112 protein-coding genes and 1 tRNA gene (2 of these 113 only partly in view) are annotated in these 115,343 nt (G+C 36.2%); 92 read left to right on the top strand and 21 right to left on the bottom strand.

Annotation, left to right across the window (positions count from 1 at the left end):
- From K8P03_RS05945 to K8P03_RS05970, 6 genes are all read left to right on the top strand, one after another.
- Positions 1-591 carry the end of a UDP-N-acetylmuramoyl-L-alanyl-D-glutamate--2,6-diaminopimelate ligase gene (locus K8P03_RS05945; RefSeq protein ID WP_449657921.1) on the top strand. It extends 840 nt beyond the left edge of the window, so the window shows 591 of its 1,431 coding nt (coding positions 841-1,431); the start codon falls outside the window, past its left edge; it ends in the stop codon at positions 589-591.
- The gene (locus tag K8P03_RS05950; RefSeq protein ID WP_223419285.1) at positions 588-1,811 is read left to right on the top strand and encodes an aminoacetone oxidase family FAD-binding enzyme; all 1,224 of its coding nucleotides are present in this window, start codon (positions 588-590) and stop codon (positions 1,809-1,811) included. Before K8P03_RS05945 ends, K8P03_RS05950 begins: the two co-directional genes overlap by 4 nt.
- Positions 1,795-3,087, top strand: a complete 1,293-nt coding sequence (locus K8P03_RS05955; protein WP_223419287.1) for an NAD(P)H-dependent oxidoreductase — start codon at positions 1,795-1,797, stop codon at positions 3,085-3,087. The genes K8P03_RS05950 and K8P03_RS05955 overlap by 17 nt, the downstream gene beginning before the upstream one ends.
- Positions 3,088-3,216: 129 nt before the next feature.
- On the top strand, positions 3,217-4,155 hold the full coding sequence (locus tag K8P03_RS05960; protein WP_223419289.1) for an ABC transporter ATP-binding protein: 939 nt from the start codon (positions 3,217-3,219) through the stop codon (positions 4,153-4,155).
- A 1-nt stretch (position 4,156) separates the two neighbouring features.
- Entirely contained in the window at positions 4,157-5,254 is a 1,098-nt protein-coding gene (locus K8P03_RS05965; protein ID WP_223419291.1) for an ABC transporter permease, read from the top strand.
- Positions 5,241-6,350 carry an ABC transporter permease gene (locus K8P03_RS05970; protein ID WP_223419293.1) on the top strand — a complete coding sequence of 370 codons (1,110 nt, stop codon included), beginning with the start codon at positions 5,241-5,243 and terminating at the stop codon, positions 6,348-6,350. The genes K8P03_RS05965 and K8P03_RS05970 overlap by 14 nt, the downstream gene beginning before the upstream one ends.
- Positions 6,351-6,385: 35 nt before the next feature.
- Here K8P03_RS05970 and lepB read toward each other — a convergent pair whose 3' ends face one another.
- Both lepB and K8P03_RS05980 read right to left on the bottom strand, forming a co-directional pair.
- Positions 6,386-6,925: a signal peptidase I gene (lepB, locus tag K8P03_RS05975; protein WP_223419295.1), complete on the bottom strand. Its 540-nt coding sequence runs from the start codon at positions 6,923-6,925 to the stop codon at positions 6,386-6,388.
- 197 nt (positions 6,926-7,122) lie between these two features.
- Positions 7,123-8,304: an NAD(P)/FAD-dependent oxidoreductase gene (locus tag K8P03_RS05980; protein ID WP_223419297.1), complete on the bottom strand. Its 1,182-nt coding sequence runs from the start codon at positions 8,302-8,304 to the stop codon at positions 7,123-7,125.
- 97 nt (positions 8,305-8,401) lie between these two features.
- Between K8P03_RS05980 and K8P03_RS05985 the strand changes: the two genes are divergently transcribed.
- The 9 genes from K8P03_RS05985 (at position 8,402) to K8P03_RS06025 (ending at position 17,903) form a co-directional block, all read left to right on the top strand.
- A complete protein-coding gene (locus K8P03_RS05985) occupies positions 8,402-8,902 on the top strand; it encodes a GNAT family N-acetyltransferase (RefSeq protein ID WP_223419300.1) in 501 nt (166 codons plus the stop codon).
- Positions 8,899-11,460, top strand: coding sequence for an ATP-dependent DNA helicase (locus K8P03_RS05990; RefSeq protein ID WP_223419302.1), 2,562 nt, complete (start codon positions 8,899-8,901; stop codon positions 11,458-11,460). The genes K8P03_RS05985 and K8P03_RS05990 overlap by 4 nt, the downstream gene beginning before the upstream one ends.
- Before the next feature lie 40 nt (positions 11,461-11,500).
- On the top strand, positions 11,501-11,827 hold the full coding sequence (locus K8P03_RS05995) for a PadR family transcriptional regulator (protein ID WP_223419304.1): 327 nt from the start codon (positions 11,501-11,503) through the stop codon (positions 11,825-11,827).
- Entirely contained in the window at positions 11,824-12,519 is a 696-nt protein-coding gene (locus tag K8P03_RS06000; RefSeq protein ID WP_223419306.1) for a 16S rRNA pseudouridine(516) synthase, read from the top strand. The genes K8P03_RS05995 and K8P03_RS06000 overlap by 4 nt, the downstream gene beginning before the upstream one ends.
- A gap of 125 nt (positions 12,520-12,644) precedes the next feature.
- On the top strand, positions 12,645-13,217 hold the full coding sequence (locus K8P03_RS06005; protein ID WP_223419309.1) for a glycerol-3-phosphate responsive antiterminator: 573 nt from the start codon (positions 12,645-12,647) through the stop codon (positions 13,215-13,217).
- Positions 13,218-13,227: 10 nt separating this feature from the next.
- Positions 13,228-14,733 carry a glycerol kinase GlpK gene (gene glpK / locus K8P03_RS06010; protein ID WP_223419311.1) on the top strand — a complete coding sequence of 502 codons (1,506 nt, stop codon included), beginning with the start codon at positions 13,228-13,230 and terminating at the stop codon, positions 14,731-14,733.
- 126 nt (positions 14,734-14,859) lie between these two features.
- Entirely contained in the window at positions 14,860-16,281 is a 1,422-nt protein-coding gene (locus K8P03_RS06015; RefSeq protein WP_223419313.1) for an NAD(P)/FAD-dependent oxidoreductase, read from the top strand.
- A gap of 9 nt (positions 16,282-16,290) precedes the next feature.
- The gene (locus tag K8P03_RS06020; protein WP_223419316.1) at positions 16,291-17,550 is read left to right on the top strand and encodes an NAD(P)/FAD-dependent oxidoreductase; all 1,260 of its coding nucleotides are present in this window, start codon (positions 16,291-16,293) and stop codon (positions 17,548-17,550) included.
- Positions 17,547-17,903, top strand: a complete 357-nt coding sequence (locus tag K8P03_RS06025) for a DUF1667 domain-containing protein (protein WP_223419318.1) — start codon at positions 17,547-17,549, stop codon at positions 17,901-17,903. Before K8P03_RS06020 ends, K8P03_RS06025 begins: the two co-directional genes overlap by 4 nt.
- Before the next feature lie 448 nt (positions 17,904-18,351).
- Here the strand turns inward: K8P03_RS06025 and K8P03_RS06030 are convergent, their stop codons facing one another.
- Entirely contained in the window at positions 18,352-19,068 is a 717-nt protein-coding gene (locus tag K8P03_RS06030; protein ID WP_223419320.1) for an MIP/aquaporin family protein, read from the bottom strand.
- Positions 19,069-19,201: 133 nt separating this feature from the next.
- A complete protein-coding gene (locus tag K8P03_RS06035; protein ID WP_223419323.1) occupies positions 19,202-20,686 on the bottom strand; it encodes an NAD(P)/FAD-dependent oxidoreductase in 1,485 nt (494 codons plus the stop codon).
- 314 nt (positions 20,687-21,000) lie between these two features.
- Between K8P03_RS06035 and K8P03_RS06040 the strand changes: the two genes are divergently transcribed.
- On the top strand, positions 21,001-23,334 hold the full coding sequence (locus tag K8P03_RS06040) for a zinc ribbon domain-containing protein (protein WP_223419325.1): 2,334 nt from the start codon (positions 21,001-21,003) through the stop codon (positions 23,332-23,334).
- Positions 23,335-23,435: 101 nt separating this feature from the next.
- Complete coding sequence (locus K8P03_RS06045; RefSeq protein ID WP_223419327.1) at positions 23,436-24,761, top strand: alpha-amylase family glycosyl hydrolase; 1,326 nt, start codon at positions 23,436-23,438, stop codon at positions 24,759-24,761.
- Positions 24,762-24,834: 73 nt separating this feature from the next.
- On the opposite strand, the gene K8P03_RS06050 is transcribed toward K8P03_RS06045, so the two are convergent.
- Both K8P03_RS06050 and K8P03_RS06055 read right to left on the bottom strand, forming a co-directional pair.
- Entirely contained in the window at positions 24,835-25,473 is a 639-nt protein-coding gene (locus K8P03_RS06050) for a hypothetical protein (RefSeq protein WP_223419330.1), read from the bottom strand.
- Between the two features lie 1,377 nt (positions 25,474-26,850).
- A tRNA-Pro gene (locus K8P03_RS06055) sits at positions 26,851-26,927 on the bottom strand.
- Positions 26,928-27,137: 210 nt separating this feature from the next.
- On the opposite strand from K8P03_RS06055, the gene K8P03_RS06060 reads away from it, so the two are divergent.
- The 5 genes from K8P03_RS06060 to K8P03_RS06080 all read left to right on the top strand — a co-directional run bounded on the left by K8P03_RS06060 (position 27,138) and on the right by K8P03_RS06080 (position 31,525).
- A complete protein-coding gene (locus tag K8P03_RS06060) occupies positions 27,138-27,869 on the top strand; it encodes an NAD-dependent protein deacylase (RefSeq protein ID WP_223419332.1) in 732 nt (243 codons plus the stop codon).
- Positions 27,870-28,250 (top strand): zinc-ribbon domain-containing protein, encoded by a 381-nt coding sequence (locus tag K8P03_RS06065; RefSeq protein WP_223419334.1) that lies wholly within the window; start codon positions 27,870-27,872, stop codon positions 28,248-28,250. It begins immediately after the preceding gene.
- A 114-nt stretch (positions 28,251-28,364) separates the two neighbouring features.
- Entirely contained in the window at positions 28,365-29,540 is a 1,176-nt protein-coding gene (locus K8P03_RS06070) for a coenzyme F420-0:L-glutamate ligase (protein WP_223419337.1), read from the top strand.
- A 119-nt stretch (positions 29,541-29,659) separates the two neighbouring features.
- Entirely contained in the window at positions 29,660-30,598 is a 939-nt protein-coding gene (locus K8P03_RS06075) for a YitT family protein (protein ID WP_223419339.1), read from the top strand.
- Between the two features lie 51 nt (positions 30,599-30,649).
- A complete protein-coding gene (locus K8P03_RS06080; protein ID WP_223419342.1) occupies positions 30,650-31,525 on the top strand; it encodes a hypothetical protein in 876 nt (291 codons plus the stop codon).
- A gap of 44 nt (positions 31,526-31,569) precedes the next feature.
- On the opposite strand, the gene rd is transcribed toward K8P03_RS06080, so the two are convergent.
- Entirely contained in the window at positions 31,570-31,725 is a 156-nt protein-coding gene (gene rd / locus K8P03_RS06085; protein WP_004828001.1) for a rubredoxin, read from the bottom strand.
- Between the two features lie 151 nt (positions 31,726-31,876).
- On the opposite strand from rd, the gene K8P03_RS06090 reads away from it, so the two are divergent.
- The 9 genes from K8P03_RS06090 to K8P03_RS06130 all read left to right on the top strand — a co-directional run bounded on the left by K8P03_RS06090 (position 31,877) and on the right by K8P03_RS06130 (position 39,969).
- Complete coding sequence (locus K8P03_RS06090; protein ID WP_223419345.1) at positions 31,877-32,254, top strand: ATP-binding protein; 378 nt, start codon at positions 31,877-31,879, stop codon at positions 32,252-32,254.
- 101 nt (positions 32,255-32,355) lie between these two features.
- Positions 32,356-34,173, top strand: coding sequence for a translational GTPase TypA (typA, locus tag K8P03_RS06095; protein WP_223419348.1), 1,818 nt, complete (start codon positions 32,356-32,358; stop codon positions 34,171-34,173).
- An 8-nt stretch (positions 34,174-34,181) separates the two neighbouring features.
- Positions 34,182-34,799, top strand: coding sequence for a hypothetical protein (locus K8P03_RS06100; protein WP_223419351.1), 618 nt, complete (start codon positions 34,182-34,184; stop codon positions 34,797-34,799).
- A 1-nt stretch (position 34,800) separates the two neighbouring features.
- Positions 34,801-35,436 carry a redox-sensing transcriptional repressor Rex gene (locus tag K8P03_RS06105; protein WP_223419353.1) on the top strand — a complete coding sequence of 212 codons (636 nt, stop codon included), beginning with the start codon at positions 34,801-34,803 and terminating at the stop codon, positions 35,434-35,436.
- Positions 35,437-37,359 carry a ribosomal protection-like ABC-F family protein gene (gene abc-f / locus K8P03_RS06110; RefSeq protein ID WP_223419356.1) on the top strand — a complete coding sequence of 641 codons (1,923 nt, stop codon included), beginning with the start codon at positions 35,437-35,439 and terminating at the stop codon, positions 37,357-37,359. It begins immediately after the preceding gene.
- A 44-nt stretch (positions 37,360-37,403) separates the two neighbouring features.
- Positions 37,404-37,967 carry an alkaline shock response membrane anchor protein AmaP gene (amaP, locus tag K8P03_RS06115; RefSeq protein ID WP_223419359.1) on the top strand — a complete coding sequence of 188 codons (564 nt, stop codon included), beginning with the start codon at positions 37,404-37,406 and terminating at the stop codon, positions 37,965-37,967.
- Entirely contained in the window at positions 37,954-38,238 is a 285-nt protein-coding gene (locus K8P03_RS06120) for a DUF2273 domain-containing protein (protein ID WP_223419361.1), read from the top strand. Before amaP ends, K8P03_RS06120 begins: the two co-directional genes overlap by 14 nt.
- Positions 38,239-38,248: 10 nt before the next feature.
- On the top strand, positions 38,249-38,707 hold the full coding sequence (locus K8P03_RS06125; protein ID WP_223419364.1) for an Asp23/Gls24 family envelope stress response protein: 459 nt from the start codon (positions 38,249-38,251) through the stop codon (positions 38,705-38,707).
- 35 nt (positions 38,708-38,742) lie between these two features.
- Positions 38,743-39,969, top strand: coding sequence for an AI-2E family transporter (locus K8P03_RS06130; protein WP_223419366.1), 1,227 nt, complete (start codon positions 38,743-38,745; stop codon positions 39,967-39,969).
- A gap of 76 nt (positions 39,970-40,045) precedes the next feature.
- On the opposite strand, the gene K8P03_RS06135 is transcribed toward K8P03_RS06130, so the two are convergent.
- Entirely contained in the window at positions 40,046-40,660 is a 615-nt protein-coding gene (locus K8P03_RS06135) for a thiamine diphosphokinase (protein ID WP_223419369.1), read from the bottom strand.
- 98 nt (positions 40,661-40,758) lie between these two features.
- On the opposite strand from K8P03_RS06135, the gene K8P03_RS06140 reads away from it, so the two are divergent.
- From K8P03_RS06140 to K8P03_RS06210, 15 genes are all read left to right on the top strand, one after another.
- Positions 40,759-41,976: an AI-2E family transporter gene (locus K8P03_RS06140; protein ID WP_223419371.1), complete on the top strand. Its 1,218-nt coding sequence runs from the start codon at positions 40,759-40,761 to the stop codon at positions 41,974-41,976.
- Positions 41,957-42,553, top strand: coding sequence for a hypothetical protein (locus tag K8P03_RS06145; RefSeq protein ID WP_223419373.1), 597 nt, complete (start codon positions 41,957-41,959; stop codon positions 42,551-42,553). The genes K8P03_RS06140 and K8P03_RS06145 overlap by 20 nt, the downstream gene beginning before the upstream one ends.
- Positions 42,554-42,875: 322 nt before the next feature.
- Complete coding sequence (locus K8P03_RS06150) at positions 42,876-45,251, top strand: glycogen/starch/alpha-glucan phosphorylase (RefSeq protein WP_223419375.1); 2,376 nt, start codon at positions 42,876-42,878, stop codon at positions 45,249-45,251.
- Positions 45,252-45,259: 8 nt separating this feature from the next.
- The gene (locus K8P03_RS06155) at positions 45,260-46,054 is read left to right on the top strand and encodes a ZIP family metal transporter (protein ID WP_223419377.1); all 795 of its coding nucleotides are present in this window, start codon (positions 45,260-45,262) and stop codon (positions 46,052-46,054) included.
- Positions 46,055-46,188: 134 nt separating this feature from the next.
- Positions 46,189-46,659, top strand: a complete 471-nt coding sequence (locus K8P03_RS06160; RefSeq protein ID WP_223419380.1) for a GNAT family N-acetyltransferase — start codon at positions 46,189-46,191, stop codon at positions 46,657-46,659.
- 174 nt (positions 46,660-46,833) lie between these two features.
- On the top strand, positions 46,834-47,625 hold the full coding sequence (gene cdaA / locus K8P03_RS06165) for a diadenylate cyclase CdaA (protein ID WP_223419382.1): 792 nt from the start codon (positions 46,834-46,836) through the stop codon (positions 47,623-47,625).
- Complete coding sequence (locus tag K8P03_RS06170) at positions 47,618-48,610, top strand: CdaR family protein (RefSeq protein ID WP_223419384.1); 993 nt, start codon at positions 47,618-47,620, stop codon at positions 48,608-48,610. Before cdaA ends, K8P03_RS06170 begins: the two co-directional genes overlap by 8 nt.
- Entirely contained in the window at positions 48,597-49,925 is a 1,329-nt protein-coding gene (locus tag K8P03_RS06175; RefSeq protein WP_223419386.1) for a CCA tRNA nucleotidyltransferase, read from the top strand. The genes K8P03_RS06170 and K8P03_RS06175 overlap by 14 nt, the downstream gene beginning before the upstream one ends.
- Before the next feature lie 52 nt (positions 49,926-49,977).
- Positions 49,978-51,318, top strand: coding sequence for a trigger factor (tig, locus tag K8P03_RS06180; protein ID WP_223419388.1), 1,341 nt, complete (start codon positions 49,978-49,980; stop codon positions 51,316-51,318).
- A 49-nt stretch (positions 51,319-51,367) separates the two neighbouring features.
- Positions 51,368-51,964, top strand: a complete 597-nt coding sequence (gene clpP, locus K8P03_RS06185; RefSeq protein WP_223419390.1) for an ATP-dependent Clp endopeptidase proteolytic subunit ClpP — start codon at positions 51,368-51,370, stop codon at positions 51,962-51,964.
- Position 51,965: 1 nt separating this feature from the next.
- Positions 51,966-53,180: an ATP-dependent Clp protease ATP-binding subunit ClpX gene (gene clpX, locus K8P03_RS06190; RefSeq protein WP_263285022.1), complete on the top strand. Its 1,215-nt coding sequence runs from the start codon at positions 51,966-51,968 to the stop codon at positions 53,178-53,180.
- Between the two features lie 55 nt (positions 53,181-53,235).
- The gene (gene lon, locus K8P03_RS06195; protein ID WP_223419393.1) at positions 53,236-55,566 is read left to right on the top strand and encodes an endopeptidase La; all 2,331 of its coding nucleotides are present in this window, start codon (positions 53,236-53,238) and stop codon (positions 55,564-55,566) included.
- Complete coding sequence (yihA, locus tag K8P03_RS06200) at positions 55,563-56,150, top strand: ribosome biogenesis GTP-binding protein YihA/YsxC (RefSeq protein WP_223419395.1); 588 nt, start codon at positions 55,563-55,565, stop codon at positions 56,148-56,150. Before lon ends, yihA begins: the two co-directional genes overlap by 4 nt.
- An 11-nt stretch (positions 56,151-56,161) precedes the next feature.
- The gene (locus tag K8P03_RS06205) at positions 56,162-56,476 is read left to right on the top strand and encodes a hypothetical protein (RefSeq protein WP_223419398.1); all 315 of its coding nucleotides are present in this window, start codon (positions 56,162-56,164) and stop codon (positions 56,474-56,476) included.
- A 232-nt stretch (positions 56,477-56,708) separates the two neighbouring features.
- A complete protein-coding gene (locus K8P03_RS06210) occupies positions 56,709-57,011 on the top strand; it encodes a hypothetical protein (protein WP_223419401.1) in 303 nt (100 codons plus the stop codon).
- 40 nt (positions 57,012-57,051) lie between these two features.
- Here the strand turns inward: K8P03_RS06210 and K8P03_RS06215 are convergent, their stop codons facing one another.
- On the bottom strand, positions 57,052-58,041 hold the full coding sequence (locus K8P03_RS06215) for a hypothetical protein (protein ID WP_223419404.1): 990 nt from the start codon (positions 58,039-58,041) through the stop codon (positions 57,052-57,054).
- Complete coding sequence (locus tag K8P03_RS06220; RefSeq protein WP_223419406.1) at positions 58,025-58,549, bottom strand: sigma-70 family RNA polymerase sigma factor; 525 nt, start codon at positions 58,547-58,549, stop codon at positions 58,025-58,027. The genes K8P03_RS06215 and K8P03_RS06220 overlap by 17 nt, the downstream gene beginning before the upstream one ends.
- A gap of 234 nt (positions 58,550-58,783) precedes the next feature.
- On the opposite strand from K8P03_RS06220, the gene K8P03_RS06225 reads away from it, so the two are divergent.
- The 3 genes from K8P03_RS06225 (at position 58,784) to K8P03_RS06235 (ending at position 62,531) form a co-directional block, all read left to right on the top strand.
- Positions 58,784-60,562, top strand: a complete 1,779-nt coding sequence (locus K8P03_RS06225; RefSeq protein ID WP_223419408.1) for a flavocytochrome c — start codon at positions 58,784-58,786, stop codon at positions 60,560-60,562.
- 159 nt (positions 60,563-60,721) lie between these two features.
- Entirely contained in the window at positions 60,722-61,756 is a 1,035-nt protein-coding gene (locus tag K8P03_RS06230) for an enoyl-CoA hydratase/isomerase family protein (RefSeq protein WP_223419411.1), read from the top strand.
- A 103-nt stretch (positions 61,757-61,859) separates the two neighbouring features.
- Positions 61,860-62,531 (top strand): 5'-methylthioadenosine/S-adenosylhomocysteine nucleosidase family protein, encoded by a 672-nt coding sequence (locus K8P03_RS06235; RefSeq protein WP_223419414.1) that lies wholly within the window; start codon positions 61,860-61,862, stop codon positions 62,529-62,531.
- A gap of 157 nt (positions 62,532-62,688) precedes the next feature.
- Here the strand turns inward: K8P03_RS06235 and K8P03_RS06240 are convergent, their stop codons facing one another.
- The gene (locus tag K8P03_RS06240; RefSeq protein WP_223419417.1) at positions 62,689-63,042 is read right to left on the bottom strand and encodes a class II SORL domain-containing protein; all 354 of its coding nucleotides are present in this window, start codon (positions 63,040-63,042) and stop codon (positions 62,689-62,691) included.
- A 149-nt stretch (positions 63,043-63,191) separates the two neighbouring features.
- Between K8P03_RS06240 and K8P03_RS06245 the strand changes: the two genes are divergently transcribed.
- The 4 genes from K8P03_RS06245 (at position 63,192) to K8P03_RS06260 (ending at position 66,069) form a co-directional block, all read left to right on the top strand.
- Positions 63,192-63,620, top strand: a complete 429-nt coding sequence (locus K8P03_RS06245; protein ID WP_223419419.1) for a hypothetical protein — start codon at positions 63,192-63,194, stop codon at positions 63,618-63,620.
- A gap of 43 nt (positions 63,621-63,663) precedes the next feature.
- Entirely contained in the window at positions 63,664-64,194 is a 531-nt protein-coding gene (locus K8P03_RS06250) for a cysteine hydrolase family protein (RefSeq protein WP_223419422.1), read from the top strand.
- A 105-nt stretch (positions 64,195-64,299) separates the two neighbouring features.
- Positions 64,300-65,031 carry a copper homeostasis protein CutC gene (locus K8P03_RS06255; RefSeq protein WP_223419424.1) on the top strand — a complete coding sequence of 244 codons (732 nt, stop codon included), beginning with the start codon at positions 64,300-64,302 and terminating at the stop codon, positions 65,029-65,031.
- A 90-nt stretch (positions 65,032-65,121) separates the two neighbouring features.
- Positions 65,122-66,069: an L-lactate dehydrogenase gene (locus tag K8P03_RS06260; RefSeq protein WP_223420692.1), complete on the top strand. Its 948-nt coding sequence runs from the start codon at positions 65,122-65,124 to the stop codon at positions 66,067-66,069.
- A 129-nt stretch (positions 66,070-66,198) separates the two neighbouring features.
- On the opposite strand, the gene K8P03_RS06265 is transcribed toward K8P03_RS06260, so the two are convergent.
- Positions 66,199-66,744, bottom strand: coding sequence for a DUF3793 family protein (locus tag K8P03_RS06265; protein ID WP_223419426.1), 546 nt, complete (start codon positions 66,742-66,744; stop codon positions 66,199-66,201).
- Between the two features lies 1 nt (position 66,745).
- Complete coding sequence (locus tag K8P03_RS06270; protein ID WP_223419429.1) at positions 66,746-67,180, bottom strand: flavodoxin; 435 nt, start codon at positions 67,178-67,180, stop codon at positions 66,746-66,748.
- A 586-nt stretch (positions 67,181-67,766) separates the two neighbouring features.
- Between K8P03_RS06270 and K8P03_RS06275 the strand changes: the two genes are divergently transcribed.
- The 3 genes from K8P03_RS06275 to tnpA all read left to right on the top strand — a co-directional run bounded on the left by K8P03_RS06275 (position 67,767) and on the right by tnpA (position 73,134).
- On the top strand, positions 67,767-69,839 hold the full coding sequence (locus K8P03_RS06275) for an efflux RND transporter permease subunit (RefSeq protein ID WP_223419431.1): 2,073 nt from the start codon (positions 67,767-67,769) through the stop codon (positions 69,837-69,839).
- On the top strand, positions 69,832-72,129 hold the full coding sequence (locus tag K8P03_RS06280) for a coiled-coil domain-containing protein (RefSeq protein WP_223419434.1): 2,298 nt from the start codon (positions 69,832-69,834) through the stop codon (positions 72,127-72,129). Before K8P03_RS06275 ends, K8P03_RS06280 begins: the two co-directional genes overlap by 8 nt.
- 534 nt (positions 72,130-72,663) lie before the next feature.
- A complete protein-coding gene (tnpA, locus tag K8P03_RS06285; RefSeq protein WP_223418082.1) occupies positions 72,664-73,134 on the top strand; it encodes an IS200/IS605 family transposase in 471 nt (156 codons plus the stop codon).
- A 109-nt stretch (positions 73,135-73,243) separates the two neighbouring features.
- On the opposite strand, the gene K8P03_RS06290 is transcribed toward tnpA, so the two are convergent.
- A complete protein-coding gene (locus K8P03_RS06290; protein ID WP_223419436.1) occupies positions 73,244-73,834 on the bottom strand; it encodes a xanthine phosphoribosyltransferase in 591 nt (196 codons plus the stop codon).
- A gap of 164 nt (positions 73,835-73,998) precedes the next feature.
- On the opposite strand from K8P03_RS06290, the gene K8P03_RS06295 reads away from it, so the two are divergent.
- The 8 genes from K8P03_RS06295 to K8P03_RS06330 all read left to right on the top strand — a co-directional run bounded on the left by K8P03_RS06295 (position 73,999) and on the right by K8P03_RS06330 (position 85,071).
- A complete protein-coding gene (locus tag K8P03_RS06295) occupies positions 73,999-74,676 on the top strand; it encodes a DeoR/GlpR family DNA-binding transcription regulator (protein WP_263285024.1) in 678 nt (225 codons plus the stop codon).
- On the top strand, positions 74,673-75,578 hold the full coding sequence (pfkB, locus tag K8P03_RS06300) for a 1-phosphofructokinase (protein WP_223419441.1): 906 nt from the start codon (positions 74,673-74,675) through the stop codon (positions 75,576-75,578). The genes K8P03_RS06295 and pfkB overlap by 4 nt, the downstream gene beginning before the upstream one ends.
- Positions 75,568-77,445 (top strand): PTS fructose transporter subunit IIABC, encoded by a 1,878-nt coding sequence (locus tag K8P03_RS06305; RefSeq protein ID WP_223419443.1) that lies wholly within the window; start codon positions 75,568-75,570, stop codon positions 77,443-77,445. The genes pfkB and K8P03_RS06305 overlap by 11 nt, the downstream gene beginning before the upstream one ends.
- A 435-nt stretch (positions 77,446-77,880) precedes the next feature.
- Positions 77,881-79,272, top strand: a complete 1,392-nt coding sequence (gene ltrA / locus K8P03_RS06310; protein WP_223417700.1) for a group II intron reverse transcriptase/maturase — start codon at positions 77,881-77,883, stop codon at positions 79,270-79,272.
- A 140-nt stretch (positions 79,273-79,412) separates the two neighbouring features.
- Positions 79,413-81,113 (top strand): glycoside hydrolase family 13 protein, encoded by a 1,701-nt coding sequence (locus K8P03_RS06315; protein WP_223419445.1) that lies wholly within the window; start codon positions 79,413-79,415, stop codon positions 81,111-81,113.
- Positions 81,114-81,568: 455 nt separating this feature from the next.
- Positions 81,569-82,855, top strand: a complete 1,287-nt coding sequence (locus tag K8P03_RS06320) for a dicarboxylate/amino acid:cation symporter (protein ID WP_223419448.1) — start codon at positions 81,569-81,571, stop codon at positions 82,853-82,855.
- Between the two features lie 106 nt (positions 82,856-82,961).
- Positions 82,962-83,798, top strand: a complete 837-nt coding sequence (locus K8P03_RS06325; protein ID WP_223419450.1) for a formate/nitrite transporter family protein — start codon at positions 82,962-82,964, stop codon at positions 83,796-83,798.
- A gap of 1 nt (position 83,799) precedes the next feature.
- Positions 83,800-85,071 (top strand): amidohydrolase, encoded by a 1,272-nt coding sequence (locus K8P03_RS06330; RefSeq protein ID WP_223419453.1) that lies wholly within the window; start codon positions 83,800-83,802, stop codon positions 85,069-85,071.
- Positions 85,072-85,091: 20 nt separating this feature from the next.
- Here K8P03_RS06330 and K8P03_RS06335 read toward each other — a convergent pair whose 3' ends face one another.
- Positions 85,092-86,276, bottom strand: coding sequence for an MFS transporter (locus K8P03_RS06335; protein WP_223419455.1), 1,185 nt, complete (start codon positions 86,274-86,276; stop codon positions 85,092-85,094).
- A 158-nt stretch (positions 86,277-86,434) separates the two neighbouring features.
- Here K8P03_RS06335 and K8P03_RS06340 point away from each other — a divergent pair, with 158 nt between their 5' ends.
- From K8P03_RS06340 to K8P03_RS06380, 9 genes are all read left to right on the top strand, one after another.
- Complete coding sequence (locus tag K8P03_RS06340; RefSeq protein WP_223419456.1) at positions 86,435-87,370, top strand: alpha/beta hydrolase; 936 nt, start codon at positions 86,435-86,437, stop codon at positions 87,368-87,370.
- Positions 87,371-87,466: 96 nt separating this feature from the next.
- Entirely contained in the window at positions 87,467-88,738 is a 1,272-nt protein-coding gene (locus K8P03_RS06345) for a M18 family aminopeptidase (protein WP_223419458.1), read from the top strand.
- On the top strand, positions 88,739-89,035 hold the full coding sequence (locus K8P03_RS06350) for an MTH1187 family thiamine-binding protein (protein ID WP_223419460.1): 297 nt from the start codon (positions 88,739-88,741) through the stop codon (positions 89,033-89,035).
- A 167-nt stretch (positions 89,036-89,202) separates the two neighbouring features.
- Positions 89,203-90,717 carry an ABC transporter substrate-binding protein gene (locus K8P03_RS06355; RefSeq protein ID WP_223419462.1) on the top strand — a complete coding sequence of 505 codons (1,515 nt, stop codon included), beginning with the start codon at positions 89,203-89,205 and terminating at the stop codon, positions 90,715-90,717.
- The gene (locus tag K8P03_RS06360) at positions 90,717-91,664 is read left to right on the top strand and encodes an ABC transporter permease (RefSeq protein ID WP_223419464.1); all 948 of its coding nucleotides are present in this window, start codon (positions 90,717-90,719) and stop codon (positions 91,662-91,664) included. Before K8P03_RS06355 ends, K8P03_RS06360 begins: the two co-directional genes overlap by 1 nt.
- On the top strand, positions 91,661-92,479 hold the full coding sequence (locus K8P03_RS06365; RefSeq protein ID WP_223419467.1) for an ABC transporter permease: 819 nt from the start codon (positions 91,661-91,663) through the stop codon (positions 92,477-92,479). Before K8P03_RS06360 ends, K8P03_RS06365 begins: the two co-directional genes overlap by 4 nt.
- Positions 92,476-93,450: an ABC transporter ATP-binding protein gene (locus K8P03_RS06370; protein ID WP_223419470.1), complete on the top strand. Its 975-nt coding sequence runs from the start codon at positions 92,476-92,478 to the stop codon at positions 93,448-93,450. Before K8P03_RS06365 ends, K8P03_RS06370 begins: the two co-directional genes overlap by 4 nt.
- Positions 93,443-94,219, top strand: coding sequence for an ABC transporter ATP-binding protein (locus K8P03_RS06375; RefSeq protein WP_223419473.1), 777 nt, complete (start codon positions 93,443-93,445; stop codon positions 94,217-94,219). The genes K8P03_RS06370 and K8P03_RS06375 overlap by 8 nt, the downstream gene beginning before the upstream one ends.
- Before the next feature lie 169 nt (positions 94,220-94,388).
- Positions 94,389-96,455, top strand: coding sequence for a glutamine synthetase III (locus K8P03_RS06380; RefSeq protein WP_223420693.1), 2,067 nt, complete (start codon positions 94,389-94,391; stop codon positions 96,453-96,455).
- 144 nt (positions 96,456-96,599) lie between these two features.
- Here K8P03_RS06380 and K8P03_RS06385 read toward each other — a convergent pair whose 3' ends face one another.
- Both K8P03_RS06385 and K8P03_RS06390 read right to left on the bottom strand, forming a co-directional pair.
- Positions 96,600-97,109, bottom strand: coding sequence for a tryptophan transporter (locus K8P03_RS06385; protein ID WP_223419475.1), 510 nt, complete (start codon positions 97,107-97,109; stop codon positions 96,600-96,602).
- A 326-nt stretch (positions 97,110-97,435) separates the two neighbouring features.
- Positions 97,436-98,740, bottom strand: coding sequence for an NCS2 family permease (locus K8P03_RS06390; protein WP_223419477.1), 1,305 nt, complete (start codon positions 98,738-98,740; stop codon positions 97,436-97,438).
- Positions 98,741-98,870: 130 nt separating this feature from the next.
- Between K8P03_RS06390 and K8P03_RS06395 the strand changes: the two genes are divergently transcribed.
- From K8P03_RS06395 to K8P03_RS06405, 3 genes are read left to right on the top strand one after another with little or no spacing between them, the layout of a single operon-like run.
- The gene (locus K8P03_RS06395; protein WP_223419479.1) at positions 98,871-100,118 is read left to right on the top strand and encodes a hemolysin family protein; all 1,248 of its coding nucleotides are present in this window, start codon (positions 98,871-98,873) and stop codon (positions 100,116-100,118) included.
- Positions 100,119-100,129: 11 nt separating this feature from the next.
- The gene (locus K8P03_RS06400; RefSeq protein ID WP_223419481.1) at positions 100,130-101,773 is read left to right on the top strand and encodes a putative manganese-dependent inorganic diphosphatase; all 1,644 of its coding nucleotides are present in this window, start codon (positions 100,130-100,132) and stop codon (positions 101,771-101,773) included.
- 44 nt (positions 101,774-101,817) lie between these two features.
- The gene (locus tag K8P03_RS06405; protein WP_223419483.1) at positions 101,818-102,333 is read left to right on the top strand and encodes an NUDIX hydrolase; all 516 of its coding nucleotides are present in this window, start codon (positions 101,818-101,820) and stop codon (positions 102,331-102,333) included.
- Between the two features lie 53 nt (positions 102,334-102,386).
- Here K8P03_RS06405 and K8P03_RS06410 read toward each other — a convergent pair whose 3' ends face one another.
- A complete protein-coding gene (locus K8P03_RS06410; protein ID WP_223419485.1) occupies positions 102,387-102,596 on the bottom strand; it encodes a DUF1858 domain-containing protein in 210 nt (69 codons plus the stop codon).
- A gap of 82 nt (positions 102,597-102,678) precedes the next feature.
- On the opposite strand from K8P03_RS06410, the gene K8P03_RS06415 reads away from it, so the two are divergent.
- The 13 genes from K8P03_RS06415 to K8P03_RS06470 all read left to right on the top strand — a co-directional run bounded on the left by K8P03_RS06415 (position 102,679) and on the right by K8P03_RS06470 (position 112,247).
- On the top strand, positions 102,679-103,011 hold the full coding sequence (locus K8P03_RS06415) for a hypothetical protein (RefSeq protein ID WP_223419488.1): 333 nt from the start codon (positions 102,679-102,681) through the stop codon (positions 103,009-103,011).
- Positions 102,998-103,648, top strand: coding sequence for a PAQR family membrane homeostasis protein TrhA (trhA, locus tag K8P03_RS06420; RefSeq protein WP_223419490.1), 651 nt, complete (start codon positions 102,998-103,000; stop codon positions 103,646-103,648). The genes K8P03_RS06415 and trhA overlap by 14 nt, the downstream gene beginning before the upstream one ends.
- A 92-nt stretch (positions 103,649-103,740) precedes the next feature.
- The gene (gene htpG, locus K8P03_RS06425; protein WP_223419493.1) at positions 103,741-105,588 is read left to right on the top strand and encodes a molecular chaperone HtpG; all 1,848 of its coding nucleotides are present in this window, start codon (positions 103,741-103,743) and stop codon (positions 105,586-105,588) included.
- A 132-nt stretch (positions 105,589-105,720) separates the two neighbouring features.
- On the top strand, positions 105,721-106,374 hold the full coding sequence (locus tag K8P03_RS06430; RefSeq protein WP_223419495.1) for a hypothetical protein: 654 nt from the start codon (positions 105,721-105,723) through the stop codon (positions 106,372-106,374).
- Between the two features lie 79 nt (positions 106,375-106,453).
- On the top strand, positions 106,454-106,588 hold the full coding sequence (locus K8P03_RS11225) for a hypothetical protein (RefSeq protein ID WP_263285026.1): 135 nt from the start codon (positions 106,454-106,456) through the stop codon (positions 106,586-106,588).
- Between the two features lie 45 nt (positions 106,589-106,633).
- A complete protein-coding gene (locus K8P03_RS06435) occupies positions 106,634-106,831 on the top strand; it encodes a hypothetical protein (protein ID WP_223419497.1) in 198 nt (65 codons plus the stop codon).
- A 183-nt stretch (positions 106,832-107,014) separates the two neighbouring features.
- Positions 107,015-107,197, top strand: coding sequence for a DUF4829 domain-containing protein (locus K8P03_RS06440; RefSeq protein ID WP_263285027.1), 183 nt, complete (start codon positions 107,015-107,017; stop codon positions 107,195-107,197).
- Positions 107,198-107,574: 377 nt separating this feature from the next.
- Positions 107,575-108,150, top strand: coding sequence for a hypothetical protein (locus K8P03_RS06445; protein WP_223419500.1), 576 nt, complete (start codon positions 107,575-107,577; stop codon positions 108,148-108,150).
- A 464-nt stretch (positions 108,151-108,614) separates the two neighbouring features.
- On the top strand, positions 108,615-109,154 hold the full coding sequence (locus tag K8P03_RS06450) for a hypothetical protein (RefSeq protein ID WP_223419502.1): 540 nt from the start codon (positions 108,615-108,617) through the stop codon (positions 109,152-109,154).
- Between the two features lie 55 nt (positions 109,155-109,209).
- Positions 109,210-109,407, top strand: coding sequence for a hypothetical protein (locus K8P03_RS06455; protein ID WP_223419504.1), 198 nt, complete (start codon positions 109,210-109,212; stop codon positions 109,405-109,407).
- A gap of 161 nt (positions 109,408-109,568) precedes the next feature.
- Positions 109,569-110,957, top strand: coding sequence for an aminopeptidase (locus K8P03_RS06460; protein WP_223419506.1), 1,389 nt, complete (start codon positions 109,569-109,571; stop codon positions 110,955-110,957).
- Between the two features lie 148 nt (positions 110,958-111,105).
- A complete protein-coding gene (locus K8P03_RS06465; protein ID WP_209771007.1) occupies positions 111,106-111,345 on the top strand; it encodes a Veg family protein in 240 nt (79 codons plus the stop codon).
- A gap of 71 nt (positions 111,346-111,416) precedes the next feature.
- Entirely contained in the window at positions 111,417-112,247 is an 831-nt protein-coding gene (locus K8P03_RS06470; RefSeq protein ID WP_223419508.1) for a PHP domain-containing protein, read from the top strand.
- A 73-nt stretch (positions 112,248-112,320) separates the two neighbouring features.
- On the opposite strand, the gene gloA is transcribed toward K8P03_RS06470, so the two are convergent.
- On the bottom strand, positions 112,321-112,704 hold the full coding sequence (gloA, locus tag K8P03_RS06475) for a lactoylglutathione lyase (RefSeq protein ID WP_223419510.1): 384 nt from the start codon (positions 112,702-112,704) through the stop codon (positions 112,321-112,323).
- A 150-nt stretch (positions 112,705-112,854) separates the two neighbouring features.
- Between gloA and K8P03_RS06480 the strand changes: the two genes are divergently transcribed.
- The 3 genes from K8P03_RS06480 (at position 112,855) to K8P03_RS06490 (ending at position 114,696) form a co-directional block, all read left to right on the top strand.
- Positions 112,855-113,148 carry a DUF2089 family protein gene (locus K8P03_RS06480; protein WP_223419512.1) on the top strand — a complete coding sequence of 98 codons (294 nt, stop codon included), beginning with the start codon at positions 112,855-112,857 and terminating at the stop codon, positions 113,146-113,148.
- Positions 113,145-113,450: a hypothetical protein gene (locus K8P03_RS06485; RefSeq protein WP_223419514.1), complete on the top strand. Its 306-nt coding sequence runs from the start codon at positions 113,145-113,147 to the stop codon at positions 113,448-113,450. Before K8P03_RS06480 ends, K8P03_RS06485 begins: the two co-directional genes overlap by 4 nt.
- A gap of 133 nt (positions 113,451-113,583) precedes the next feature.
- The gene (locus tag K8P03_RS06490) at positions 113,584-114,696 is read left to right on the top strand and encodes a hypothetical protein (protein WP_223419516.1); all 1,113 of its coding nucleotides are present in this window, start codon (positions 113,584-113,586) and stop codon (positions 114,694-114,696) included.
- 86 nt (positions 114,697-114,782) lie between these two features.
- Here K8P03_RS06490 and K8P03_RS06495 read toward each other — a convergent pair whose 3' ends face one another.
- Positions 114,783-115,289 (bottom strand): GNAT family N-acetyltransferase, encoded by a 507-nt coding sequence (locus K8P03_RS06495; RefSeq protein WP_223419518.1) that lies wholly within the window; start codon positions 115,287-115,289, stop codon positions 114,783-114,785.
- A protein-coding gene (locus tag K8P03_RS06500; RefSeq protein WP_223419520.1) for a class I SAM-dependent methyltransferase crosses the window boundary here: on the bottom strand, positions 115,286-115,343 show its final stretch. The gene runs 746 nt beyond the window's last position; the window shows 58 of its 804 coding nt (coding positions 747-804); its start codon lies beyond the right edge, outside the window — the gene reads right to left on this strand; its stop codon occupies positions 115,286-115,288. The genes K8P03_RS06495 and K8P03_RS06500 overlap by 4 nt, the downstream gene beginning before the upstream one ends.

Consider the following 115,343-nt stretch of genomic DNA (forward strand, 5'->3'; position numbering starts at 1 on the left):
TTTTTTATAAGGACAATCGCAGACTTTGAACTTAATAATTATCTGGCAGCCATTTCCACACTTAAGATTTTGGGAGCAAGTTTGACAGAACTAAGCGAGGTAATAACAGACTTTCCAGGTGTTGGTTCAAGATTTGAATATATAGAAAATGACAAGGACCTAAATATAATTGTAGACTTTGCTCACACTCCAAGGGCCTTTGAGGAAATTTTTAAAACCCTACCAGAAGACAAGAAAAAAATTGCAGTTTTTGGTATCCAAGGCGATAGGAATGCTGAATTTAGAAACCTAATCGGAAAGACTGTTTCTGATTACGGGATTTACGCCATTGTCACTACAGATGACCCAAAATTTGATACTTACGAAAATATATCAAAGGATATAGTAGCTGGCATGGCAGAAAATTACGGTGCCTATACACTTATAAAGGACAGGAAAGATGCCATAGAAGCAGCCCTAAGAATGGCAAAACCAGGCGATTACGTCCTCTTTATGGGCAAGGGTGAGGAGAATTTCATAAAACTACATGGCAATGAAAAAACTCCTTGGAATGAAAAAGCGACCATCAGAGAGATTTTAGGAAAAATATGAAAACTCTACTAATAGGCGGAGGTGTGGCAGGCTTGTTTTTTGCCAATCTCTACGATGGAGACCTAACAATTGTCGAAAAAAATGATGTAGCTGGAAGGAAACTTCTTGCTACGGGCAACGGCAGGTGCAATTTCACAAACCTCAACCTTTCTTTAGATAATTTTCATTCCTCTGGGGGAGATTTTTATAAATATGCCCTAGAGAAATTCGACAACCAGGATTTGATAAATTTCCTAAATGATTTGGGAATTTTGACAACCTCACTTCCATCAGGTAGGTGCTATCCTCAGACCTTGAGTGCAAAGACAATTAGGGACATTTTGTATTTAAATGCGAGTGGAAAATTTCTTTTTGAAAGTCAAGTAAAAGACATTGACTTTAAAAAACATTTAGTAATTACAGATAAGGCCAAGATTTACTTTGATAAGCTAGTCATTGGCACAGGTGGGATTACCTTGCCAGGATCAGGATCAGATGGAAAAATTTTTGACATTCTAAGGCCCTACCATAAGGTCACAAGGCTAACCTACGGAATTACAAATTATAAAACAGAAAATCCCCTTTCAAAAAAAGCCAAGGGGGTGAGGGTATCTGCCAAGGCCAGTCTTTTTGTCGATGGTAAATTTATAAAAGAATCCAAAGACGACGTGATTTTTCAATCCTACGGTCTAACAGGCACTGCTATCCTAGACCTTTCAAATGAGATTTCCTATGGACTTGCGGATGGCAAAGATATTTGGGTTTGTCTTGATCTTTTGGTTGATTATAGCGAAAAGAAGCTAGCCGAAATCATAAAAAATCTAGGAGAAAAAAATAAAAACAAGACCATCGAAGAAGCTTTAATGGGTTTTTTGAACACAAAACTTATCATTGATGTCCTAAATAGGGTAAAATTAAAGGGTAAGATGAAGGTTAGCGGTATGACTTATGAGGAAATCAAAAAACTTATTAGGACTATCAAGGATTTAAGGTTTAAAATTACTGATATAAATGATGAGGAGAATGCCCAGGTTACCATAGGCGGTATTGATACTGACTTTGTAGATAAAGAAACTTTTGAATCCAAAATCATACCAAATCTTTACTTTATAGGCGAAGTCCTAGATGTGGACGGCGCTTGTGGAGGCTATAATATCCAGTGGGCCTACTCGTCTGCCAAGGCGTGTGCAATGGGCCTTTTAGGAAAGCACAGAGAGGAAATTAATGTTAAAGATAAATAGAAAGTTAAGAGAAATGAGAGATAATGGCGAAAGCATCAAGCTTGCAATCATTGGTTGCGGCAAGATGGGCGGATCTTTAATCAGCCAATTATCCAAACTTGACGCCATGGAAGTCAAATTAGTTGTAGATAGGAATCCAAGAAAGGCTATCAAAGCTTTGACCCAGGCAGGTATTTCCGAAGATAAGATTATCTATACAGATGATTATAACGAAGGCTACGAAGTCCTTGAAAAGGGCTATGTGGCTGTATCTACAAACTACAGACTTTCATACAAATTATTACAAATAAATGCAGTTGTGGATTGTACAGGCAATCCTCCTTTTGGGGCGGTAATCGCTCGTAAAACCATCCAATATCACAAACACATGATTAGTTTCAACGTTGAATGTGAGGCAACAGTTGGTCCTATTCTTCATGATATGGCCAAAAAAGCAGGTGTGGTTTATACAGGAATCTTAGGAGATGAACCAGGTGCAATTATGGAACTTGTGGACAATGCCTATGGCATGGGTCTTGAAGTCCTAGTAGCTGCCAAGGGTAAAAATAATCCACTCAACAACTACGCCACAGCAGAGCTTTTGGAAGAAGAAGCAAAATCTAAAAAACTTTCTCCAAGGATGCTAACAAGCTTTGTTGACGGCACAAATACCATGATAGAGTTAAACTCAGTATGTAACGCTCTTGGATTTTTGCCAGATACTTTTGGTTGCCATGGCATAAAAACAAGTCCTGACAAGGCTGTAGAAGACTTTAAGCTAAAAAAAGATGGGGGAGTTTTAAACTCATATGGAGTTGTGGATTTTTCCCCAGGAATGGCACCAGGCGTCTTTATAATCGTAACTAGCGACCAAGAAGATGTAAGAGATTTGATGAAGTTTTTAGGATTTGGAGATGGTCCAAATTATTTACTCTATAGGCCATACCACCTAACAAGTCTTGAAGCTCCAATTACTATCTACAATGCTGTTGTTGAAAATGAGCCAACTATAGCTCCAATTCACGGTCAAGTAGCAGATACAGTAGCAATAGCAAAAAGAGATATTAAAAAGGGTGAAAAACTAGAAGGAATCGGCTCTGACAAAGTCTTTGGTAAACTAACAAGCCATGACAGGTCCATAGAAGAAGACCTCCTTCCAATCGGTCTAATCACTCCAAAAACTGAAGCAATCGTTGATATTCCAAAAGATACCGTAATTGATATGTCTATGGTAAAAATCGACGAAAAGGCGACAATTACAAGACTAAGAAGAAGACAAAATTCTATGAAGCTATAAAATATTTTAATCCACAGGTGAAAAGCTTGTGGATTTTTTTAACATAAATTTTACAATAGATTTACTTATAATGAAAGAAAATTTATTATGATTAAGATAGACAAGTAGGTAATAAAATTTGGAGGTCTTATGGAGAATTTGATTGAAGTTAGGGGTCTTGTCAAAAAATATAAGGACCTAACAGCCCTTGATGGTCTTGATTTAGACGTCAAAAAAGGTCGTATTTTAGGGCTTTTGGGTCCAAATGGATCGGGAAAATCGACAACAATTAATTGCATGCTTAGTCTTTTAAAGAAAGACTCTGGCAGTGTGAAAATATATGGTAAGGAAATGAGTCCAGACGCCTACGATATAAAGAAAAAAATCGGGGTGGTTTTCCAAGACGTGGGCGTTTATGACGAGCTAAATGTCTATGAAAATATAGACTATTTTTGTGGTCTTTACATAAGGGATAAGAAGGAAAGAGAAGAACTAATTCAAAGGACTTTGGACCTAGTTGGCCTAAATGACTTTGTAAAATTTAAGCCCAAAAAACTTTCAGGAGGTCTTTTAAGAAGGCTAAATATTGCCTGTGGCATTGCCCACAGACCTGATATAATCATCCTCGATGAGCCGACTGTGGCTGTTGATCCCCAATCTAGGAATAACATTTTGGAGGGAATCAAAAAGCTAAACGAGGAAGGCTCTACTATTATTTACACCTCCCACTACATGGATGAGGTTGATTTTCTTTGCGATGACATAGTTATAATTGATAAGGGGAAAGTTATTGCAAATGGCACTTCAAATGAGTTAAAGGATATGATTGATGTTAGCGAAAAAATTTCCTTTGTGGCGGATGCCTTGACCGAAGCTGTTAAAGAAAAGCTTAGCAATATGGAACATATTATAGATTTTGCCTATAAGGATGGGACTTGCAAGATGACTTTTTCTAAAAGTGAAGAAAATCTTTTGAGCCTTGTTAGAATCTTAAGCGATAATAAAGTTTCTTATAGGTCTATTAATGTTGAAAAACCAAGTCTAAATGATGTTTTCTTAGACCTTACTGGCAAGGATTTGAGGGACTAGTATGTTTTGGCATTCTTTTAAAAATACTTTTAAATTTCTTTTAAGGGAAAAGGCCATGGTCTTTTGGGCCTTGGTTTTTCCGATGATTCTGGGAATGTTTTTCAAACTTGCTTTTGGAGGCATAAGTGATAATAACAAATTTGACCCTATTGATATTGGGGTGAGCGAAACTGCCTTTGAGGATCAAAATTTTAAAAATTTCCTAGAAGTTATGGAAGATGAGGATTATTTTAGGATTACAAAGGCAAAAGATGAAGGGATTTTAGATACAAATCCTGATGTCAGGGCCTATATAAAATCAAAGGATAAAATTATTACCAAAAAATCTGGCATCCAGGAAACTATTGTAGAGACAATTATAAATACCTACGTCCAAGAATCTGAGATGATAAAAAGGGCAATGGAAAAAAATCCTCAGACTGATATTTCCAAACTTTTAAATGTTGAAGACCACATCAAAGATGAGTCTAGGAAAAATATGGACCCTATAAATGCCTTTTTTTACACTTTGATAGGTATGACTACCATTTACGGCTACATGTGGGGCCTTTACGTAATCTACCAATACGAGGCAAATTTGTCTGTAAATGCCAAGAGAAATGCAGTAGCACCTATAAAAAAATCGGTAAGCTTATCAGCATCTGTCCTCGTTTCTTGGCTTATAAATTTCATAATCACCCTAGTTTTTATTTTCTACCTTGATAGAGCTCTTGGAGTTGATTTCGGGGATAGAAAGCCGCTTTTGATACTTCTAAGTCTGATTTCATCTCTAACAGGAGTTGCCTTTGGGATTTTTATAGGAGTTTCAAACAAGAAAAATATTGAATTTAAGATAAATCTTGGAATTGCAATTACCATGCTAATGAGTTTTCTATCGGGAATGATGATTTCAAGTATGAAAGTCATTATTCAAGAGAATTTCCCAATCCTAGGCAAAATCAATCCTGTGGCTGTGGTGACAGATGCGATTTATTCTTTGTATTATTACGATTCTACATCTAGGTTTTATGAAAATCTTGGTCTTTTAGTGCTTATAAGTGCTGTATTCTTGGCTGGATCTATGTTTTTTATGAGGGGTAAGGAATATGAGAGTCTTTAAAAATTATTTTAAAATAGCCATGGCCCATAAGGTCTCTATTATTCTATACACTTTAATTTTTCTTGCCATTCTTAGCTTTTCAACTAAGTCTGATAAGAATGATTTTTACACAGATGTAAGGCCTAATATTTATTTGAAAGATGAGGCAAAGACTGATTTATCAGAGGGACTTTATGATTATCTGGATAATAAAGCTGTGATTAAGAAAATGGATGAGTCACTTGTTGAAGATAAGCTTTTTTATCAGATAATAAGCGCAAGTCTTGTTATTCCAAAAGATTTTGACCAAACAAGGAAGGTGAATTTTAAACAGGCGCCTGATGATATGTACGGTATGGCTGTTAAAGAGCATGTAAACCAATACCTAAGCCAGGTTGATGCATATGAGAAAGTTGGTTTTGATACGAATGAAGCCATCAAATATACAAATAAAGATTTGGCAAAACAGGTAGATGTTAAAATAAAAAGCAAAGTCGATATTGCTGGGGAAGATGATTCGGTCTTTTATTTTAATTTCATCAATTACCTAATCCTAGCCCAGGTTCTTTTGATTGTATCAACAATAGTTAGCGTTTATAAAAAGAAAAGCTTAGCCATGAGAAATGGAGTAAGTCCAATGCCAAAGGCAAGGATGAATATGGAATTGATTTTAGGCCACATAAGCACAGGCCTTATAGTGTGGGCCCTTTATATTTTGCTATTTGTTATTCTCTACAAATACGATTTTTCTGCCGCCCACATAAATTTAATGGTGGTAAATTCTCTGGTTTTCACAATCAGTGTTGTGACCATGGCAGTTTTCATTTCGAGCCTAATATCAAATGAAAACACCATTTCAGGTGTCATGCAAGTTGTATCCTTGGGATCATCATTTTTGTGCGGTGCCTTTGTACCTCAAGCCCTACTTTCAAAAACCGCTTTGACACTAGGAAAAATTTTCCCATCCTATTACTATATTAAAAATAACGAACTCCTTTTAGAAAACCCTAGCTTTGGGACAATCTTGCCAAACATAGGGATAATGATAGCCTTTTCTCTAGCCTTTATCCTTATAAGCATGGGTATGAAAACAAAAGTAAACGACAAAATTTCATAAAAATAGCCCTCGCTTAAGCGAGGGTTTTTGAATTTTTAATTTAATTTTTTGATTTTATCAAAAGGCCAGATTCTAATAAGAGCCCTGCCTAGGAAATTTGTTTGGTGAACTGGGCCGAATTTTCTTGAGTCGTTTGATTTTGGCCTGTTATCGCCCACCATGAAGTACTCATCGTAGCCTAGGAACCACTGATTTTCACCCTTACTTTCAGTAAAATCTCCTGTTGTGTAATATGGTTCGTCAAGTTCATCACCATTTATATAAAACTTTCCATCCTTAAGGTCGACTTGGTCTCCTGGCATACCAATTATTCTTTTTACATAAAGTTTATTTTCTGTTGGGCTATGGAAGATTATCACATCCCCACGTTTATATTTGTGGGTAATATTTCTTGAGATTTTTTCAACCACAACTAAATCGTCGGTAAAGAGGGTATTTTCCATAGAATGTCCCGAAATGCGGGTCAGGTCTATTATGAAAAACTTGATGAAAAATGTAATCAGAAGGGCAATGGCAATGGTCTTCACCCAGTCTAAGATTTCTTTAAATATTTTTTTGATTTTTGATTCTGTCATATTTTTTAATTAACACTTACATAAGCAAGTAAGATTGTTATATTTCCTCCAATTTATTTATAATAAAATAACTAATTAAAGTAATTATAGCATATAAATAAGCTTTTTACAAAAATATATATTTATAAATTTGCTTCGCAAGATCTTAGTTAATTTCAGATAAAAAAGCCAGCACCATTTGGTACTGGCTTTTGTTTTTATAGGTCAAAAATTTCGCTGCCTAGTTTGGTTTCTTTTGGATCTACTCCTTCAAATACTATTTTTTTGACATCCATTTGGAATTTGATGTCGCCCCAGAGGATTCCGCCTACAAATTTATCACCGTTTTTAAAGAGTTTGTAGATTTTTTCTCCGTCTTCTTTTTTGACTTCTTCTATACCATCACCAGCATTTTGGCCTGCTGAAAATAGTTTGATATCGCCTAGCATGAGGGTGGAGAATGGTTTTGGTTGTTCATATAATTTATTATCGCCAGTCATGTTTGCACCTGCGATTTTACCCATTTCCATAGATGCTGTCCAAAGACCTATAGAGAAGTTTCCTATTTGGGCAACGTCGCCTGCAGCGTAGATGTCCTCATTTTCTACTTGTAGGTTTTCTCCAACAAGGATTCCCCTGTCTGTAGGGATATTTGAATTAGTAGCTATCTCTATATTTGCCCTAACACCTGCTTGGATCATGATAGCGTCAGCTACGAGTTCTGTGCCGTCGGTTAGTTTTAGACCACAAACCTTGCCGTCTTTTACTAGGATTTCTTCGCTGAATTTGCCTGTTAGGGTCTTCATTCCCATTTCATTTAGGGCCTTTTCTAATTTTTGTGAAAGGTCTTTGTCAAGTTGTCTTGCAAGAAGGTAGTCAAAGGCTTCAACTATTGTGATTTCAATGCCTAGGTGGGAAATAGAGTTGGCTGCTTCAAGGCCTAGGATACCGCCACCTATGATTATTAGCTTTTTCTTGTCGTTAAGGTATTCTTTGAAATGTTTTAAATCGTCTGAGCTTCTAATGGCAAAAACACCTTCTGCATCAGCATTTTTGATAGGTGGTACAAAAGCATGAGATCCTGTAGCTATCAAAAGCTTGCCGTATTCGTATTCTTGGCCGTCTTTTGCGATGGCTTTTTTATTTTCTTTGTCGATTTTTTCTATGTGGGTGTCAAGTTTGACTTCTATATTTTTTTCCTGATACCAGTTTTCTTTCTTTACAAGAATTTCCTCGTCTGTATAATCTTTTTCAATCAATTCTGAAAGTCTGGTTCTCCAATAAGTAAGGCCGTGTTCGTCTGAAACTATTAAAATTGAACCTTTTGGGTCATTTTTCCTTATTTCTTCAGCCGCTGAAAGACCGCTAATTCCGTTACCAATAATTAAATAATCGTACATATATTATCCTTTCTGTCTATTACTTAACAATATTATATCACTTTGAATAGACCTTAACAATCCTTAAGACCTTTCTTTAATAGAGTATAATGGATATATGAGGAAAGCAGAAATTAAAGATTTAAATAAAATTGTAAATATTATAGAAAATGCGAAAAAATCTTTAAAGGACGAGGGGATTGACCAATGGCAGATTGATTCTATGGATGAAGATTTTTTAGCAAGGCAAATTGCAACTGGCAAAGCCTTTGTTTATGAAGAGTTTGGTGTGGTTTGTGCCTATGCCTTTTTATCCGATGAGAAGGAGGAAGCCTATAAGCCTTGGGAGGATAACTTTGAAGGCAAAAAACCTCTTACTATCCACACCTTTGCGGTTGACCTAGATATGACCAAGAGAGGAATTGCTACAAAATTTTTTATAGATATTATAATCCATGCTGAGAAAAATTCTTTCGATGCCTTAAGGATTGATACCCATGAGGATAATTTCAAGATGCGTGGCCTAATTAATAAGCTCGGTTTTAGAAAGATTGGGCAAATTTATATTGACGAAGAAGGGACAAAAAAACCTAGAATTTGTTATGAGAGATTCTTATGATTAATGAAAGCCAAAGGATAATTATTGAAAAGGCCCAGACGCCTGCCGCTGTTATTGCAGGACCTGGGACAGGAAAGACCTACACGATTGTAAAAAAAGTCATTTCTTTAATCAAGAACCAGGGACTTAGTCCAAACAGGATTTTGATTACGACCTTTACAAAAAAAGCCGCAAGTGAGCTTCAAACAAGGATTATTTCTGAATTTAATAGGGAAGGGATCAAGACTGAACTTAAGGACATGATGATTGGCAATTTCCACTCTCTGGCCCTTGATTTTCTTGAAAAATATCCATCTCTTGATAGGCCTTTTTTGGATGCCAAGGTTATAGACCAGGTTGTCGAAGGCTATTTGATTGAAAAAAACCTAGACCTTTATAAAAATATAGAAGATTACGAAAAATACATAACCTATAACCATGCCTGGGAAATCAAGGGAATTTACGAAGAAATTACCAACAAACTCATGGATGTGGAAGAGCTTTTGAAGTCAGAAAATCCTAGGGAAGTTTTTGCTGGTAAAATTTTTCTAACCCACGAAAAGCTCCTCAGAGAAAAAAATCTGATTAATTTCCAGATGATATTGAGGGATTTTTACCTGCTTTTAAAAGATCCTGTTAGGGGAGAGGAAATTAGAAATGGAATTGATTTTGTAATTGTTGATGAATACCAAGATACAAACTATATCCAGCAAGAAATCGCCTTTTCTTTGGTAAAAGATAAGGAAATTATGGTTTTTGGTGACGACGACCAGTCCCTTTATTCTTTTAGGGGAGCAGATCCTAGAAATCTAACAGATTTTTCAGAAAAGTTTTTTAAGGCCAAGGGCCACAAGGCCTTTACCTACAAACTCGATATAAATTATAGGTCCAACCAAGCTATAATTGATAAGTCTTTAAAATGGCTTGATAATAAAGATTATGGTCAAAATAATAAAAAAACTTTGAGGTCTAATGACAAGGAAGCAAATCCAAATACAATTGTAAGGGCTAGGGCAAATGAGCTTAAAAACCTTGCAACAATAATTAGGATTTTAAAGCAGGACATAAATCTTGGCCAGATTGCATTTTTATTTCCTTCCTTAAACCACGCCTATGTTTCAAAACTCCAGTCTTATTTCGAAAAAGCTGGGATTAGGGTTTTGAATAAAAAATCTTCTCAGTTTTTTAAGAGGGATGAAATCAGGGGTTTTATCTACTTAATCTTGAAAATTGGTGGGATTAAAACCACCTATGAAGATCCTTCCACAATTTATGGTGGCTTTGCAAAAAATAAGGCCAAGTATAAAAACTACCTGCATTATCTAGGAAAAGATGAGACCCTAAAGGCAGATGGGGAAATTCAAAATTTCATAGAGGCCGAAAAAGAAAGTGATCTTTCAATTACCGATCTTTTTTATAAGGCAATGGGTCTTGAATATTTTAGAAAATTTTTAATAATGGACGAAGAGGACCTAGACGGAGCAAGAATTTTGGGAAATATTTCCACAATGATTAATCTTGCCAAGGACTTTGATGAAATTTTCAAGGCGCCAAATCCCAAGGCCCACTACCAAGAATTTATATCTTCATATTTGGAATATCTTTTTGTGTCAAGGTCCATAGAGGAATATGCAAATATAGATAGCCACAAGGAAGCAGTGAATTTCATGACTATCCACCAGGCTAAGGGACTTGAGTTTGAAGTTGTCTTTATATCGGGTCTTTACGATTCGCCAAAGCCTTCTAAACTTGGATTTTTAGCGGACTTTGACCCTGGTGACTATTCTTATGTTAAAGATTTTTACAGAAAATATTACACTGGCTTTACCAGGGCCAAAAATCTTTTGGTTCTTTTGGATAATAGCGAAGACTATAAGCTAAGCAAGTTTTCTGAATCCTTTCCAAGGTCATCAGCCATCAAGAGCCTTGATTTTGAAAGGACTGAGGAGAAAAAGGAAAAACCGATTTTAGCCTATACTACAGATATAGAAGTCTTTAGGACTTGCTCTTTGAAGTATAGATTTATAAGGAAATTAGATTTCAAAGCCCCATCCACAAGGGCCTTATCTTTTGGTACCAACACCCACAAGCTTGCAGAATATTACAGCCTGATGCCAAATGACAGGAAAAATCTTATGAAATTCCTTGAAAAAAATCCTCAATACAAAAACCCTCTTGAAAATTTCATCAAAAGAGACTTTGAAATAACTGGTGTTGAGACAAATTACAAACTCGACAGGAATTTTTATATCCTCCAAGGTAAGGTCGATTTAAGTCTTTCTGACGGGTCGATTGTGGATATAAAAACTGGATCATACAATGAGGACTTAATCCAAGCCTACAAGGGCCAGCTTATGACCTACAGGTGGCTGATTTTAGGCAACCATCATCATCTAAACAAGATGTATTTATATTTTATCGAGGAAGACAGGCTTATAGAAATTGAACCTACAGATTTTGACATAAATGAAATTGACAAGGTCGCTAGGATGATTGATAGGAATATCGGTTACAGGAGAACAGACGACATCGAATCTTGTAAATATTGCCAGATGAAGTATTTTTGCAAGAGAAATTGAAAGATAGCTACTATGTAATACAATATAGATAGGAGGCCTTATGATAGATACACAGATGTTAAAGGGGCTTATCGACGGAATAATCCTCCACATAATCAAAAACAAGGAAACCTATGGCTATGAAATCATTGAAGAACTCAAGCTAAATGGTTTTTACAATATGACAGAAGGCACAGTTTATCCAATACTCACAAGGCTCATCAAAAAAGGCCTAATAATAGGTACTTTCAAGGAATCAAAAAAGGGGCCAAGGAGAAAATATTACTATATAACAGAATCGGGTAGACGATATTTGGATGATTTTTACAAGTCCTATGACAGTTTGAAGGCTGCAATGGATAGGGTTTTAGAAAAGGGAAATAAATGAGAGTAGATAAGATGATTGGAAATACTGGTCTAGATACCAGGAAGAATATAAAAAGAAATGCCAAAAAAGGGGCACTTGTGATAAATGGAGAAATTGTCAAGGATTCTTCAGTTCAGGTAGATCCTATGGTTGACGAAGTTTTTTATATGGGCCATTTTGTGGAATATATAGAAAATCTTTACTTGATTTTAAACAAACCAGCTGGAGTCTTATCTGCAACTACAGACGTAGAAGAAACTGTAATAGATCTTTTGGATGACTTTTATCTTAACTATGATCTATCAATTGCAGGAAGGCTTGATAAGGACACAAGGGGCTTAATTATCCTTTCAACAGACGGGAAATTTATCCACAAGATAACAAGTCCAAATTCAAATATCACCAAAACTTATGAGGTCCAAACCCGAGACCCAATCGAAAAAAACTTGGTAGAAGAATTTAAAAAGGGAGTCTATATAAAGGAAGACGATTACACAGCAAGACCAGCTGAACTAATCATTACCGGAGAAAAGGAAGCAATAGTTAAGGTCATTGAAGGAAAATATCACCTAGTTAAAAGACTTTTTGCTAATCTTGGAAACCAGGTCATCGGCTTAAAGAGAACGGCTATCGGAGATTTAGTCTTAGATCCATATTTAAATGAAGGTGACTATAGGGAATTGACCCAAGCTGAGTTAGATTTATTCAAATAAATAAAATATTTTTATGAAAACACTTGCAAAAAAAGTAAAAGTGTGATATTATAATGATACATGATAATAATGAGAGAAACGAGCTTGATTAATTTTGGGCTCGTTTTATGTGTTTAGGGAGAGATATGCTAGATATTAGAGAAGTCTTATATGAAAATCCAGTAATTATGGCCATCAAAGATGGCAAAGACTTAAGGGAATGTTTGAAGGAAGAATATTCAGACAACAAGGTAGTCTTTGTTCTTTATGGTAATATCGAAACGATTCCAACAATTGTCAAAAAATTAAAAGACAAGGATAAGATAGTTTTTGTTCATGAAAACCTAGTTGAAGGATTGTCATCATCTCACTTTTCGCCTAGTTTTATCAAAAAATACACAGACGCTGACGGAATCATTACACTTAGGGCACAAAATGCCTACGAAGCCAGAAAAATAGGACTTTGCACAGTCTTTAGGTTCTTCCTTCTAGATAGCCTATCCTATGAGAGTGTTAAGGATACAATAAAAACAACATCCTCTGACATTTTAGAGGTTTTGCCTGGTATTATGCCTAAGATGATTGGTGAAATCAGCAAGAGATATCCTACACCCCTTGTAGCTGGGGGACTTATAAGGGATAAGTCTGATGTAGTTGACGCCTTAAATGCAGGTGCCATTGCGGTCTCAAGTTCTAATTATGCAGTATGGAAAATGTAAAGGAGTAGATATGAGTAAGTACATTATGGCGTTAGATGCCGGAACAACAAGCAACAGAGCGATAATTTTCAATAAAAAAGGCGAAATTATGTCAGTTGCTCAGAAAGAATTTACACAATTTTTCCCACATCCAGGTTGGGTAGAACATGACGCAACAGAAATCTGGTCAACTCAAATAGGTGTATGTACAGAAGCTATGGCAAAACTTGGTGTAACAGCTGAAGACATCGAGGCTATTGGTATTACAAACCAAAGGGAAACTACTATAGTTTGGGAAAAGGATACCGGTAAACCTGTTTACAATGCAATCGTTTGGCAATGTAGAAGAACTGCTGATATGGCTGACAAACTCGTTGCAGACGGTTATAGGGGCATGGTTCAAGAAAAAACTGGTCTTGTTTTAGACCCATACTTCTCTGCTACAAAGATTAGATGGATCCTTGACCACATAGAAAACGGCCAAGAAAGAGCTGAAAATGGCGAACTTCTCTTTGGTACAGTTGATACATGGTTAGTTTATAACCTAACTCGTGGTAAAGTTCACGTTACAGACTATTCAAACGCATCAAGAACAATGATTTTTAACATCCATACCCTTGAATGGGATGATGAACTTCTTAAAATGTTAAATATTCCAAAATGCATGCTTCCAGAAGTTAAACCTTCTTCTTATGTATATGGAACAACCTTCCCAGGCTACTTTGATGGCGAAATCAAAATAGCTGGTATAGCAGGTGACCAACAAGCTGCTTTATTTGGTCAAACATGTTTTGAAAAGGGAGATGCTAAAAATACTTATGGTACAGGTGCCTTCCTACTTATGAACACAGGCGAAGAAGCTGTTAAATCTGAAAACGGCCTTGTTACAACAATAGCTTGGGGTCTTGAAGAAGGAAAAGTAGACTATGCTCTTGAAGGTTCTATCTTTGTTGCAGGTTCTGCTATCCAATGGTTAAGAGACCAATTAAGAATTGTTGACGCTGCTGATGATACAGAATACATGGCAACAAAAGTTAACGATACAAATGGTTGCTACGTAGTTCCAGCCTTCACAGGTCTTGGTGCTCCATATTGGGATCCATATGCAAGAGGAGCTATCGTTGGCTTAACACGTGGTACAAATAAATATCACATCGTTAGAGCAACCCTTGAATCACTTGCATATCTAACAAACGACGTATTAGCTTCAATGGAAAGAGACGCTGGTCACCCACTTCACGAACTAAAGGTAGACGGTGGTGCAAGTGCAAACAACTTCCTAATGCAATTCCAAGCTGATATGATTCAAACCAAGGTAGAAAGACCAAAGACACTAGAAACAACAGCTCTAGGTGCATCATACCTTGCAGGTCTTGCAACAGGATATTACAAAGATAAAGACGAAATCAGAGAATACAGATTAGTAGACCAAGCCTTTGAACCAACTATCTCTAAAGAAGAAAGAGATAAGAAAGATAGAAACTGGCAAAGGGCTATAGCTAGATCTTTCGACTGGGCAAAACATTACGAAGAATGATAATTGTTTGAAATTAAAATCTGTGATATAATAGATATAACTTAATAAGAATGGAGAGAGATGAGCGTAAGTATTCTATACTTGTGCTCGTTTTTCTTTATAGTTTTTTACATAAAAGGAGTAAAGATGTTTGATGTAATAATAATTGGTGGGGGAGTTGTTGGAGCTTCAGTAGCTTGCCACCTATCAAAGAAAAAAGGAAAATTTTTATTACTTGAAAAAAACGAAGATGTTTGTACTGAAACAAGTAAGGCAAACTCTGGTATTTGCCACGGCGGTTATGACGCTGAACCAGGTAGCCTAAAGGCAAAATTTAACGTAGAAGGTAACCAGATGATGGATGAGGAAAGCAAACTATATGCATTTCCTTATAAGAAAATAGGAACCCTTGTTTTATGCCACGATGAAAAAGATATGCCAAATCTTCAAAAATTATATGACTATGGTATAGCAAATGGCGTTAAAGGCATGAAAATCCTAAACAGGGAAGAAACCCTAGCCCTAGAAGATAATATCACAGAAGATGTTGTAGCTTCCCTATATTGCTCAGAAGCTGGAATCTTAGATCCTTTCCTAATGACTATAGCCTATGCAGAAGTTTCAAACATCAATGGTGTTGAATATAAATTTAATACCAAGGTTGAGAAAATCGAACAAAAAGACGACCATTGGGTTCTACACACAAACGACGGTGACTTTGAAACAAAGGCAGTTATAAACTGTGCTGGAATCTATTCAGATGAACTTCACAACCAAATTTCAGATGAAAAATTTGAAATAAAGGCTCGTCGTGGTGAATACTTGCTTCTAGATAAGGAAACAGCAGGTTTTGTAAAGCACGTAATGTTTAACCTTCCATCTGATAAGGGTAAGGGAATCCTAGTAAGTCCAACTATCGATAATAACACCCTTGTAGGACCTACATCAGACTTTATAGATGATAAGGCTGACAGGAGATCAACAAGAGAAAGACTTGAAGAAGTTATAGAAAAATCTAACCACACTGTAAAAAATGTCCCAGTTAGGATGGTAATCACATCATTCTCAGGAAATAGGGCCCACGAAGTTGGTGGCGACTTCATCTTGCAAGAAAGCAAGGAAGGTTTCTTTGACTGTGTTGGTATAGAATCTCCAGGACTCACCTCATCTCCAGCAATTGGTAAATACATGGCAAATCTAGTAGCAGACAAGTACGGCTTTGCCGAAAATGAAAATTTCAACCCTGATAGAAAACCAATTCCAAAAACAAGCGAGATGACTCTTGAAGAACATTCAGAACTAATTAAGAAAAACAAACTCTACGGCAAAATCATCTGCAGGTGCGAATCTGTAACTGAAGGTGAAATAGTAGATGCAATAAATAGACCACTTGGAGCAAGGACTGTAGACGGCATTAAAAGACGTGTTAGGGCCAGCGCTGGTAGGTGCCAGGGCGGATTCTGTTTACCACATTTAATGGAAATTTTAGCTCGCGAACTTAATGAAGATATGTCAGATGTAGTTAAAAACTCAAAAGAATCTTACTATGTTGATGGAAGAGTAAAGTAGGAGTAGAGAATGAAAAATTATGATTTAGTAGTAGTAGGCGGCGGTCCTGCAGGTCTTGCAGCAGCAGCCAGAGCCTATGACTGTGGTGTAAAAAACGTCTTAATCGTAGAAAGAGATAATAAACTTGGGGGCATCCTTAACCAATGTATCCACAATGGTTTTGGCCTTCATAGGTTCAAAGAAGAATTAACAGGTCCAGAATACGCAGGCAGGTATGAAGATATAGTAGCAGAGCGTGATATTGATGTTTTGCTAAATACTATTGTAATGGACTTTAGCCCAGATAAGACCTTGACCCTAATGAATGAAGAAAATGGAATGTTTCAAATAAAACCAAAGGCAGTAATCCTTGCCATGGGTTGTAGGGAAAGACCAAGAGGAGCCCTAAACATTCCAGGATCTCGTCCAGCTGGTGTATATTCAGCAGGTACAGCTCAAAAATTAGTAAACCTTGATGGTTTTATGCCAGGTAAAAAGATTGTAATCCTAGGTTCTGGTGATATCGGTCTAATCATGGCAAGACGTATGACCCTAGAGGGAGCCAAAGTTCAATGTGTGGCAGAAATTATGCCATATTCTGGAGGACTAAAGAGAAATATAGTCCAATGTCTAAACGACTTTGACATTCCACTATACTTTTCAACAACAATTTCTGATATAGAAGGAACTGACAGGGTAGAGGGTGTTTACCTATCAAAGGTTGACGAAAATATGAAAGTCATCCCAGGCACAGAAGAATATGTAGAATGTGATGCCATCCTCCTATCAGTAGGTCTTATCCCTGAAAACGAACTAAGCAGGGATGCCCAAATCAAGATGGATCCAAGAACTAAGGGTGCAGAAGTATCCGACAGAATGATGACTTCAATAGACGGCGTATTTGCAGCAGGAAACGTCCTTCACGTTCACGACCTAGTAGATTATGTAACAGAAGAAAGTGAACTTGCTGGCGAAAACGCAGCAGCCTACATTAAAGATGAATTTAAAGCAGATAATGAAAAGAAAATCCATCTCACACCAGGTAATGGCGTAACCTACACAGTTCCTCAATATATAGCCCCAGGCTCAATGAGAGATGAAGTTGTTATTAGGTTTAGGGTAAACAATATCTATCAAAAATCAAGATTAGTTCTAGAAGTAGACGGCAAAGAAGTTGCCCAAAAGAGAAAGATAGTATTTGCCCCAGGTGAAATGGAAGACTTGGTTCTTAAGAAAAGTGATTTAGACGAAAATAGCGAAAAAATCGAAGTAAGATTGGAGAGCTTATGATCAAAGAATTAACCTGTATAAATTGCCCACTTGGCTGCACAGTCAGCGTTACAGTAGAAGATGGACAAATCACAAATATCACTGGCAATACTTGCAAGAGAGGTGAAGTTTATGCTAGAAATGAACTAACAAACCCAGTAAGGGTTGTCACTTCCACAGCTAGGGTAGACGGAGCAGACCAATATTCTGTTTCGGTCAAAACAGAAGAACCTATTCCAAAGGGAAAAATAATGGAAGTAATGAAAGAAATAAACAAGGCCCATATAGATGCACCAGTAAAAATTGGTGACTGCGTAATAGAAGACGTAGCAGGCACAGGAATCAGAGTAATAGCTACATCAAAGGCTTCATAAAAACAAATCCTCCAGGCACAGGCTTGGAGGATTTTTTTGTCCTCAAATAGGAGATATGTAAGAAAAATCATTGTCAAAGATCTATTTTAAAGCACTTTGCTTAAAATAATTGTAAGAATAAGAGAATTTAAATAAGCTAGCTTATTTTGTTATTGAATTTATTGGCAAATTTTTGTGTATAGCCCAGCATTTGATCTTATGTAAATAAAAAAACGACCTCCTTTTCCTTTAATTATGATAATCACATGCACAATTAAACAAGGAGGTCAGAATCTTGTATAAGATTAGTTTAACACATATAAAAATAAGATGCAAATCTAAATTGAATTTAGGACTGATCTAAAAATCTTACTTTGATTTTTTAATAGGCTTAGGATAATAAAAGTGATTAAGCTTTTTAAGAAAATTTGCCAATAGAAAAACCCCTCAATCGAGGGGTTTTCCTATACTAGAATATAAAATTAAATAAGACAACTGCGATAAGTCCACCGATTATTGGGCCTACTACTGGAATCCAACCATATCCCCAGTTAGCGTCTGTTTTGTTCTTAACTGGAAGGACGGCGTAAGCAATTCTTGGACCAAGGTCTCTGGCTGGGTTGATAGCATAACCTGTTAAACCGCCTAGTGACATACCTATAGAAACAATGAGGCCGTAAACGAATAATTTGTCAACTCCTGCTCCACCAGCGCCTGCTACATTGCCAAAACCAAGGATAGCAAATACAAGTACGAAGGTACCAACTATTTCAGATAGGAGGTTCCTGCCGGTATTAGGAATTGTTGGTGCTGTACAGAATGTTCCCCTTACTCCTACTGGGTTATCTGCTGTTGCATCGTAATGGTCTTTGAATAGGGCATATACTAAACATTGACCAAGGAAAGCTCCAAGCAATTGACCAGCTATGTATACTGGAACAGCATCTGCTGCCACATCACCCTTGAATGCTAAAGCTATTGTTAGTGCTGGGTTGAAGTGAGCACCTGTTAGGGCACCAAATATGGTTGCTGGAATAAGAACTGCTAGACCCCAAGCAATGGTGATTTGGATAGGACCAGCGCCTTGCATACCACTTTTGTTCAAAGAAACGTTTGCTACAACTCCGTTACCTAGTAAAATAAGTATGAGTGTACCGACCATTTCGCCTAAAAATATATCTCTCATTTTCTCTCCTTTCTGTGAATAAAAAAACAGAGAACTACCTTGGTTATTAGCTCTCTGTCTCTGATTTATTCAACTGTGAAAATGTTTACATCATTATTATATCACGTGCCTTATTATTTTGCAAATATTTTTGTTAAATTTTTGATTCTTTTTCTAGAGTCTTGATAAATTTATTAATGTCAGCCTTGTTTACTCTTGTAATTCCTGAATGTTCTGAGTCAAAACGATCGGATTTGACTTTGTGGCCGAGTTCATCTTCCATAACTTCAATCACTCTGGACCTACAGAAAGACCCTTGGCAAAAGCCCATGCCCGCTCTAGTTCTTCTCTTGATAGAGTCAAAGCTATTGCAAGGAAGGCCACGATTCATGGCATCTCTGATTGTTTTTTCGCTTACTTGTTCACACCTGCAGACTAGCCTTTCTGGGTTTCCTAGATGAAGGTCAACTTTTTTGATGACCTTGTTGAAATCTTCGAGTTCTTTGTATTTGATGATTGGGTCCCTGTGTGGGTTGTAGGATGGATCATCTTCTAATTTTAGGCCTATATCTTTTAAGATTCCCTCAACTATTTTTGCAATGGCTGGAGAAGAGGTGATGCCTGGAGATTGGATGCCAACTACATTTATAAAGCCATTTGTCTTGGTGTTTTCAATGATAAAGTCACCTGTAGATGAAGCTGGGCGAAGACCTGTGAAAGATCTGATAAATTCTTTGAGGTTAATTACGCCATCTTTGACTGATTTTTGAGCCAAATCGTAGATTTCAGCCAATCTTTCTATATGGGTGCCCCTGTCGATTTCTTCCTCGTCAATGGCATCAGGACCTAGAAGGAGGTTGTTATGATAGGTCCTTGTAACTAAGATGCCTTTTGACTTTGGACTTGGGGTTTGGAAGAGAACTTGCTTGGTTCTTGAACCAGTGCCTTTTTGCATTAGGAGGTATTCTCCGCTTCTTGGATGTATTGTAAAATCTGTTTGGGTAATCATTTGAGAAACCCTTGCGCCTTCAAGGCCTGAAGCGTTGATAACATACTTACCTTCATACTTATCTCCGTTTTCGGTTATGACTGTGAATACATCGTCATTTTTTTCTATATTTGTAACCCTACTTTCAAGCTTAAGGTCAGTGCCATTTGCTATGGCGTTTTCCATTAGGGCTATGACATATTCATATGGTGAGCAAACCCCAGCACCATTGCAATATAGGGCAGAGGTGGCCTCATCTGATACATTCGGTTCAATTTCTCTTAGTTTCTTTTGGTCGATTATTTCTAGGTCATCAAGACCATTTTCAAGGCCCATGGCCATGAGTTTTTCAAGTTCTTTTTCGTCTTCTTCACTAAAAGCTAAAACCAAAGACCCATTTTCCAAGAAGCCAAAATTTAATTCTTCATCGAGTTTTTTAAATTCCTTTCTGCCTTCGTAGCAGATACGGCCCCTAAGTTCGTGGTGGGGCTCAGCATAGCCACCGTGGACTATGGCTGAATTGGCCTTTGAAGCGCCCATAGATACGTCATTTTCTTTTTCTAGTACAAGTATATCAAGTTTGTAGCGGGAAAGTCTCCTTGCTATACTAGCCCCTGTGACACCAGCGCCGATAATTATAAGATCATACATAAAAAATCCTTTCTATTTCGGGAGTGGACTTATATTCCAAACCTTATTTAATATTAAGAAACTCCCTCTAAAGACAAAAATAGAGTGGCAAAAATAATTGCGCTCTTTCACTATCTTATTAGGTAAACCTTTTCTACATTATAGCACAAAAAATTGCTAATTTCAATTCATCTTCTTTTATTAATTTTGCATAAAAATTTTAAGAAGATTTTTAAAAAAGAATTTTTTATCAATTTTCAAGAGATTAGGATTTATTAGTTTATATTTTGACTTTTAAAAGTATATTATATATAGCATATAAAGGGAGAAATTTTATGAAATGTGAGCATTGCGGTGCGAATATTAATAAGGCTAGCAATTTTTGTCCTGTTTGCGGGAGCAAACTTAGCAAAAATGAGCCTGATAAAAAAATAAATCAAGAGGATTTAACTCAAAAAAAGAGTTTTTCAAATCTTCTTAATTTTAAATTTAATAAAACAGCTAATGATTCTGAGGAAAAAACTGAGACCAACCAGTCAAAGTCTGAAGAAAAGGATTATGCTATAAAAAATGACAATAGCAGTGAATCAGAAAAGCCTATTATAGATGATAATGTTGGGTCTGAGCCTTTTTTCCAGAAAACTGGCAAGGATTTTTTGGATGGACCAGTAGTTAATAGAAATAAATTAGAAGCTAAGGGCAAAGATAATTCCGATGAACAAAATCCTGAACCACCTGATAGGATGGATAAGGAAAGCAGGATGTATGAAAACCTAGGAGGAAAATCTTCGCCTATTAATCAAAGGTCCGTCATAGAAGAAGTTCAAGACAAGGTTTCTAGGAGCAAGTCCAGAAAAAAAGATGATTCTGCCTATTATATAGATGACAACAGATCTTCTATGTTAAATAAAAATATAGAAGACAGGGTTGAAAAGATTATAAATGGCGAAGACAAAGAATTGTCAAATCTCACCTTGTCTGAAGGTATTAGGAAAATTCCTAAAAAGAGCAAGGTAACAATAGCTCAAAATAGCGGGCAAGATTTCATAGACCCTAAAGAGAGTCAAGAAATAATTAGCCCAAGTAAAGCAGACCAAGCAGCTAAGAAAAGCCAGGAAGAAAAATCTCAAACTGGCCCTAAGCTAGATAAGCAAGCGCTTGAATCTTTCAAAGAAAAGTACATCACAAAAAGGAATTTACTAATAGCCCTAATTGGTGTTTTGATTGCTATAATCCTCGGAACTCTTTATGTTAAGATGAATAAGGCCGAAGACATAACAATTCCATTAAGTGATTACATCACCTTAACTTATGAGGGAGAAGACGGGCAAGCTGTGCCAAAGGCTAGTATAGATACAGAGAAATTAATCGCGGCCTATGGCAATGATATTAAGTATATTTCTAGGGATAATAACAAGGGATCATACGATTCTCCAGCCCAAGAATTTGCGGCAGACTTACAAAACAATGTGGTCTTCCAATATTCAAAAGACAGCGGCCTATCAAACGGCGATGAGATTACAGTCATGGCTAACCTTGATAATATCAAGATTTCAGATAAGTACAATGTCCTAATGTCAAATGCATCAAAGGCAGTAATTATTGATGGCATCAAAACCGATAACTTTACCGATCCTTTCACCTACATCAATGTGAAATTTGAAGGCCAAAGTCCAAATATGACCCTAACAGCAGGTCTGACTGACGATGCACCAGAGTTTATGCACACAATTGATATAATTCCATCCAAGACAAATGGTATAACAGAGGGCGAAGAAGTAGCGGTAAGCTTAAACTTTAATGCAGATGTCCTAAAGGAAACATACAATGTGAGCCTATCTCCAACTAGCAAAAACTTCACAGCCAAGGCTGGTGATGGAGAAAGCAGTGGTGAGGGTGATGCTGATTCTGATTATATAAGCACTACAGCTCATTTGAATGATGAAATGCTTGGGGAACTCAAATACAAGGCAGGAGAGCTAATCAAACAAACTATTTTGTATAAGAACATAATAAACGTTGATAATGTCGACTACCTAGGATCATTTACAGGTATAAAGGATGATGGAAGCGGAGATATTAAAAACAAAGTCTACCTAATTTATGAAGTTTCAACTTCAGAAAAACTTCCTGAATCAAACTTCCAGTCAAGTTTTAAATATTACACCTTTGTGGAATATCAAAATGTGAAAAAGGCCAAGGATCCTGATGGTAAATTCTACAGTGCGGGCCCAATCACAACCGATAATCAAATCTTCCACAAGTTCTTTGTAGAAAGTGACTACAAGTATTACCAAATCGAATACCAAGGATTTGGCTTTATAGATAAGGCCCTAGCTAATGTTGGTGCAGGCCTTGAAGGTCTAAGTGTGACAGAAGATAACAAGACCAATATCACTGATCATTTCGCCACATCTGACGGAGTCGTTGGGGAATATGAAGCAAACGGTAGGAGGATATCACTTAAGGCCGACGGTAGCCTGGTTTATCAAACAGATAAGGCAGTTCATTTAGGATCCTATAGTGACAATGGTGGAGAAATTTCTGCCACAATCAAGGGAGTCAATGTTGATACTCCAATAATCCTCAAATATGAAAACGGAAAACTAAACGCAGAAAGTCAAGGAGAATTTGACGCAATTAGCTTTAGCAAAATAGAAAACTTTTAATAAAAGGGCCCGGTGGCCAGTGAATTGACCCAAAATTTTCAATAATGATGAGATTTTCACACCACTAGGCCTTTTTTCTAAGGGAAATAAAAGGAGTCATTATGTTAGAAAATAAAGATATAAAAACAACATATTACGAAGCCTATCCAAAATCATTTGTAGATTCAAATGCTGATGGAATAGGCGATTTGGAAGGACTTAGGTCCAAACTTACCATACTTTCTCAACTTGGTACCAATTACATTTTATTAAACCAAATTTTTGCGAAAAAAGATGGGAAAATAGATTTTTACCAGGTAGATGACAAGATTGGAAGTCTTGAAGATGTGGGAAGAATTTGCGAAAAGGGCAAATATATCAGGGTCAAAACCCTCCTAGACCTTGACGCAAAAGACCTAATGGCGACCTATGGAAATAATTTAAAAGAAGAAATAAAAAGCATATTGGAACATTGGAAGGAAATTGGAATCAAGGGGATTAGGATAAAAAACCTCGATGATTTTACGAATGATTCTCCAAAGGCAGGTGAGGAAATAATCACAGAAATAAGGGATCTAACATATAACCTCGGCCTAATTTATATTGGAGGCCTTGATAAAGTAGACCAAAAGTTTAAAGACCAAGTCGACATGGTTTATTTTTCAAAGTCCAATAGCCTAGTAAAAGAAAAAAATTCCTATAAAGAATTTTACGAATTTCTTGATATGGCACAGACCTTAAGTGGGGAAGTGCCTGTTGGTTTAGACTTTGAAAACTACAAAAGTCCAAGACTTATAGAAAAAATCCTAAACCATGATGAAGAAGCAAGACCTCTAACAGAAGCTCTTGCGACCTTGCTTTTTAGCTTGAAAACAGCGCCTTTTATCTATCAAGGAACAGAAATAGAAGCCAAAAGCGAATATGATATAGATATGGATAAAATTTCCGATTTGGAAATTAAGAAAATTTACGAAAAATATATCGAAGAAGGTCTTAAGCCAGAAGAGGCTATTGATAAAGTAAAAAAAGAATCTAATTTTTCAGCTAAAATCCCATTGAGGTGGGATGAATCAAGCCTTGGAAAGTTTTCGGAAGTGGAAAATTACTACGGAACCATGGTCCAATACGACAACAACTATAAGGAATATCTAAAACACGCCGATTCATTTTTCTTCTATATGTATGACATCATCATGCTTAGAAAAAGAGACTCAGTCTTTGGCCTTGGCGACTACGAGGCCTTAGCAATAGACGAAACAACCTACATTTACAAAAGGACCTATAAGGATAAGGCTTATGTGGTTTTAGTAAATTTATCAGACGACTTCTATGAAATAGAAGAAAAAATCACAGATTTAATTAAAGATGGCAAGGTCATAAAAAATAACAACCAAGACTACGACCCAGAAATCCTAGACGCTTACCAGGCGGTTATAATCGAATTGTAGAAGATTAAGTAAATTAAAAACTACAAGCTTAAGCACTTCGCTAGAACTTGTAGTTTTTAAATTTCAAAATATTTTAGTTAACAATTTGCTGCTTTCTATCTTCTTCCGTCTTAAAAATTATCAGCTTATTATCATTAATGTACAGATTTATGGTTTTTCCATCCTCTAGGAATTTGTATTTAAAACCTGTACCGAAATTTGATTGGTTGTTTTTAGTAGGTTTTGTTGTACTTTCAACTTCTGAATCAATTTCTCCATCAAAATCTGTAATCTTATCGTAGTATTTTTCTTCTCCTGAATACAAATAGAGCTTGTCATCAACAATGATCATAGGAATCAAATCCCACTCTACATTTTCATTAAGATCCTTCTTAAAAATCATCAGCTTATTATCATCATGGTAAAGATTGATGGTTTTTCCTTCATCTAGGATTTTGTATTTGAAACCTGTGCCAAAATTTGATTGGTTATTTTTATAAGGCTTTGAAGGGCCTTCAACTTTAGAATCAATTTCTCCATCAAAATTTTTCTCGTCATCATAGTTTTTCTTTTCACTCGAAAATAAATAGAGATTGTCATCAATAAAAATCATAGGAATCAAATCCCCTTTTACATTTTCATTAGGATCCTCTACTCCTTCATTATCAATTTTTTCATTAGAACAAGCACTAAAGGCAAAAATTGTTATCAATATAAATAGAATTTTTTTCATATCTTCCTCCTAAGAGATTGTAATTTTAGTATTAGGCTTTAGAAATTATATTTACAAGCACAAAAACACGTTTGCTTAGCAAACTCCTCAACGATCGAGAAAATCGCCTACTAGGTAAGCTTAAGTTGTTGACATAGCAATCTAAAAGCCTAAACAACTTTCTATAAATGACCTCTTCTTCTAAATCATAATGACCTGAGGTAGCCTCATCTTTATCAAAAGATAATTTAATTACACCCTTACAATCCATAAAAGCATTCACCTCTTATATCCTATAAGACGTAAATTAGTGAGAAATATTACATAGATTTCTATTTTATAAGATTTTTTAATAAATCTACTTTAATACTCATCTCTTGCATTTATCAATAACAAGCTTTCACAAGGTGGTCAGTTGATTTTAATTTTTACATTCATTGGTATTCTTTAAGAACAAAGGTCATCAAAGACCGATCAAAATTTTTGGTCTAATGAATAGTAGTTTTTATTTTTCACTTTTTTATTAGGATAATTATAACAAAAGGTCTATTTCTATGCAATAAAAAAACAACCCTGATTGGTTTTTTATCAATGGTCGGAGATAAAGGATTCGAACCTTCGAGCCTCACCTTCTCAAAGCCAAAGTAGGACCAACAAAAAAAGTAACCATCTTAAGGTCGCTTGTTCTGTATAAAAAGTTTCTTAATTTTTTAGGACAATAAAAAAATAACCAAGATGGTTGTAATTTAATGGTCTGGGTGAAAGGATTCGAACCTTCGAGCCTCACCTTCTCAAAGCCGAAGCGGGACCAACAAAAAAAGCAACCATCTTAAGGCGCTTGTTCTGTATAAAAAGTTTCTTAATTTTTAGGGCAATAAAAAAACAACCTATAATCGGTTGTTTGAATGGTCGGGGGAAAAGATTCAAATCTTCGAGCCTCACCTTCTCAAAGCCGAAGTGGGACCAACAAAAAAAGCAACCACTTAAGGTCGCTTGTTCTGTATAAAAAGTTTCTTAATTTTTAGGAAAATAAAAAAAGCAACTGATGTTGCTAATTTATATGGTCGGGGGGAAAGATTCAAATCTTCGAGCCTCACCTTTCCAAAGCCGAAGTGGGTCCAATATAATAAGGTTTATTCTTAATACAAAAATAGCAGTCATTATTGACTGCATATCTTGTTTAAAAAGTTACTAAATATTTTTAGGGCAATAAAAAATAGCAACTGATGTTGCTAAATTTAATGGTCGGGGTGAAAGGATTAGAACCTTCGAGCCTCACCTTCTCAAAGCCGAAGTGGGACCAACAAAAAAAGCAACCACTTAAGGTCGCTTGTTCTGTATAAAAAGTTTCTTAATTTTTAGGAAAATAAAAAAAGCAACTGATGTTGCTAATTTATATGGTCGGGGTGAAAGGATTCGAACCTTCGACCTCATGTTCCCAAAACACGCGCGCTACCAAGCTGCGCCACACCCCGTCGCCACTGACTATTATAATATACTATATAAAAAATCCTTTGTCAAATTTATTCGTAATTTTATTTGGATTTCTTTTTGTTTTTGCTTTTATTTTCAAAAAAGTCTATTGTTATGATACCATAATTCTTTTCCCTTGTAAAATCTATTTGAAACTTCCTTGTAAGTCAGCCCACAAAGACTATAATAATAGTAGATAGGAAGGGAGTTTTATGGATACTCTTAATGAAGTTAAAAAAATTATTAACGATTCTAATAATATAGTATTTTTTGGGGGAGCGGGAGTTTCTACTGCTTCTGGTGTGCCTGATTTCAGGTCAGCTACCGGGCTTTATAATAGGAAGAATGATTCCAAATATTCTCCAGAATACATGCTTAGTCATGAGTTTTTTGTAAACCATCCTGATGAGTTTATGACTTATTGCAAGGAAAATCTTATGCTTGACGGTATTAAGCCTAACAAGGCCCACTATGCTTTGGCGAGGCTTGAGAAGATGGGTAAGCTTAAGGCTGTTATTACCCAAAATGTCGATAGTCTCCATCAAGAGGCGGGAAGCAAGAATGTAATAGAGCTCCATGGCAATTTGAGGGATTATTATTGTACAAAATGCCATAAGAATTTTGACCTTGCCTATGTGAAGAAATTTCCTGCTGAGGCTCATTGTGATGAGTGCGGTGGGATTGTTAGACCTGATATTGTTCTTTATGGTGAGGGTCTTGATCAAAATAATATTTCCTATGCAGTTAATTTAATTGCCCAGGCTGATGTTTTGATTGTTGGTGGGACTAGCCTTGTGGTTTATCCCGCAGCTGGCCTGATTGATTTTTATAGGGGCAATAAATTAGTTTTGATCAATAAGGATACTACTCCTAGAGATAGTATTGCAGATTACATTATAAATGGCGATATTGCTGAAGTTATGGATAGTTTGGTAGGTGATTAGGTGCAGAAAAAATACGGTATTGATGAGTACGGGATATTTTTAGTTTGGATTGCGATTGTAGCAGTTCTTGTGGCTTATTTTATTAAGTCTACAGTATTAAATGGCATATCTTCTTTTATTGTAATTTATGCCATTTTTAGGACCATGTCTACAAATGTTGCAAAGAGGAGTCAGGAAAACCAGGTTTTTGTTGAAAATGTTATTAATCCAATCAAGGGTATTTTTGGCAAAGATAAGGCTAATAAGACTGGGTCTAAGGAAGCTGGCTTTAAGTATATTTCTTGTCCTTCTTGTGGACAAAAGTTAAGAATTCCTAAAAATAAGGGCAAAATCAAGGTAAGATGCCCAAAATGCAAGGAGAAATTCGATGCTAAAAGCTAAGCTTTTAGCATTTTTTATGTTTTTTAGAAATATAAATTAATTTAAAAAATTTTTCGCTTTAGTATTTATTTTTTTAAATAAGGTTGTATAATTTGGTTGAAAGGGGAGTAATAAATGCCAAGATTAATAGGAACAGTTGCAATGGGCCTTAGGGCACCAATTGTTAAAAAAGGTGACAATCTAGTTGATATTGTCGGTGATATTGTTGAGGAAGTAGCTAGAAATGAAGTTAAACTTCGCGATAAGGATGTAGTTGCTGTAACTGAGTCACTTCTTGCTAGAAGCCAAGGTAATTATGCTACAATTGAGCAAATTGCTAAGGATTTTGCAAATAAGTTTGATGGTGATGAGGTTGCTATACTATTTCCAATTCTTTCAAGGAATAGATTTTCAATAATGTTAAAGGCTTTTGCCCTATCAGGCAAAAAGCTACACATTTGCCTATCTTACCCATCTGATGAGGTTGGAAACTTTGTTATGGACGAGATGGATCTTTTCAATTCTGATGTTAATGCTTATACAGATGTTTTAAGCCTTGAAGAATTTAGAAAGGTTGCAGGTGATTATAAGCATCTTTTCACAGATATGGCTTATCCAGAATTTTATAAAGAACTTGCACCAAATTCTGAAATTCATTTCTTAAATAATCCTGTGGATGCCTTAAGATTTACAGATAATGTCTTAGTTGCGTCAATCCACACAAGAAACCTTGTTAAAAGACAACTTGTGGAAGCAGGAGCAAAGAAAGTTTTAAAACTTGATGAAATTCTTACAGAATCTGTAGATGGTTCAGGATTTAACCCAGACTACGGTCTTCTAGGTTCAAACCTTTCTACAGGTAATAAAGTAAAACTATTTCCAAGAGATGCCCAAGATTTTGTTGATAAGCTTCAAAAAAGACTTATAAATGAAACTGGTAAACATATTGAAGTTATGGTTTATGGTGACGGAGCCTTCAAAGATCCTGTTGGACACATTTGGGAGCTTGCTGACCCAGTTGTATCACCAGGTTTCACAGATGGACTTGTAGGTACACCATATGAATTAAAACTAAAATACGTTGCTGATAATGATTTGGCAGAACTTTCCGGCGAAGAGGCTGCTGAAGAATTTAAGAAACTAGTTAGAAATAAGGATAAAAATACAGATGAAAATAAGAGACTAGGTACTACACCTAGACAAATTACAGACCTCTTAGGTTCTCTATCAGACCTAATTTCAGGTTCTGGAGATAAGGGTACACCTGTTGTTTTAATCCAAGGATATTTTGATAATTATTCAAACGATTAGGTAAAAATAAATAATGAGTAAATGAACCAACTTTGGCTACTGAACTAGCATAAAAGTTGGTTCATTGTATAATTGATACATACAGAAAAATGTAAATTTTATTAAGATGGAGAGTAGAATTGAAAACCGATGAATCTATTGATTTAGGCCAAAAAGACAAGCAATCGATTAGAAATATCGACGAACGTAATGTTAAAACTAAGGAATACAAACTATTTTGGATGAGTTTTGCTGCCATTCTCATGGCGTGTGGAACCCACTTTTTTAAATATCCCAATTCTTTTGTAATAGGTGGGGTAGAGGGTATGAGTATTATCACATCGATGTTTGTGCCCTTTAACCGTCCCCAACTAACACTTTTTTATAACGTGGTTTTATTAGTTATAGGATTTTTTATTTTTGGCAAGAAATTTACAATAAGGACCGGCTATGTTGCTATCCTTAACTCACTCACAGCCCTTGCCCTCGAGAGATTTTTCCCGATTAATGGCTCTCTTACAGGCAATAAGATGCTTGAACTTGTTTTCACTCTCTTGATGAGCTCAGTGGGTTCTGCGATTTTATTTAACTTAGCTGCTTCATCAGGTGGTACAGATATTATCGCTATGATTATGAAAAAATACTCATCACTTGAGGTTGGTAAGTCCCTTCTTGTTGTAGATTCGATTTTTACAATAGCGTCTATTAAGATATTTGGTATAGAAATAGGCTTATTTTCTATCTTGGGTCTTATGATGAAAGGTATTTTTGTGGATGCCATAATTGGTTCAATGAACACAGCCAAACTCTTTATAATTATAACATCAAAGACTGAAGAAATAGGAAACTTTATCAAAAAAGACCTAAATAGGTCAGCTACAATTGTAGATGCTAGAGGCCTTTACAAGGGTACAAATATTTCGGTCTTTCTATGTGTGACAAGTAATTTCGAGTCTGCTAAATTTAGGTCTTTTATCAAGAAAATCGACCCATATTCATTTATTACCATCTTAAACACTTCTTCAATCATAGGTAAGGGTTGGTATTCGTCAGACACTGACCTTGATAATAACGACTGATTGTTTAAAGGGGCTGATGCGGGTAAAATACTAGTAGGAAGGTGATTGAAGATGCGAAAAATTATAAAAATTATATTAATAAGTGTACTAACTTTAAACCTAAGCTTTACTAGTTTTGCATCAGATGCCCAACAAGTTGTTCCCCAGAAACCTGGCAAGAAAATAATCCCAGCTGAGAGTGTACCTGTTAATAACCCTGAAGATTCGCAAAAAGATTCTGATAAAAAAGGGGAAAATAGAGCGGCAGACCCTCAAGTAGAACCAGGAAAAAAAGAAGAAATAAATGGAAATGAGCCTAAAAACGAGGATTCTGTTTATAAGGAAAAGAGAGATAATAAAGAAAATCCAGCTGAAGTAAGAGAGGGACAAGCTGAAAAAGATTCAAATCCAGATATGGAGAGGCTTGAAAAAGTTGTTGATGACTTGGTTACTAAACTAGATAAAAATTCGAATCTTTCTAAGGCCCTAGCTGAGATGCAAGCACAAAAAGCTAGCACCACTAGCAAGAATCTTAGCCAGAAAACAGAGGAAGTTCTTAAGGATTACAACAGAAAGATTCAAACTGCAAGCTCCGCCAAGGAGAGAAAAGAATTGGAAAATGAGGCGGCAAAAAAAATCCAGTCAATAAGTGAAAGCAAACCGACTGGTAATGGAATTGATTCTAAAGAATTAAACTCTTCTGAAAATATTCCTGAAAAAAAGAAAAAAATCCTTCTTGAAGTTAAACCAGATAAGGTTGAGGATGAAGAAGATAGAAATCAAATCCTAGCCTTAAACCCTACAAGTGAAGTCGAAGAAGAAGAGATATTTTTCCTAGAAAATCCAATTGTTATTATTACTTCAATTTTTATAATTGCCCTAGTAGTGGCAATTGGAATCGTGATTAGAAATAACGAGAAAAAAGAAAAACGTAAATCAAATAAATAAAGTTTTGCAAAACAAAAGAGGCCCAAGGGCCTCTTAATTTTTTATTATTCAGCTTCGAACATATCTTTGCCAACACCACAAACTGGGCATACCCAATCTTCTGGAAGATCAGCAAATTCTGTACCGGCTTCTATACCGTTATCAACATCACCTTCAGCTGGATCGTAAATGTATCCACATGCTGTACATACGTATTTCATAAAATGTCTCCTTTCATAATCTACTATGTTCTTATTATACCACAGATTTGAAATTTTAAACAGAAAATTTTAGAACAAGTCTAAAGAAGTCTTAAATTATTAAAATGATAGGAAAATTAAAAAAGGGGTAAGAATATTTTAGGAGATAGGAATGGATATAATTAGAGAGGTCATAAATTCTGACCTGAAAGATATAAAAAAATTTAGGGATAAGTTTATTGATGTCCTTCATGCAAAGAATTATGAAGAAAGTCAAATATATAAGCTTAGATTGATTTTAGACGAACTTGTGGCAAATTCTTATAAGCACGGCAACAAAAAAGACAAGACAAGGCTTATAGACATTTCCATAGTTTTTGATGAAGCCTATCTTTTAATCAAGGTCAGCGACGAAGGTTCGGGGATTAAATTTGTAAATGAAAGCCAAAAATTTTCTGAATCTGGCAGGGGAATTGACCTTGTAAAGAAGTTATCTGATGAGGTTATTATAAATAAAACTACCATTGCCTGTCTAATACGAAATTCTTAACAACATCCTTTAGGGGATGTTTTTATTTGCCAATAATTGATAATTAATTCACATTAGGTATAATATATTGATAGAATTTGTTAGCATGAAAGAAGGATTTAATGATTAGAGAAGATGTTAGAAATGTAGCAATAATTGCCCACGTAGATCACGGAAAAACAACACTTGTAGACGGCCTACTTAAAACATCAGGTTTATTTAGAGAAAATGAAGCAGTAAAAGAAAGGGTTATGGATTCTGATACCATAGAGAAAGAAAGAGGTATCACTATCCTTGCCAAAAATACTGCTGTATCTTATAAAGGCATGAAAATTAATATTATAGACACCCCAGGCCACGCCGATTTCGGTGGGGAAGTTGAAAGGGTGCTCAATATGGCGGAATCAGTTGTACTTGTTGTAGACAGCCACGAAGGACCAATGCCACAAACTAAGTTTGTTCTTAAAAAGGCGATAGAAATGGGACTTCCTGCCATAATTTGTATCAACAAGGTCGATAGACCAGATCAAAGGATAGATGAGGTTGAGGATGAAATCTTAGACTTATTTATTTCCTTAAATGCAGATGAGTCTTATCTTGAAAGTCCATTCGTATTTGCATCAGCCAAACAAGGTTGGGCAAGTCTTGAAAAAGACGTAGTTAAGGAAGATATGACAGACCTCCTTGATACTATAATCGAATACACACCAGCCTTTGAGGCTCCAGATACAGATAACTTCAAGGTTTTGGTTTCAACTACAGACTATAATGACTACCTAGGCACAATTGCTATTGGTAAGGTTGAGTCCGGCATAATTAGGAAAAACGACCCAGCTATTATAACCAACTACAACGAAAGAGATAGACTTGTTAAGTCAAAAATCGTGACAATTTATGAATTTGACGGCTTAAACAGAGTTGAGGTTGAAGAATCTAAGTTTGGTTCAATTGTAGCTATTTCAGGTATGGAAGATATTGGAATTGGCGATACAATTGGTACAGAAAGTGATCACGAACCAATCGAATTTACAAAAATTTCTGAGCCAACCCTTTCCATGACTTTTTCTGTAAATGATTCACCATTTGCAGGTCGTGATGGTAAGTATGTAACAAGTAGGCATATAAGAGATAGGCTCTATAAAGAGGCAGAAACAGACGTTTCCCTTAGAGTTGAACCAACTGATACAACCGAGGCCTTCAAGGTTTCAGGTAGGGGCGAACTCCACTTATCAGTTTTAATAGAAAACCTTAGAAGAGAAGGTTATGAATTTCAAGTTTCCAAACCAGAAGTAATGTTTAAGACTGACGAAAATGGTAAAAAACTCGAACCAATCGAAATTGCAACTATTGACGTCGACCAAGAATATACTGGATCAATCATAGAAAAACTTGGACGCAGAAAGGGTGAAATGATTGATATGCACCCATCAGCATCAGGTTACACCAGATTAATCTTTAGGATACCAGCAAGAGGCCTTATTGGTTACAGAACAGAATTTATGACCGATACCAAAGGAACAGGAATTTTAAACACAGAATTTGAAGGTTATGACAGATATAAGGGTGATCTTGAAAGAAGACCTTTAGGAAGCCTTATTGCCACAGAAAAAGGACTTGCAACAGCCTACGGCCTTAACGCAGCCCAATCTAGGGGCCAACTATTTATCGAACCGGGAGAGGAAATCTACGAAGGCTTAATCGTAGGATCAAATGCCAAGGGTCTTGATATTGACGTAAATATTTGCAAAAAGAAAAAGATGACCAACACTAGAGCAAGTGGTAGCGATGACGCAATCATCCTCACACCTGCCAAGAAGATGAGTGTTGAAGAAATGATGGAATTTGTTGAAGAGGACGAATTAATCGAGATTACTCCTCACTATCTAAGGATTAGGAAAAAAATCCTAGATGCCCAAAAGAGGTATAAGTCCAAAAAATAGGAGTTGTTATGGAAAATAAGTTTGAAAGAAGAATGAGTAAAACACTAGTTTTTCTTATCATGGTCTTATTTCTCTTAACTATTTCACAAAGATTTGCGAGTGGATGGATTTTAAGTCTAGCCTGGTATGTTTTATTTATAATTTCCTGGCTAGGCATGTTGGCTTTTAGCTTTGATGTACTTTTAAATAAAAATGCCAGAGGCTTTTCCATCTTCCTTGCCATAATGACAAGCATTGCCTTTGCATTTTTATCAATCCACGGCCTTTCAGCCTTGGCGATTTTTGTAAGGGCTTTGCCTCGTAAGATCGTTATTAATAACGATTTCTTCCTGGCTAATAACCAGCTGATTTTTTATTCAAGCTTGGTTATTGTGTATTTTCTCCACCTTGTAAACGCAATCTCTCTTAGGGATAAGGAACAAATAGTAGAGGAGAAAGAGCTTAGTGAAGAAGAGTTAAGAAGAATTAGGGATGAAAAGTTAGACAGTATAATTGCTGAGATTGATAGTCAAGCTGATAGTTTAAGCGATGTGGATAGTCAAGCTGACGGTCTAAGCGATGAGGATAGGCAGATACTAAATTCTCACATCTTAGATGATGGAGATGAACAAGGATCGGAGATTTAATATGGCTAAACAAAATATTTCTTTGTCTGTAATCAAGAGACTACCTAAGTACTATAGGTACCTTGAAAGCATTAATGAAAAGGGAATAATTAGGGTATCATCAAAAGAGCTATCAGATATAACAGGCCTTACAGCCAGCCAAATTAGGCAAGATTTGAACCACTTTGGTTGCTTTGGCCAACAAGGCTATGGCTATAATGTAAAAGAGCTTATTGATGAATTGTCAAAGATTATCGGAGTGGATAAGGATTATAAACTGATTCTTATAGGCTATGGTAACATAGGCCACGCCCTTTACCAATACCAGTCTTTTAGGGAACTTGGTTATGAGTTTGAGGCAGTTTTTGATAAGGAAGCCAAGGCCCTTTCAGATTCTAATCTTAAGGTAAGAGATGTCAATGAATTGGCTGATTTCTTAGAGAAAAACACCATAGATATTGGAATTATTGCCACACCAAAAGAAGCGGCACAAGATGTGGCAGATGTTTTATGCAAGGGCGGAGTCAGAGGTATTTGGAACTTCTCACCAGTTGATTTGAAGGTATCAAATGGCGCAGTAATCGAATCTGTTCACCTTGATGAATCGCTATTCACTTTGACATACTTTATGAATTCCCCAGAGGATTTTATATTTTAGATGAATGTACTTAATGTATCGAACTTGGCCAAATCATATCCCAATAAAGAGATATTTTCTGGCCTAAGTTTCAATTTAGAAAAGGGAGATAAGGCAGGACTGGTTGGACTAAACGGTGCTGGCAAGTCTACCCTTTTTAATATTTTAACAGGAAGGCTAATGCCAGACGATGGGAAGATTTTCATTCCCCAAGACGTTAAAGTTGGGTATTTGGAACAAATCCTAAGCCTTGATTCTGATATGACCATCTATGATTATTGCTTGTCGGTTTTTGAAGGTTTAATTAAGCTTGAATCTGAGATTAGAGACCTTGAAAAAAAGATGAGCACAGAAACAGATCCCGACAAGCTTGCCGCAATCATGGATGAATACACAAGAAAATCTGAAACTTATCATAATAAAAACGGCTATGCCATAGAAAGCGAACTAGAAGGCACACTTTCTGCCATGGGTTTTGCCAAGGATGATTTTAAGAAAAAAATTTCAGACTTATCCGGTGGCCAAAAAGCAAGAGTGGAACTTGCTGGACTATTACTTGAAAAACCGGACCTCCTCTTACTAGATGAGCCAACCAACCACCTTGACATCAAGGCAATAAATTTCCTAGAAACCTTCATCAAAAACTACAAGGGAACTGCAATTATTATCTCCCACGACAGGTATTTTTTGGATGCAACTGTAAATAGGATGATGGTATTAGAAAATGGCAGGCTTTCCTCATATAATGGCAACTATACAACTTTTATGACTCAGAGAAAAAAAGATATGGAAGTTAGAATCCACCAATATAAGAGCCAGCAAAAGGAAATTGAAAGACAAGAAGAAATCATCGACAGGCTCAAAAACCTAGGCGGTTCCAAAAGAAAAAGAGGTATTTCTCAATCAAGATCAAGGCAAAAACTCCTTGATAAGATGGAAAGAATTGATAAACCAATAGAACTTTCCGACACAATGAACCTTAAATTTACACCTAGGATCCAATCGGGAATGGATGTCCTAAAGGTTGAAGATTTAAGGATGTCCTTTGATGGAGAAGAGATTTTCAAAAATATTTCTTTTGATATTTATAGAAACGAAAGAGCAGCCATCATCGGCGACAACGGAGTTGGAAAGACCACGCTTTTTAAAATAGTCTTAGGAGAACTCTTCCAAGACGGCGGAAAAGCCAAGATGGGCGAATCTGTAAATGTGGGATATTTTGATCAGGAACAAAAGTCATTAAATATTGAAAATACAATCTTTGATGAAATTAGAGAGACCTTCCCAATGCTTACAAACTTTGAGATTAGGTCATATCTGGCAAAATTTATGTTCTATGATACAGACGTCTTTAGGGAAATTTCTGAATTGTCTGGTGGGGAAAGGGCGAGAATATCCCTTCTTAAGCTTATGATTTCAGATTGCAACTTTATCCTTATGGATGAGCCAACTAACCACTTAGACATCGACAGCAAGGAAATCCTAGAAGGTGCCATCCTTGACTTTGAGGGAACCCTTTTGATAATTTCCCACGACAGGTATTTCCTAAATAAAATTGCCTCAAAAATCTTAGATATGAAATCCGACAGGATGGACCTTTATCTTGGCAATTACGATTATTATCAGGAAAAACTCAGGGAAATGAGTCTGACTGAGGAAGAAAAATCGACTGTAACCAAGACCCAGGTCAAAAAGGAAAGAAAAAAAGAAAAACTCAAAAGAGATGAAGTTAAGGCCGTTAGGAAAAAAATCAGGGACATAGAAAAAGATATGGAAGATATTGATAAAAAGCTTAAAGATTTGACCAAAGAAAGTCTGTCGGAAGGCTTTTATGACGACCAGGCTAGGGTGGCTGAGCTTTTTAGGGAAATGAAAGATCTCGAAGACATGAGAGATGACCTTGATGAAAATTGGCTTGCCCTTAATTTGGAACTTGAAGAATGATTGAAGAGCTCGAATAAGGGTATTAATTAGCTAAGGAGACTCGTATGGGAAAATTTATGAAATTTCTATATTCTTTTATGTTAATAGTCTTAGTCCTCTTGGGATCCTTGTTTTTGGCTTTGGGAATAGATATAAATAGCGTTGGTAATTTTTTTATTGATGCTGAATTCCTAAATATTTTGATATCCAATGAGGTCTTTATAAAGGGATTTTTTATTAGCATTGGCGTCATTTTGATTGTATTTTCATTCATAATCCTTATGGTCCTTAAGAAAAATTCTAACAGGGGCTATGATGTTCTCTTGGAAGATGAGAAGGGAAGCGTACTTTTAACTAGAAAATCTCTAGAGGCTGTGATGGAAAAATCGGTCAACAAATTTTTTGAAGCCAAATGCGTATCCGCTAAGGCAGTGATTGTCGAAAATCAAAGGATAGAGGCAAAATGCCTGGCAGATTATTTTGGCAATGAAGATATAAAGGCTCTTTCGGAAAGAATAAGGGCGGAAATAATAAAAAATTTGACGGATTTTACAGAAATTACTGACATAAGATTAGATTTAAAGCTTGATAAGAAAGAAATAGAAGAGAGACGAGATGGAAGACATTAAGAAAAACAAAGATCCTAGTATGGTAGATGTTGAGATGAGAAAACTTGATATGAAAGAAAAATCCAGGGCATCTTTTCTCGCCTTCTATCGAATTAATAAGGGCAAGGTAAATTCTCTTGTACTTAGCTTTTTGACCATCATTTGCCTATTTAACTTTGGTTTTTTCAAAACTTTGGGTATTTGGGTAGTGATGTTAATTGGCTATTTTATAGGGGCTTATTTTGATAGAGATGTTAGAGTGCTTCAAATTATAAGGAAGATTTTAAATTAAGGAGAGAATCATGACAGAAAATTTAAACAAAGAAGAAGTTAAAAAAGACCTTAACGAAGGTAGGGAATTAGAATACGAAGAATCAAAATTAATCATAGAAGATAAGGTAGTTGCAAAAATAGCAAGAATTGCCATCAACAATGTAGACGGTATCCTTGATATGAAGGGCAATATCGCTGATTCTATTGGATCATTCTTTGGTTCAAATGACAGGTCAACAGCTGGTGTTAATGTAGAAGTTGGCGAAAAAGAAGCAAAAATCAACCTAGATGTAATAATCGAATACGGCAAAAACGCTCGTCAAATCTTCAATGACATCCAAAGAACAGTTGGCCAAAATGTTAAGGAAATGACTGGCCTAGATGTTGTGACAGTAAATGTTGATGTGGTTGATGTCCTAACTAAGAAAGAATACCAAGAAAAACAACAATCAGCCAAAGAAAGCGACAAAACCACAAATAATTATTAAGTTTTAGGGCCGCGAGGCCCTTTTTTGAGGTAGGTATGAGAGAAATATTTGAAGAAAAAACCAAACAATATTTCATCATCGGAATCTTATTGATAGGGATCTTTTTTGGATTTTTTTACCTAGATAAGATAGGAGAAATCCTTGGCACAGCCTACAAGGTATTTAGACCAATTGTATACGGCCTTGTAATTGCCTTTATCATCAACCTTCCGATGAACTTTTTTTATGATGAAATTTTTACAAAATTTATAAAAGACGACAAGCACGAAAGATTAAGAAGATCTTTATCCCTAATCCTATCCTGGATCATATTTTTTGCTACGGTAACTTTAGTCCTTACAGTTCTAATCCCAGAATTAACAAGGGCTGTAGGAGTTATTTCAGCAAATATTCCAGTATTTATGGATTCCTTGATAGATTTTTTAAATGGATCAAAGATTTTTACTAAGGTTGCAGATTTAATTGCCACAAGGCTTGAAACAATCAATATTGAAAGGATGACCCAAAGTTTAACAAAAATTCTCCAGGACTTTTTTAGGTCTGATTCAGGATTTTTAAACAAAACAGGATCTATAATCAATTCTGTATCTCAGGGAATTTTGTCCTTATCAATTGGCTTTGTCTTCTCACTTTATGTCTCAATGAATAAGACAAAACTTAAAAATGGAGCGGCAAGACTTGTCTTTGCCAACCTAAGTGAGAAAACAGCCAAGCAATTGGTTTATGTATCAAAACTTTCCTACGATTCCTTTGCGAGATTTCTTGAAACAAGGATTCTATCCTGCATAGCTCTTGGTATTGGATGTTTTATAGGAATGACTATTTTAAGGATGCCATCAGCTGGCATGATTTCAATCCTGATGGGAGCCTTTGATATGATTCCTTATATCGGCGCTTTTTTGGCAACATCGATTGGAATAATCTTGATCTTTACCTTTTCACCAGGCAAGGCCCTAGTTTTCCTAATTTTTGTCCTTATTTTGCAAAATGTCCAACAACAGGTATTTTATCCCCTTGTTATCGGAAAACACCAGGGACTTCCACCAATATGGATATTTGTATCAGTAATAATCGGTGGTGGACTATTTGGAATATTTGGCATGATTGCCTTCATCCCACTTGCTACAGTCCTCTATACCTTAATCGAGGATAACACAAAGAGGAAACTTAGAAACAGGGACATCACAGATGGTGAAATAGAAAAATTAACAAACAAAACCTTCCTTGAACTAAGGGAAGAAAGAGAAAAAACTTACCAATAAAAAAATCCTTCTTACTTTCATTTGATAATGAAAATAAGAAGGTTTTTTAATTTGGAAATATTTGGAAAAGAGTTTTTTAATTGTCAAAATCTTCGAAAATTACAAGGAGACTTCCTTGCCTGACTTTTATTTCAAAATCACAGCCCTTAGTTTCATTGGAAACCCCAAGGGCATCGTCATTTGCCATCTCGTAATTTTCTAGTTCATAAAATAGTCCTTTTATATCGAGAATTGATTTTTCTGTTAGGGAAAAAATTGACACATAGAAATCTCTGCCTGCATGCTTATAGGAAAAATCTTTGTCGATAATAAATATTTCCTTGCCAGCTGCCTTAAGCCTAATATCTATGCCTTTCTTTTTGTAAAAAAACATAGATTTGATATTTGAAATGGTGTGGCTTTCCCTGCCACCAAGACCTGCGTAGATTATTACTTCCTTATAGCCTTTTTCTATAGCAAAATCAATGGCTGCGACTGTGTCTGTAAAGTCCTTGATAGGGTTTAGGGCGATTAGGTTTTTAAAATCTGGTTTACTTGCTGAGTCAAAATCGCCAATTATATAGTCTGGCAAAATCCCAGCTTCCTTGGCGTATTTATAGCCCTTATCGGCTGCAATAACTAGATCGGCATCGGTTACTTGGTCAAAAAATCCATCAAAGCTTCCGCCGCCAATTATAAAACATCTTTTCATAAATTCTCCTTTTTTATATTATAACACAGAAAACCCATCCTAACTATTTTTTGAAAAAAAGGTAAAATACAATTAAATAAAAAATAAGAAGGAATAATATGAGAAAACTCGATGAAAAATCACAAAACCTACTCAAAGTAGTAGTTCTCGGTATTTTATTATATTTTGGATTTTACTATATAGAAAGTGTTTCAAAAGCATTTTCTAAGTTATATTTAGTACTCCAACCCTTTATATTGGGTGGAGCCCTTGCCTTTATAATAAGTATTCCGATGAACTTTTTTGAAAGACAATTTTCAAAATTAGATAAAAATGACAAACACAAAAAGCTAATAACAGTGTTAGCTCTCTTGATATCTTGGATTATAGTGTTTTTGGCATTTACCATCCTAATTACAATCCTAGTTCCATCCATTGCCAAGGTTGTAAATACCTTTATCAATAAATGGCCGGAATTTGTGGACGATATTTATAAGATGCTTCAAAAATACCCAATTACAGAACCTTATGCAGATAAATTTATGGATACTTTATCAGGTATAAGCTGGGATAATATCAAGGATGCTAGCCTAGATTTCCTTAAGGGCAATGAAGGAGATGTCTTATCCAAGGCTACAAGCCTGGTAAGCTCTGTATCAAGCGGAGTAATCGGCGTCTTTACCATGTTTGTATTTTCAATCTTTATTCTCCTTTCAAAAAGGATGCTAAAGATCAATTCCACAAGGATTTTATATGCAGTAATGAGCGAAGAAAGGGCAGATTATATCAATAAGGTCTTTTCTCTATCTTACAACACATTCAAGGATTACATCTTCTCTAGGCTAATTTCTGTAATTTGCCTATCCGTTTTAACCTTTATAGGTATGTTTGTAATGAGAATACCAAATGCGGTTATGATTTCTCTAATAGTAGGATTTTCTGACCTAATCCCAATCTTCGGTCCAATTGTGGGAACAGCATTTTCTATGATTCTAATCTTTATAGAATCGCCATTTAAGGCCCTTGTATTTTTGATTTACAATTTGGTCATCCAACAAATCCAAGAAAACGCCATCTATCCAGCCATAGCCGGTAACAAGATTGGTCTTCCTGCAGTTTGGGTTATGGCATCAGTTACAATCGGTGGGTCACTCTTCGGTGTTTGGGGCATGCTGGTTTCTATTCCAGTTGTGTCTGTAATCTACAGCCTAAGCCACGAGAAAATCCACCACATGCTAGAAGAAAAGGGATTTGACGAAGAAAAACTCCTTGCCAAGGGCGATAAGATTTACAAGATAGAGGACATAGAGACTAACGATGAAGCTTACGAAGAGTAGGGACTTTGTCTCAGTTATAAGGGATAATGAAAAATTTTACGGCGGCCACCAAGAATGGCTAAAATACCTTGGCCTTTCCAAATTTTTTAGGGATAGGTCTTGCGTTGTGACAGCCTTTACCAACTGCTTTTTCTATTTGTACAAAAATGGGCCGGTTGATTTTGAAACATACAACAAAACCCAGTACGAATTTTACAAAAGGATAAGGCCAAAAGCCAACGGTGTGCCAACAGCAAAATCCCTTTTAAGAAGGATTGACATCATAAATCACGCCTTGGGACTCAATTTATCCTACAGAATCCTTGAGGGAAATCTCATAAAAAGACTAAGTCTTGGTCAGATGATTTCTTTTATAAAGGAGGGCCTTGCTAAGGATACGCCAGTCATCCTCATAAATTGGCTATCAAGGGACGTTGACATCATGAGCCACCACGGACTTTGCATCACAGAGATGAATGAAAAAGACGGCAGGCATGAGGTCGTGGTTTCTTCTTGGGGCAGACGTCACACTTTTTACCTAGAAGATTTTTACAAACAGGCTAGGACCTATACAGGCTTAATTTATTTTACAAAATAATCTAAGGGCGAGAGAAATCTCGCTCTTTTTTACTTATTTTTTTATTGGCCCTTAAGATTGAAATTACAAGAGCTTTGATCTTGATAAAAAGAGAACAAAGTAATCAAACTTGATAAAATTAACAAACAAACTATAGTAGGTATAGAGCAAGATTCTTGATAAAACAAGGTCTGGCAAAGATTTTTACTAATTTAGTGTGGTCACAAAAATTTATTTTATTTATTAGCAATATTTAGCCACTGTAAAACTTGCCAAGCTCTTAGGAAAGAAAAACCTAGTACAGAAATATAAAAATAAAAAATATATATTTATAGGAGGAAAGATGGATAAGTTAGCAAAAGACAAGTTTGCCGAGCAGTATATGGAAAACTTGCAAAGGATTACCCTAAAGAGATTTGAAGATACTTCAAACAAGGACAGATATGATGCACTTTGTGCTACAATCATGGGTCTTATCAACAAAGACTGGAGAGGAACAAAGGCTAAGGCAAGAAAAGAAAGAAAGGCCTACTACCTATCAGCAGAATTCTTAATCGGTAGATCACTTGGTAATAACCTAATCAACCTAGGAATTTATGAAGAGGTGAAAGACTTATTATCTGAAATCGGAATCGATTTCGAATCTATCGAAGACTACGAAGACGACGCTGCACTTGGTAATGGTGGTCTAGGTAGACTTGCCGCTTGTTTTATGGACTCAGCTGCCAGCCAAAATCTTAGCTTAGTAGGCTATGGTGTTAGGTATCGTGAAGGAATTTTCAAGCAAGAAATTGAAAAAGGCTTCCAAGTTGAACACGGCGATAGCTGGATTAAAGACGGTGACGGCTGGTCAATCAGAGTTGACTCTGACGCAAAAATTGTTAAGTTTAGAGACCAACAAGTAAAGGCTGTTCCATATGATATGCCAGTAGTTGGTTTTGAAAATGGAGTTGTAAACACCCTTAGACTATGGCAATCAGAACCATTTGAAGAATTTGATTTTGCAAAATTCAACAACTTCGAATACGACGATGCTGTTGCTGAGAAAAATAGGGCAGAAGATATAACCAGAGTTTTATATCCAAACGACATGCAAAAGGCTGGTAAACTATTAAGACTTAAACAACAATACTTCTTCTGTTCAGCTTCAATCCAAGATATGGTAGAAACATATAAGAGAGACTTCCCAACAGATCTTAAGTTTGAAGAATTTGCACGATACCACGTTATCCAACTTAACGATACCCACCCAATCATAGCTATTCCTGAGTTAATCAGAGTACTAGTAGATGAAAATGGAATCTTCTTTGAAGACGCCTTCAAGATTGCATCAAAGGTATTTGCTTTCACAAACCACACAGTTTTACAAGAAGCCCTTGAAAGATGGTCAGAAGACCTCATGCAAGAAGTAAGCCCAAGATGTCTAGAAATCATCGAACAAATAGATAAAAAACTAGTTGAAGAACTAAAAGAAAGAGGCTTTAGCGAAGCTCAAATAGCTCCATACAGAATTATGGCAAATAACACTGTACACATGGCAAACCTCGCTATCTATATAGGTTTCTCAGTAAACGGTGTAGCTGAAATCCACTCACAAATCCTAAAAGACGATACCTTCAAAGAATGGTACAGGATTAGCTCAGAGAAATTCAACAACAAAACAAATGGTATTACCCCAAGAAGATGGCTTGTTTACTCAAATAGAGAATTAACAAACTTCATCACAGAAAAACTTGGAACAGATACATGGAAAAATAATCTAGATCAATTAAAGGGACTTGAAAAATACCTAGATGACGAAAAAGTCCTAGAAGAACTATGGGATATCAAACAAACAAAGAAAAAACAACTTGCAAAGTATATCCTAGAAAACGAAGGAATTAAGGTAGATTCAAAATCAATCTTCGATATTCAAATCAAGAGGATTCACGAATACAAGAGACAACACTTAAACATCCTTCACATCATCTACCTATATCATCAATTAAAGAAAAATCCAGATATGGACTTCACACCAACAACCTTTATCTTTGGTGGTAAGGCAGCACCAGGATACTTCAGAGCAAAGGGTATGATTAAACTTGCCAACGAAGTAGCAAGAGTAGTAAATAACGATCCTGATGTAAACAAAAAGATGAAAGTGATCTTCGTAGAAAACTACAGAGTAACCTACGCTGAAAAACTCTTCCCTGCAGCTGATGTTTCAGAACAAATCTCAACAGCAGGTAAGGAAGCAAGCGGTACAGGAAATATGAAATTCATGCTAAACGGTGCCCTAACACTTGGTACCCTTGATGGAGCCAACGTTGAAATCTTTGCAGAAGCAGGAGAAGAAAACAACTACAGATTTGGTGCAACAGTTGAAGAACTAGCAGAAATAGCTGATTCATACAACCCATTCGAATATTATAGTAAGGATGAAAATATCAAAGACGTAGTAGATTCCCTAGTAAGCGGAGAATTCAAAGACAACGACACCTACTACTTCCTAGACATCTATAACGAACTAATCAAGCCACAAAACGGTGAAAGAGGAGACCAATACTACCTCCTAAAAGATTTTGAATCTTATAGACAAACCCAAGCTAAACTAAACAAGGAATATAGAAACAAACTAGAATGGTCTAGAAAATGTCTAAAGAATATCGCAAATGCAGGATTCTTCTCATCAGACAGAACAATTGTAAACTACGCTGATGACATCTGGAAAATAGACTAGGAAGAAAAATGAACTCAGAAATATTATTCGGGGTGATGATTCCCTTTATAGGAACAACACTCGGCGCAGCCTGCGTCTATATAATGAGAAATGAACTAAAAGACAGGGTCCAAAAGGGCCTGTCTGGCTTTGCAGCAGGGGTCATGGTGGCGGCATCCATCTGGTCCCTCCTCATGCCAGCCATGGACATGGTCGAAGACAAATTAGGTCGCATGGCCTGGATGCCTGCAGCAGTGGGATTTCTAGTAGGAATTGCCTTTTTGCTCTTCCTAGACTCAGTTATACCCCACCAGCATATTGATTCTGACCATCCAGAAGGAATAAAGGCAGAAAGCTTCAGAAAAACAACCATGATGGTCCTTGCAGTAATTATACATAACATCCCAGAAGGCATGGCTGTAGGCGTGTCCTTCGCAGGAGTCATCTACGGCAAGGGCGATCTTACAATGGCAGCAGCCATGGTCTTATCAATCGGAATTGCAATCCAAAACTTCCCAGAAGGCGCAATAATCTCCATGCCACTAAAAGCAGTCGGAGTTAGCAAGCACAAGGCCTTTGGCATGGGAGTATTCTCAGGCATAGTAGAGCCAATAGCAGCCATAATTACAATCTTATTATCATCAATAATGGTCCCAATCCTCCCATACCTCCTATCCTTTGCGGCAGGAGCCATGATGTATGTGGTAGTAGAGGAACTAGTCCCAGAAGCTACAGGAGAAGGCGAAAGCCACACAAATATAGGAACCATAGGCTTTTCTGTAGGCTTTGTAGTAATGATGATTTTAGACGTGATGTTAGGATAAAATATTTAAGAGAATCCCTTTTGGGGGTTCTTTTTTTGTCTATATTTTTGATCGAAAATGGTATAATAAAAATATTAAAAGATCATCAGAAAATATTGAAAATAACACAAAGAAATCTATAAGGAAATGGAAATATGGACTTTATTATAAAAGAAATAGAAGATAAAAAAGAAAAAGAAAAAATTTCAAGAGAAATCCTAGAAGACCTGCCAGAATGGTTTGGTCTGCCAGAAAGCACTGAAGAATACATCACAGAATCCCAGGACAAGCCATTTATAGCGTGTTTTTTTGGAGAAAATCCAATCGGCTTTGTAGTTTTAAACGAAACTAGTCCAGATTGTGGAGAGATATTTGTAATGGGAATCAAAAAAATCTACCACCGCCAAGGGGCAGGCAAAAAATTAAACAAAGCCTTTGAAAACTTGGCCAAAAAACTAGGCTACACCTATTCCCAAGTAAAAACAGTAGAAACAGGTCATTATACTGAATACGACATGACAAATAACTTCTACCAAGCCATGGGCTACAAAAAACTAGAAGTCTTTCCAACACTATGGGACGAATGGAACCCCTGCCAGATTTATATAAAATATTTGGGCGACTAGTAAAATATCAGGAAATATAAATTGGTTTTATAAAAGAAATAGAAAATGAATTTTATTTAGAGTTTATGTTTTTCATAGACTCTTTTTGTTTAGAATAAAGTTCATTCAACCTGTAAAACTCTTTCGAAAACAGTATTATATTATAAAGAAATAAATCTATTGAAGGGACTTATCATGAATTTTTTGGATAATTTTATTACTAGCCTTATGCTTATTAGGGTTACGGATATTGTTGATATTGCTATGATTGCCTATGTTGTTTATAAGCTTTTTTCTATTCTTAAAAACACTAGGGCGGAGCAGGTTTTGAAGGGGCTTATTTCTGTCCTTATCTTTGCTTCCATTGCAGATATTATGAATTTGAATACTGTTTCTTGGGTTATGAACCAGTTTTTGACTGTTTCCCTTGTTTTTATTATCGTTGTCTTTCAGCCAGAGCTTAGGACAGGGCTTGAGAGGCTTGGTAGGGGTAGGTCAATTTTTTCTGGTGATAAGAACAAAAAGGATGAGGATTCTATAAATGAGCTTGTTTCTGCGATGAGTTCTCTTTCTAGGCAAAAAATCGGGGCTCTTGTTGTTCTTGAAAGGCAGGTTGGTCTTTCTGACATAATCGAGTCTGGAACTATGCTTAATGCTGATATTTCAAGCGAACTTTTGATCAATATTTTTATACCAAATACCCCTCTCCATGACGGGGCTGTTATTATCAGGGAAAATACTATTACTGCAGCAGCTTGTTATTTGCCACTTTCCACATCAAATACTATTGCTAAAGAACTAGGTACAAGACATAGGGCTGCTATTGGTATTTCTGAAAAGTCAGATGCAGTTGTTATTATTGTTTCAGAGGAAACTGGAAATATTTCTATAGCAGAAAATGGTGTTATAAACAGATATTTTGATGAAGATTCCTTAAGAATTCGTCTAAAGAAGGAACTTGCTGAAAGGAGGGAAGAAGATGAATAAATTTTTTGAAAGATTTAAGAAAGTCAATGCAAATAGTGATAAACAGCTTTTAATCCTTTCTATAATTGTGGCCATTTTCATGTGGGCCTATGTTACAACTTCGACCAATCCTTCAACCAACAGGACATTTAGGAATGTCCCAATTATTATTCAAAACCAGGATAAGCTTGAGGAAAAGGGCTATACAATTGTAAGTAAGGACGATATTTCTTCTGTAAATGTAAAACTAACTGGTTCTAGGGATAATATTGTAAGTCTTAAAGCTGATGACATCCAAGCATCTATAAATGTTATGGACGCAAGTGAGGGGATAAAGTCAGTTGATGTGAAGGTTGACACTCCAACAGGTATTTATCTTGATTCGGTTGATCCATCAAAGATTAATCTTAATATCCAAAGGATAATAGAGAAAAAAATTCCGGTAAATGTTGTTATCGCCGATAAACTAAAGGATGGCAAGATTGTTGAAGTCAACGAGCAAAACCCTCAAGTAATTAAAATCAAGGGGCCAGAGTCAGTAATCAACCAGGTTGATAGGATAGAGGCCCATATTGACGATCCAGAATACCTTGACGGCAAAATCCACAATGTACCTATTAAGGTCCTCGATAAGGAGGGTAAGATTGTGGAAGGAGCTGATCTTGATAGTAAGGACGTGAATCTTTCTTTCTATGTCTATGAAACTAAGAAAGTTAAGGTTAATTTCCTTGTGAGGGGAGATATAGCAAATGGCTATGTTGAAACATTGAGGGCAGTTTCTCCTGATACAATCGTTATCAAGGGACCTGGCCAAGTAATTAGAGATATAGATGAGATTCCGACTCAAACTTTGATTGCGGGCTATATCAGGTCTTCAAAGTCTGGTGAGATTAAACTTGATTTGCCAGAAGGTGTTGAGGTTTATGATGGTGACGATACTGTGACCTATAAAATAGAAGTTCAAAGAGTCCCAACATCCACAAAGGATAGAAATGACACTGAATAAGGAAGAAGTTCTAGCAAGGCTAGAAAAGGCGGGATATGAGTCCTACCTAGTGGGAGGCTTTGTCCGTGATAGAATCATGGGCAGGGCCTCTTCTGATGTTGATATAGCAACAAAAGCCAGACCCAATCAAATAGAAGAAGTTTTTAAGGACTTTAAGATTATTGATGTTGGCAAAGATTTTGGAACCATAAGGGTCATTGGTCATGGCCAAGAGTATGAAATCACAACTTTTAGGAAGGATTTTTCCTACAAGGATAAGAGAAGGCCTGGCCAGGTGGTTTTTGCTGATAAAATTGAAAGTGATTTAGAAAGGCGAGATTTTACCATAAACGCCATGGCCCTTAGAAATAATGAATTAATTGACCCCTTTGGAGGTCAAAATGACATTAAAGAGAAAATTATAAGGGCAGTTGGCAATCCTCATGAGAGGATAAGTGAAGATTATCTAAGGGCCCTAAGGGCTGTGAGATTTGCCGCAAATTTAGGTTTTGATATTGAAAGAAATTTAGAAGAGGCGATTAAGAAAAATTCTAAAAACCTAGCCTATATTTCTGTTGAAAGACAGGCGACAGAGATTGATAAAATCCTAGTCGGACCTGATCCTGCAAGGGGAATTAGGCTTTTGGAAAAGCTTGGTCTTCTAGAAGAAATTTTCCCAGAAGTGAAGGAAATCGTGGGCTTTGACCAACATTCGCCCCACCATTACCTGGATTGTTTTGACCATAGCCTAAAGGTCTTGGAGGGAACGCCTCCTGACTTAGTAACAAGGCTAGGAGCTCTTTTTCATGATACAGGAAAGCCTGCCACATTTTTCTTAGATGAGGAAGGCAATGGGAGGTTTTTTGGCCACCAAAAAATTTCGCAAGAAATCGCTGAAAAGAGATTGAAGTATTTAAAATATCCGAAAAAGACAATAGAAGATGTAGGTATCTTAATTGGTCGCCACATGGATTCGTCAAACCCTTATACAGAAAAATCTGTGGCAAGGCTTTTAAGAAGGATTGGGGAAGATAATTTAAGAAGACTCTTTGACCTTCAAGAAGCGGATATTTTGGCTACAGTTCACGAAGATATTTCAAATATAGAAAAGGGTAGAATATTATTAAAGGAAATCCTAGAAAGAAAACCAGTTTTATCAAGAAAAGACCTTGCCATAAATGGCAAAGATTTGATAGGGCTTGGCTTTGAACAAGGGCCATTTCTTGGCGAGATTTTAAAAGAAATCGAAAGAAGAGTCTTTGAAGAAAATTTAAAAAATGATAGAGAAACTTTATTAGCAATAGCCAGGAATATAGGGCAAAAGCTTGATAGCTAGACTTATGAGTAGTATATTATTACAATGAGTAGAAAAGTACACGGAGGATGAAATGACAGAATTAAAATCACACGAAAACAACATAGCAAAGTTTGAATTTAATGTAAGCTATGATGAATTTAAGAAAGCAACAGACGCAGTTTACAAGAGAAATAAAAAGAGATATAGAATCGATGGTTTCAGACCAGGACACGTTCCAAGAAGAGTTCTTGAAAAAATGTACGGTCCAGAAATCTTCTATGATGATGCTATCCAAATAGTATTCCCAGAGCCATACGAAAAGGCAGTAGAGGAACTAGGTCTTGAAGTAATTGACCAACCATCTGTTGACCTTGATGACATCGAAGAAGGTAAGGACATTACTTTCAAGGTAGAAGTAGAAACAAAACCACATCCAGTTCTTGGCGACTACAATGACCTTGTAATCGAAGAAGTTTCTGAAGAAGTTACTGACGAAGATATAGAAGTTGAACTAAATCACCAACTTGAAGAAAATGCTAGACTAATTGAAGTTACAGATAGGCCTGTAAAGGAAAATGATAAGGTAAATATCGACTTTGATGGCTATCTTGACGGAGAAAGATTTGAAGGCGGCAAGGCAGAAGACTATGACCTTGTAATCGGATCAAACACCTTCATCCAAGGCTTTGAAGATCAAATTATCGGTCACAATGTAGGTGATAAGTTTGATGTAAATGTAACTTTCCCAGAAGATTATCAAGCAAAAGAATTCCAAGGCAAGGACGCTAAATTTGTTGTTGAAATTAATTCTATCACAGAAAAACAACTTCCAGAACTTGACGATGAATTCGCAAAAGATATTTCAGAATATGACAGCCTAGAAGAACTTAAAAACAATTTAAGAGAAAAACTAGCTGATGACAAAAAAGAATACGCTCAAAATATGAGAGAAAACCAAGCTGTAGAAGCTTTAGTAGAAAAATCTGAAGTTACAGCTCCAGCTAGCATGGTTAATAGAGAAATAGACTACGAACTACAAAACCTTGATCAAAGACTACAAGGCATGGGATTAACACTTAGCCAATATATTGAGCTTACAAAGATGGATATCAACCAAATCCGTGACCAATACAGAGCTCAAGCAGAAGCTAGAGTAAAGGCAAATCTTGTAATTGACGAAGTAGCTCTAAAAGAAAATATAGAAGTATCTGACGAAGAAAAAGAAAAAGAACTACAAGAAACTGCTAAAAACTACGGCGTAGAAGACCTAGAAAAATTCAAAGAAATCTTCGCTAAAAACGTATCAGACGATACTCTAATAGAAAATATTAAGAGAAGAAAAGCTGTAGAATTCCTTGCTTCAAAGGCAAAGGCTCTTCCTCACGAAGAATACCACAAATTTGTAGAAGAAAATTCTAAAAAGGAAGACTAATAGCAATTTCTAGCAGTTTCCAAGGGGATTTTCCCAGAAAGGAGACACAGTGTTAGCTAAAAATTATTTAGTACCAACTGTTATCGAACAAACAAACAGGGGCGAAAGAGCCTATGATATATATTCAAGACTTCTAAAAGATAGGATAATCTTCCTATCTGGAGAGGTCCGTGATGAAGTAAGCGATATAATAATTGCCCAACTTCTTTTCCTAGAAAGCGAAGACCCAAATAAGGATATACACTTTTATATCAATTCCCCAGGTGGAGTTGTCACAAGTGGTCTTGCAATCTATGACACAATGAACTATATAAAACCAGACGTATCTACAATTTGTATTGGCCAGGCAGCCTCAATGGGAGCGGTCTTATTATCATCAGGAGCCAAGGGCAAGAGATTTTCTCTACCAAACTCCAATATAATGATCCACCAACCATCAGGCGGTGCCCAAGGTCAAGCATCAGACATAGTTATTCAAGCTGAGCAAATCCTTAAAATCAAGGGCAACCTCAATAGGATCCTAGCTGAAAATACTGGCAAGGATTTAAAAACTATAGAAAAAGATACAGACAGAGACTTTGCGATGACAGCAGAAGAGGCCCTAAAATACGGCCTAATTGATAAAGTTATAGAAAGTAATAAGTAAAATGGCTGATAAGGAAAAAAGTACGGTAAGATGTTCTTTTTGTGGTAAAGATGCCAGCCAGGTCAAGAGGATAATAGCAGGGGCAGATGGCTATATTTGTAACGAATGCGTTGAGCTTTGCTCTGAGATTATCAAAGAAGACAATAAGGTCGAGGACGGTTTTGACTTTGATTTTGAACTTTCAAAACCAAAGGATATAAAGGCCTACCTTGATTCTTATGTCATTGGCCAGGAAGATGCCAAAAAAACCCTATCTGTGGCAGTTTATAACCACTATAAAAGAATTACCAGCAATGAAGAAGATTCAGAAGTTGAATTACAAAAATCAAATATTTTAATGCTTGGACCAACAGGATCAGGCAAGACTCTCCTTGCTCAAACTCTTGCCAGAAAGCTTAATGTTCCATTTGCCATTGCAGATGCTACAAGCCTTACCGAAGCAGGTTATGTTGGTGAGGATGTAGAAAATATTATCTTAAAATTAGTCCAAGCAGCTGACTATGATATAGAAGCAGCAGAACTTGGTATAATCTATGTTGACGAGATAGATAAGATTACAAGAAAGAGCGAAAACCCATCTATAACCCGTGATGTTAGCGGGGAAGGCGTTCAACAAGCCCTTCTTAAATTAATAGAGGGAACTGAGGCCAATGTCCCACCTCAAGGTGGCAGAAAGCACCCATCCCAAGAATACATCAGGGTAGATACTACAAATATTTTATTTATCCTAGGCGGGGCCTTTGAGGGAATAGGCGATATCATAAACCAAAGACAAATGGATAAGACCATTGGTTTTGGGGCTGATATTACAAAGAGAGAAAAAACTGACCTATCCTTGGTAAATACCGAAGATTTGTTGAAATTCGGCCTTATACCAGAGTTTATAGGCAGGGTTCCAATTATAGTTAGCCTTGATGCCCTTGATGAAGAAGCCCTTGTAAGAATTTTAAAGGAGCCAAAAAACTCCCTAATCAAGCAATATCAAAAGCTTTTTGACCTTGACGATGTAAAGCTAAGTTTCAATGACGATGCTATAGCAGAGATTGCCAAAAAAGCTTATGACCAAAAGACAGGTGCCAGGGGCCTTAGGACAATTATTGAAAATCTCCTTTTGGATGTGATGTATGAAATTCCATCCAGGGAAGAAATCAAAGAAGTAATTGTAACTAAAGAATCTATCGATGGCCATAGTAAACTAGAATATAAAAAGAAATAAAAATACAAAGGGGGAATGCTAGTCATTTCCCTTTTTATAACTAAGTGAGGCAAATATGAATGAAGTTTATAAAATAAGTGAATTAAATCTCCCCCTAATTCCCTTAAGAGGATATTGGGTTATGCCTACTACTATGCTCAACTTTGACTCATCAAGATCTATATCAAAAAATGCTGTAGAAAATGCAAAACTGAACAACGAAGAGTTGTTTTTAGTAAACCAACTTGATATTTTTGATGACAATCCAAAGGCAGACGGCCTAGAGGAGGTCGGTATAGTAGCTGAAATCAAGGAGACTTTTCCTCTACCAAATGGAGATATAAGAGTTTTTGTCCAGGCAACTGGCCTTGGCAAGCTCAAAAAACTCCATGTAGCTGAGGGTTTTTTAAGATGTGAGATTGAAAAATACGAATATATAGAAGAAAATCAAGAAAAAACAGATGTACTAGAAGCCCTTCGAAAACTTTTGGTGAGCGATTTTAGGGACTATGCCATGATCAACGATGACATTCCAGATGAGATCGCCTACGGAATGACTGAGCTTGAAAATTATCACAGGTTGGTAGATTTAATTACCTACCATCTTGACCTTGCTCCAAAGGAATATTACGAAATCCTTTCTACTTTTGATGTAAAAGAGAGGATGGAGCTTGTTCACAGGATAATTAATAAGGAAATCGAGCTAAAAAATCTGGGTGAAGAAATCGAGAGGACTGTTTCTGAGAATATCAACCAATCTCAAAAAGAATACTATCTTAGGGAAAAAATGGATGTCCTAAAGAAGGAGTTAGCTTCAACTACAGGTCAGGCTGATAACGAAGTTGACGAATTAAGGTCCAAGATAAAAAAGATTAAGTTTGATAAACAGGCTAGAAAGTCCCTTGAAAAAGACCTTGACAGGCTAGAATTAATTCCAGAAATGAGCCCAGACTACGGAGTCATTTCATCCTACCTTGATTTTGTAGTAGGACTTCCATGGAATAAAAAATCTAAGGAAAGCCTTGATATAAAAAGGGCTACAGAAATCTTAGACCAAGACCACTACGGCCTAAAAGACGTCAAGGAAAGAATTCTAGAGTCAATTGCAGTTAAGATTAAAAATAAATCTGTAAAGGGATCTATAATTTGTTTGGTTGGCCCTCCAGGAGTGGGAAAGACCTCTATTGCTAAGTCTGTAGCCCGTGCTCTTAACCGTGAATTTGTTTCAATGAGACTTGGCGGGGTGACTGATGAATCAGAAATCAGAGGCCACAGAAGAACCTATGTTGGCGCCATGGCAGGTCGTGTCATTGCAAATATAAACAGAATTAGCGTTAAAAATCCAGTTTTCCTCTTAGATGAGATTGACAAACTAGGTTCAGATTTTAGGGGAGACCCATCAAGTGCTTTGCTTGAAGTCCTTGACCCAGAGCAAAACGATAAATTTATCGACCGCTACTTGGATATTCCATTTGACTTATCAGATGTATTTTTCTTAACTACAGCCAACGACATAAACGCCATACCGGACGCCCTTTTTGATAGGCTAGAAGTGATTGAATTATCTGGCTACACCCCAAGTGAGAAATTGAATATTGCCAAGCAATATTTGGTAAAAAAACAAATGGAAAATACGGGTCTTAAGGAAGAAGAATTTTCTATTTCAGATAAGGTAATAGAAAAAATTATCAAATCCTACACCAGGGAAGCCGGTGTGAGAGAGCTTGAAAGGTTAATTGACAAGATTTGCAGACGTTCTGTCAAGGAAATCCTTGAAGGCAAAAAGACTGTCAGAGTAACCATGCAAAACTACACCAGATTTTTAGGCCGTGAGAAATTTATAGACGACCATATCTCAAAAGAAGAAAAGATTGGCGTTGTAAATGGCTTGGCATGGACTTCTGTTGGAGGAACTATGCTTACAGTTGAGGCCAACGTCATGGAAGGTAAGGGTAATGTTGAATTTACTGGCTCTCTTGGCGATGTCATGAAGGAATCTGGCCAGGCAGCCCTTGTATATATCAGATCTAATGCTGATAAACTCGGTATTAAGGGTAAATTTTACGAAACAAAAGATATCCACGTCCACGTTCCAGAAGGGGCAACTCCAAAAGACGGTCCTTCTGCAGGTATTACAATGACAACAGCCATTGCCTCAGCCCTTACAGGCAGGAAGGTCAAAAACAACCTCGCCATGACAGGTGAAGTCACCATTACAGGGGACGTCCTTGCCATCGGTGGCCTTAAGGAAAAGGCACTCGCAGCCTATGCTTATGGGATCAAAAATGTGATTATTCCAAAGGATAACGAGAGAGATACAGAAGACATTGACAAGGAAATCAGGGATAAGATTAATTTCATCCCTGTAACAAACGTGTCTGAAGTAATCGAAAGGGCCCTTATATGAAAATTAAAAATATAGAACTCGAACAAGTGGCAGGTTTTAAGGCCCAGTGGCCAAAAGATTCCCTGCCTGAAATCGCCTTTGTTGGTAGGTCCAACGTTGGCAAGTCTTCTTTTATAAATTCCTTTTCAAATAGGAAGGCAATCGCAAGGACCTCTTCCAAACCAGGCAAGACCAGGACTATAAATTTTTATAGGGTCAATGACAACTTTAGGTTGGTTGACCTGCCAGGCTACGGCTTTGCCAAAGTGTCTAAGGCAGAAAAGGCCAAGTGGGATAAGCTAATCAACGAATATCTCCACGATAGGGAAAACCTCAAGGAAGTATTTTTGATAGTAGACATCCGCCACGAACCGACAGCCCTAGATAAGCAAATGTATGAGTGGATAATAGATTCAGGCTACATGGGTTTTGTAATTGCAACTAAGTTTGATAAAATTTCCAAGGGCCAAATCCAAAAACACATCAAGCAAATAAAAAAGAAACTAGAAATAGAAGACGAAGGCCTAATCTTTGCCTATTCTTCAGAGACAAAGCACAACAAGGACGTCCTTGAAGAGCAGGTTGAAGTGATAATAAATGCATAAGAGAGGTAAAAATGGGATTTTTAAACGAAATTAGGTCATTTTTTACTGACCATATTCTAATTTTTAACCTCTTGGCAGTTATTATAATTTCCTTTTTAATTTCCAAGACCTATGACAAGGCCTTGGTTAAAATTAGAAGCGATAAATCTTCTAGAAATAAGATAATAATCTATGAAATTCTTGAATGTCTTTTCATATTTGTTACCTATAGTCTTTTAATAGCTGGATTTACAAATAGAAGGCTACCAAACTTAAAAGAATTTGCCTTTATGGTCCTAGTAAGCCTATGCTTGGATAGGGCTAGGATTAAAGGAAAACATAAATAAGAAAATCCTACCACTCGTCATTCCGACAAGCGAAGCGAGGAAGAATCCCATAAAGAAGGTACCTATAAATTAAAATAATACCTACAAGAGAAGGCTCAGGCCTTCTTTTTTGTTTGAGGGGGGAAACTGGGTATAAATATAAAAAAGAAAGGAAATAACCATGGCAAGAAATTTATCTTCCAAACAAAAACGAATATAACTGGGATTTTTAATCGGGATTTGGATTTTGATTATGGCATCGGTTTATACCATAAAAGTATATGAAAGCTGGTATTTCTTTGCGATTTTTTTAATCTTGGCCTTGGTATTTTTGCTATATCAAAACCATATTGGCATCAGAGTTGATAAAAAAATCGGAACCTGTCTGGGAGATCTTCCAAAAAAGGATACATATAAATATTATATTGGTGCATTTTTAAATATTTTGGCCATAAATTTGACAATTAGCCTTGATATGAAATTCATAGTCCTAGTAGGTCTGGCATCAGCCTATTTGTTTTATGAATCATACAAGATGATAGAAAATAACTACTAAAAAAGTAGGTGATTTAAGTCACCTACTTTTTAAATGGGATTTATTTTGCAGAAAGTGTAAATTCTGCAATTTTTTCGTAGTTGTCGTTTGTAATTCTGCCAGAGATTTCACTTATTTTTGCCCTTGATAGGGTGAAGGTGATATCTCTGCCGTCTTTGATTTCATCAAGGCCTAAGTCTGAGAAGTCTTTATTATATAAGAATGTCATTTCACCTGCAACACCTGTTCTTATATCAAGAGAGATTTCGTTTCCGTCTTTATCAAACCCATCTATCTTGTAGTCATAATCCTTATCAAGATTATCTATTACGGCTGTCATGGTAATTGGGTTAACCTTCATTAGTTTGACTACAGCACCATTTTCAAGTTCATAGTTTTCTGCAAGTATCTTATTTTCTTTGTTTGCAACATTTGAAGGTGCGGTAATTGATACAATTTCGGTTTTGTTTCCATTTATCATATATATGTCTATATTTGCATTTTCTATTTCTGGAAATTCTTTGTCAAAAACGATCATTGAAGAATTTGTGTAGGTAGTTCCTTCTGGATTTATTCCTGCAGAACCAGATGAACCATCAGATTTGTAGGTTTCTCCATTTATTACAACTTTGTAAATCATACTTTCATTTTTGAAGTCTAATGCATCCTCAAATCTTTCGGATTCTCTTAAAATATTTACATACATCTTATTATCTTCAATGGCGAGATTTTCTAGAACAAATGAGTCATCTCCAATTGTAATTGGTTTGTGAAGTTCAGTTACATACTTATATGATTCAGGACTTGCTCCGAAGGTTTCCATAAAAGTTACTTTCACATCTGTTGTAAATTTAGAAACTTCTGCCCTTACTGGAGGCATGGTAAGGCCTGCAATAAGAAGTAGGGCTGCTGCTATTCCTATATATTTTTTATTTGATTTTTTCTTGTATGATTGTGCGGTTTTCATTAGTTTTTCCCTTTCTATATCATTTAGTTCAAATTCGTCACTTTCAAAGTCTAGGTCATTTATCTCATCATAAACATTTTTCATTTTGGATTTCCTCCTTGATTTTTTTCTTGCCCCTGGCTACCCTGTTGTAAAGCCCGGCCTTTGATATGTCGTAGACCTTGGCCAAATCATCGTAGGAATAGCCTTCAATAAATAATTTCCTAAAAATTTCTCGGTCTTTTTCGTCTAGGACCTTGAGGATTTGTTCTGATTCGTCGATACTAATCTCTTCATCACCTTCTAGAAAAGGTGAAACTTCATCGAAATCCACGCTTTTGTGTCTGATTTCCTTTCTTAGGGCGTCTATGGCCTTGTACCTAGCGATTCCTGCACACCAGTTTTTAAAAGAAGACCTATGAGGATCAAAGGAGTCTATATTATCCCAAACTGCGAGGACGCTGTCGTTTAGTACCTCCATCCTGACTTCTTCGTTGAAGGTAAGGACCTTGTAGATTGATGCCTTCATAACTGGACCGTAGGAGTCGATAAAGGCCCTTAGGGCTTTTTCATCCCTATTTTTTATGCCCTTTATAATCTTTTTTTCATTCATAATCTCTCCTTCACCTATATATTCGTAAGAGAAGTTTCTTTTTTATCAAAAAATATTTAAAATTCTTAATAATAATTATTCGCTAAATCTATGGAAAAGCCTAATATTTTTGCATAAATTCGTAAATCTATAAGAATTTATAAAAATCGCTTTAATTGGCTATCCCAAGTGCTTGCAAAGGTTTTGTATATTTGATATCATACTTGAGGAACAGAATACATAAAAGGAGAGTATATGAACAAAAGTAAAACATTAGCATTATTGCTTTCAATGACCATGCTTTTTTCAGCTTGCGGATCTGCTAAGACTGATAATAAGGCAGGAGACAGCAAGGAAGCTGCAGTAGGTGAAACTACTGGAGAAGGTACAGCGGCAGGTCACAATGGAGACCTTAAGGCTGTAGTAACTTTCGATGGGGATAAGATTGCAAAAATCGACCTTACCCACGAAGAAACAGAAGGCCTTGGTGATAAGGCAGCTGATAAGTTAGTTGAAGAAATAGTTGCTAATAACTCTGTAAGCGTTGATACAGTAACAGGTGCTACAGTTACATCTACAGCAGTTATAGAAGCAGTTAAGGCTGCTATCGAAGCAAGCGGTAGGGATGTAAAGAATTTCGAAACTGAAAGCGAAGAGAAAAAAGGCGAAACAGTTGAAAAAGACACTGATGTTGTTGTTATAGGTGGTGGTGGTGCAGGTTTTGCTGCAGCAGTTTCCGCTAAGGAAGCAGGAGCAGACGTAATCCTAGTTGAAAAACTAGCATCAGTTGGTGGTAATACACTTATTTCTGGTGGAGAATATGCTGCACCAGCAAACTACATCCAAAAAGAAGAAGGTATCGAAGATTCTAAGGAATTATTTGCAAAAGACGTTGAAGAAGCTGGTGGAAATCCAGAGCTAATCAAGGTTCTTGCAGATAAGGCTACAGAAGATGCTTACTGGCTAAGAGATGACATCGGAGTTAAATGGTTAGATTCTCTAATGTTCTTCGGTGGCCACTCTGTAAAAAGATCTCTAATCCCAGCAGCTCATACAGGTAACGAATTAATCAAAAATTATCTAAAGAAGGCTGAAGAATTAGGAATCGAAGTCCTAACAGAAACAGACGTTAAGGAAATCCTATCAAAAGATGGAAAAGTTTGCGGAATCAAAGCTGAAACCAAAGATGGCGAATTAGTTGTAAACGCTAAATCAGTTGTAGTTGCATCAGGTGGTTTTGGTGCTAATGCTGATATGTGTTATGAATTTGATAAGGAAATCGACGAACACGTCCTATCAACAAACTCACCAGGAGCTACAGGTGATGGTATCTTAATGGCAGAAAAACTTGGTGCAGACACAGTTGATATGGATAAGATCCAACTTTACCCAGTATGTGATGTTGAAACTGGTAAACTTCTATACTGTGGAGACACTAGACTTGTTGGTGGTGCCTTACTTGTAAACAAAGAAGGTAAGAGATTTGTTGAAGAACTAGGCACAAGAAGAGAAATCTCAATGGCAATCAAGGCTCAAACAGACTATGTAGGCTACGTACTTTGGGATGAAACATCAAACGAAAAAACAGGCACCATGAAATCAAACCCAGAAGAAGCAAAATCTCTATTTGACAGGGGCCTAATGGTTAAGGCTGACACACTTGAAGAATTAGCTGACCACTTCGGAATCGACAAGGATGCCCTTCTTGAAACAGTTAAGACATTTAACGAAAACTCTGCAAAGAATGAAGACCCAGAATTCAATCTAAGAATGCTAGGCTGGCAAGTAAAAGACGCACCATTCTACATGATGAAGGCAGCACCAGCTGTTCACCACACCATGGGTGGTCTAAAAATCAATACAGACGCACAAGTTCTAAACAAAGACGGCGAATGGATTGACGGACTTTACGCAGCAGGCGAAGTTACTGGCGGAATCCACGGTTCAAACAGACTTGGATCAGTTGCAATGGCTGACATCACAGTATTCGGAAGAATCGCTGGTGAAAACGCAGCAGCGAACGCTAAAAAATAAGAAAATAATTCTAAAATAGCCCTCAGGGGCTATTTTATTTTGCGAAATTTTAAATATTTCGGAAAAGTCAGCAAAGATTGACAATTTTTGTTTAACTATAGGTCCATATTGGTATATATAAGGTAGGTTGATTTTAACTAAAAAAATCCAGGAGGATTTATGATAAAAACTAAAATAAAGAATAAAATTGGAATAATATATCTTGATAGACCAGAGGCCCTAAATGCCCTAAATCGTCATATGATAGGGAAAATCGAAGAAACTTTGAAATCTTGGGAAAAGAACCCGGCAATCAAGGCTATTTTATTTGATTCTAAGTTAGAGCGAGGATTTTGTGCAGGTGGAGACCTTAAGAAAATATACGTAGATTACCTTAAAAATGATGAGGCTAGGAACAAGGACGTATTTTTCAAAGAGGAGTTTGCACTTGATAAATATTTAATGACCTATCCAAAACCAATCATAAGCCATTGGTTTGGGGTTACCATGGGCGGAGGAATTGGCCTAACAATCCATTCTGATCTCATAATAGTAGACCAAACTGTAAACTGGGCCATGCCTGAAACAAGCCTAGGCTTTGTACCAGACGTGGGCTTAGGATATTTTATATCAAAATTACCACAAGCCATGGGCCAATATGTGGGCTTACTTGGGGCAAGACTCTATCCAGACGACCTTTTAAGATATGGATTTTGCCATATGGTGATTGATTCAAAAGACTATGGAGAAGTCATAAATAGGCTAATGGAATTTGATACAGGCTCAGATAATCTCATAGGAGACTTTAGGGAAGCTATTGGGGATTTAGGTCAAGAATTAAAAGAAACAGAAAATAGTAAAAACCTTGAAAAAATCGAAAAATACTTTTCAAAAGACAGTGTGATAGAAATTAAAAAGAGCCTAGAAGAGGCAGGGGATGACGAATTTGCGAAAAAATCTCTCGAAGTTTTAAATAATAGGGATCCTTTTATGCTAGAAGTTCAATTCAAAAAATATTTCCTAGGTAAGGAGCTGACAAAAGAAGAAACTATTGACTTAGACCTAGAAATTATTAAATACGGTCGAAAAACCGGTGCCCTTGAAGAAGGCATTAGGTCAGTTTTGATAGATAAGGACAAAAATCCACACTGGCCAACAAAAAGTCTTGAAGATGTGGATCAGGAAGAGGTTCACAAGCTTTTAGGGATCAAATAGGAGAGAAATCCTACTTTGAAAATAAGGGTTAAAAATTATAGGCTATAGAGGAAGTTTTTGGAAATTTGACCAATAAATTATATAATAGTTTAGAGGTGATTAGATGAATATAGGAATTTTAGTAGCAGTTGAATTCGATGCTTTTTATAATATTTACAAAGAACCAATAGAAAGGTACAAGCATGGAAGTTTTGAAGTTTTGAAATACCAAATCCATGGCAAGGATGTTTTTGTTTGTCCTTCAAGTGCTGGGCAAATTCGTGCTGCAATTGCTATGACCTTACTTCTTGACTTTTATAAGTGCGGGACAATTATAAATTATGGGGTTGTCGGTGCTTTAAATGATCGCAAGGTAGAAGAGCTGACAGTTGTGGAAAGTGTCTGCCACTACGAATGGGACACATCGGATGTAGATGATGTAGCAAAAGGCCAATACGAGATTTTTGATGATGTGGCCATTAAAACTACTGAAAGTCTTGTAGATTTGGCAATGAAAATTGATCCACATTTGGAAAAAGTAAGGCTTGCTTCAGGTGATAAATTTATTGCAGGTCTTGAGTCAAAAACTAAGCTAGCAAATGACTGGGACTGTGATATTGTCGACATGGAAGGAGCTGCAATTGCCCTTTCTTGCCACCTATACGGAGCAGATTTTCTAATGATTAAGGCAGTTTCAGATGCCCTTACCGAAGGTGGAGCAGAGTTTTACGAAAATTTCGAACGTGCATCCAAAGTCGCAGTTGGGATAATTGATGATATAATAAAAGAATTATAATTTTGTAAAGGCCAGAAAGTCTTTTATAAAGCGATTAGATTTTGGATTATGAAGTGGAAAATTTCGATAAAATTAATTTGGAAATTAAAAATATAATGATTTTACCGAAAAATAGGCAAGCAAAAAGCAAGGCTAAAACCTTGCTTTTTTATTTGTCTTAGATTTCTGCTGAGTTTTCCCAAAGACCGTGGATGTTGCAGTATGCAAGTGCGTAAACTTCGCCACCCTTGTCAGTTTTAACTCTAGCTTCTACACATGGTTGTGTGAAGATTTCATCTTCGCCGTGTGCCTTGAATTCATAAGAACCAACTTCGATTGGGAATTTTGCTCCTTCTGGTTTAAAGAAAACTTTAATCCATGCGATGTGGTGTTCGAATGTATTTGGATGTTCTACTTCTTCACCAACATTAGCCTTGATGTGTAAAAGACCGTCTTCTTTTGTAACGTGGATAACTGGAACGTGTTTTTCAGCTTTCCAATCAGCTGTTTGAACTGTTTCTGTTAATTTCATATTAATCCTCCATTTATATTAATAGTCTACATTAGTTAATATACCCTAGCTAATGATTTATAAACAATTATTTGTTAACAAAGTCACTTTAATAAATTACTTTATTGCAAATAAGTCTTTATAAAATATAATGTAAAAAAGGAGGCCCTATGGATAGACTAAAGGAATTAAAAGAAGCAAAAGAAGCCGCAGGTCAGGTTATAATTAGGATTGATGCGGGTCTTAACCAACTAAAATCTGCCTCATCTTGGGGGATTTTAGATATTTTTGGTGGGGGATTAATTTCAAGCCTTGTTAAAAGAAATAAGATAGGCGAGGCAAACCGCAGCCTAGAGGAATTATCTGTAAGCTTAAAGTCTCTAAATAAAGAACTTAGTGATGTTGATATAAGCTTGCCAGATGCCATACCAGACAGTCTTTCAGACGAGCTATTCGACCTGGTCTTTGACAATATATTCACAGATATTAGGGTCCAAGGCGAAATAAAAGAAAATCTCGTCGCCCTAAAAGAATTAAGGTATGCCATTGTCGAAATTAGGGATAAGGTTGATAGGCAAATACGAGAATTAGAAGCTTAGTAAAGATTATATATAATTTGTTAAGAGATAGAAAGGATAAATCATGGATGTATTATTAGTAGTTGATTTGCAAAATGACTTTGTAGACGGTGCTCTCGGTAATGAAGGTAATGACAAGATTGTAAAGCCTATAGAAAAATTAATTGAAGATTTTAAGGGCGAGGTGGTTTTTACTAGGGATACCCACGAGGAATCTTATTTGGAAAGTCTTGAAGGCAAGCACCTTCCTGTGACCCATTGTGTTAAAGGAACTAAGGGTTGGGAAGTTAGGATTGATACTAAGGGCAAAAAGATAATAGACAAGCCATCTTTCGGCTCTTATGAACTTGTTGATTATCTTAAAGATTTAGATAAAAAAGAAAAAATCGATAATATTTACATGGTAGGAATTTGCACAGACATATGTGTGCTTTCTAATGCCATAATGATCAAAAACGCCCTACTTGATACAGAAGTGACTGTAATTGAAGACTTGTGTAGGGCCACAAGTGAGACAGCCCACCAAGCAAGCCTAGTAGCTATGGCTTCTTGCCAGGTAAATATCATAAAATTTGCTGATTTTAAGCAGGAATAAGATTTAAAAGCTATGGGTTTTTAACTTATGGCTTTTTTATTTGGGATTTTTTCCTAAAATATTATATTTTGTTATAATTAAGATAGAAAAACTAAAGGAGGATTTATGAAACTAGAAATTTGCATTGATTCTTTTGACGGAATGATTGGGGCCTATTTTGGTGGGGCTGATAGGGTTGAAATTTGCTCGGCTTTAACTCTTGACGGTCTAACTCCAGATCCTGGACTTGTAGATATTTGTTGTGAGTATGATAATATAGAAAAATTTGTCATGGTAAGACCAAGACCTGGCCATTTTACCTATGATGATTTTGAAATTGGACAAATGAAGGCGACAATAATTGCCTTAAAGGATAAACCTATTGATGGTTTTGTTCTTGGAGTTCTTGATTCTTATGGAAATCTTGATATAGAAACTATGAAGGAACTTGTATATCTGGCCTTTCCAAAGAAGGTTGTCCTTCATAGGGCCTTTGATTATTCTAATGATGGTGAAGAAAAAATCGAAGAACTAATCAAGATGGGAGTAGATAGGATTCTTACCTCAGGCAAAAAACCAAAAGCTGTTGAGGGTTTGGATTTGATTAGAGATTTACAAGCAAAATACGGAGATAAAATTGAAATCATGGCAGGTTCTGGGGTAAATTTCGAAAATATAAAAGAGATTTACGAGAAAACTCATATAGAAAATTTCCACTTGTCAGCATCCTATACAGGTCAGACGGAAATCGACTACGATAATTTTGGCAAGGCTTTTGATGATTATAGGTGGACCAGTTCTGGCCTTGTTGAAGCTGCTAGACATGCAATTGATGATTTAAAAAATAAAAAAGTGTGACTTGAGTCATAGAAATATCTCGAATTTTTGTTAAAATAGACATAAGAATAGAAAAATAGTTTAGAATTTTAATAAAAAGGAGATATTATGATTAAAGATAGCAAAATTATTTTAGTTGGCGATGGGGCAGTAGGATCATCTTTTGCCTATGCTTCAACAATTTTAGGAATTGGTAGACAGCTTGGCATTATAGATTTGAACGAAGATAAGGCAGAGGGCGACGCTATGGACCTCTCAGATGCCCTTTCTTTTACCAAACCAAAGGAGATTTTTAAGGCAGATTATTCTGACTGCAAGGATGCAGAAGTTGTTGTAATTACAGCAGGTGCCCCACAAAAACCAGGTGAAACAAGGCTTGATTTGGTTGACAAAAACCTAAAGATTTTTAAGGATATGATTGGCAAAATCAAGGATTCTGGCTTTGAGGGAATATATGTAGTCGCTTCAAATCCAGTAGATATTCTAACTTACGCTACATGGAAATATTCAGGTGCACCAGCAGAAAAGGTAATTGGATCTGGCACAAGCCTTGATACCTCAAGGTTTAAAAAAGAAATAGCTTCTCTAATTGGCATTGACCCAAGGAGTGTAGACGCTTATATCCTAGGTGAACACGGAGATACAGAATTCCCTGTTTGGTCACACACAAATGTGGGTGGCCTTCCAATCTATGAATGGGTTGCCAACCACTCAGATGTGGATGAAATGGCCCTTTTAAACACTTTTGAGAAGGTAAAAAATGCTGCCTATGAGATTATAAACAAAAAAGGTGCAACCTTTTACGGCATAGGTATGGCCCTTGCAAGGCTTGTGGAAGCTATAATTAACGATGAAAACTCAGTATATTCAACCTCATCCTACCTTGATGGGGAATATGGACAAAAAGACATCTTCATCGGAGTTCCATCAGTAATTGGCAAGGCCGGAGTTAAGTGGGTTATAGATGTGCCACTTACAGATACAGAAAAAGAAAGAATGAAAGAATCAGCTGACACCCTTAGAAATGTAATGGAAAAAGCTGGCCTATACGATAAATAAAAAATTAAAAAAAGACCTAGCAAGTGGTGAAAAATTATTCACACAAGGCTAGGTCTTTTTTTGCATAGTAAATTATATTAGGTAAGGAATAGACATTTTCCTTAATGGGGATAAAGAACCTGGCTAAAATTAGCCGAGGCAAAGCCTAGATATGTCCCCTTGGCTTTTAAAAATACGTTTGTACGATTTTCTAATCTTATTGTAGGTTTCAAATAATTTGATTTTCTCTTCCTTTTTGGCATATACTTTCCAGTAGCCATTGGCGAGAAATTTATCTCCCTTGTTTTCGATAAAACCAACTACGTCCTCATAGGGGTAGCCAAGAAAAATTCCGATTTCATGAGGGAAAGACTCTTTTTTGAACCTGTACTTCAAATGCCTGATGCATTGGTCAAGGTCATTTGTTTTGTAGCCTAGGCCTGTTAAGAGGGTTTTGACCTTGGTTTGATTTAACACATAGGTTAATTTATCAGGCCTGTAGGCATAAATTTGAGCGGAAGTTTCGTTATTTCTAAGTATTTCTACATACATATTTTTCTTGTTAAGTACGTCATTCCACTCATCGACCATTTTTTCAATGTCGATATTTTGGGTATTTTTAAAGGTAAATAGATTTGCGAGTTTTCTGTTTGCTAAAGTTTGTGATGCGTAATTAACGAGCAAGAATTCGTTCATTTTATTTTAGAGCGTTAGCTAAATCCTTTGCTGCTCTTCTGCATTCTTCTAAAGCTGCATCATCTGGGTAATCATAGGCAATTAGACCATCACAAGCAAGATTAATTCCATCTGCTACGCATCTTTCTTGCCAAGTTTGCATCCATTCGCCTTCAGCCCATTCATAAGAACCGAAAATAAGAACTGGCTTATCAGAAAGAGATTTTTCTACGCTTTCAAACATAGGTTCGAATTCGCTATCTTCTAGTTCTTCTGATCCCATAGCTGGGCAACCAAAAGCAAAACCGTCATAGTTTGCTACATCGCTTTCGCTAAAGTCTGAACAATTTAATACGTTTACTTCTAATTCAGAATTTTTAAGTTCATCTGCTATTTCATTTGCCATAGCTAGGGTGTTACCAGTTCCTGACCAATAAACTACTGCTACTTTTTTCATAATTTCTCCTTAATTTGATTTCGTAATTTATGATATTAATAATCCTTATCAATTTCTATGAGATTGATAATCCTTATCAACGTCTATCCTAATAATAAACTATTGCTTGATAATTGTCAAGCATTTTTTTTAAAAATTTATTAAAAAATTAAGAAGGTCTAAATTTCAATATTTATCTTATAATCTATGTAAATTTTAGGAGAAAAAATTCTAGGGGAAAAGATAAGAATACTAAATTTTGGCAAAATATGAAACCTTAATAAAAAAATATATATTAATTATATTATTTCTAAATTTGAATTCTTTTTATAAGGGTGTATTATAAACTGAGGACAGAAAAAACAAAGATTAACAATCATAAAGTTAAGACTTGGATAATCAAAGATAGTTAAAATAAATGTTTAGATTATTAATTTTATAATAAAGTAAAAATAATATAATATGAATTATACTTTGTTTTGCTTGCGAATTGATTATTATAAATTTAAGTTAAAAAAGATTTTAGCAGAATTAAAATCCTATTTTTTTGAAATTATTATTAGTCTTAGCTTATCTTTTTTGGTCCTATTTAGAAAGGAAGTTAGTGATGAAAAAAATATCAAAATTTATTTCATACCATCCTAGGTTGGTACTTTTGGTGATGACTATTTTACTAATACCATCATGGATTGGCTATAAGTCCACAGGGGTAAACTATGATATCCTATCATATTTGCCAGAAAATCTTGAGTCTACTCAAGGCCAGGAGATCCTTGATAAGGACTTTAAGAATGCTGCTACGGGCATGCTTATCTTAAAGGGCACTGATCACGATGCAGACAAGTTAAAAAAAGAAATATTAGAAATAGATGGGGTTGAAGATGTAATTTCAAAATCTTCAATCGTTGGCGATACAGTTCCTAGTGAATTTTTGCCCGACGAGATTAGGGATGCTTTTTATGCTGAAGATTCAACTCTTTTGATGGTTAAATTTTCTGAGTCATCTTCGTCTTTTAGGACAATGGAGGCAATTGATCAGATAAGGGATCTTGAGTCCAAGGAAAAATACCTGAGTGGAATCTCTTCCTTGGTTAAGGATACTAAGGATTTAATCGATAGGGAAACTCCTATTTATGTGGCTCTTGCAGTTGCTTTGGCCCTTGTAGTTCTATCTTTGGCCAATGAATCAACTATTATCCCATTTCTCTTTATGCTAAATATTGGCTACGCTATTTTGTATAACTTTGGGACAAATATATTTTTGGGAGAAATTTCTTATATAACTAAGGCAATTGCAGCTGTTTTGCAGTTAGCTGTTACAACAGACTATTCGATTTTCCTCTACCATAGGTATGTAGAAAAGAAAAAGAAAAATGAAAGTAATAATGAGGCCATGGCTAAGGCAATTGATTCGACTTTAGCATCAATCTTTGCCTCATCTCTTACAACTTTCGCAGGATTTTTAGTACTTTTATTGATGCAGTTAGGTTTAGGTAAGGATATAGGGCTTGTAATGAGCAAGGGAGTGCTCTTAGGACTTATTTCAACAGTTGTAGTCTTGCCACCAATGATTTTATTGGCAGAAAAACTTGTAAATAGGTTTAACCACAAAGTTTTACTCCCAGATTTTTCAAGGACAGCAAGCTTTACAATCAAACATAGGAAAAAACTTTTTATAGTATTTTTACTTTTGTTTATACCAGCTGTCTACGGGGCAAGAAATACTAATCTTTATTACAACTTGGATAGGTCACTCCCACAAGATCTAGACTCAATTGTTGCCCTAAACAAGATGAAAAAAGACTACAATATGGCTTCAAGCCATTTTATAGTAGTCAAAGATGACCTTTCAAAGACAAGTGTAAATTCAATGATAGAAGAAATTGAAGATGTGGACGGGGTAAATAACGTTCTAAGTGTGAATTCTATGACAGGTTTAACCATCCCAAGCGAAGTCCTACCTGAAAAATTAAAGCAAAACTTCGTTCAAAATGGCTATCAGATGATTATGGTTAATTCAGAATACCAAACAGCTTCAAGTGAGGTTAACAGGCAAGTTTCTGAAATTGATAAGATTGTAAAAGCCCACGATCCTGATGGCAAACTTACTGGTGAGGCAGTTTTGACAAAAGATTTGACAATCCTATCTGACAGGGATTTCAAGATGGTAAATATCGCTTCAATTATAGTGGTATTTTTAATCATCGCTTTAGTTTTCAAGTCATTTGCAATTCCGATTGTTCTAATAGCAGCCATCGAACTTGCGATTTTCATAAATATGGGAATCCCATTCTATTTTGGACACACAATTCCTTTTATCACTTCGATAATTATCGGTGTAGTCCAATTAGGTTCAACCATTGATTATTCAATACTGATGATGGATAGGTTTATCTTTGAATATAAAAAGCACAAAGACCTTGATAAGGCTCTTGACCTATCGGTTAGGGAAACATCAAAATCAATAGTTACATCTGCCCTTTCATTTTTCGCAGCAACTATTGGTGTAGGTATTTACTCAAAGATGGAAATTGTATCTACTATTTGTATTTTCTTGGCTAGGGGTGCGATAATTTCAATGCTTGTAATAATTATCTTCTTACCAGCCATAATAGGAGTCTCAATACCATTTATTGAAAAAACTACAAAAGGATTTAAGGAAGGAAAAGAAAATGAATAAAAAATTTGTAAAAGCACTCGCAGTTTTAAGTGTAAGTTCTATACTTGGAGGAAATATCGCTTTTGCTAGTGAGTCTAAAACCTATAAAAACGAAACAGTTTATGTTACAAAAGAAGCGGGCAAGGTCACAGATCAGACTGTCTCAGTTTGGATAAATAAGGACGGAAAGGCAGGTATTAAGGACAAGTCAGACCTTAGAGACATTAAAAACCTTGAAACTGACGAAAAAATTGAGCCCAAGGACGGTTTTATTGATATAAATTCTAAAGATAAAGACTTTTATTACCAGGGTAAGACTGACAAGGACTTGCCTGTGGATGTAGAAATAAAATACGAACTAGATGGCAAGGCCATAGATTTTAAAGACCTTGAAGGAAAATCTGGCAAGCTTAAAATCACAATTACAGCCCACAACAAGGTGAAAGAAAGCCAAAAATCTGGTAAAGCGATTTATGCACCTTACCTTGTGATGACTGAGATGACATTTGCAGATGATGAGGTAAAAAATATCGAGGCTGATTCTGCAAAAATTATAAAAGATGGCAAAAACCAAATAGTAGGAGGAGTCCTTGCTCCAGGTCTAAAGGAAAATTTTGATGGACTTTTAGATGATGAAAAGCTTGATAAGTTCAAAGACCAAATTGAAATTGAAATGGATGTGGAAAATTTCAAACCTGGCGAGGCCTATGTTGTAATCACAAATGAAATCTTCCAAGAGGGTAAAAGCCTAAAATCCTTTGATGATTTGGAAGCTGGACTTGACCAATTAACAGCAAATGCAGGTAAGCTTGTTGATGGTTCAGGCAAACTCAAAGAAGGAAGTAAAAGTCTTAACAAAGGAATTTCTGACTTGGCTGATGGATCCGAAAAACTATCCGCAGGATCTGAGAAGTTAATTGCAGGTTTTGACCAAATGAGCGGAGCTTTTGCAAGCCTACCAGAAAAAATAGGACCAATGGGAAATGCCATCTCTGCTCTTGATGAGGGAGGGGCAAATTTAAATGCTGGCCTTAACCAATATACAGGTGGTCTTTCTGAGATTAATTCAAAAGTGGGTGATTTGATGGATGGTGCAGATCGTCTTAATCAAGGTGCTACTGACCTTAATGCAGGAATTGCAAGTTTAAGTGAGGGGAGTAAGGCCTTAAGCGAAAAATTATCCCAAGGGTCTGAGGGAGATGATTTAACAGAATTTGTCACTTCATTAAAGGCTCTCAAAGCTGGTATTGATGACTTTAGCGAAAATATAAATCCTATGGCTGAATCCTTAGAAAAATTAAACCAAGGCCTAAAATCTGCTAGTGGCTCTTCAGAAAAAATATCAAAATCCATAGCTGATCTAAGTGCTGCAGGAGAAAATGCACCAAATACTGAAGCGGTAATATCAAATATTAACCAAAATGCGGCTAATCTTGAAAATCAAATAACAAGTCTTGAGGCTAAAAATACTGATGGCTCTTTGACAAGTGAGATTGAAAACTTAAGGGCAATCAAAAATGGTCTTTATGGTCAAAGTCAAAAACTCGGTGCCAGTGCAAAGGTAAATGCAGAAATTTACGCTGGTTTAAAAAACTTAAGCGGGGCATCAAATGAGCTTACAACAGGTCTTAACAAATTAAGCATGGGTCTTGGAGAGATGAGCGAAAAGCTAAATGAATCCAAATCTGACCTGGAAAAGGCATCAAACAAACTAGGAGCAGGCATAGAAAAAATTGAAAGTGGCTTATCCGATTCCGACTTGATGAAATTAGGGGAAGCCCTAAAGCAACTTGATGAGGGCTTAGCAAAAGTTAAGGAAGGTTCCGATAAACTTCTTTTAGGTACAGAAGCCAATAAGGAAGGCGTCGAAAAACTCGCTAATGGCCTAAATTTATTAGATTCAAAATCAGCCGATTTAAGGGAAGGTTCAGAAAAATTATCCGGCGGCCTTAGCGAATTTAAGGAAAGGTCTAAGGCCCTAAGTGAGCTTGGATCAATTAATGATAAAGCCTTAAACCCAATGGCCAAGGGTCTTTCTGACTTAAATAAGGGAATTCTTGACCTAAGGGCAGGTGCACTTAAGCTAAAAGAAGGGTCAGATACTTATAATGAAAAATATGAAGAATTTGACTCAGGACTTAGAAGGTACAAGGTAGAAGGCATTGATAAATTATCTGGCAAAACTGGAGATATCAAAGAAATAGGAGAAATCCTAGACCAAATGTCAAATCTTGCTAAGAAAAATAATTCAATATCAGGCTCAACTGATGATATTGAAACAAGGTCAAGAATAATAGAGAAAATCAGATAAGAGATTGATATTGAAAAATCTGGGAAAACTCATATAATAATACCAAGAGAAGCCACCTCTTACAAAGCGAAGTAGTTGAATAGTGAGTGTGACTCGCACAAAAAAGACACTAGGTGGTGCTAGTGTCTTTTTAAATTTACTTGAAGATATAATCTAGATATTTATCTAGAATGATTAATATTATACCTACAAGCAGCGGAAAATAAAAATTTTCCAAAAGTAGTTGAATCATTTTGTGACTCACCTCCCTCCACCTAATAAAATATGGTGTTAGGCACTAATATTATATCATATAAATTAGTCCAGTAGGGATTAAAAAAATTTATAAAAATTTCCAATCAAAAACTGCCAGGATTTTTTCCTGACAGTTATTTTTTATTGTCCACTTTAGTGAGTTGAGCGAACGAAAGAGAGCGAAACAAAAAACCACCTGCTATGCAGGTGGAGGGATTTAGCTTTAGCTTCAAGCACCAAGAAAACCTCCTTAAAGTATAATTGTGATAGTCACATGCACAATTAAACAAGGAGGTAATCATGGATAAAAATACTTTATCACATACAAGCTGGAGATGCAAATATCATATAGTTTTTGCGCCAAAATATAGAAGACAAGTAATATATAGACAACTAAGGAAAGATATAGGAAGCATACTTCGAGAATTATGTTCAAGAAAAGGAGTAAACATAATAGAAGCAGAGTTATGCCCAGATCATGTCCATATGTTGGTAGAAATACCACCAAAATATTCAATATCACAAATAATGGGATATTTAAAAGGAAAAAGTTCGCTGATAATATTCGATAGACATGCCAACTTAAAATATAAATATGGAAACAGACATTTTTGGTGTAGAGGATACTATGTAGATACTGTAGGCAGAAATGAAAAGAAAATAAAAGAATATATACAAAATCAATTAAAAGAAGATTATTATGCTGACCAAATAAGTATAAAAGAATACCATGACCCGTTTACGGGAGAGTCAGTAAATAAAAACAAATAAAAAACTGCTTCAGCAGTAGTTGGGATAGTGGTGCATGTGATGGAATATTCGGAGCCCCAATAGGGGCGTGCCGGTATTCGCGCCTTATAGGCGCTGCACAAACTACCAGCTAAGCTGGTAGTTTTGATTCTTCTACAAATGTAATCTTTCCGTCTTCTAGTTTGGCAATCCTTGCTAGGGAATAGATGTCTATGTCCATATCTTCTATGAGTTCTCTTCCTTCGCTGAAGGATTTTTCTATTACGATTCCAAGACCTGCTGGATTTGCTCCTGCTTGTCTAACTATTGCAATCATGCCTTTAGCTGCTTGACCGTTTGCCAAAAAGTCATCGATCATTAGGACATTTTCGCCTTCTTTTATGAAGTCTTTTGACACAATAAGTTCGTTTGTAACTTGCTTGGTGAATGAATATACGCTTGAATGATAGAAGTTATCACCTGTGGTAAGTGATTGTTTTTTTCTGGCAAAAACGCAGTTAACTTCAAGCTCAAGGGCTGTAGCAAGAGCTGGTGCTATACCAGACGATTCTACAGTTAGGACCTTATCGATTTTTTTGTCTCTAAAGTAGTTTGCAAATTCAATGCCCATCTTATGGATTAATTTAGAGTCGATTTGCTGGTTTAAGAAAGAGTCAACCTTTAATATATCAGGCCCAATAACAATCCCATCTTTAAGAATTCTTTCTTCTAGTTCTTTCATCATATCTCCTTATAAATATTCTAAAATCTTCCTATGTACTTTAGATAATTATAATCTTTCCATTCAAAATAGTCAATTTTTTCATCTTATGAAAGAATATGATTGATTTTGATTGACTTTGAATGAAGCGGTGCTATAATATTAATATGATATTAGAAAAAAGATTGGATATTATTCTAGACATCCTCAAAAAAGAAGAGGCGGTTTCGAATAAAATCCTAACAGAAAAGCTAGGTGTTAGTGAATCTACTTTGAGGCGAGACTTGTCTTATTTGCAAGATATGGGCAAGATTACAAGGGTCCATGGAGGTGCGGTTTTAAATTCTATCGTCCCAAGAGAGATAAATTTCACTGACAATCAAAAAATTAGGCTAAGTGAAAAATCCAAAATTGGTAGAAAGGCTAAAAGCCTAATTGGAGATGCTAAGTTTATCTACCTAGATGCTGGATCAACCTGCAATGAAGTTATTGACTATTTTGAAAACGGCCAGGATATAACAATTGTGACAAATGGTCTTATGCATGTTGAGAAATTAATCGGCAAAAATATCCCAACCATACTTTTAGAAGGTCAGGTAAAACCAGAAACCAAAGTTACAACTGGCCCAAAGACTCTTGCATCAATAGGAAAGTACAATTTTGACCTAGCCTTTATAGGGGCTAATGGTTTTGATGACAAGGGCTTTTACACAGCCGACATCAACGAAGCCATGGTTAAGGCAAAGGCTATTGAAAATTCAACTAGGGCCTACGTTTTAGCTGACAGATCAAAGGAGAATATCAGGTATTTTGCGACAATAGCGACAAGGGATGAAATAAAGTTAATTACGGAGGAAGAATGATTTATACAATTACAACCAACCCTGCCATTGACTACATCTTAAGGTTTGATAAATTCGAAGATGGGGCGACAATCAGGGCGAGTGAAGACGAAAAATACCCAGGCGGCAAGGGGATTATGGCTAGCAAAATCCTTCACAACCTCGGAGAAAAGCCAGTAAATTTGGGCTTTGTCGGAGGTTTTATAGGAGAATATATAGCAAATTCCATAAGGGACTTGGGTCTTGATGAAAAATTCGTAAGAATTAAGGAAAATTCAAGAATAAACGTCAAACTAAAATACGACAAGGAAACAGAAATTAATGCCAAGGGGCCAAAGATTTCAAAGGAAGAAGTCGAGAAGTTTTTTGACAGCCTAAAAGAAATCGAAAAGGGAGATGTCATTGTTATTTCAGGGTCTTTGCCATATTCGCTGGATTCTGATTTTTATAAGAAAGTCATAGAAAAAACCGAGGCAGACTTCACTATTGATATTGCTGATAAAAAACTTTTGGATTATTTGGCCTATAAACCACTTTTGGTTAAGCCAAACGAAGAGGAATTGGGAAAAATTTTCCAAACTGAAATAAATGATGAAAACCTAGTCGAATATGCTAGGAAGTTAAATGAACTCGGAGCTAAAAATGTAATTGTTTCACTTGGAGCAAAGGGTTCGATTTTTGTGGATGAAAATCACGCTTACAGGGCAAAGCCAATTGAAGGCAAGCTAGTAAATTCAGTAGGTGCAGGTGATTCTATGGTGGGTGGTTTTGTTTATGGAATGGTAAATAAACTCGAAAAAATCGATGCCTACAAATTGGCAGTTGCTTGTGGGACAGCAACCGCCTTTAGCCCAGATATAGCAAATAGAGACATGATCAACCAAATATTAAACAAAGTAGAGGTAGAAGAAATTGGAAATTAGAGATTTATTAAAAAAAGACCTGATGGTCCTAGACCTTAAGGCAGAGACTAAAGAAGAAGCCATCAAGGAAATTGCGGACAAATTTTTTGAAAAAGGCTATGTAAAAAGTGCAGAAGATTTTGCAGAGGGTCTAAGAGAAAGAGAAGCCCAAGGATCAACAGCCCTTGGTGAATCAGTAGCCATTCCTCACAGCAAAAATAAAACAGTTATTGAACCTGCTGTCCTATTTGCAAGAAAAATCGGAGGGCTCGACTACGATGCCCTAGATGGTGAGCCAACAGAGATTTTCTTTGCCATAGGAGCTCCTGATGGGGAAAATAACCTCCACGTTGCAACCCTTGCAGAGCTTTCTAAGATGATTATGAAAGATGGATTCATAGACGACCTAAAAAAGGTTAATAACGAAGATGAGGCTTATACAGTAATTGAAAAATATTCAGAAAAAGCAAAACCAGTCCAAGAAGAAGCCAAGACAGAAGTAAAATCAGACATCAACCTTCTTGCAGTCACAGCTTGTCCAAACGGCATTGCCCATACCTACATGGCCCAGGAAGCTATAGAAAAGGCAGCAAAGGCCAGGGGAGTTAATATCAAGGTTGAAACTAATGGTTCTGACGGAATCAAAAATAGACTAACAGCATCTGAAATTGAAAAAGCAGACGCAATCATAATTGCAGCTGACAAAAAAGTTGAAACTGCTAGATTTAACGGCAAAAAAGTAATCCAAAGACCAGTTTCAGATGGAATCAGAAAGGCTGATGAACTTGTGGATAGGGCTATAAAAGGCGAAGCCAATATCTACCACGAAGAGGGCGGCTCAAAAGAGTCTTATAGCGAAGAAAAACAATCAATCGGCCAAAAAATTTACGGTGATTTGATGAATGGTATCAGCCACATGTTGCCATTTGTAATTGGTGGTGGTATTCTACTTGCCATTTCCTTCCTTTTTGAGAGATTTGCTGGCGATGAATCAACAGTATTCACCTTCCTAAACGGCCTTGGAGGAGATGCCTTTTCCTTCTTGATACCAATTCTTGCAGGTTATATTTCCTATTCCATTGCTGATAGGCCAGGCCTCATGCCAGGTATGGTTGCAGGTTTAATGGCAAGTCGTGGTGCAGGATTTATCGGTGGTTTAATTGGTGGTTTTATAGCAGGTTATGTTGTAAACTTCCTCAAAAAAGCTACAAGAAATCTACCAAAATCAGTTGAAGGCCTAAAGCCAATGCTAATTTATCCTGTTCTTGGACTTTTAATTGTAGGGGCAATCATGTTCTTTGCAGTTGATCCAGTATTTACAGGTGTGAATAACTTTATCAACAAGTGGTTAATGAGTCTTTCTGGCACAAACATGGTTCTTCTCGGAGCCCTTCTTGCAGGAATGATGGCAATTGACATGGGTGGTCCAATCAACAAGGCAGCCTATGCCTTTGCAATCGGCGCTTTTACAGACACTGGAATCGGAACTTTCATGGCAGCTGTAATGGTAGGCGGAATGGTGCCACCAATTGCAATTGCTATTGCTACAACCTTCTTCAAGAACAAATTCAATGAAGAACAAAAGAAAACCACAATCACCAACTATATCCTAGGTGCATCTTTCATCACAGAGGGAGCCATCCCATTTGCGGCAGCAGAGCCACAAACAGTTCTCCCATCATGTGTAATAGGCTCTAGTTTAGCAGGCGCTATCATAGGCTACTTTGGAGTAAGCGCTCCAGCTCCACACGGCGGAATTTTCATCCTTCCAGCCATGGGATCATTAAACCAAGCTCTATTATTTGTTGGAGCAGTTGCAATAGGAGCTATAATCGGCGGTCTAATCTTTGGTACAATTAAGAAAAAACCAGAAGAAATAGCTGGTTAATATAAAAGGATTTTATAAAAATGGATTTAAAATACCGGAAGCGAGTCTTCTGGTATTTTTTTGTGTGCGCTCGGCATGAGCATAATCTAACAGGTGAAAGTCCTAAGTGTGCCCGGTAGTGGGAAACACATAGCCAAAGGCAAGGGTGTCCATCGTGAGCTGGAATCTGAAGGAAGCCCTAGGCAAACTCTTGGTCTGACGAATAGAAATCATATAAGGCAGTTACGTAGGATAAGCTTGCACAACAAAGTAAAGTCCAAAAACTACACGGAATACGTAAATGTAGATGTGGCAGATAGATGAGAGGAAAGAACATGCCCTTACCCGAGGAGGTCTCACTAACGAAACAGTAGTAACAACGAATAGTGAGAAGTCAGCAGAAGTCATAGTACTAGTTAAAACTAGGAAGGACCGAACTACAGGAGGTATAAATTTATGAAAGAAACTAATCATGGCAAAGACTGTAGAAAATCAACCAGACTAATCAAAGATAACTCGGAAAGTGAAAATAAATTAGCTGGACACAGTCATGATAAGATTAACTCAAAAGAAAATACCAAAAATGAACTAATTGAGAAAATACTCCATCGAGACAACCTAAATGAAGCCTTTAAAAGAGTAAAATCCAACAAAGGTACAGCAGGAATAGATGGAATAACAACAGAAGAACTCCTAGAACATCTAAAAGAAAACAAAGATAAAATACTAGGACAAATAAGAGCGAGGAAATACAAGCCCAAAGCAGTAAAAAGAGTACAAATACCAAAATCAAATGGTAAGAAACGAAATCTAGGAATACCCACAACAACAGATAGGGTAATACAACAAGCAATAGCACAAATACTAAGCCCAATATATGAAAATAAATTCTCAGAAAACAGCTATGGATTTAGACCAAATAGAAATGCACATGATGCCCTAAAAAGGATAAAAGAAATAGCAGAAGAAGGATACACTTGGGTAGTAGACTTAGACCTAGAAAAATACTTCGACACAGTAAACCAATCCAAACTCATACAAATCCTATCAGAAGAAATAAAAGATGGAGATGTAATATCCTTAATACACAAATATCTAAAATCAGGAATAATGATAGATGAAATAAAAGTAAAATCAGACAAAGGAGTCCCACAAGGCGGTCCCCTAAGTCCATTACTCGCAAACATCTACCTAAATGAAGCTGACCAAGAACTTGAAAAATGGGGATACAAATTTGTAAGATATGCAGACGACATGCTAATATTTGCAAGAAATAGAAAAGCAGCCGAAAGATACTACAAAAGAGTCAAAAAGCTGTTAGAAGGAAAATTAAAGCTTAAAGTCAATGAGGAAAAGACCTCAATAAGAAAATTAAGCCAAACAAAATATCTAGGATATGGATTTTACCATAACAACGGAACCCAATTAAAAGTACACAAAGAAAGCCTAAAGAAACTAACGGCAAAACTAAAAGCAGTAACAAGCAGAAGTAATGCACTAGGCTATAGGCAAAGAAGAATAAAAATCAACCAAATCATAAGAGGATGGATACAATATTTCAAACTAGCAAATATGAGAAATCATCTTCAGAAACTAGACGAATGGTTAAGAAGAAGAATCAGAATGTGTGCATGGAAAAGCTGGAAGAAAATTAAAACTAAATTTACAAACTTAGTAAAACTAGGTACAACAAAATATCAAGCTTGGCAATGGGCAAATACACGCAAATCCTATTGGAGAATAGCCAAAAGCCCAGTATTAAACAGAGCTCTAAACAACAAAAGAATAGCTGAAAGGGGCTATATATCCCTAGTCAGCTATTACAATAAAGTTCATATTAAATTGTAGAACCGCCGTATACGGAACCGTACGTACGGTGGTGTGAGAGGTCGGTAGATGAATTAATCATTTACCTCCTACTCGATCCATAAAAATGAATTATTATTTTTCTGGCTTATAATATCTATAAAAGCAATTAAGGAGAGAAAATGAACAAAGCCGCAATTTTACATATTAGTGAGAGTTTGATGGCCTATGCTATAAGGCTTGATGAGTTAAATATAAGGCTTAGGGCTGATAAAAATGATAAGCTTGATATAAGCCTTCTTTATACTTATAAATGTGATGATCCACACCTTTGGCAAGAAGTTAAGATGAAAAAAACTTTTGAAGATAGGTATTTTTCTTATTATGAAATAGATTTTAAACTTAAGGACAAGCGATTCGCCTATGTTTTTAAAATCCAAGATGAAAATGAGGTCTATTATTTAAGTGAAAATGGCCTTGAAGAGACTTACGATTTTGACCAATTTTATTTCACATCTTTTCACATGCCTTATATCCATGAGGCAGACTTATTTGAGCCTGTTGAATGGATGAAAGAGGCTGTATTTTATCAGATATTTCCAGAAAGATTTAGGAGGGGAGATTTTTCTAAGGATGATTCCTACATCAACCAAGCTTGGGAAGATTTACCAAAACCAAATTCTTTTGCAGGTGGTGACCTTAAGGGGATAATAGAAAAACTTGACCATATCAAGGATCTTGGTGTAAATGCCCTATATTTAACACCGATTTTTATATCCCCAACCAACCACAAATACGATACCATAGATTATTACGAAATTGATCCGCAATTTGGGAATAAAAATGATTTTAAAAAGCTTGTAGAAAAGGCCCATGGTTTTGGCATAAGGATAGTTCTAGATGCGGTCTTTAACCACATGTGCCACGAAAATCCTATTTTTAAGGATGTGATAGAAAAGGGCAAGGAGTCTAGGTATTACGATTGGTTTTATATAAATGGGGATAAGGCAGATGTAGAGAAAATCAACTATGAGACCTTTGCCCATGTTTATAATATGCCAAAGCTTAAAACCTCAAATAGGGAGGTCCAAGATTATTTGATAAAAATTGCCAAGTACTGGATAGAAGAATTTGATATTGACGGTTGGAGGCTAGATGTATCAGACGAGGTCAGCCATGATTTGTGGAAGAGATTTAGGAAGGAAATCAAAGCGGCTAAGGCTGATGCAGTTATTATCGGTGAAAATTGGCACAATGCGGAATCCTTCCTCAGAGGTGATGAGTTTGATTCTATAATGAATTATGCCTTCACCAATGTATGCCTAGCTTATTTTAAGGGTGAAAAATCCGCCCAAGAAACTAGTGATTATTTAAATATGGTTATAATGAGAAATAGAGATCAGGCAAATAGGATGATGCTAAATTTCCTAGATACCCATGACACTCCAAGGTTTATCACTGAAATTGGTGGGTCAAGAGATAAAGTTCTTGCGGCTCTTAGCCTAAGCGTGGTCTATATGGGGGCGAACTCTCTTTTCTATGGGACAGAAATCGGCCTAGAAGGAAAGGGAGATCCTGATTGTAGGAGGACCTTTCCTTGGCAAAATCTGGAAGAAAACAAAACTTATATAGAAAAAGTAAAAGAAATCCTAGAAATCAAAAAACACCAAACTATAAAAGATGGTGACATAAAAATTTATAGCCATAAAGACCTCCTATTATTAGAAAGATTTGACCAAGAAAAGACTTTAAGCCTTGCCATCAATCTAGGAAGGCAAAAAGATTTTGCCTTAGCAGATGAAAATATTTTAATTTCCAACAATTATTCAAACCAAAGTCTGGGGGAATCTAGTTTTGTAGTTTGGGAAAAATATTCAAAATAAAGTGGATTTAGCTGAATATTATGAATATGAAATCAAGCTAGGATTGTGAAAGACCTAACAAGGTATTTTATTAAGGTCTTGGATTTTAAAGCTTATTTAATAAAATTATACAAATAAAAAATGAATATTAATCTTGACTAATTTGCTAGGAATTGTATAATTATCCTATAATAAAATTGACGTTAAAAAGAAGAGAACACAAAGCGACTTATTACAGAGAGGTTTCTTTGCTGAGATGGGCCATAAAAAGCTTGTGTTTATGCATCTTTAAGTCGAGTCTGTGAATTTAGTAGCGGGCTCCAGGATCGCCTGTTATAGCGAGAGGGGTTTGTTGACCCCGGTTGAGGTTTTAAGCAAACTTAAAACGAATAAAGGTGGAATCACGTTAACTCGTCCTTTTTGGGGATGAGTTTTTTTGTTTAATTTTATTAAATTTTTTAAAAAGGAGAATATTTATGAAATATTTAGCACTACTTGTAGGCTTGGCTCTTTTTTATGGTCTAAGTCTTATGAAAAAGAAAGGCGCTAGCTTTTCTTCAAGGGTCATCCTTGGATCTCTTTTAGGTCTTGGTCTGGGCCTTGTTTTTAAGGGTCAAACTGAACTTTTTGGGATTTTTGGAGAAATTTACGCTAATTTGCTCTTCGCCCTAGTAATTCCTTTGCTTCTTACATCTGTAATTAAGGTTGTAATTTCAAATGAATCTATAAAGAGGCTTAAGTCCATAGGCCTTAAAACTCTTGGGATTTTAAGCCTTCACAATGTTTTGGGGTCTACACTTGGGGTAATCCTTGCAGTAGTTTTTGCTATTGGTAAAAACGCAAACATACCCCTACCAGAACCTGCAGAAGCCAGAGAAGTCCCTACTTTTGTAGAGGCAATCGTGGACTTTTTCCCAAAAAATATTATAGATGACGCAGCCAACGGCAGGGTCATACCTATAATTGTTTTTGCAGTTTTAATTGGTTTTGTGGTTTTAAGCCTAATTGAAAATGGTAAGGAAAAGGAAGTTGGGCCTTTTGTTGCCTTTATTGAGTCTTTTTCTGAGATAATAAATAGGCTGGTAAGCCTTGTGACAAGTTTCACCCCCTATGCCGTCCTATCACTAATAGGATCGGCCGTTGCAAGGATTGACTACACTGCCATTAAACCTTTGGTATCGGTCCTTCTACTAACTTATTTGGCTTCCTTTATCCATTCCTATGTCACAACCGGAGCTCTTATAAGTATCTTTGCAGGTCTAAATCCATTTAAGTTTTTTAGGAAGAATTTTTCGGTCCAGGCCATTGGTTTTACTACTCAATCATCAGTAGGAACCATACCTGCAAATGTGGATAATCTCGAAAAAAACCTAGGAGTGTCAGAAAAAATCGCCTCTTTTGTAGCCCCAGCTGGAGCTACCATGGGAATGCCAGGTTGTGCTGGTTTTTGGCCAGTGATGACTGCTATTTTAACAGCAAATGTCCTTGACCTTGGCTATGGATTTACAGATTATTTGAGTCTAATCTTAGTTGCCCTTTTGGTATCACTAGGAACAGTTGGAGTCCCAGGCACAGCCACAATTGCGACAACAGCAGTCTTTGCAGCTATGGGTCTACCAATAGAAATGGTCGTAATCCTCGCTCCTATTTCATCTCTTGCCGACATGGGAAGGACAGCTACAAATGTTACTGCAGCATCATCTGCAGCCCTAATTGTAGCAGCAAGTGAAGATGAGCTTGATAGGGATCTCTACAATTCTTAAGATTAAGCTGGTTAATAGCCAGCTTTTTTATTGTATTTTTTTTAATAGAGGTATATTTATAGGGAAGAATTTTACTTTTTTTATTAAAAATCTTTTAGGAGGGAATATGGAATCTGATCTTAGGCCTGATCAAATTTTGGCAAAGGCAAGTGCCACCTACGAGAAAAAAGCTAGACAAAATATCAAAAAAACCTTAGTTTTATCATTTATAGCAGGAATTTTTATCGCTCTAGGCGCAGTGGCATCGACCCTTGCATCTTTCAATCTTTTGGCTGATCCAAATAAAATTGGCCTTGGAAAACTCATCCAAGGATTGACTTTTACACCTGGATTAATTTTTGTTTTGATCGCTGGAGGAGAACTTTTTACAGGCAACAACCTCATGGCAATAGCCTTTTTAGATAAGAAAATTTCCGTGGGAGACCTTTTAAAATCGTGGCTTATTGTATATTTTGGTAATTTTATAGGATCTATATTTGTAGCATTTTTAATTTATAAGTCAGGCCAGTGGCAAATTGCGGATAATGACTTGGCCGCAAGGGTGATTTTAATCGCAAATCAAAAGATAAACCTTAGTTTTAGCCAAGGATTGATCCTCGGGATTTTTTGTAATTTCTTGGTTTGCCTAGGAGTTTGGATGGCTCTTGGGGCAAAAGACTATGTGGGCAAAGTTGCTTCTGCGATTTTCCCGGTTGTAGCCTTTGTGGTTTCAGGTTTTGAGCATAGTGTTGCAAATATGTACTATATACCAGCAGGTATTTTTGCAAAAAATATCCCAGCCTTTGTTGAAAAAACTGGATTAAGCTTAGATGATCTTTCTCATCTTAACTTTTTAAATATGGTCACTAAGAATTTAATCCCAGTTACACTTGGAAATATCATCGGTGGGGCAATTTTGGTTGGACTTTTATATTTTATAGCCTTTAAGGAAAAGGAAAATTAAGATGGAACGAGATTTGATAGGAACCAGGAGGTATTACCATAAAATAGCCGAACCTGGTTGGTTGGAATTTAATACCACTATTAATATCATAAAGGATTTAAAAAAACTTGGAGTAACCGATATCAAATACGGCAAGAAAATCCACAAAGAAGATATGATTTTTGGAAGGCCATCTTCTGAGAGGATCAAAGCCTACGCTTCCACTATAAAATACAGGGAAGACTTCGATACTTCTGAAATATTGCAAGGTTATACTGGACTAATTGCAACAATTGATACAGAAAAACCTGGCAAGACCTTTGCCTTTCGTTTTGACATAGATGCCTTACCTATAAAGGAAAGCGCTGATAAGTTTCACAAGCCTTTTAGGGAGGGCTTTGCGTCGGAAAATCCGGGAGCCATGCACGCTTGTGGTCATGATGGCCACCTATCCATGGGAATTTTCCTTGCCAAATGGATTTTAGAAAATAAAAAGGATTTATCTGGCAAGTACATTTTGATTTTCCAACCAGGTGAAGAAGGCCTTCGTGGAGCCAAGTCCCTTAGCGAATCGGAATACATCCACGATATAGATTATTTTTTCGCAGGCCACCTGGGAATGGGACTTCCTTCGGGAAAAGTCGGAGTGGGAACGACAGGTTTTCTTGCATCAACCAAACTAGATGCAATATTCAAGGGCCATTCTTCCCATGCGGCAGCCCTACCAGAAGAGGGCAAAAACGCCAACCTCGCCGCAGCATCCGCTCTTTTAAACCTAGAAACCCTTGCCCAACATTCTAAGGGTATGGCGAGAATTAATGTTGGAGTTATAAGGGGAGGCAGGGTTCGAAATGCAATTTCAGATAAGGCTGTCCTAGAACTTGAGACCAGGGGTGGAAGTGATGAGGTAAATAATTTTCTTGTCACCAGGGCCATCCAGGTTATAAAGGGGGCTAGTATCCAATACGATTTGGACTATGAGGTGAAAATCGCTGGCTCTGCGCCATCAATAATCAAACCAGCCACTAAATTTTACGATAAAATTGATGAAATGTTAAAGAAAAAAGGATTTGATACTATAAAAAATCCTGATTTTAAGGCAAGCGAGGACGTTTGCTATTATATAAACAAGGTAAATTCTGAAGGCGGATCTGCAATACACTTTATCTTTGGGTCAGACCTTGCAGCAGGCCATCATAACAAGGCCTTTGATTTTGATGAAAAGAGCCTTCTTATGGGCCTTGAAGTCTATAAGGATTGTATAAAATACTTAAACAAAAACGGAAAATCCTAGGATCTTCCGTTTTTTAAATTCTATTTGATTTCTGCCGGTTCCTTCATGATAAAAGAGCCGATGATGAAACTTATTGAAAGGATAATGGTCGCTGTGAGGGCCATTTTATCACCAAACTTAAATTGGATATTAACAATAATTTGGTAGGCGATTGTTTCTAGGATATAAACTAGGGCCCAGTAAACTGACATGATTTGGGTAAGCCTTTCTGAGAACATGCCAGGCATTTCTTGGGGGATTAAGACGAAATTTGTAAGTGGAACATACATAATTGTGCCCAAAGCCAAAGCCAAGATAGATGCAAGGATTGGGCTTTCTGTGTGGATAAGCAAAAATCCTATAGTTGTTGTCAAAATTCCCGCAATTTTTAAAGTAGGAACTCTTCTTGTTGATCTTTTTGCAACCATGATTGAAAGTAGGGTACCAATTAGGGCTCCTGTTGTAAAAATTGTTGAGATTTTACTAGCAGGAATTGGCGAAAAGTTTGTATTTGGGAAAATATTTAGCATAACCATATAAAGGGTCAAGTGGCCAAAATACATACAAGGCATTAGGATTGCTATTTTTTCTCCAAGGGCATCTTTTAGGGAAAATGTCTTTGATCCTGTTTCCTTACTAGATGTAATCATAAAATCTTCTCCGATTAGGATCCAAGCTGCAAAAATTATAAAGGAAACTATGGAAAAGGCCACGAGGGCGTACCTGCCAAGACCCAAAAGTTTTATAACAGGTCCTACAAGAAGCAAGGCCAAAATCGAACCAACATTGTAAGATACGTTGTTTAGGGCATTTACAACTGGTCTTTTGTCTGGATCAAAATAATTTACAACCACAGGTGAGAAGTAGACTACAAAAAGTGCTCCACCAAAGCCCATTACAAACCTTCCTATAAGAAAAATAGGAAATGATGGTGAAAGAGCCGCAAGTAAGGCTCCTGCTGGGATTAGAAGGGCGCCAAGACCAATTGATTTTTTTGGGAAAAGTTTTGCGAAAATAGTCGCTGCAACTAGGTTTCCCAAAATTTTGGCGATTGTAACCACGTTATTAATCAGGGAAACTGAATTTGCCCCTTCTAGATTAAAGGCCTTTAGGATATTGGGGGTTAAAGTTGAACCAGATATCCAGTTTACGGCGAAAAAAGCATAGGCTAAAAACATAGTAAGCTCTATGGCGATTGATTTTATTGGTGTTTTTTTGTTTGTCATAATTCTTCCTTTTTTTTTAATTCAATAATAGTATATACCCTCTTTGATAAAATATAAGCAAATTTGCGGGAAGATTAATATGTAAAAATCATGTAAAATATCTTAATTTCTATATCTTTACCAAGAAATTTTGCTTATAATATGAATAGGAGGATCTTATGAAAAAGAAAATTATAAAAATTATTGGCCTGATAATTGTACTTTTATGTCTTGGTTTTTTGGGTTTTATTGGCAAGGCTTCTTTCGACGGGCTTACAAATATTGCAAGTAGGGAAGAAACTCAAAAAAATATGAATTCCTACAGGGATAAATACGAAAGTTTTGCCAAGGGAAAATCAATAGAAGAAATAAAAATAAAATCTTCACAAAAAGACCATGACATACCTGCAATTTTCATCAAAAATCCGGATGCAAAAGGACTTGCTGTTATGGTCCACGGTATGGGAGGGACTAAGTATTCTCTTTATAGTCCAGGCCAAGCTTTCTATGATTTAGGTTATAGTCTATTAATCTACGACCAAAGAAATTCTGGCGATAATGAAGCGAATTACAATACTTTTGGAATTTTAGAATCTTTTGATGCCCTTGATGCAATTTCTTATGGGAAAAATACTCTAGATGCTCAAGAAATTATTTTGTACGGCGAATCTTATGGTGGAGCGACAGCCCTAATTGCTGCAAGCAGGGATTCTTCTTTGATTGATTATCTAATCTTAGATTCTCCGGTATCTGATTCGAATGAATTTGCTGATAAGGTCTATAAGCAAGTAGAAGAAGAACAAGGCCTACCAATTGGACTGATGAAATTCATGACAAATATTTTTCTAAAGGCAAAATTAGGTTTTACCCTAAAAGACATAGATGCGAGCAAATGGGCAAAAGAAGCTGATATAAATTCCCCTGTTTTAATTATAAATTCTGATAATGATAAGGTCACTCCAGTCTATATGGGCGAGGATATTTATAAGAGTATAAGGGGAGATAAGAAGGAAATTTACACAGCCAAGGGCTTTGGTCACATCAAGTTTGCTGAAGAAAATCCTCAGGGATTTAAGGCTGTGATTAGTAATTTTCTTAAAAATTATAGAAATTAAAAATATATGAGGACCATAGACCATAACAAATTTTATTTATGATTGTGGTGGTTTTCTGCTCTTTTTTTCTTATTAAAAATTGGGTATGGTAATATTATGAATAGTATAGATTTTAGTAAAGATTTAATAAATTTTATTGACGCAAGTCCTCTAAATTATTTTGCAGTGAGAAACGCTGGCGAAATTTTAGAGGAAAATGGTTTTAAGAAACTTAGGGAAGACCAAGTTTGGGACCTAGAAAAGGGCAAATATTACACTACTCGTGATGATTCAGCCCTTATAGCCTTTGAGATTGGAGAAGATTTGAAAAAAGGCTTTGAAATAATTGGTTCTCACACAGACAGTCCAACCTTTAAGGTAAAATCTAACCCAGAAATGGCTGACACAGGCTTTTTGAAATTAAATATCGAAGCCTACGGCGGTATGATCCACTCAACTTGGCTTGATAGGACCCTTTCTCTAGCGGGAAAAGTTGCCTACAAAAAAGATGGCAAAATAAAGTACGAGCTTGTAAATATAGACGAGGACCTACTTACAATTGCCAACGCCGCTATCCACATGAACAGGGAAGTCAACAAGGGTTATGCCTACAATACTCAAGATAATCTCTATCCTCTTGTAAAAACTATCAAGGATGAGCTTGAGGGCGAATCTTACCTATTAAATGTTTTGGCAGAGGAATTAGGAATTAATAAAGAAGATATACTTGACTTTGATCTTGGCCTTTATGATAGGCAAAAGGGTTCAATAATAAACAACATGGTCCATGTTGGAAGGCTTGATAACCTCGGTTCTGTCCACGCATCCCTAATGGCACTTGTAGACAGCAAGCCAGGAAGAAACAAGATGATTTTATTGAGCGATAACGAAGAGATTGGCTCAAGAACAAGGGGTGGGGCGGCTTCAAATCTATTAGGCAATACTTTAGAAAGAATCGCCCTTAAATTTGGTCTTGATAGGGAAGGCTATCAAATAATGGTAGAAAATTCTATGATAATTTCTGCCGACCAGGCCCATGCAACTCATCCAAACTACAAGGCTTTTGCTGATCCTACTAATATTGTTAAGATGAATGAGGGTTTGGTAATTAAAATCGCAGCCAATGGTGCCTACGCATCTACAATTGAAACCAAGGCAAGGCTAATAAATATTGCCAAAAAATATGGCTACAAGGTCCAAACCTTCCACAATAGAAATGATAAGGTCGGCGGTTCAACCATAGGCCCAATTACATCAACAGCCCTTGGTATCAAGGCCCTTGATGTTGGTATTCCACTTCTTGCTATGCACTCAATAAGGGAGCTTGCAGGTGTGGAAGATATTTACCAGGCTTATGAAATTTATAAGAAGTTTTTTGAGGAGGACTAGATGGCAGTAGTTGAAGTTTGCATAATTCCAATAGGTACAAAAGAAACTTCTGTTTCAAAATATGTGGCAGAAGCTGAAAAAATCCTTATGGCAGAGGGTGTGAAATATAAATTAAACCCAATGGGAACAGTTATAGAAGCTAACGCTGATAAGGCCTTAGAGGCAATCAGAAAGATGCAGGAATCTGTATTTGACAAGGGTTGCGACAGGGTTTATACAGTTATTAAAATGGATGATAGGCGTGATAAAAAAGCCACAATGGAACAAAAAATAAAGTCGGTTGAAGATAGGCTTTAAGATTAAATAAAAAAAACCTCCTAGTAATGAAAATTAGGTTTAAATTTACTTTTAATTAAGTATATTGTCCTATAGATATTACGGGTGGTTTTTTTTTTGAAAATCATTGTGAAAAAAATATCTATCTGTTATAATAGTTACTAGAATAATTTTCCTAAGGAGGAGAAATGAAAAAATCAAAAAGTCTTTTGGCTTTACTACTAGCAGGGGCAATGCTAACTGCTTGTGGAGGTGCAAAAGAAGGAAACGAAAAGCAAGACAACAAGACAGCAGAAAGACCACTTACAGTTGCTATGGCGACAGAGATTGACTCTCTTGACCCATTTAACGCTACTGCAGGGGACACAAAGACTGTGATGGACCAAATCTTTGACGGTCTTTTGGATGTGGACGAGGACGGAAATCTTGTGCCAGACTTGGCAGAATCTTATGAGATTTCAGAAAATGGCCTTACCTACACCTTCAAATTAAAAGAAGGAGTTAAATTCCACGACGGATCAGATTTTACTGCTGATGATGTTTATTATACATATGATAAACTTTCTGGTCTTACATCTGGTGAACCTATGTCATCAAAATTTGCTGGCATAGTTGAGATGAATGTAGTATCACCAACAGAAATCACAATGAAACTCGATAAGGTAAATAACTCTTTTATCTACCTACAAAACCAACCAATTGTTAAAAAAGACTACGCAGATAACCAAACTAAGCCAATAGGTACAGGCCCATACAAGTTTGTTTCCTACACACCAGGCGAAGGCATGGTTATGGAAAGATTTGACGATTACCATAGACCTGACCACCTTGCAAAAATCAAACAAGTAAATGTGGTAAGAGTTGCCGATAACCAAGCCCTAGTCATGGCCCTAAATAATGGCGAAGTAGACCTTGCTTCAAAATTAACTGCAGACGAGCTTGAACAAGTAAAAGAATCTACAGATTCATATTCTCACCCACAAAACCTAGTTCAACTTCTTGGTCTAAACAATAAAGTTAAGCCATTTGACGACATTAGAGTAAGACAAGCTATAGCCTACGCAATCGATAAGGACGAATTAATCGAAGCTGTTGCAGGGGGAAAGGCAACCAAGATTTATTCTTCATTCTCACCTGCCCTTAAGGATTATTTCAATGACCTTGGCGAACTTTATCCAACAGATGTAGAAAAAGCTAAGGAGCTATTGAAAGAAGCAGGCTTCCCTGACGGAATTTCTTTCAAGATGACAGTGCCAAGCGACTATAAATTCCACATGGATACAGCAGAACTAATCCAAGCCCAACTTAAAAAGGCAAATATAAACGCAACTATAGACCCAATTGAGTTTTCAACCTGGCTTGATAAGGTTTATAAGCAAAGAGATTTTGAAACAACAATCGCAGGATTTATAGGATACACAGACCCAATCAGGGTTCTTGATAGGTATGTTTCAACATCTGACAAGGACTACCTAAACTATGTTTCAGAAGATTTTGATAAGGCAATCTCAAATGCCATGGCAACTTTAGATAGGGATGAACTAATCAAAAATGTAAAAGATGCCCAAGAAATAATTGCCAAAGATTGTGCGGCAGTATTTTTACAAGACCCTAACGATAATATAGTTTTAAACAACCAATATACAGGCCTTAAGACCTACCCTGTTCAAAAATTAAACCTTGAAGATATAAGCTTGAAATAATGACCAAAGCAATTACAAAAAAGATAATTTCGCTTATCTTGACCCTGTTTTTTGTCTCACTTTTAATATTTTTTGTCTTTCAGATTATTGGCGGCAATCCCGCAGAGATAATCCTAGGCACCGAGGCAGATCCACAGCAAATCCTAGCTCTTGAAAAAGAGCTAGGCCTTGATAAGCCAATCTTTGAAAGATACATAAATTGGATACTAGGACTCTTAAGACTTGATATGGGGATGAGTCTAAAATATCAAATCCCGGTTAGGGAACTTTTTTTTAAGAAACTTCCGGTAACCATGTGGCTAACATTTTATTCTTTGATTTTATCAATAATAATAGCCATTCCCTTATCAATACAAATTACAATGAAATCTGACAAGTGGTATGCATCCATAATTACAGCTATTACCCAACTAGGCATATCAATCCCATCTTTTTGGTTAGCATTTTTATTAATCCACGTTTTTGCAGTAAGGTTCGGAATTTTTTCTACCCTGTCATTTAACATCATGGGTGGAGATTTTTTTGATAAACTAAGAAATTTCTTCCTCCCGTCCCTGGCCATAGCTATACCAAATATAGCGACTATTATTAGGTATATGCAGGCGGCCCTGCTTGATGAAATCAACAAGGACTACGTCAGAACTGCCAGAATGAAGGGGATGGAATTAAGGGAAATTCTATACAAACACGTTTTGAGAAATGCCCTAATTCCTGTAATTACCGTTATAGGAATGTGTCTAACATCAGCTGTTGGCGGATCTTTGATAGTAGAAAATGTATTTTCCCTACCAGGAATAGGATCTCTTATTGTAGCTTCAATTAGCTCTAGGGACTTCCCACTTATCCAGTCAGTTGTGCTAGCAGTTGCATTTTTGGTTATCTTTATAAATTTATTTATAGATATACTTTATGGATTAGTTGATCCAAGGATTAGGGGTGGCAGATGATAAAAGAAAATAAAAATTCAATCAGGATAGGAAAGGCAATTATTGGACTATATTTTCTAATCCTTATTGTTTCAATATTTTGGACACCTTATGATCCAAATAAAATAGACACCAGCTTGAAACTATTACCTCCAAGTCTGGCCCACCCTTTTGGGACAGATAATATGGGTAGGGATATTTTATCAAGGCTTATGGAAGGGTCCAAGTATGCCCTAATTTTATCCTTCGGAACTGTATCCTTAGCCCTTTTCCTTGGTTCAATCATAGGAGCGGCCGCAGGATATTTTGGCGGAGGAGTAGACGAAGTTTTGATGAGGTTTATCGACTCTCTCATGGCTTTTCCAGGAATACTTTTTGTCATGATGCTAGTTACAGTTTTTGGAGCAGGGGTAATGAATACAATTCTAGCGATAGGAATTATGTCTGTGCCTTATTTTGCGAGAGTTGTAAGGAGTGGTTTTTTGCAGGTTAAAAACGCTCAATTTGTAAAATCTGCCATGGTAAAAGGGGCGAGCCCACTTTATATAGGAATAAACCACATCCTTCCAAATATCAAAAACCAGGTCATGGTTGCAATTATCCTTTCAGTTTCCCAGGCGATTTTGGCTGAAGCTGGCCTTTCCTATTTGGGACTGGGAGTGAGGCCTCCGAACCCATCATGGGGCAGGATGCTTAAGGAAAGCCAGGCCTATTTTAGCCAGGCACCTCACTATTTTATATTCACAGGTATCTGCCTAAGCCTAGTTGTCCTAGGTTTTACCCTCTATGGTGAAAAATACAGGTCAGAAAGACTAAGAGAGAAGGCCCAGCGATGAAAAAAATCCTAGAAGTAAATGATTTGACAGTTGCCTTTAAAACTATAAATGGAGATAAAAACGCAGTTAACCATATTTCCTTTGACCTTTTCGAAAAAGACTTTATAGGCCTTGTTGGTGAATCTGGCTGTGGCAAAACTGTTGCGACTCAAACCATGCTTGGAATCCAATCGAAAAACGCCATCATAAAATCAGGTTCGGTTAAATTAAGGGATATAGAAGTCCTAGGTCTTTCTGATAAAGAATGGAAGAAATACAGGGCGAGAAATATAGCCACAGTCTTCCAGGAGCCAGGTTCTGCCCTAAATCCACTGATGAAGGTAGGAGCTCAAATCGAAGAAGTTTTGAAAATCCACTACGATTTTGATAAGGAAAGGCGTAGAGAACTTGTTTATAAAACAATGGAAAATGTGGGACTTAGGGACGTAGAAAATCTCTACGATAAGTATCCACACGAGCTATCAGGCGGCATGCAGCAAAGAATTGTAATCTGCATTGCCCTTATCGCAAACCCAAATGTTTTGATAGCAGATGAGCCAACCACAGCCCTTGATGCCAAGGTTCAGGCCCAGATAATTGACCTATTTAGGGATTTAGGCCACATCTATAACGGGGCTATCTTATTTATAAGCCACGACCTAAACCTAATCGACAGGATTTGCAAGAAAGTCATGATAATGTATGCAGGTAGGTTAGTTGAGAAAGGGGAAACCAAAGACGTAATTGGTAATCCTCTCCATCCTTACACCAAGGCCCTTTTAAAGGCAGTTCCAAATTACAAGAAAAGGGGCGAGGCCCTTTATAATATCAAAGGCCACGTCCCAGACCTCAAAAATAGGTCAAATGAGGGTTGTCCTTTTGCAGACAGGTGTGATCACACTATGGAAATTTGCACAAAATCTTTCCCAGAAAGATACGAAATAGACGGTCATAGGGTTCATTGCCACCTATATGGAGGTCAAAATGGATGAGATTTTAAGAATAGAAAATATAAGCAAAATCTACAAGGATTCGTCCATTCTCTTTAGGAAAAAAGACAATTTAGCCCTTGATGATGTGAGTTTTGATATAAAAAGAGGGGAAATCTTTGGCCTAGTCGGTGAATCCGGATCGGGCAAAACCACACTTTCAAATATTATCCTAAGACTAATTAAGGAAACAAGTGGCAAGGTTTATTTTGAAGATAAGGATATAACAAGCTTTTCCAAGGAAGAGCTTTTGGTCTACAGGAAAAAGCTTCAGGTAGTTTTTCAAAATCCCTACCAGGCCCTAAATCCAAAAAAAACCATAGGTTTTTCCATTAAAGAAATTCTAAAAATTCACAATGTCGGTACAGAAGAAGAGAGAGATGAAAAAATCAGGAAAATCTTAGAAGAAATCGAGATGGAAGAAGATGTACTCGATTATTATCCGCCAAACCTATCAGGCGGCCAAAAGCAAAGGATAGCCATAGCCTGCGCCCTAATAATCGAACCAGAATTTCTAATCATAGACGAGGGAGTATCGGCCCTTGACGTTTCAATCCAGGCCCAAATCCTAAATCTGATTAAGAATTTGCAAAAAACTCACAACTTCACCTGCCTATTCATCTCCCACGACCTAAACGTAATAGCCTATTTGTGCGACAGGATAGGGGTCCTATACAACGGGAAATTAGTAGATTTATTCAAAACTAAGGACCTAGCAAGCCCAGACAGGGACGATTATACAAAAGAATTGTTTAAATCAATTAAAATCTAATATTAATTAAGAGCATAACTTATCCTATTAAATTAAAAAAATAGGAAGGGGAGCTCTTTTTTTATTGGTAAAAATAAGATGAAACTAGGATAAATATTCAAATTTATTTTTTATTTTTCACGAGGTATAATGAAAACAAAAATTTTGCAAAAGTAAAACATAAGGAAGTATTATTTTGAAAGAATTTGGAAATCTAGCTTTTGACAAGAAAACAATGAAGGAAAATGTCCCTTATCCAGTGTATCTAAAATGGAAGGAAGCTGCAAGAAACAACGCAACTTTAGACAGGGAAACTGCGGACTCTATAGCTCACGCTATGAAAACTTGGGCAATTTCTAAGGGAGCGACATCCTACACCCATTGGTTTCAACCCCTAAATGGCAAAACTGCAACCAAAAAAACTGCCTTTTTAAATAGGGATGACAAGCACAATCCTATAAATAGGTTTTCTGGAAAGGAACTTATAATCGGCGAGCCTGACGCTTCGTCCTTTCCGTCTGGAGGTATGCGTTCAACTTTCGAAGCCAGGGGCTATACATATTGGGATCTAACAGCCAATTCCTTTATTTTGGACAAGGTTTTGTACATTCCGTCAGTTTTTGTTTCCTTTTATGGAGAAAAACTCGACAAGAAATTGCCTTTAATTGAATCGATGAATATGGTTAGTAAGGTTGCAACTAAACTCTGTAATTTATTTTTAAAAGACCAACCAACCTACAGGGTCAAGGCCAAAGTTGGTCTTGAACAAGAATTTTATTTAATTGATAAAAAATATTTTGACCAAAGAATCGACCTAGAATATTCGGGCATGACCTTGGTGGGATCAGACCCTATGGTTGAAAAAGAGCTGGTTTCTCATTATCTTGGGGCCATTCCTGAAAGGGTTAATGCATTTTATGAAGATGTCAACAAGGCTCTCTACGACTTGGGAATTTATATGGAAGCTGAACACAATGAGGTGGGTCCAAACCAATTTGAAATAGCGATTATGTTTGAAAACGCCAATATTTCTGTGGATAATAACCAGCTGTTGATGTATATTTTGGAAAAAACTGCCCTAAAACATGACCTTGTTTGCCTATTAAAGGAAAAACCTTTCAAAAATATGGCAGGATCGGGCAAGCACAACAATTATTCCTTGGCTACAAATTATGGTAAAAATTTATTTTCTCCAGGTAAGGACCCAAAAAACAATTTGGTCTTTCTCTTATTTTTATCAGCAATGGTCGAAGTTTGCAATAAATATCAAAAACTTATTAGAATTGCATCTTCTACTGTAACTAACGATTATAGATTGGGAGGCAATGAGGCCCCACCAGCTATAATTTCAATGTTTATAGGATGTGATTTAGAGGAGATTTTACAAGCTATAGCAAATGACGATTTTGAAGAAAAACTTATTTCAAACAAAGTAAAAATCCCACACCTAGGTGAGATGAAAACTGACACCTCAGATAGAAATAGGACCTCTCCTATAGCCTTTACCGGCAATAAATTTGAATTTAGGATGCTAGGTTCATCCCAATCTGCCGCTGATCTAAATACAGTGATAAACATTGGTATGGCGGAAGCTTTGGAGAAAATTTACTCTAGATTAGAAGATGTAAGCGACGAAAATTTAAAAGAAGCAGCCTATAAAATTATCAAAGAAATATATCTGGCAAATAAAAATATCCTCTTCCAAGGCGACGGCTATTCAGAAGATTGGAAAAAAGAAGCAGAAAAAAGAGGTCTTGAAAATTACCCAACCTACCTTGATGCCCTAAAGGCTGCAAAAGATACAAGAGCCTACCAGATATTTGAAAAAGTTGGTATCTTTAGCCAAAAGGAAATAGAGTCAATCATAAATGTTGGTTTTGAAGATGTAATAAAATTTTTCCAAGCCCAACTAGAAATCTTAAATAATATGATTCATCAAGAAATTCTTCCATCAGCAATGAGGGAAATCAAGGCAATCAAAGACTATTTATCCTTTATGGAGAATGAAAATCTTAGGCAAAGGGCCACAAAGATAAACGATGAAGTTGGTAAACTCCTGGACTATTCAGAAAAAATTTTAGACCTAATAGAAAAAAGTGAAACAATATTAGATATAGAAACAAAGGCCTACTTCCTACAAAAAGAAACCAGCCAAGTGGCAGGAGAGGTAAGAAAAATCTCAGACACTTTGGAAAAACTAATATCAAGGGAAAATTATTCCATGCCAAACTATGTTGATATGCTAAAGACTTTGTAGGATTAAGGTAAAGTTTGAAAAAATTGTAGAAAAATTTAGGGATAAAAAGAAGGTCCACAAGCTTGAAATAAGTAAGTCTTGGGGACCTTTTTTAGATTTATAAATTTTTTCATATCACAAATATTTTAGAAGTTCTTATATTTTTTATCTTAAAAGATTCATCCTTTGTGTTGCTTGGTATAAAAAGATTCCAAGGATGGCGTTTATGGCCATGGCTACTAGGACTGCTGGGTAAGATGGGATGAATAAGTTTAGTTGGTTTGTTATGGTTAGGGCGATTGTCAAAAATAGGGTGCCTGAAACTATTGTGCCTAGGGCAAAGATTAGGATTACCTTTGAGATTGAGAAGTTTTTGCCCATGGCTTTGATCATGTAAAATACTACTAGGGATGTGATTATTTTTTCAATGAAGTTTGGAATTTGGCCGCCTGGAAAACCTGTTGTGAGGGCGCTCATGATGCCTCCTGCTACCCCTATTAATAAGGCTTCTTTAACATCTCCCACTATCATAAGCGAGATAAACATCATTGAGAGTAGGAAGTCTGGTTTTACTCCGAAAAATATGCCTGGGACCATAAAGTGGAGGACTAGTCCTAGGGCCATGAAGATTGCTGATACTGTTAAGTTTCTGGTTTGTATTGTGTTTGTTTGCATTTTTATTTCCTTTCTTGGTGCTTTGGTATAAAAAAAGCCCGCTCCTAATATTAGGAGCGAGCTAGTGCCCACGGTGCCATCCTCATTTGTCTATCATTAATAGACCTCTTTAGATACTTTCATATCCTATCCCTGTAAGGTGAGAAACACCCGCCGGCTACTGTAATTTCACCTTTGATCCGATAGACCCATTCACAAATAATTGTACCTTGCAATTCTCATCAACCATTAACTTTCTGTTGGCTTAATTGTTTGCTACTACTTCTATCTAAGATTTATGTTGGCTTTATCATATTATAACATTAGCAATTTGTCAAGTAAATTTTTTAAATAATGTACCTCACTAAGAAAATTATTGCTAAAAGATAAATTACCCAACTTACTTCCTTGCCCTTGCCTGTCAAAAGTTTGATGGCTGCAAAGCTCATCATTCCAAAGGCTATACCTTCTGCTATTGAATAAGCTAGTGGCATCATGAGGATTGTCATGAAGGCTGGGAAAGATTCTGTGATGTCTTCAAAGTTGATTTCCACAACAGTTGATAGCATGAAGAGTCCTACTGTTACTAGGGCTGCTGATGTGGCTGCTGCAGGTATTATTGAAAATATTGGGAAGAAGAATGCTGCTATTACAAAGCATCCTGCTGTTGCAAGTGCTGTTAGACCAGTTCTTCCGCCTTCGGCTACACCTGATGAAGATTCTACGAAGGTTGTGATTGTAGATGTTCCAAGTAGGGCGCCTGCTGTTGTGCCGACTGCGTCTGCCATTAGGGCCTTGCTTGCTTCTGGTAGGTTGCCATTTTCATCGAGCATTTTTGCCTTGGTTGCAACACCTGTTAGGGTTCCTAGGGTATCAAAGATATCTACGAATAAAAATGAGAATAAGACTGAAAACATCTCCAAAGAGAAGATATTAGAAAAGTCTAATTTAAAGGCAACAGGTGCGATTGATGGTGGTAGACTTACGATATTTGCATCTGGTAAATGTGTTACGCCGAGGATTAGTGATAGGACGGTTGATACCAGTATTCCCCAAAGTAGGGCTCCCTTTACTCCTCTAGCTGTTAGAACGATCATCACTATTAGGGCAAAGAAAAATACTAGGGCTTCAAGACTCTTTAGGTTTCCAAGAGCTAGGGCTGGTTCTGCCTTAATGATGATGTTTGCATTTAATAGACCAATTTCAGCTATAAATAAGCCTATACCTACTGAAACTGCTTTCTTTAGGGTTGTTGGAATTGAGTTGAAAATCGCCTCTCTTACTCCCACTAAGGACAGTAACATAAAAATAATTCCTTCTAAAAATACTGCGGTGAGGGCGAATTCCCAAGAGTGACCCATTTGACCGACTACTGTATAGGTGAAGAAAGCATTAAGCCCCATACCAGCAGATAGACCGAAAGGTAGGTTGGCATAAAAGGCCATTAGGACCATGGCTATTACACTTGCGATGATGGTGGCTGAGAAAACTGCACCGTAATCCATACCTGATTCGCTTAGGATGGCTGGATTTACCGCAAGGATATAACTCATTGTCATAAAGGTGGTTATACCTGCCATTATTTCTGTCTTAACATTAGTACCATGTTTGTTTAGCTTGAAAGTTTTTTCAAAAAATGAAACTTCTGCCATATTTGCCTCCTTTTATTTATGATACAAGTCTATTATATGTTTTTATTTAAAATTATCACCAAAATCCTTTATTTTTGCCTCAAAAATCGCTATAATAGGTATAAGAACATATATCGAGAAAGAAGGAACAATGAGTACGACGAATTGGATTGAACTTATAGTTATAATAGTAGGGGTTATAGGAAGTGCCTTTTTTTCCTCATCAGAAACTGCCCTTACATCTTTAAATGTATTTAAAATTAGACAAATGGAAGAAAATGGAGTTGAAAATTCCTCCCTGGTTAGAAAGCTTACTGACGATATCGGCAAGGTTTTAACTACTATTTTGATTGGAAATAATATAGTAAATATAGCTACAACAACTGTGGCAACCATATTTTTTACAGATCTTTTTGGCCCATCAGGTGCTATTATTTCAACCATTGTCCTAACACTTACAATTTTAATTTTTGGAGAAGTGACACCTAAAAACATAGCCTCTTCATCATCAGAAAAGGTTGCCCTAAAGGTTGCAAAACCAATTAAGTTTTTTGATTTTATCTTAAAACCAATGTCTTTTTTCCTCCAAGCTATTACAAATTTTTTAACAAGGCTCCTTATAGGGGAAAATGCTAAAAAGGGAGATTTGGTGACTGAAGAAGACCTTAAGACTATTGTGGACGTTTCTGAGGAACAAGGTGTTATAAATGACCAGGAATCAGAGATTATCAACAATGTTTTTGAGTTTGGAGACTCTGACGTTGAAGACATCATGACAGCCAGGACCAATATGGAAGCAATTGCTGTTGATATGGAAGATAGGGAACTTAAAGATTTCCTAAAAAATTGCAAACACTCAAGGATCCCTGTTTATGGCAAGTCTATTGACAATATCATCGGCATCCTCCACATGAAGGACATAGTAGCTTTTATTGCAGAAGATAAGGCCCTTAATATCGAAGAGATGGTCAGACCTGCCTTTTATGTTTACGACAATATGCACATCTTTGACCTCTTTAAGTCTATGAGGGGAGAAAATGTTTCTCTTGCCATAGTTATAGATGAATATGGTGGCACATCAGGAATTGTAACCATTGAAGATATAGTAGAAGAACTTGTAGGAGAGATTGAAGACGAGTACGACACCCACCTTGAATCAATTCTTAAGATTAATGACAAGGAATATTTGGTAAATCCATCTATCCACATAAATGACTTTAACGATTACTTTGATACTGACCTAGTCCAAATAAAGAACGACTCTATAGGAGGATTTTTGATTGACAAGATTGGTAGGATTCCAAAACTGGGAGACAGTATTGAAGAAGAAGGAATAAAAATTACCGTAGTTCAGATAAATAGGTACAAACTAGAAATGCTCAAGGTAGAATTTTCTTAAAGGGGGAAAAGATGAGACAAACAGTTTATATAACCGGCCACAAAAAGCCAGATACAGACTCAATTATGTCAGCCATTGCCTATGCTGACCTAAAAAATAGGCTTGGAGAATATGAGGCCATTCCAATTAGACTTGGAAAACTCTCCCAAGAAAGCCGCTTTGTCCTTGATTATTTTGGGGTAAAGCCACCAGAAATCAAGGAATCTATGAAGCTTACTGTCGGCGATTTATCTTTTGATAAGGGAACAATAATTGACCCAAGTATTCCAATCAGAAAGGCCTGGGACACCTTCCAAAAAGGCGCTACAAATTCCCTAACAGTTGTAGATAATGATGGGGAAATTGTTGGTATTGCTTCACTTTCAAATATTACAAAATCATATATGGATGTTTGGGACGATAGGATTTTAGGTCGTGCCCACACTCCAGTTGACAATATTATTGACGTACTAGCTGCAAAAATTATTTATCTTGGCGAGGAAGACCCAACTTTTCCTGGCAGGATGATGGTCTTTGCCATGGGTGGTAGCAAGGAAGATCTAAAGGATATTTTCACCGATGGTGACATAGTTATAGCTGGCAATAGGACCGACTATGACATTATCCTAAAGCAAAATATTTCCCTTTTGATTCTTACAAATGGAACAGGCCTCAGTGATGAGGTAATCGAAATTGCCAAGGAAAATAAGGTGGCAGTTATTTCAACAGAATACAACACCTTTATGACTTCAAGGCTTTTGCCAATGACTATTCCAGTTAGCCAGGTAATGACAACTGAGAATTTGATTTACTTCAAAACCGACGACACCCTTGATGTAGTAAGGGATGCTATGGCCAAGTCCAGATTTAGGTCCTATCCTGTAGTTGACGCTACAAAAAAGGTTGTAGGATCAGTTTCTAGGTACCATTTGATTTCATCAAATAAGAAAAAACTCATCCTTGTTGACCACAACGAGAGAAACCAATCAATCGACGATATTGATGAAGCAGAGATTATAGAAATTATCGACCACCACAGGGTTGCAAATATACTTACAACTTCTCCTGTATTTTTCAGGGCAGAACCAGTTGGATCAACTGCCACAATAATAAGCGAAATGTACCTAGAATCAGGTATCAGGCCTTCAAGGGAAATCGCAGGTATCCTTTGTGCGGCAATAATTTCCGACACCCTTCTCTTTAGGTCACCAACTACAACTGACACCGACAAGAGAATCCTTGACAGGATGAGCAAGATTGCAGGTATTAATCCAGAAGAATTTGCCGACAAGATGTTTAGGGCTGGCACTTCACTTAAGGGAAAATCTGCCAAAGACCTAATAGAAGGCGATATTAAGACCTTTACAATCGGTGATGCCAACGTCAGAGTAGGCCAAGTTTTCACAATGAATCCTGAGGAGCTAGTGCCAATTATGGATGACCTTAAAAAGCAAATGGCAGCTAAAATCAAGGAAAGAGGCGAAGATACCTTTGTCCTTGTCCTCACAGACATCTTTAACCAAAGGTCTGAACTCCTTGTTGTTGGCGAATATTACGACGACATCCAAGAAGAATTTGGTGAACTAACTCCAAACGGCACTATCAATGCTGAGGGAGTTCTATCTCGTAAAAAACAAGTAATACCAAAGCTTACAGCTGCAATTATTAAAGCATAAATATAAGCTTGCCTTTGTGGCAGTCTTTTTTGCTAGGAGAAAAAATGGAAATTTTAGATATTTATGATAAATACAGGAAAAGAACTGGCAAAACCTATCCAAGAAAAGAACCAATTCCATCTGGAGGACTTAGGTTAATCGTCCATATCATAATTTTTAATGACAAGGGAGAATTGCTTATCCAACAAAGGGCTGATCACAAGAAAATGGGTGGACTTTGGGATTTGACTTGTGGAGGTGCCTGCCAGGCTGGCGAAAATTCCTTTGAGGGAGCGAGGAGAGAACTTAAGGAAGAACTTGGTCTTGACTTTGATTTTACAAGTATAAGGCCAATATTAACTGCCAATTTCGACCAGGGTTTTGATGACTTTTTCCTTCTTAAGAAAAATTTAGAAATTAATAAATTAAAACTACAAAAAGAAGAGGTGAGGGCCGCCCGCTGGGCAAGTCGTGCTGAGGTTTTAGACCTACTTTCTAAGGGAGAATTTGTAAAATATAAAAAATCCTACTTGGACTTACTTTTTGACCTAAATGATGATAGGGATTTTATGAAATATTAAATAAAAAAACCGCCCACAAGCCTAAGGCTTAGGACGATTTTGAAAGACTAATCTTAGTCGTTTAATTGTTCAAGCAAATAATCTGGATCCATGCCGTGAACCATGCAAGCTTCTTCAAGGGTCTCATAAAGAGCTGTTGGACATGCTATGCAGCCCATGCCACTCATCATAAGAGTGTTGATAGCTTCAGGTTTAGCTTGGATTATATCGCCTATTATCATATCACGTGTGATAGTTACTTTGTTTTGAGTATTTTCGGTCATATTAACCCCCTTTTTCATATATAAACATTTTACTACCAAAGGGGAAATAATCAAAGTAAAATACTAGGGTATAGGAGGGACTATGGATAAGAAAGAATTAATAAATGAAAAACAAAAAGAACTTTTGGCTATAAATAACAAAATCAATGAGGGGGCAAAGCCTAGCTTTGCGAGGCTATTTGTAGGGCCTTTTGCAATCGGTCTAGGAGGATTTTTAATCGCAAGTCTTATAAAACTTTCCACCACCCAGAGCCTAGCCTTTATCTTTGTTGGCTATTTAGCTGGCCTTGTCATCCTTACAGTAAAGGAAAATAGAAGGATAGAAAAGGAAAAGAAAGATCTTATTAATCAAAGATTAAAGCTACAAAAAGAAGTCGTGGACCTAATTAGGGAGGTTAGAAATGAGGATAATTAAATATTCTAAGTCTGAAGAATTTTTAAATATTGCAACCCACCTTTTGGGTTTCATCCTAAGCCTGATATTTTTCCTACCCCTTGTAATTTCAACCTACAAGTCTGGAGATATAGTAGCTTTCTTGGCCTGGCTTATGTATTTTATTGCCATCGCCCTGATGTTTTTGGCATCAAGCCTCTACCATTCGATGACAAATCCCCTCGCTCGTACGATTTTTAGGGCTATAGACCACGGAGTAATCTACCTTACAATCGCAGGTTCCTACACACCGATCATTTTAATCGGCCTAAAGTCGACCTTTTCCATAGTGATTTTTGTAATCATTTGGATTTTGGCCATCACAGGAATTTCTATGAACATAATAGCTTTTGCAACTGGCAATGAAGACAGGATTAAAAAAGCTTCCATGATTATCTACATGGCCATGGGTTGGTTGTCGGTCTTGCTTTTGTATCAAATTTATAAGTATATTGGCATATCCTATATTCTGTTTTTGGTTTTAGGTGGCCTATTTTATACAATTGGGGCTGTGTTTTATGCCATCAAAAAAATCCCTTACAACCACGCCATCTGGCACATCTTTATACTTGTTGCAGCCTTTGTCATGCTTTATGGCAATATAAAATACTTGGGATAATTGCAAGAAAAGTAAATATAAGTATAGTATTAGCAGTCGAACATATAGACTGCTAATTTATTTTTATTAAAAATTCTCAAGGAGGATTAGATATGAAACAAGAATTTAAGGCGGAAGCCAAAAAAGTCATGGATCTTATGATTCATTCAATTTACACAAACAAGGAAATATTTTTAAGAGAGCTTATTTCAAATGCATCTGATGCCTTAGATAAGCTATACTACGAAGATTTAAAGTCCGATTCAACTACAAATAAGGACGATTATTTTATAGAAATAATCCCAAATAAGGAAGAAAGGACTCTTACAATTAGGGATACAGGAATAGGAATGGATGAGGAAGATTTGCAAAACAACCTCGGTACCATTGCTAAATCAGGCACCGAAGCCTTTAGGAAATCTGTTGATTCATCAGACATCAAGGACTTAATCGGTCAATTTGGTGTAGGTTTTTATTCTGCCTTTATGGTTGCAGACAAAATCCAAGTTTTATCCAAAAAATCTGGATCAAAAAAAGCCTATATTTGGGAAAGCGAAGATGCGGACGGCTTTACTATCAAGGAAGCAAGTAAGGCAAGCACAGGAACTGATGTAATTCTTCATTTGAGGGAAAATACAGAAGACGAAAATTACGATATTTATCTAGATCAAAACACAATCAGAGGTCTTATTACTAAGTATTCAAACTATATCAGGTACCCAATCAAGATGGAAATCACCAAGACTAGGATTAAGGAAGGTTCACCTGAAGATAAGCCAGAATACGAAGACTACAGGGATATGACCGTCCTCAATTCTGACAAACCAATTTGGAAGGAAGACAAGAAAAATCTCACAGATGAAGATTATATAAATTTCTACCAAGAAAGTCACTTTGGCTTTGATAAGCCACTTTCATGGGTTCATTTCAAAGCGGAAGGCCTAGTTGAATTTAGGTCACTTTTATACATTCCAGAAAAGGCGCCTTTCGATTATTATTCAAAAGACAGGCAAATCGGCCTTGAGCTATATTCTCACGGAGTAAAAATCATGGATTCTTGTGATGAAATCCTAGACGATGCCTATTCTTTTGTAAAAGGTGTGGTTGAATCTGACGACCTTACCCTAAATATTTCAAGGGAAACCCTCCAACAAAATAGGCAGTTAAGGGTAATTTCAAAACAAATCAACAAAAAAATCAACGCCCACCTAAAGGAAATGATGGAGAAAAATAGGGAAGACTACGAAAAATTCTACAAAGAATTTGCCGACTCCATCAAGGTTTCCATCTACGAATCCTACGGGGCAAACAAGGAAGATTTACAAGACCTACTTCTCTTCTATTCTAGAAAAGAAGATAAACTGATAAGCCTAAAAGAATACAAGGAAGCTGCCCCATCAACAGCCGAATTTATCTACTACGGCACAGGCGAATCCCTTGAAAAAATCAAGTCTTCCCCAGCATTAAAAATGGTAGACGAAGACAAGGACGTCCTTCTCTTAGACAAGGCCTTAGATGAATTTTTAATAAAGATGCTAGGAGAATACCAAGGACTCAAATTTAAATCAATCACTGCAGAGGAAGAATCTGAGGACGAAGACAAGGAAGATAACGAAATCATATCCTTTATTAAAGAAGCCATGCCAGAAGACGTGGTAGATGTGACCTTTACAGACAAATTAGAAGACGTCCCATCCCTAATCAAAGAACGTGGCGAGGTTTCAATCGAAATGGAAAAGACCCTCAAAAACCAACCAAACGCCTTCGGAATCAAGGCAGAAAAAGTCCTAGAAATCTCAACAAAAACCAAGGCCTACGACCTCTTAGAAAAAGCCTACAAGGAAGATAAAGATAAGGCGAAAATGATAGCAGGACTCTTACTAGACCAAGCAAGGCTCATAGAAGGTCTAGAAATCGAAGACCCTGTGGCATATGCTAAAAATATTTGGAAACTTATTTAATAAATAATTACAAAAGGAAAGTACGGAAGAATCTGTGCTTTCCTTTTTTGATATGAATTTATTTATGAAAATATGGGATAGATTGTTTTTGTAATGGGTATAATGTTATAAATATGGGAGGTTACTATATCAATGATTGAGTTTTTAAATCCTATAAGGTCTGTAGAAAAAGATATTTCAATTAGTAGAAAAATTATTAATACAATATTTATTTTACTTCTTGGTCTAGCCTTAGGGACTTTTTCAAAGTATTTGGATTATAAGCATGCTGACCTAAAAGGTCTGCTTATGTATATAGATGAGGTAGTGGACCTCCATAATTTCCTAGGAGGATTTTCAATTTGGGCCTTACTAGCCATATGCATTTCAATTTATAGCAATTCTCCAGCAAGGGCAAGCCTTAATGTTTTTGTATTTTTTCTTGCCATGGTCACAAGCTATTATCTTTATTCAAATTATATTGCGGGATTTTTCCCAAAAACCTACGCCATGATTTGGTTTGGATTTACTTTCCTATCTCCAATATTGGCCTTTATTTCATGGTATTCAAAAGGCAAGGGTAGGTGGTCATTTATCATAGCAAGCCTAATTTTAGGAGTTTTATTTAACATGACTTTTGTCTTTGGTCAGTGGTACATAGACCCAATATCAGCTTTAGATTTGCCAGTATTTATAATTGGCTTAGTAGTATTAAGAAGAGATTCGCTTAAAGATACCATATTAATGAGTCTAAGCAGTATTGGATTTGCAATATTAATTAATAATTTTTTCCCTTTTGTTAGATAAAACATCTTTAGATAGAATATAAAAGCTATTCCTGGAATTAAATTAAAGTTCTTATTTAGAAAGAAAAGAGAGGCAATTTATGCTAATTGATCCAATTAAATTTAATGAAATAGAAGGCCTTCTTAGGGAGAAAGGTAAATTAGAAAAATTTGAAAGAGAATGTGGAGTAATTTTAGGCAGGTCAATGGAATTAATAAGGCATCTAACCTTGTAAAAGCCCCTTATGTATTTGAATTTTTAGGCTTGCCATAAAAAACCAATGATGGAAAGTGATTTAGGAAAGGCACTTATAGACCATATTGAAAAAATCTTTCTTGAACTTGGCAAGGGTTATATGTATGTGGTAAGCCTCGCCACCACAAATTATTATATGGATATGGTATATATAATCAGAGGAGGAAATATTATGAAACTTGGTTTTAGAATTCTTATTGCTATAATATTTTTATTTTCATAAACAGGATGTAAAGGGAAAACAGATGGAGATATTACAATCGACATAGGTGATTCTAGTAAATTTAGCGAAGCAGAAATAGATTCTGCAATTAAAGTAGTAAAGGATAATTTTTCATTCCCGGGCTCAAAATTAAAATCACTTCGCTACGATGAAGATAAATCGGAAGATGCGATAAAAGTTTTTATGGAATATGGAAAAGGCAAGGGAATTGATATAGATCCAAATGATGTTATCGTACTATTTTCAGATTTTGACATAAGTGGGGAAAATCCTGTATTAAGTAAGGGAGAATACAAGGATTACAGTTGGATCTTAGTTCGAAAAGACAAAGATAGGGTATGGAAGATAGAAGATCAGGGTTATTAAAATGTAAAAGCTAGCCGAAAGGCTTACTTTTTATTAATCTTAACTAAGAGATTAGCAAATGAACTAAGAGAGATAATCCTATGTACAGATAAGGACGGAGTCCAAGCAAAATATCCACTAGTAACTTATCAAATAAAATATTCGCATCAAAATACACCTTATTTATCCCAAAGAGGTGAGAACTTGAAGAACAAGTAGAAAAGGTATTGAAAATTTTAGAGAAAAATGGTTCAAAGATAAAATCTATAAGGAAATCCCAGTAGAAAGTAATAATAACTTTGTAAGCTATGGATTTCATTACTTTAGAGATAATTAAATTTAAGTTTAAAAAATATAGTGTGTTAAATTATTTTTGCATGTGGAGAGGAAATAAAATTATGAAAAAGAAGGTTGTTTTCTCAATAATTATGCTGATAATAGCAGTAAGTATGGGAAATGTATTCGCACAAACATCAAAGATCGACTCGGAAATACACAAGGGCAAGTGGAAGGAGTTTGAATATTTTGATAAAGAATATAATCTTGAAAGCTTTCAAAAAGATTTGTTAGAGTTAAAACCTGGCTTGAGTAGTGATGAGGTTAAACTATACACCCAGAATTATATAGATGCATATAATATGTTTAAAGATATGTATCCTGAGCTTTCTAGTAAAGAAATCGCTAAAAAGGCTAGTTCTAGCTTATTAAATAAAATGGATTATTTGGTTGATGATTATGAGTATTATAAGAGTAAAAATGGAAAAGCTTATTATGAACCAGATGGATATGAGCTAGTGGTTAATTATATTAATGAAAACCTAAATCCAGGATATGTAACGACACTAGATACAACTGAAAAGAATATTGAAATCTTAAAGAAAAATCTTGATAAAATGAATAAATCGGATAAAGAGTTGGCTCTTTTATATATTGAGGATATGGAATTAGAGGAGAAATTAAATGGGCACAAATAAAAAATGTTTTTCTCATATTTATAATATCTTTTATTGCTGTTGTTATTATATTTTTATACTTTAATAATGACAAGAGCCATAAAAAAATAAGGGAAATTTTATCGGAAAATTATTATGAAATAGAGTTTTGTGAAGGAGATGCCTATAAAAATGTAAAGTTTACAAAAGAAATAAAAAAAGACCTATCTGATTTTTTAATTGCAAATGATATTAAAGAGTTAAATAAAGATTATTGGTTAAAGATAGAACCAATGAAATTTATTAAAATTCTAAGTAATGGTAAAACTAAGTTGTTGATTTATGCTGAAAATGATACTTATATAGAATATTATGAGAATGGCAAAATAGTTAAGACATACATTATAGAAAATGATGTTACTGAGAAAATTAAAAATATAATTTACACAGCTGTTAATTAAAAATATGCAAATTATTGATAAAAATAAAAAAAGAAGGTGGATTTTATGAATTATACTAAGTCTTTGAGTTTTAAGAAAGTTTTGACTATTTTTATCGGTTCCTTTTTGCTTTCTGTTATGTTTTTACTGACAAGTTGTAGCAAAGAGCCTGTATCAGATGACAAAGAAATGGAGTTTCCTGTCGATGATAAGGGATATCCACAAAACAATGTGGTAATGATAAACAACAAAGCTTATCCTATAGATCTTGTAGGAGAATCACATATGGGTTCTGAAATAGAAGTTAAAATGGATCAAGATAGCGATATTGTTGAGATTGTTCTTCCTCAACGTCTTCCTATTAATTATTGGAGCCTTGATGAAAAAGAAAATTTGAATTTAATTTCATATATTAAGACTGATTTTCCAATAAAAAACGAAAATATGCTTGAAGGCCCATCTTCAGCTGTACAAAAATTTGTGCTTAATGTTGCCAGAGGAGAAACTTCAGAAATTTTACTAAAGTGGGCAAATGTAGATGAAGTGGATAAGCTATTTAAGGATAAAAAAGCGGACTATCTTTTAAAAATAAAAGTATCTTATTAAGCAATTTTTAATAAAAAGGCGAGCGGAAAATAAAAAATTGAAAAGGAGATAACTTATGAAAAATATTTATAATATCTGTAAAACATGTCTCGGAATACTTTTTGTCTTAATTAGCATATATGTCATTAAAGAATGTGTATTTGGCCACTATATTGAAGAGGTATTGATGGCTAAGACTTTGCCCCTATCAATAACATTGGTAGCCATAGCAATTTTATTTTTTGCTATAGAAAATAAAAACAAGGTCGAGTAGGTTTTGCCCTATAAATGATAAAATAAAACAACGGTTATTTGAAAAACGATTAGGAATAAAATCCTAATCGTTTTTATATTGCTATAAAATCACCTACAAACAAGTATAGTAATCATATAAATAATATCGAGGGGAAATTTCCCTTTTTTATTGGAGGAAGTATGGAAGATATTAGAAAATCTGCCTGGCTTGAATTGACTGAGGCAGAGCTTAAAGATTTGGACGTTTTTTCTAAGGATTATCTAGGTTTTATGGATAAGTCTAAGACAGAAAGAATGGCTGTTATGGAAATTATTAAAAGAGCAGAAGAGGCTGGTTTTAGGCCACTTGATGACCTAATTAAGGATAATGAAGTTAAGGCTGGGGCTAAGGCCTATGCTATTAATAGAAATAAGGCTGTGGCTTTATTTGTCCTTGGTTCAAAAGACCTTGAAGATGGTATGACCATTGTTGGCTCCCATTTAGATAGTCCAAGGCTTGACCTTAAGCCAGTTCCACTTTTTGAAGAAAGTCACGCAGCTTATTTAAAAACCCACTATTATGGCGGTATCAAAAAATACCAATGGACAAATATTCCATTAAGTTTAGTTGGCGTTGCCTTTAAAAAAGACGGTACAAAAGTTGAAATATCAATAGGTGAGAAGGACGATGACCCAGTATTTTTCATCTCTGAACTTTTAGTTCACTTATCAGCCGACCTTAACCAAAAGAAGGCAGGCGAAGTTATAGAAGGTGAAAAACTCAACATCATGGTAGGATCAATTCCTCTTAAGGATGAAAAAGAAAATCCTATCAAGAAAAATGTTTTAAAATACCTAAAGGAAAATTATGGCCTTGAAGAAGATGACTTTATGGTGGCAGAACTTAATGTAGTTCCAGCGACTAAGGCACGTGACGTTGGTTTTGATAGGTCAATGATTATGGCTTATGGCCACGACGATAAGGTATGTTCTTTTGCTTCTCTAAAGGCAATCCTTGAAGCAGGCGAGGACACTCCAGAAAAAACTCTAGTAGGTCTTTATGTTGACAAGGAAGAAATCGGATCTGTTGGTGCAACAGGTATGACCAGCCAATTTTTCGAAGACATGGTCCTTGAAATCCTAAACGCCCAAGGCAAGGGCAATATTGTTAGCCTAAAGAGAGCTTTGAGATCTTCTAAGGTCCTTTCTGCAGATGTAACCCTTGCAGAAGATCCTGGCTATCTTGACGCAACAGAACCAATGAATACAGCCAAGCTTGGCCATGGTGTGGCCCTAACCAAATATACAGGTTCACGTGGAAAAGGCGGCTCAAATGATGCTGACGGCGAATATTTATCTGAAGTAAGGCTTGCCTTTGCAAAAGAAAATGCAATTTGGCAAACAGGTGAACTTGGTAAAATCGACCAAGGTGGTGGCGGAACAATCGCCTATATCCTTGCAGAATACGGTATGTCTGTGGTTGATTGCGGTACTCCAGTGGTATCCATGCACGCACCTCTAGAATTAATTTCCAAAGCCGACCTCTACCAAACCTACAAGGCATATTTAGGATTCTTTAAACACATTTAAGTTATTGATTTCTACGCATTTACTAGGAATTAAAAAACTCGTAAAAATATTTGACATTCGTTTTAGCTAGTGTATAATAATAGTTTTTCTTGACTAAAGGATCATCTGGAAGTATAATGATACAAGTATCAAATGGAAGGATGATTAAATGGCACAAAGATCAGTTCACGATATTAGAAAAGAAGTAGAAAATTCGGTTGGTAAGGAAGTAATCCTTAAGGCCGATATGGGCAGGAAGAGAGTAAAAACTAAGACAGGTGTCATTGTAAGTGCATTTCCAAGTGTGTTTACAGTTAAGGTCAACAATGACTTTGATGTTGAAAGAACAATATCTTACACATATTCAGATATTTTAACATCAGCAGTAAAATTGACTCCAAACAAATAAAAATACGGGGCTGTTAAAAACAGTCCCTTTTTTTGTTCATATAGAAATAACGACAAATATTGAGAGGTAGTATGAAATACGCAGATTTACACATGCACACATCGTATTCTGATGGTGACTATGATATAAGAGAAGTAATAGAAATGGCTGTGGGAGCTGGTTTTAAAACCATGGCCATAACTGATCACGACAGGGCAGACCATTTTGAGAAAATAAAGGAAATTGGCAAAGATTTTGATATTAGGCTAATTAAGGGCCTTGAAATATCGGCCTATGACTTTGATTCTCATAAAAAAGTCCACATAGTGGGTTTATTTTTACCTGAAAAAACACCGGAAATTGACAAGCTTAATGCCATTACTAATAAAAAAAGGGAAGCCTACCACATTTCTCTTTTGCCAAAGCTTGCGGAAGATGGTTTTGAACTTGATTATGCCTATCTAAAAACTTTTGCAAAAAATTCCATAATATATAAGTCAGATATTTTTTGGGCAATGAAGGCAAAATACCCAGAAAGAATGGAAGGGGTGGGTTTTAAGGATGTTTTCCACGAAAAAACCACCGACGACCTTGCAAGGACCATGGGCTATATTCCTGTAAAAGACGCAATAGAGGCTGTAAATAAAGACGGAGGCCTATCAATCCTTGCCCATCCTCAAGAGTATGACAACTGGGATGAGATTGAAAAATATAAGGAAATGGGACTTAGAGCTATAGAAATCAACCACTCTAGGATGAAGGACGGAGATTTTGAGAGGGCAAAAGATTTTGCTAATAAACTCGATCTCCTAATGTCAGGTGGATCTGATTTTCACAGGCTAGGCCGCTTTGACCTTGGAGACTATGGCCTAAGTCAAGATGAATTTAAGGCCTTAGAAGAGGGGTTTAGAAAAAATAATTAGTTAAGCTGCTTGGTCAAAAATTTTATAAATAGAAAAAACGGATTAATTTTTAATCCGTTTTATTGTGGGAAATCTAGTCTTTTTTTTGGATAATTTCAATTCTGTAACCGTCTGGATCTGTTACAAAGAAATACTTGTTTGAATTTGGTGTAAGACCTCTGATTTCAGTTACTTCATAGCCTTTTCCCATCAAATCTGTCCTAAGAGTTTTGATGTCGGGATTAGAAATGGCGATGTGGCCGTAGCCTGTGCCGATTTCGTAGCCTTCTTCTTGGTCGTAATTGTAGGTTAATTCTAATTCATAATCTGGGGAACCAGGAAGCATTAGATAAACTAAGTCAAATTTCTTTTCTGGAAATTCCTTTCTTCTTGATTCTACAAAACCCAATTCTTCTGTATAAAACTTAAAGGACTTATCAAGGTCCTTAACTCTTACCATTGTGTGTAAAAATTTCATAAGCTCCTCCTTATTTTATATATAACCCAAAAGGGGAAATATTATTCACCTAAAATATTATTTAGGATTAGCTTTTAATAATTTTTAATAAAATTAAAGTTGACTTTAATATTATTTAGGTTTATAATGGTATTAACAAAGGAGGATGCCATGGGAAATGATAAAAGAGAATGGATTGAAAATCTCGATGATAGCGAAATCGACTTTATCAAGAGATTTATCCTAGAATCGGGATCCTTAAAGGAAATGGCAGCAATCTACGGCGTATCCTACCCAACGGTGAGACTAAGGCTTGATAGGTTGATTGAAAAAATAAAATTAGCCGACAAGGAAGATAAGTCCTATGTGAGCCTTATAAAATCAATGGCCATAGATGGGAAAATCACCCTAGATGCAGCCAAGATTTTGATTGAAGAATACAAGAAAGAAGGAGAAGAGAAATGAAGCTAGCTGCAGCAAACTCAGTAATAGCAATTTTAATTTTGTTCGTACCATTAATTTTGCAAATTTTGATATGTAAATATACAAAGGGAAGGGCAGGCTTAATCCTACCAGGGCTTTCTTTTATAATATCGATAATATATATGTTAAATATAGCAGATGATGGTAATTGGTGGATGGCAGTCCTTACAACTTTGGTAATAGCCAACATTCCAACAATAATCTACTACTTAATTTACAGGTACTACGACAATAAAGAAAAACAAAAAGACGAACTAGACAAGATGGAAATAATGGATATGTAGGATGGAGCGAGGCGAGACCTTGCTCTTTTAATATTGCCATTTTTTCAATATTATTGAAATATTTCTTATATTTGATACAATGTATATTAATTATTATATTTTTAATTAAAAATCAATTTTAAGGGGAGATAAAATGAATAAAAAACTAATTAAAATATCAAGCCTTACCTTAGCTTTTGCCCTAAGTCTTGCAGCTTGTTCTGGAAAATCTGACAAAGAAACAGACAAATCTTCTAAAATTTCACAAGAAGATCTGCAAGCTAACAAGGAAGAAAAGGTCGAGGTGGAGAAAAATCCTAGTGAAAATAATGAAAAATTAGCTAAATTATATAATAAGGTCCTAGATGAAATTAATTCTTATAAAATTTCAGGCATAGAAGAAGGAGAATTCACCTATTCCTACGCCCTTGTAAAAACAGACCAAGCTGATTATCCACAACTTTTAGTAGCGGAAGAGACTGATTTTGGCATATCTTATCTCAAATTATTTACTGCAAATGATGATTTTACAGATGTATTTCATGATGAAGATCCAATATCAATAGGGGTTGCATCTACTGGTGGTTTTAGGGGAATGCTTGCGCAAAATGCTGATTATAATGCCCTAATCTACACCACTTTTATGTCAGGCACAGGAGAAGGTCAACAAGAAAAAATCACAAGTTCTGTTGAAGATGATATTCTTAAGCTAGAAAGAGAAGTCATTTGGAAAGGAAGAATTGATACCCTAGCTCCAGATGATTCAAAAGAGATAGAATTTTTTGAAATTGATGATAGGGATAAGCTTAATGACTTGGCAAAAATCAAAGATGGCGAATACATCAAATCTTTAGACCAAGCAAAGGACGAAAAAGAAGAAAGCAAGGAAAATACAGACAAGTCATTAGAAGAGAAAATCAAAGCTGAGCGTAATGCCGGAAATATGGTTGCGACAGGAGTGGTAAGGGTATTTAACCATAATGAAATGATTGCTTACCAAAAATTAAACCCTAAAATGCTTCCGGATATGGGAGAATATTATGCAGTTCTCATCTTAGATAAGCCTATGGATGTCACAATGCAATCGGGCGGTGGAGGCGGAGATTATACAAGGAATGTAGGTATAATAGGCCTTCCAGAAGATATGATGGACTACGATGGGCAAAATATTACAATAAGCTTCACAAATACAGATGGTCACTGGCAATCTGACGTGAGCCTACCAATGGATGCTCCAAGGATGCACCAGGTAAAAGTTTTAGAATAATATTTTTATTAACAAATAAAATGTACCAAGTTTAGTCCTTTGATAAAACTTGGTACATTTTTTTTATAGTATTTTATTTTTAAAAATTACTTTTTAAGCCCTAAGTAAATTATTCCATCAGATTCATAAAGGATTTTAAAACCTAAATCTTTATGGATTTTCAAAGCAACTGCACGTTCTTTTTCAAAATTATTGGAAAGGGCCCTTATAGAATCAAAGGAAAAAGCCTTTTTGATTAGAAGCTTAAGTCCTAATTTTCCATATCCTTGGCACCTAAATTCGTCTTTAATCACAATTCCTATATCCCTTGCATCAGGATTAAGCCTTGAAGGATGAAAATTTACATCACCTACAAAGGTTTTTATATCTTGGTCATAAATATAGGCGTAAAAAAACTTCCCAGGATTAGCAAAATAAAGGTCATACCATTTTCCCCAATAGGCATCGTCATGGTTGATAGTCCCAGTTTCCTTATCATAGCCAGGAAAAACATCATAACCCTTGTTGTAGGCCATAGTTGCAGGATCATTTAGGAGATTTTTGGCAAAGTCTAATTCGTTTTCTTTTGGGAGATATAGCTTTATATTTTTCATTTTTTATTTTTGCATACAAAAAGAAGGTGGTTTGTTGCCCCGAGTGTTTCTGGG

Source organism: Anaerococcus murdochii (assembly GCF_019957155.1).
GTDB classification, from domain to species: Bacteria; Bacillota; Clostridia; order Tissierellales; family Peptoniphilaceae; genus Anaerococcus; species Anaerococcus murdochii.

Excerpts from the sequence above, each read along its gene's own strand:
- K8P03_RS06060 (WP_223419332.1), top strand. The coding sequence starts at position 27,138 with ATGGATACTCTTAATGAAGTTAAAAAAATTATTAACGATTCTAATAAT.
- K8P03_RS06175 (WP_223419386.1), top strand. The coding sequence starts at position 48,597 with ATGACACTGAATAAGGAAGAAGTTCTAGCAAGGCTAGAAAAGGCGGGA.
- K8P03_RS06340 (WP_223419456.1), top strand. The coding sequence starts at position 86,435 with ATGAAAAAGAAAATTATAAAAATTATTGGCCTGATAATTGTACTTTTA.
- K8P03_RS06440 (WP_263285027.1), top strand. The coding sequence starts at position 107,015 with ATGGAATATGGAAAAGGCAAGGGAATTGATATAGATCCAAATGATGTT.
- K8P03_RS06225 (WP_223419408.1), top strand. The coding sequence starts at position 58,784 with ATGAACAAAAGTAAAACATTAGCATTATTGCTTTCAATGACCATGCTT.
- yihA (WP_223419395.1), top strand. The coding sequence starts at position 55,563 with ATGAAAATTAAAAATATAGAACTCGAACAAGTGGCAGGTTTTAAGGCC.
- K8P03_RS06495 (WP_223419518.1), bottom strand. The coding sequence starts at position 115,289 with ATGAAAAATATAAAGCTATATCTCCCAAAAGAAAACGAATTAGACTTT.
- K8P03_RS06045 (WP_223419327.1), top strand. The coding sequence starts at position 23,436 with ATGTTAGAAAATAAAGATATAAAAACAACATATTACGAAGCCTATCCA.
- K8P03_RS06455 (WP_223419504.1), top strand. The coding sequence starts at position 109,210 with ATGAAAAATATTTATAATATCTGTAAAACATGTCTCGGAATACTTTTT.
- K8P03_RS06280 (WP_223419434.1), top strand. The coding sequence starts at position 69,832 with ATGAATAAAAAATTTGTAAAAGCACTCGCAGTTTTAAGTGTAAGTTCT.
- K8P03_RS06210 (WP_223419401.1), top strand. The coding sequence starts at position 56,709 with ATGGCATCGGTTTATACCATAAAAGTATATGAAAGCTGGTATTTCTTT.
- lon (WP_223419393.1), top strand. The coding sequence starts at position 53,236 with ATGAATGAAGTTTATAAAATAAGTGAATTAAATCTCCCCCTAATTCCC.
- K8P03_RS06120 (WP_223419361.1), top strand. The coding sequence starts at position 37,954 with ATGGAAGACATTAAGAAAAACAAAGATCCTAGTATGGTAGATGTTGAG.
- K8P03_RS06470 (WP_223419508.1), top strand. The coding sequence starts at position 111,417 with ATGAAATACGCAGATTTACACATGCACACATCGTATTCTGATGGTGAC.
- K8P03_RS05950 (WP_223419285.1), top strand. The coding sequence starts at position 588 with ATGAAAACTCTACTAATAGGCGGAGGTGTGGCAGGCTTGTTTTTTGCC.
- cdaA (WP_223419382.1), top strand. The coding sequence starts at position 46,834 with ATGAATTTTTTGGATAATTTTATTACTAGCCTTATGCTTATTAGGGTT.
- K8P03_RS06350 (WP_223419460.1), top strand. The coding sequence starts at position 88,739 with ATGGCAGTAGTTGAAGTTTGCATAATTCCAATAGGTACAAAAGAAACT.
- K8P03_RS06480 (WP_223419512.1), top strand. The coding sequence starts at position 112,855 with ATGGGAAATGATAAAAGAGAATGGATTGAAAATCTCGATGATAGCGAA.
- K8P03_RS06320 (WP_223419448.1), top strand. The coding sequence starts at position 81,569 with ATGAAATATTTAGCACTACTTGTAGGCTTGGCTCTTTTTTATGGTCTA.
- K8P03_RS06460 (WP_223419506.1), top strand. The coding sequence starts at position 109,569 with ATGGAAGATATTAGAAAATCTGCCTGGCTTGAATTGACTGAGGCAGAG.
- K8P03_RS06325 (WP_223419450.1), top strand. The coding sequence starts at position 82,962 with ATGGAATCTGATCTTAGGCCTGATCAAATTTTGGCAAAGGCAAGTGCC.
- K8P03_RS06250 (WP_223419422.1), top strand. The coding sequence starts at position 63,664 with ATGGATGTATTATTAGTAGTTGATTTGCAAAATGACTTTGTAGACGGT.
- K8P03_RS06385 (WP_223419475.1), bottom strand. The coding sequence starts at position 97,109 with ATGCAAACAAACACAATACAAACCAGAAACTTAACAGTATCAGCAATC.
- rd (WP_004828001.1), bottom strand. The coding sequence starts at position 31,725 with ATGAAATACGTATGTACAGCATGTGGATACATTTACGATCCAGCTGAA.
- K8P03_RS06100 (WP_223419351.1), top strand. The coding sequence starts at position 34,182 with ATGGAAAATAAGTTTGAAAGAAGAATGAGTAAAACACTAGTTTTTCTT.
- K8P03_RS05965 (WP_223419291.1), top strand. The coding sequence starts at position 4,157 with ATGTTTTGGCATTCTTTTAAAAATACTTTTAAATTTCTTTTAAGGGAA.
- K8P03_RS06005 (WP_223419309.1), top strand. The coding sequence starts at position 12,645 with ATGCTAGATATTAGAGAAGTCTTATATGAAAATCCAGTAATTATGGCC.
- K8P03_RS06345 (WP_223419458.1), top strand. The coding sequence starts at position 87,467 with ATGAATAGTATAGATTTTAGTAAAGATTTAATAAATTTTATTGACGCA.
- K8P03_RS06335 (WP_223419455.1), bottom strand. The coding sequence starts at position 86,276 with ATGACAAACAAAAAAACACCAATAAAATCAATCGCCATAGAGCTTACT.
- K8P03_RS06395 (WP_223419479.1), top strand. The coding sequence starts at position 98,871 with ATGAGTACGACGAATTGGATTGAACTTATAGTTATAATAGTAGGGGTT.
- K8P03_RS06270 (WP_223419429.1), bottom strand. The coding sequence starts at position 67,180 with ATGAAAAAAGTAGCAGTAGTTTATTGGTCAGGAACTGGTAACACCCTA.
- K8P03_RS06230 (WP_223419411.1), top strand. The coding sequence starts at position 60,722 with ATGATAAAAACTAAAATAAAGAATAAAATTGGAATAATATATCTTGAT.
- K8P03_RS06025 (WP_223419318.1), top strand. The coding sequence starts at position 17,547 with ATGATCAAAGAATTAACCTGTATAAATTGCCCACTTGGCTGCACAGTC.
- K8P03_RS06315 (WP_223419445.1), top strand. The coding sequence starts at position 79,413 with ATGAACAAAGCCGCAATTTTACATATTAGTGAGAGTTTGATGGCCTAT.
- K8P03_RS06450 (WP_223419502.1), top strand. The coding sequence starts at position 108,615 with ATGAATTATACTAAGTCTTTGAGTTTTAAGAAAGTTTTGACTATTTTT.
- K8P03_RS06360 (WP_223419464.1), top strand. The coding sequence starts at position 90,717 with ATGACCAAAGCAATTACAAAAAAGATAATTTCGCTTATCTTGACCCTG.
- K8P03_RS06245 (WP_223419419.1), top strand. The coding sequence starts at position 63,192 with ATGGATAGACTAAAGGAATTAAAAGAAGCAAAAGAAGCCGCAGGTCAG.
- lepB (WP_223419295.1), bottom strand. The coding sequence starts at position 6,925 with ATGACAGAATCAAAAATCAAAAAAATATTTAAAGAAATCTTAGACTGG.
- K8P03_RS06015 (WP_223419313.1), top strand. The coding sequence starts at position 14,860 with ATGTTTGATGTAATAATAATTGGTGGGGGAGTTGTTGGAGCTTCAGTA.
- K8P03_RS06355 (WP_223419462.1), top strand. The coding sequence starts at position 89,203 with ATGAAAAAATCAAAAAGTCTTTTGGCTTTACTACTAGCAGGGGCAATG.
- K8P03_RS06365 (WP_223419467.1), top strand. The coding sequence starts at position 91,661 with ATGATAAAAGAAAATAAAAATTCAATCAGGATAGGAAAGGCAATTATT.
- tig (WP_223419388.1), top strand. The coding sequence starts at position 49,978 with ATGACAGAATTAAAATCACACGAAAACAACATAGCAAAGTTTGAATTT.
- K8P03_RS05995 (WP_223419304.1), top strand. The coding sequence starts at position 11,501 with ATGATAGATACACAGATGTTAAAGGGGCTTATCGACGGAATAATCCTC.
- K8P03_RS06105 (WP_223419353.1), top strand. The coding sequence starts at position 34,801 with ATGGCTAAACAAAATATTTCTTTGTCTGTAATCAAGAGACTACCTAAG.
- K8P03_RS05985 (WP_223419300.1), top strand. The coding sequence starts at position 8,402 with ATGAGGAAAGCAGAAATTAAAGATTTAAATAAAATTGTAAATATTATA.
- ltrA (WP_223417700.1), top strand. The coding sequence starts at position 77,881 with ATGAAAGAAACTAATCATGGCAAAGACTGTAGAAAATCAACCAGACTA.
- K8P03_RS06235 (WP_223419414.1), top strand. The coding sequence starts at position 61,860 with ATGAATATAGGAATTTTAGTAGCAGTTGAATTCGATGCTTTTTATAAT.
- K8P03_RS06050 (WP_223419330.1), bottom strand. The coding sequence starts at position 25,473 with ATGAAAAAAATTCTATTTATATTGATAACAATTTTTGCCTTTAGTGCT.
- K8P03_RS06040 (WP_223419325.1), top strand. The coding sequence starts at position 21,001 with ATGAAATGTGAGCATTGCGGTGCGAATATTAATAAGGCTAGCAATTTT.
- K8P03_RS06370 (WP_223419470.1), top strand. The coding sequence starts at position 92,476 with ATGAAAAAAATCCTAGAAGTAAATGATTTGACAGTTGCCTTTAAAACT.
- amaP (WP_223419359.1), top strand. The coding sequence starts at position 37,404 with ATGGGAAAATTTATGAAATTTCTATATTCTTTTATGTTAATAGTCTTA.
- K8P03_RS06130 (WP_223419366.1), top strand. The coding sequence starts at position 38,743 with ATGAGAGAAATATTTGAAGAAAAAACCAAACAATATTTCATCATCGGA.
- K8P03_RS06170 (WP_223419384.1), top strand. The coding sequence starts at position 47,618 with ATGAATAAATTTTTTGAAAGATTTAAGAAAGTCAATGCAAATAGTGAT.
- K8P03_RS06020 (WP_223419316.1), top strand. The coding sequence starts at position 16,291 with ATGAAAAATTATGATTTAGTAGTAGTAGGCGGCGGTCCTGCAGGTCTT.
- K8P03_RS06330 (WP_223419453.1), top strand. The coding sequence starts at position 83,800 with ATGGAACGAGATTTGATAGGAACCAGGAGGTATTACCATAAAATAGCC.
- K8P03_RS06000 (WP_223419306.1), top strand. The coding sequence starts at position 11,824 with ATGAGAGTAGATAAGATGATTGGAAATACTGGTCTAGATACCAGGAAG.
- K8P03_RS05990 (WP_223419302.1), top strand. The coding sequence starts at position 8,899 with ATGATTAATGAAAGCCAAAGGATAATTATTGAAAAGGCCCAGACGCCT.
- K8P03_RS06030 (WP_223419320.1), bottom strand. The coding sequence starts at position 19,068 with ATGAGAGATATATTTTTAGGCGAAATGGTCGGTACACTCATACTTATT.
- K8P03_RS06485 (WP_223419514.1), top strand. The coding sequence starts at position 113,145 with ATGAAGCTAGCTGCAGCAAACTCAGTAATAGCAATTTTAATTTTGTTC.
- tnpA (WP_223418082.1), top strand. The coding sequence starts at position 72,664 with ATGGATAAAAATACTTTATCACATACAAGCTGGAGATGCAAATATCAT.
- K8P03_RS06375 (WP_223419473.1), top strand. The coding sequence starts at position 93,443 with ATGGATGAGATTTTAAGAATAGAAAATATAAGCAAAATCTACAAGGAT.
- K8P03_RS06410 (WP_223419485.1), bottom strand. The coding sequence starts at position 102,596 with ATGACCGAAAATACTCAAAACAAAGTAACTATCACACGTGATATGATA.
- K8P03_RS06080 (WP_223419342.1), top strand. The coding sequence starts at position 30,650 with ATGCGAAAAATTATAAAAATTATATTAATAAGTGTACTAACTTTAAAC.
- K8P03_RS06090 (WP_223419345.1), top strand. The coding sequence starts at position 31,877 with ATGGATATAATTAGAGAGGTCATAAATTCTGACCTGAAAGATATAAAA.
- K8P03_RS06070 (WP_223419337.1), top strand. The coding sequence starts at position 28,365 with ATGCCAAGATTAATAGGAACAGTTGCAATGGGCCTTAGGGCACCAATT.
- K8P03_RS06435 (WP_223419497.1), top strand. The coding sequence starts at position 106,634 with ATGATGGAAAGTGATTTAGGAAAGGCACTTATAGACCATATTGAAAAA.
- glpK (WP_223419311.1), top strand. The coding sequence starts at position 13,228 with ATGAGTAAGTACATTATGGCGTTAGATGCCGGAACAACAAGCAACAGA.
- pfkB (WP_223419441.1), top strand. The coding sequence starts at position 74,673 with ATGATTTATACAATTACAACCAACCCTGCCATTGACTACATCTTAAGG.
- K8P03_RS06135 (WP_223419369.1), bottom strand. The coding sequence starts at position 40,660 with ATGAAAAGATGTTTTATAATTGGCGGCGGAAGCTTTGATGGATTTTTT.
- clpX (WP_263285022.1), top strand. The coding sequence starts at position 51,966 with ATGGCTGATAAGGAAAAAAGTACGGTAAGATGTTCTTTTTGTGGTAAA.
- K8P03_RS06465 (WP_209771007.1), top strand. The coding sequence starts at position 111,106 with ATGGCACAAAGATCAGTTCACGATATTAGAAAAGAAGTAGAAAATTCG.
- K8P03_RS06240 (WP_223419417.1), bottom strand. The coding sequence starts at position 63,042 with ATGAAATTAACAGAAACAGTTCAAACAGCTGATTGGAAAGCTGAAAAA.
- K8P03_RS05980 (WP_223419297.1), bottom strand. The coding sequence starts at position 8,304 with ATGTACGATTATTTAATTATTGGTAACGGAATTAGCGGTCTTTCAGCG.
- K8P03_RS06415 (WP_223419488.1), top strand. The coding sequence starts at position 102,679 with ATGGATAAGAAAGAATTAATAAATGAAAAACAAAAAGAACTTTTGGCT.
- K8P03_RS05970 (WP_223419293.1), top strand. The coding sequence starts at position 5,241 with ATGAGAGTCTTTAAAAATTATTTTAAAATAGCCATGGCCCATAAGGTC.
- K8P03_RS06265 (WP_223419426.1), bottom strand. The coding sequence starts at position 66,744 with ATGAACGAATTCTTGCTCGTTAATTACGCATCACAAACTTTAGCAAAC.
- K8P03_RS06400 (WP_223419481.1), top strand. The coding sequence starts at position 100,130 with ATGAGACAAACAGTTTATATAACCGGCCACAAAAAGCCAGATACAGAC.
- K8P03_RS06035 (WP_223419323.1), bottom strand. The coding sequence starts at position 20,686 with ATGTATGATCTTATAATTATCGGCGCTGGTGTCACAGGGGCTAGTATA.
- K8P03_RS06215 (WP_223419404.1), bottom strand. The coding sequence starts at position 58,041 with ATGAAAAATGTTTATGATGAGATAAATGACCTAGACTTTGAAAGTGAC.
- K8P03_RS06140 (WP_223419371.1), top strand. The coding sequence starts at position 40,759 with ATGAGAAAACTCGATGAAAAATCACAAAACCTACTCAAAGTAGTAGTT.
- K8P03_RS06445 (WP_223419500.1), top strand. The coding sequence starts at position 107,575 with ATGAAAAAGAAGGTTGTTTTCTCAATAATTATGCTGATAATAGCAGTA.
- K8P03_RS06145 (WP_223419373.1), top strand. The coding sequence starts at position 41,957 with ATGAAGCTTACGAAGAGTAGGGACTTTGTCTCAGTTATAAGGGATAAT.
- K8P03_RS06390 (WP_223419477.1), bottom strand. The coding sequence starts at position 98,740 with ATGGCAGAAGTTTCATTTTTTGAAAAAACTTTCAAGCTAAACAAACAT.
- K8P03_RS06160 (WP_223419380.1), top strand. The coding sequence starts at position 46,189 with ATGGACTTTATTATAAAAGAAATAGAAGATAAAAAAGAAAAAGAAAAA.
- K8P03_RS06125 (WP_223419364.1), top strand. The coding sequence starts at position 38,249 with ATGACAGAAAATTTAAACAAAGAAGAAGTTAAAAAAGACCTTAACGAA.
- K8P03_RS11225 (WP_263285026.1), top strand. The coding sequence starts at position 106,454 with ATGCTAATTGATCCAATTAAATTTAATGAAATAGAAGGCCTTCTTAGG.
- K8P03_RS06255 (WP_223419424.1), top strand. The coding sequence starts at position 64,300 with ATGAAACTAGAAATTTGCATTGATTCTTTTGACGGAATGATTGGGGCC.
- K8P03_RS06490 (WP_223419516.1), top strand. The coding sequence starts at position 113,584 with ATGAATAAAAAACTAATTAAAATATCAAGCCTTACCTTAGCTTTTGCC.
- typA (WP_223419348.1), top strand. The coding sequence starts at position 32,356 with ATGATTAGAGAAGATGTTAGAAATGTAGCAATAATTGCCCACGTAGAT.
- K8P03_RS06275 (WP_223419431.1), top strand. The coding sequence starts at position 67,767 with ATGAAAAAAATATCAAAATTTATTTCATACCATCCTAGGTTGGTACTT.
- gloA (WP_223419510.1), bottom strand. The coding sequence starts at position 112,704 with ATGAAATTTTTACACACAATGGTAAGAGTTAAGGACCTTGATAAGTCC.
- trhA (WP_223419490.1), top strand. The coding sequence starts at position 102,998 with ATGAGGATAATTAAATATTCTAAGTCTGAAGAATTTTTAAATATTGCA.
- K8P03_RS06150 (WP_223419375.1), top strand. The coding sequence starts at position 42,876 with ATGGATAAGTTAGCAAAAGACAAGTTTGCCGAGCAGTATATGGAAAAC.
- K8P03_RS05960 (WP_223419289.1), top strand. The coding sequence starts at position 3,217 with ATGGAGAATTTGATTGAAGTTAGGGGTCTTGTCAAAAAATATAAGGAC.
- K8P03_RS06430 (WP_223419495.1), top strand. The coding sequence starts at position 105,721 with ATGATTGAGTTTTTAAATCCTATAAGGTCTGTAGAAAAAGATATTTCA.
- K8P03_RS06155 (WP_223419377.1), top strand. The coding sequence starts at position 45,260 with ATGAACTCAGAAATATTATTCGGGGTGATGATTCCCTTTATAGGAACA.
- K8P03_RS06205 (WP_223419398.1), top strand. The coding sequence starts at position 56,162 with ATGGGATTTTTAAACGAAATTAGGTCATTTTTTACTGACCATATTCTA.
- K8P03_RS06220 (WP_223419406.1), bottom strand. The coding sequence starts at position 58,549 with ATGAATGAAAAAAAGATTATAAAGGGCATAAAAAATAGGGATGAAAAA.
- K8P03_RS06405 (WP_223419483.1), top strand. The coding sequence starts at position 101,818 with ATGGAAATTTTAGATATTTATGATAAATACAGGAAAAGAACTGGCAAA.
- abc-f (WP_223419356.1), top strand. The coding sequence starts at position 35,437 with ATGAATGTACTTAATGTATCGAACTTGGCCAAATCATATCCCAATAAA.
- K8P03_RS05955 (WP_223419287.1), top strand. The coding sequence starts at position 1,795 with ATGTTAAAGATAAATAGAAAGTTAAGAGAAATGAGAGATAATGGCGAA.
- K8P03_RS06290 (WP_223419436.1), bottom strand. The coding sequence starts at position 73,834 with ATGAAAGAACTAGAAGAAAGAATTCTTAAAGATGGGATTGTTATTGGG.
- htpG (WP_223419493.1), top strand. The coding sequence starts at position 103,741 with ATGAAACAAGAATTTAAGGCGGAAGCCAAAAAAGTCATGGATCTTATG.